Annotated in this window: 101 protein-coding genes and 2 riboswitches (1 of these 103 running past the window's edge); of the genes, 83 read left to right on the top strand and 18 right to left on the bottom strand. The window is 52.6% G+C overall.

The window, feature by feature from the left end; genetic code table 11:
• The 5 genes from M6D81_RS16710 to M6D81_RS16690 all read right to left on the bottom strand — a co-directional run.
• Positions 1-279, bottom strand: partial view of a hypothetical protein gene (locus M6D81_RS16710; RefSeq protein WP_262678056.1) — the 5' portion only. It extends 45 nt beyond the left edge of the window; only the first 279 of its 324 coding nucleotides appear in the window; the start codon lies at positions 277-279; the stop codon falls past the left edge of the window.
• A gap of 65 nt (positions 280-344) precedes the next feature.
• The gene (locus M6D81_RS16705; RefSeq protein ID WP_262678055.1) at positions 345-1,562 is read right to left on the bottom strand and encodes an aspartate aminotransferase family protein; all 1,218 of its coding nucleotides are present in this window, start codon (positions 1,560-1,562) and stop codon (positions 345-347) included.
• A gap of 1,388 nt (positions 1,563-2,950) precedes the next feature.
• Positions 2,951-4,441, bottom strand: coding sequence for an S-layer homology domain-containing protein (locus tag M6D81_RS16700; RefSeq protein ID WP_262678054.1), 1,491 nt, complete (start codon positions 4,439-4,441; stop codon positions 2,951-2,953).
• A 130-nt stretch (positions 4,442-4,571) separates the two neighbouring features.
• Positions 4,572-5,258, bottom strand: a complete 687-nt coding sequence (locus M6D81_RS16695) for a response regulator transcription factor (protein ID WP_262678053.1) — start codon at positions 5,256-5,258, stop codon at positions 4,572-4,574.
• Between the two features lie 7 nt (positions 5,259-5,265).
• Positions 5,266-6,741 (bottom strand): sensor histidine kinase, encoded by a 1,476-nt coding sequence (locus M6D81_RS16690; RefSeq protein WP_262678052.1) that lies wholly within the window; start codon positions 6,739-6,741, stop codon positions 5,266-5,268.
• Positions 6,742-6,978: 237 nt separating this feature from the next.
• Between M6D81_RS16690 and kduI the strand changes: the two genes are divergently transcribed.
• From kduI to M6D81_RS16655, 7 genes are all read left to right on the top strand, one after another.
• Positions 6,979-7,809 carry a 5-dehydro-4-deoxy-D-glucuronate isomerase gene (gene kduI, locus M6D81_RS16685; RefSeq protein ID WP_262678051.1) on the top strand — a complete coding sequence of 277 codons (831 nt, stop codon included), beginning with the start codon at positions 6,979-6,981 and terminating at the stop codon, positions 7,807-7,809.
• A 23-nt stretch (positions 7,810-7,832) separates the two neighbouring features.
• Positions 7,833-8,627 carry a DeoR/GlpR family DNA-binding transcription regulator gene (locus M6D81_RS16680; protein WP_262678050.1) on the top strand — a complete coding sequence of 265 codons (795 nt, stop codon included), beginning with the start codon at positions 7,833-7,835 and terminating at the stop codon, positions 8,625-8,627.
• 4 nt (positions 8,628-8,631) lie between these two features.
• The gene (kduD, locus tag M6D81_RS16675; protein WP_262678049.1) at positions 8,632-9,387 is read left to right on the top strand and encodes a 2-dehydro-3-deoxy-D-gluconate 5-dehydrogenase KduD; all 756 of its coding nucleotides are present in this window, start codon (positions 8,632-8,634) and stop codon (positions 9,385-9,387) included.
• A gap of 430 nt (positions 9,388-9,817) precedes the next feature.
• Positions 9,818-10,021, top strand: coding sequence for a hypothetical protein (locus M6D81_RS16670; protein ID WP_262678048.1), 204 nt, complete (start codon positions 9,818-9,820; stop codon positions 10,019-10,021).
• A 293-nt stretch (positions 10,022-10,314) separates the two neighbouring features.
• Complete coding sequence (locus M6D81_RS16665; RefSeq protein ID WP_262678047.1) at positions 10,315-11,307, top strand: ABC transporter ATP-binding protein; 993 nt, start codon at positions 10,315-10,317, stop codon at positions 11,305-11,307.
• Positions 11,304-12,119, top strand: coding sequence for an ABC transporter permease (locus tag M6D81_RS16660; protein WP_262678046.1), 816 nt, complete (start codon positions 11,304-11,306; stop codon positions 12,117-12,119). The genes M6D81_RS16665 and M6D81_RS16660 overlap by 4 nt, the downstream gene beginning before the upstream one ends.
• A 7-nt stretch (positions 12,120-12,126) precedes the next feature.
• Complete coding sequence (locus M6D81_RS16655; RefSeq protein ID WP_262678045.1) at positions 12,127-12,909, top strand: ABC transporter permease; 783 nt, start codon at positions 12,127-12,129, stop codon at positions 12,907-12,909.
• A gap of 80 nt (positions 12,910-12,989) precedes the next feature.
• Here M6D81_RS16655 and M6D81_RS16650 read toward each other — a convergent pair whose 3' ends face one another.
• Positions 12,990-13,424, bottom strand: a complete 435-nt coding sequence (locus M6D81_RS16650; RefSeq protein WP_262678044.1) for a hypothetical protein — start codon at positions 13,422-13,424, stop codon at positions 12,990-12,992.
• Between the two features lie 5 nt (positions 13,425-13,429).
• Positions 13,430-13,592, bottom strand: a riboswitch (cyclic di-AMP (ydaO/yuaA leader).
• 153 nt (positions 13,593-13,745) lie between these two features.
• Here M6D81_RS16650 and M6D81_RS16645 point away from each other — a divergent pair.
• The 3 genes from M6D81_RS16645 (at position 13,746) to M6D81_RS16635 (ending at position 17,489) form a co-directional block, all read left to right on the top strand.
• Complete coding sequence (locus M6D81_RS16645; protein ID WP_262678043.1) at positions 13,746-15,152, top strand: MBOAT family O-acyltransferase; 1,407 nt, start codon at positions 13,746-13,748, stop codon at positions 15,150-15,152.
• 12 nt (positions 15,153-15,164) lie between these two features.
• On the top strand, positions 15,165-16,433 hold the full coding sequence (locus M6D81_RS16640; protein WP_262678042.1) for a DHHW family protein: 1,269 nt from the start codon (positions 15,165-15,167) through the stop codon (positions 16,431-16,433).
• A 96-nt stretch (positions 16,434-16,529) separates the two neighbouring features.
• The gene (locus tag M6D81_RS16635; RefSeq protein ID WP_262678041.1) at positions 16,530-17,489 is read left to right on the top strand and encodes an aldolase catalytic domain-containing protein; all 960 of its coding nucleotides are present in this window, start codon (positions 16,530-16,532) and stop codon (positions 17,487-17,489) included.
• 886 nt (positions 17,490-18,375) lie between these two features.
• Here the strand turns inward: M6D81_RS16635 and M6D81_RS16630 are convergent.
• Together M6D81_RS16630 and M6D81_RS16625 are read right to left on the bottom strand one after the other, a co-directional pair.
• Positions 18,376-18,693, bottom strand: coding sequence for a hypothetical protein (locus M6D81_RS16630; protein WP_262678040.1), 318 nt, complete (start codon positions 18,691-18,693; stop codon positions 18,376-18,378).
• A 44-nt stretch (positions 18,694-18,737) separates the two neighbouring features.
• Positions 18,738-20,117: a Glu/Leu/Phe/Val family dehydrogenase gene (locus M6D81_RS16625; RefSeq protein ID WP_262678039.1), complete on the bottom strand. Its 1,380-nt coding sequence runs from the start codon at positions 20,115-20,117 to the stop codon at positions 18,738-18,740.
• Between the two features lie 88 nt (positions 20,118-20,205).
• Between M6D81_RS16625 and M6D81_RS16620 the strand changes: the two genes are divergently transcribed.
• Positions 20,206-20,616, top strand: a complete 411-nt coding sequence (locus tag M6D81_RS16620) for a gamma-glutamylcyclotransferase family protein (protein WP_262678038.1) — start codon at positions 20,206-20,208, stop codon at positions 20,614-20,616.
• A gap of 43 nt (positions 20,617-20,659) precedes the next feature.
• Here the strand turns inward: M6D81_RS16620 and M6D81_RS16615 are convergent, their stop codons facing one another.
• Positions 20,660-20,818: a hypothetical protein gene (locus M6D81_RS16615; protein WP_262678037.1), complete on the bottom strand. Its 159-nt coding sequence runs from the start codon at positions 20,816-20,818 to the stop codon at positions 20,660-20,662.
• A 171-nt stretch (positions 20,819-20,989) separates the two neighbouring features.
• Here M6D81_RS16615 and M6D81_RS16610 point away from each other — a divergent pair, with 171 nt between their 5' ends.
• The 13 genes from M6D81_RS16610 to zapA all read left to right on the top strand — a co-directional run bounded on the left by M6D81_RS16610 (position 20,990) and on the right by zapA (position 44,576).
• On the top strand, positions 20,990-22,357 hold the full coding sequence (locus M6D81_RS16610) for a copper resistance D family protein (protein WP_262678036.1): 1,368 nt from the start codon (positions 20,990-20,992) through the stop codon (positions 22,355-22,357).
• Between the two features lie 23 nt (positions 22,358-22,380).
• Entirely contained in the window at positions 22,381-23,238 is an 858-nt protein-coding gene (locus M6D81_RS16605; RefSeq protein WP_262678035.1) for a sensor histidine kinase, read from the top strand.
• A complete protein-coding gene (locus tag M6D81_RS16600) occupies positions 23,235-23,924 on the top strand; it encodes a response regulator (RefSeq protein WP_262678034.1) in 690 nt (229 codons plus the stop codon). The genes M6D81_RS16605 and M6D81_RS16600 overlap by 4 nt, the downstream gene beginning before the upstream one ends.
• A gap of 703 nt (positions 23,925-24,627) precedes the next feature.
• On the top strand, positions 24,628-26,949 hold the full coding sequence (locus tag M6D81_RS16595) for a helix-turn-helix domain-containing protein (RefSeq protein WP_262678033.1): 2,322 nt from the start codon (positions 24,628-24,630) through the stop codon (positions 26,947-26,949).
• Between the two features lie 304 nt (positions 26,950-27,253).
• Positions 27,254-28,909: an extracellular solute-binding protein gene (locus M6D81_RS16590; protein WP_262678032.1), complete on the top strand. Its 1,656-nt coding sequence runs from the start codon at positions 27,254-27,256 to the stop codon at positions 28,907-28,909.
• A gap of 14 nt (positions 28,910-28,923) precedes the next feature.
• Complete coding sequence (locus tag M6D81_RS16585; RefSeq protein WP_262678031.1) at positions 28,924-29,817, top strand: ABC transporter permease; 894 nt, start codon at positions 28,924-28,926, stop codon at positions 29,815-29,817.
• 13 nt (positions 29,818-29,830) lie between these two features.
• Positions 29,831-30,706 carry a carbohydrate ABC transporter permease gene (locus tag M6D81_RS16580; RefSeq protein WP_262678030.1) on the top strand — a complete coding sequence of 292 codons (876 nt, stop codon included), beginning with the start codon at positions 29,831-29,833 and terminating at the stop codon, positions 30,704-30,706.
• Positions 30,707-30,743: 37 nt separating this feature from the next.
• Entirely contained in the window at positions 30,744-31,775 is a 1,032-nt protein-coding gene (locus M6D81_RS16575) for a M14 family zinc carboxypeptidase (RefSeq protein WP_262678029.1), read from the top strand.
• Positions 31,776-32,083: 308 nt separating this feature from the next.
• Positions 32,084-36,787 (top strand): heparinase II/III domain-containing protein, encoded by a 4,704-nt coding sequence (locus tag M6D81_RS16570; protein ID WP_262678028.1) that lies wholly within the window; start codon positions 32,084-32,086, stop codon positions 36,785-36,787.
• A gap of 75 nt (positions 36,788-36,862) precedes the next feature.
• Complete coding sequence (locus tag M6D81_RS31840) at positions 36,863-37,123, top strand: acetylxylan esterase (RefSeq protein ID WP_410795749.1); 261 nt, start codon at positions 36,863-36,865, stop codon at positions 37,121-37,123.
• 746 nt (positions 37,124-37,869) lie between these two features.
• Complete coding sequence (gene pheS, locus M6D81_RS16565; RefSeq protein WP_262678075.1) at positions 37,870-38,904, top strand: phenylalanine--tRNA ligase subunit alpha; 1,035 nt, start codon at positions 37,870-37,872, stop codon at positions 38,902-38,904.
• A 21-nt stretch (positions 38,905-38,925) separates the two neighbouring features.
• Complete coding sequence (gene pheT, locus M6D81_RS16560; RefSeq protein ID WP_262678027.1) at positions 38,926-41,367, top strand: phenylalanine--tRNA ligase subunit beta; 2,442 nt, start codon at positions 38,926-38,928, stop codon at positions 41,365-41,367.
• Positions 41,368-41,549: 182 nt separating this feature from the next.
• Positions 41,550-44,576, top strand: coding sequence for a cell division protein ZapA (gene zapA, locus M6D81_RS16555; RefSeq protein WP_262678026.1), 3,027 nt, complete (start codon positions 41,550-41,552; stop codon positions 44,574-44,576).
• 312 nt (positions 44,577-44,888) lie between these two features.
• Here zapA and M6D81_RS16550 read toward each other — a convergent pair whose 3' ends face one another.
• The 3 genes from M6D81_RS16550 to M6D81_RS16540 all read right to left on the bottom strand — a co-directional run bounded on the left by M6D81_RS16550 (position 44,889) and on the right by M6D81_RS16540 (position 46,727).
• Positions 44,889-45,098 carry a hypothetical protein gene (locus M6D81_RS16550; protein WP_262678025.1) on the bottom strand — a complete coding sequence of 70 codons (210 nt, stop codon included), beginning with the start codon at positions 45,096-45,098 and terminating at the stop codon, positions 44,889-44,891.
• 332 nt (positions 45,099-45,430) lie between these two features.
• The gene (locus M6D81_RS16545; RefSeq protein WP_262678024.1) at positions 45,431-45,835 is read right to left on the bottom strand and encodes a cupredoxin domain-containing protein; all 405 of its coding nucleotides are present in this window, start codon (positions 45,833-45,835) and stop codon (positions 45,431-45,433) included.
• A 532-nt stretch (positions 45,836-46,367) separates the two neighbouring features.
• On the bottom strand, positions 46,368-46,727 hold the full coding sequence (locus M6D81_RS16540) for a phage holin family protein (RefSeq protein ID WP_262678023.1): 360 nt from the start codon (positions 46,725-46,727) through the stop codon (positions 46,368-46,370).
• Between the two features lie 198 nt (positions 46,728-46,925).
• Here M6D81_RS16540 and M6D81_RS16535 point away from each other — a divergent pair, with 198 nt between their 5' ends.
• The 29 genes from M6D81_RS16535 to M6D81_RS16395 all read left to right on the top strand — a co-directional run bounded on the left by M6D81_RS16535 (position 46,926) and on the right by M6D81_RS16395 (position 75,448).
• Positions 46,926-49,289: an endonuclease MutS2 gene (locus tag M6D81_RS16535; RefSeq protein WP_262678022.1), complete on the top strand. Its 2,364-nt coding sequence runs from the start codon at positions 46,926-46,928 to the stop codon at positions 49,287-49,289.
• A 28-nt stretch (positions 49,290-49,317) separates the two neighbouring features.
• Positions 49,318-49,740: a DUF350 domain-containing protein gene (locus M6D81_RS16530; protein ID WP_262678021.1), complete on the top strand. Its 423-nt coding sequence runs from the start codon at positions 49,318-49,320 to the stop codon at positions 49,738-49,740.
• Between the two features lie 149 nt (positions 49,741-49,889).
• Positions 49,890-50,384: a hypothetical protein gene (locus M6D81_RS16525; protein ID WP_262678020.1), complete on the top strand. Its 495-nt coding sequence runs from the start codon at positions 49,890-49,892 to the stop codon at positions 50,382-50,384.
• Between the two features lie 91 nt (positions 50,385-50,475).
• Positions 50,476-51,681, top strand: coding sequence for an MFS transporter (locus tag M6D81_RS16520; protein WP_262678019.1), 1,206 nt, complete (start codon positions 50,476-50,478; stop codon positions 51,679-51,681).
• 76 nt (positions 51,682-51,757) lie between these two features.
• Positions 51,758-52,846: a GerAB/ArcD/ProY family transporter gene (locus M6D81_RS16515; RefSeq protein WP_262678018.1), complete on the top strand. Its 1,089-nt coding sequence runs from the start codon at positions 51,758-51,760 to the stop codon at positions 52,844-52,846.
• A complete protein-coding gene (locus M6D81_RS16510) occupies positions 52,843-54,315 on the top strand; it encodes a spore germination protein (RefSeq protein ID WP_262678017.1) in 1,473 nt (490 codons plus the stop codon). The genes M6D81_RS16515 and M6D81_RS16510 overlap by 4 nt, the downstream gene beginning before the upstream one ends.
• An 8-nt stretch (positions 54,316-54,323) precedes the next feature.
• Positions 54,324-55,481: a Ger(x)C family spore germination protein gene (locus tag M6D81_RS16505; RefSeq protein WP_262678016.1), complete on the top strand. Its 1,158-nt coding sequence runs from the start codon at positions 54,324-54,326 to the stop codon at positions 55,479-55,481.
• 65 nt (positions 55,482-55,546) lie between these two features.
• Positions 55,547-55,765: a hypothetical protein gene (locus tag M6D81_RS16500; protein WP_262678015.1), complete on the top strand. Its 219-nt coding sequence runs from the start codon at positions 55,547-55,549 to the stop codon at positions 55,763-55,765.
• A 37-nt stretch (positions 55,766-55,802) separates the two neighbouring features.
• Positions 55,803-56,204, top strand: coding sequence for a spore coat protein (locus M6D81_RS16495; protein WP_262678014.1), 402 nt, complete (start codon positions 55,803-55,805; stop codon positions 56,202-56,204).
• A gap of 186 nt (positions 56,205-56,390) precedes the next feature.
• Positions 56,391-56,882 carry an Lrp/AsnC family transcriptional regulator gene (locus M6D81_RS16490; protein WP_262678013.1) on the top strand — a complete coding sequence of 164 codons (492 nt, stop codon included), beginning with the start codon at positions 56,391-56,393 and terminating at the stop codon, positions 56,880-56,882.
• A 65-nt stretch (positions 56,883-56,947) separates the two neighbouring features.
• Positions 56,948-58,114 carry an aminotransferase class I/II-fold pyridoxal phosphate-dependent enzyme gene (locus M6D81_RS16485; RefSeq protein WP_262678074.1) on the top strand — a complete coding sequence of 389 codons (1,167 nt, stop codon included), beginning with the start codon at positions 56,948-56,950 and terminating at the stop codon, positions 58,112-58,114.
• A gap of 550 nt (positions 58,115-58,664) precedes the next feature.
• On the top strand, positions 58,665-58,850 hold the full coding sequence (locus M6D81_RS16480) for a hypothetical protein (protein WP_262678012.1): 186 nt from the start codon (positions 58,665-58,667) through the stop codon (positions 58,848-58,850).
• Positions 58,851-58,872: 22 nt separating this feature from the next.
• Entirely contained in the window at positions 58,873-59,466 is a 594-nt protein-coding gene (locus M6D81_RS16475) for a cob(I)yrinic acid a,c-diamide adenosyltransferase (RefSeq protein ID WP_262678011.1), read from the top strand.
• Between the two features lie 51 nt (positions 59,467-59,517).
• Positions 59,518-60,765, top strand: a complete 1,248-nt coding sequence (locus tag M6D81_RS16470) for an RluA family pseudouridine synthase (RefSeq protein ID WP_317259134.1) — start codon at positions 59,518-59,520, stop codon at positions 60,763-60,765.
• Positions 60,755-61,132, top strand: a complete 378-nt coding sequence (locus tag M6D81_RS16465; protein ID WP_262678010.1) for an arsenate reductase family protein — start codon at positions 60,755-60,757, stop codon at positions 61,130-61,132. The genes M6D81_RS16470 and M6D81_RS16465 overlap by 11 nt, the downstream gene beginning before the upstream one ends.
• Positions 61,125-62,360, top strand: a complete 1,236-nt coding sequence (locus M6D81_RS16460; protein WP_262678009.1) for an aminotransferase class I/II-fold pyridoxal phosphate-dependent enzyme — start codon at positions 61,125-61,127, stop codon at positions 62,358-62,360. The genes M6D81_RS16465 and M6D81_RS16460 overlap by 8 nt, the downstream gene beginning before the upstream one ends.
• Before the next feature lie 81 nt (positions 62,361-62,441).
• Positions 62,442-63,308 carry a 5'-3' exonuclease gene (locus tag M6D81_RS16455; RefSeq protein ID WP_262678008.1) on the top strand — a complete coding sequence of 289 codons (867 nt, stop codon included), beginning with the start codon at positions 62,442-62,444 and terminating at the stop codon, positions 63,306-63,308.
• Positions 63,309-63,878: 570 nt separating this feature from the next.
• Positions 63,879-64,289, top strand: coding sequence for a helix-turn-helix domain-containing protein (locus tag M6D81_RS16450; RefSeq protein WP_262678007.1), 411 nt, complete (start codon positions 63,879-63,881; stop codon positions 64,287-64,289).
• Positions 64,290-64,388: 99 nt separating this feature from the next.
• Complete coding sequence (locus M6D81_RS16445) at positions 64,389-65,123, top strand: YveK family protein (RefSeq protein ID WP_262678006.1); 735 nt, start codon at positions 64,389-64,391, stop codon at positions 65,121-65,123.
• Entirely contained in the window at positions 65,113-65,778 is a 666-nt protein-coding gene (locus M6D81_RS16440) for a CpsD/CapB family tyrosine-protein kinase (protein WP_262678005.1), read from the top strand. The genes M6D81_RS16445 and M6D81_RS16440 overlap by 11 nt, the downstream gene beginning before the upstream one ends.
• A 91-nt stretch (positions 65,779-65,869) precedes the next feature.
• Positions 65,870-67,690 carry a polysaccharide biosynthesis protein gene (locus M6D81_RS16435; protein WP_262678004.1) on the top strand — a complete coding sequence of 607 codons (1,821 nt, stop codon included), beginning with the start codon at positions 65,870-65,872 and terminating at the stop codon, positions 67,688-67,690.
• Between the two features lie 21 nt (positions 67,691-67,711).
• Positions 67,712-68,593, top strand: a complete 882-nt coding sequence (gene galU / locus M6D81_RS16430) for a UTP--glucose-1-phosphate uridylyltransferase GalU (RefSeq protein ID WP_262678003.1) — start codon at positions 67,712-67,714, stop codon at positions 68,591-68,593.
• 13 nt (positions 68,594-68,606) lie between these two features.
• Entirely contained in the window at positions 68,607-69,773 is a 1,167-nt protein-coding gene (locus M6D81_RS16425) for a glycosyltransferase family 4 protein (RefSeq protein ID WP_262678002.1), read from the top strand.
• Positions 69,761-70,909 carry a glycosyltransferase family 1 protein gene (locus M6D81_RS16420; RefSeq protein ID WP_262678001.1) on the top strand — a complete coding sequence of 383 codons (1,149 nt, stop codon included), beginning with the start codon at positions 69,761-69,763 and terminating at the stop codon, positions 70,907-70,909. The genes M6D81_RS16425 and M6D81_RS16420 overlap by 13 nt, the downstream gene beginning before the upstream one ends.
• The gene (locus M6D81_RS16415) at positions 70,875-71,798 is read left to right on the top strand and encodes a glycosyltransferase family 2 protein (protein ID WP_262678000.1); all 924 of its coding nucleotides are present in this window, start codon (positions 70,875-70,877) and stop codon (positions 71,796-71,798) included. The genes M6D81_RS16420 and M6D81_RS16415 overlap by 35 nt, the downstream gene beginning before the upstream one ends.
• A complete protein-coding gene (locus M6D81_RS16410; protein WP_262677999.1) occupies positions 71,779-72,852 on the top strand; it encodes an EpsG family protein in 1,074 nt (357 codons plus the stop codon). Before M6D81_RS16415 ends, M6D81_RS16410 begins: the two co-directional genes overlap by 20 nt.
• A gap of 19 nt (positions 72,853-72,871) precedes the next feature.
• Positions 72,872-73,618, top strand: coding sequence for a glycosyltransferase family 32 protein (locus tag M6D81_RS16405; RefSeq protein WP_262677998.1), 747 nt, complete (start codon positions 72,872-72,874; stop codon positions 73,616-73,618).
• A 14-nt stretch (positions 73,619-73,632) separates the two neighbouring features.
• A complete protein-coding gene (locus tag M6D81_RS16400; RefSeq protein ID WP_317259135.1) occupies positions 73,633-74,238 on the top strand; it encodes a sugar transferase in 606 nt (201 codons plus the stop codon).
• Between the two features lie 58 nt (positions 74,239-74,296).
• Entirely contained in the window at positions 74,297-75,448 is a 1,152-nt protein-coding gene (locus M6D81_RS16395; protein WP_262678072.1) for an aminotransferase class I/II-fold pyridoxal phosphate-dependent enzyme, read from the top strand.
• Here M6D81_RS16395 and M6D81_RS16390 read toward each other — a convergent pair whose 3' ends face one another.
• Positions 75,449-76,108: a NeuD/PglB/VioB family sugar acetyltransferase gene (locus M6D81_RS16390; RefSeq protein WP_262677996.1), complete on the bottom strand. Its 660-nt coding sequence runs from the start codon at positions 76,106-76,108 to the stop codon at positions 75,449-75,451.
• A gap of 171 nt (positions 76,109-76,279) precedes the next feature.
• On the opposite strand from M6D81_RS16390, the gene M6D81_RS16385 reads away from it, so the two are divergent.
• The 13 genes from M6D81_RS16385 to M6D81_RS16325 all read left to right on the top strand — a co-directional run bounded on the left by M6D81_RS16385 (position 76,280) and on the right by M6D81_RS16325 (position 91,791).
• Complete coding sequence (locus tag M6D81_RS16385; protein WP_262677995.1) at positions 76,280-77,461, top strand: nucleotidyltransferase domain-containing protein; 1,182 nt, start codon at positions 76,280-76,282, stop codon at positions 77,459-77,461.
• 30 nt (positions 77,462-77,491) lie between these two features.
• On the top strand, positions 77,492-78,721 hold the full coding sequence (locus M6D81_RS16380) for a glycosyltransferase (protein WP_262677994.1): 1,230 nt from the start codon (positions 77,492-77,494) through the stop codon (positions 78,719-78,721).
• Positions 78,711-79,763 (top strand): glycosyltransferase family 2 protein, encoded by a 1,053-nt coding sequence (locus M6D81_RS16375; RefSeq protein WP_262677993.1) that lies wholly within the window; start codon positions 78,711-78,713, stop codon positions 79,761-79,763. The genes M6D81_RS16380 and M6D81_RS16375 overlap by 11 nt, the downstream gene beginning before the upstream one ends.
• Positions 79,760-80,917 carry a polysaccharide pyruvyl transferase family protein gene (locus M6D81_RS16370; RefSeq protein WP_262677992.1) on the top strand — a complete coding sequence of 386 codons (1,158 nt, stop codon included), beginning with the start codon at positions 79,760-79,762 and terminating at the stop codon, positions 80,915-80,917. The genes M6D81_RS16375 and M6D81_RS16370 overlap by 4 nt, the downstream gene beginning before the upstream one ends.
• A gap of 11 nt (positions 80,918-80,928) precedes the next feature.
• Entirely contained in the window at positions 80,929-82,137 is a 1,209-nt protein-coding gene (locus M6D81_RS16365) for a glycosyltransferase (protein WP_262677991.1), read from the top strand.
• A complete protein-coding gene (locus M6D81_RS16360) occupies positions 82,134-83,318 on the top strand; it encodes a glycosyltransferase (protein ID WP_262677990.1) in 1,185 nt (394 codons plus the stop codon). Before M6D81_RS16365 ends, M6D81_RS16360 begins: the two co-directional genes overlap by 4 nt.
• Before the next feature lie 39 nt (positions 83,319-83,357).
• A complete protein-coding gene (locus M6D81_RS16355; protein WP_262677989.1) occupies positions 83,358-84,560 on the top strand; it encodes a glycoside hydrolase family 88 protein in 1,203 nt (400 codons plus the stop codon).
• A gap of 2 nt (positions 84,561-84,562) precedes the next feature.
• The gene (locus M6D81_RS31710; RefSeq protein WP_317259133.1) at positions 84,563-85,120 is read left to right on the top strand and encodes an acyltransferase; all 558 of its coding nucleotides are present in this window, start codon (positions 84,563-84,565) and stop codon (positions 85,118-85,120) included.
• Positions 85,121-85,129: 9 nt separating this feature from the next.
• On the top strand, positions 85,130-86,695 hold the full coding sequence (locus tag M6D81_RS16345; RefSeq protein WP_262677988.1) for a lipopolysaccharide biosynthesis protein: 1,566 nt from the start codon (positions 85,130-85,132) through the stop codon (positions 86,693-86,695).
• An 84-nt stretch (positions 86,696-86,779) separates the two neighbouring features.
• Complete coding sequence (locus tag M6D81_RS16340; protein WP_262677987.1) at positions 86,780-89,098, top strand: right-handed parallel beta-helix repeat-containing protein; 2,319 nt, start codon at positions 86,780-86,782, stop codon at positions 89,096-89,098.
• Positions 89,099-89,192: 94 nt separating this feature from the next.
• Positions 89,193-90,233 (top strand): glycosyltransferase family 2 protein, encoded by a 1,041-nt coding sequence (locus tag M6D81_RS16335; protein WP_262677986.1) that lies wholly within the window; start codon positions 89,193-89,195, stop codon positions 90,231-90,233.
• A 116-nt stretch (positions 90,234-90,349) separates the two neighbouring features.
• Positions 90,350-91,390 (top strand): UDP-glucose 4-epimerase GalE, encoded by a 1,041-nt coding sequence (gene galE, locus M6D81_RS16330; protein WP_262677985.1) that lies wholly within the window; start codon positions 90,350-90,352, stop codon positions 91,388-91,390.
• Positions 91,391-91,529: 139 nt separating this feature from the next.
• Positions 91,530-91,614, top strand: a riboswitch (cyclic di-GMP riboswitch).
• A 15-nt stretch (positions 91,615-91,629) separates the two neighbouring features.
• Entirely contained in the window at positions 91,630-91,791 is a 162-nt protein-coding gene (locus M6D81_RS16325) for an anti-repressor SinI family protein (RefSeq protein WP_262677984.1), read from the top strand.
• 11 nt (positions 91,792-91,802) lie between these two features.
• Here M6D81_RS16325 and M6D81_RS16320 read toward each other — a convergent pair whose 3' ends face one another.
• Positions 91,803-92,138, bottom strand: a complete 336-nt coding sequence (locus M6D81_RS16320; protein ID WP_262677983.1) for a helix-turn-helix domain-containing protein — start codon at positions 92,136-92,138, stop codon at positions 91,803-91,805.
• A 343-nt stretch (positions 92,139-92,481) separates the two neighbouring features.
• On the opposite strand from M6D81_RS16320, the gene M6D81_RS16315 reads away from it, so the two are divergent.
• From M6D81_RS16315 to M6D81_RS16280, 8 genes are all read left to right on the top strand, one after another.
• Positions 92,482-94,419, top strand: a complete 1,938-nt coding sequence (locus tag M6D81_RS16315) for an asparagine synthase-related protein (RefSeq protein ID WP_262677982.1) — start codon at positions 92,482-92,484, stop codon at positions 94,417-94,419.
• A gap of 14 nt (positions 94,420-94,433) precedes the next feature.
• Positions 94,434-94,583: a paeninodin family lasso peptide gene (locus M6D81_RS16310; RefSeq protein ID WP_262677981.1), complete on the top strand. Its 150-nt coding sequence runs from the start codon at positions 94,434-94,436 to the stop codon at positions 94,581-94,583.
• Between the two features lie 113 nt (positions 94,584-94,696).
• A complete protein-coding gene (locus M6D81_RS16305) occupies positions 94,697-95,629 on the top strand; it encodes a phosphoenolpyruvate carboxykinase (ATP) (protein ID WP_262677980.1) in 933 nt (310 codons plus the stop codon).
• Positions 95,630-95,947, top strand: a complete 318-nt coding sequence (locus M6D81_RS16300; RefSeq protein ID WP_262677979.1) for a lasso peptide biosynthesis PqqD family chaperone — start codon at positions 95,630-95,632, stop codon at positions 95,945-95,947.
• Positions 95,916-96,362, top strand: a complete 447-nt coding sequence (locus M6D81_RS16295; RefSeq protein WP_262678071.1) for a lasso peptide biosynthesis B2 protein — start codon at positions 95,916-95,918, stop codon at positions 96,360-96,362. The genes M6D81_RS16300 and M6D81_RS16295 overlap by 32 nt, the downstream gene beginning before the upstream one ends.
• A gap of 5 nt (positions 96,363-96,367) precedes the next feature.
• The gene (locus M6D81_RS16290) at positions 96,368-98,176 is read left to right on the top strand and encodes an ABC transporter ATP-binding protein (protein ID WP_262677978.1); all 1,809 of its coding nucleotides are present in this window, start codon (positions 96,368-96,370) and stop codon (positions 98,174-98,176) included.
• Positions 98,177-98,241: 65 nt separating this feature from the next.
• Complete coding sequence (locus M6D81_RS16285; protein WP_262677977.1) at positions 98,242-99,012, top strand: metallophosphoesterase; 771 nt, start codon at positions 98,242-98,244, stop codon at positions 99,010-99,012.
• A 214-nt stretch (positions 99,013-99,226) separates the two neighbouring features.
• The gene (locus tag M6D81_RS16280) at positions 99,227-100,582 is read left to right on the top strand and encodes a dicarboxylate/amino acid:cation symporter (RefSeq protein ID WP_262677976.1); all 1,356 of its coding nucleotides are present in this window, start codon (positions 99,227-99,229) and stop codon (positions 100,580-100,582) included.
• Between the two features lie 94 nt (positions 100,583-100,676).
• Here M6D81_RS16280 and M6D81_RS16275 read toward each other — a convergent pair whose 3' ends face one another.
• Positions 100,677-100,958 (bottom strand): hypothetical protein, encoded by a 282-nt coding sequence (locus M6D81_RS16275; RefSeq protein WP_262677975.1) that lies wholly within the window; start codon positions 100,956-100,958, stop codon positions 100,677-100,679.
• Positions 100,959-101,010: 52 nt separating this feature from the next.
• Positions 101,011-101,307: a DUF3055 domain-containing protein gene (locus tag M6D81_RS16270; RefSeq protein ID WP_262677974.1), complete on the bottom strand. Its 297-nt coding sequence runs from the start codon at positions 101,305-101,307 to the stop codon at positions 101,011-101,013.
• A 180-nt stretch (positions 101,308-101,487) separates the two neighbouring features.
• Between M6D81_RS16270 and M6D81_RS16265 the strand changes: the two genes are divergently transcribed.
• From M6D81_RS16265 to M6D81_RS16230, 8 genes are all read left to right on the top strand, one after another.
• Positions 101,488-102,567: an acyltransferase family protein gene (locus M6D81_RS16265; protein ID WP_262677973.1), complete on the top strand. Its 1,080-nt coding sequence runs from the start codon at positions 101,488-101,490 to the stop codon at positions 102,565-102,567.
• 162 nt (positions 102,568-102,729) lie between these two features.
• Positions 102,730-103,716, top strand: a complete 987-nt coding sequence (locus M6D81_RS16260; RefSeq protein ID WP_262677972.1) for an HRDC domain-containing protein — start codon at positions 102,730-102,732, stop codon at positions 103,714-103,716.
• A 174-nt stretch (positions 103,717-103,890) separates the two neighbouring features.
• Positions 103,891-104,352 carry a chemotaxis protein CheX gene (locus M6D81_RS16255; RefSeq protein WP_262677971.1) on the top strand — a complete coding sequence of 154 codons (462 nt, stop codon included), beginning with the start codon at positions 103,891-103,893 and terminating at the stop codon, positions 104,350-104,352.
• A gap of 134 nt (positions 104,353-104,486) precedes the next feature.
• Positions 104,487-105,260 (top strand): SDR family NAD(P)-dependent oxidoreductase, encoded by a 774-nt coding sequence (locus tag M6D81_RS16250; protein WP_410795750.1) that lies wholly within the window; start codon positions 104,487-104,489, stop codon positions 105,258-105,260.
• A 30-nt stretch (positions 105,261-105,290) separates the two neighbouring features.
• The gene (locus M6D81_RS16245; RefSeq protein ID WP_262677970.1) at positions 105,291-106,667 is read left to right on the top strand and encodes a DEAD/DEAH box helicase; all 1,377 of its coding nucleotides are present in this window, start codon (positions 105,291-105,293) and stop codon (positions 106,665-106,667) included.
• A gap of 102 nt (positions 106,668-106,769) precedes the next feature.
• The gene (locus M6D81_RS16240; RefSeq protein ID WP_262677969.1) at positions 106,770-108,017 is read left to right on the top strand and encodes an S-layer homology domain-containing protein; all 1,248 of its coding nucleotides are present in this window, start codon (positions 106,770-106,772) and stop codon (positions 108,015-108,017) included.
• 156 nt (positions 108,018-108,173) lie between these two features.
• Positions 108,174-108,923 (top strand): ABC transporter ATP-binding protein, encoded by a 750-nt coding sequence (locus tag M6D81_RS16235; RefSeq protein WP_262678069.1) that lies wholly within the window; start codon positions 108,174-108,176, stop codon positions 108,921-108,923.
• Complete coding sequence (locus tag M6D81_RS16230; RefSeq protein ID WP_262677968.1) at positions 108,923-110,176, top strand: ABC transporter permease; 1,254 nt, start codon at positions 108,923-108,925, stop codon at positions 110,174-110,176. The genes M6D81_RS16235 and M6D81_RS16230 overlap by 1 nt, the downstream gene beginning before the upstream one ends.
• Positions 110,177-110,235: 59 nt before the next feature.
• On the opposite strand, the gene M6D81_RS16225 is transcribed toward M6D81_RS16230, so the two are convergent.
• Together M6D81_RS16225 and M6D81_RS16220 are read right to left on the bottom strand one after the other, a co-directional pair.
• Positions 110,236-110,928 (bottom strand): response regulator transcription factor, encoded by a 693-nt coding sequence (locus tag M6D81_RS16225; protein WP_262677967.1) that lies wholly within the window; start codon positions 110,926-110,928, stop codon positions 110,236-110,238.
• Between the two features lie 55 nt (positions 110,929-110,983).
• Positions 110,984-112,378 (bottom strand): sensor histidine kinase, encoded by a 1,395-nt coding sequence (locus tag M6D81_RS16220; RefSeq protein ID WP_262677966.1) that lies wholly within the window; start codon positions 112,376-112,378, stop codon positions 110,984-110,986.
• Between the two features lie 247 nt (positions 112,379-112,625).
• Here M6D81_RS16220 and M6D81_RS16215 point away from each other — a divergent pair.
• Positions 112,626-115,343, top strand: a 2,718-nt coding sequence (locus M6D81_RS16215) for a cadherin-like beta sandwich domain-containing protein (protein WP_262677965.1), incomplete at its 3' end; no start/stop codon positions are given.

Here is a 115,343-nt window from a genome sequence, read left to right as displayed (position 1 = left end):
CGCCAAATTCGCCATAATGCCGAACCAATCCCCTTGCAGCATCCACTTGCCGAATAAGTAAAAGGCGGCTCCGCCGATCATCTCGAATGCGATAAACTGTTTCCATCGACGAGCCGTTATGACATAAACCGTGAACGTATCTCTACCGCTCCTGCCGCTTCTTCTAAGCGTATTTCTAACACCGCTGCCGATACTCGTGCCAACACTGCTGCCGACACTGCTGCCGACACTGCTACCGACACTGCTGCCGACACTGCTACCGACATTTCTTCTGGCCACTAAGCTACGCCTCCCGCTCGCTGTCCGTCGAACTCTTATACCTTAATTAGCGTATGCGGGAAGACTTATCCGACATGACTTGCGGCTTCGTTCATTGCGTCCGAAGCAATAGCCAGCATTTCGTCGATATGCGCTTCCTTGACGATGAGCGGAGGCATCAATCGAATAGTGGAAGGGCTTGGCGCATTCAGAAGCAGCCCTTTGTCCATGCACAGACCGGTTACAACAGGCGCCATGCCTTCCGGCAGGTCGAATGCGATGAGCAAGCCTTGGCCGCGAATGTTGCGGATGGGCAGCTCTGAGGACAATTCGGTCAGCCTGCGTATCAAATAATGTCCTTGTGCCGCGGCATTGGCAGACAGATTCCGCTTCAGCAGCTCTTGCAGCACGGCCAGTCCTGCAGCCATGGCCAGAGGCTGGGCGCAGTATGTGCCGCCTTGCTCGCCGGGCTGGAACAAGTTGTGTTTCTCCAGCGTCAGCATGGCGGATAGCGGGAAGCCGCCTCCGATGCCTTTGCCTAGCGTAATAATATCCGGCTTGATGCCGGAATGCTCATAGGCGAACAACTTTCCGGTACGTCCCATCCCGGTCTGAATTTCATCGAAAATAAGCAGCATGCCGTACATATCGCATATTTTGCGCAGGCCGTACAAATAAGCCTCATCCAGCGGATGCACGCCGCCTTCTCCCTGTACCGGCTCCACCATAATGGCGCAGGTGTTGTTATTGACAGCAGCGAAGCAAGCGTCCAAATCGTTGATCGGGACGTGACGGAAGCCGTCAACTTTAGGGGCGTACAGCGGCTTCCAGTGCTGTTTGCCCGTCGCGGACATGGTTGCAAGTGTCCGGCCGTGGAAGCTTCCCTGCAGCGTAATGATTTCATAAGCTCCGTTCAGGTGGACGGCACCGTGCTTGCGTGCCAGCTTAATGGCGCTTTCGTTCGCTTCTGAGCCGCTGCTGGCGAAGAATACCCGGTCCATGCCGCTGACTTCCGTCAGCTGCGCCGAGAATTCCAGCATCGGTTTATTGTAGTAAGCAGGGCTGGCATGGACGAGCGTACCCGCTTGATTGGCGAGTGCCTGCTGCAGGACTTGCGGTGAATGCCCCAGGCAATTGACGGCCCAGCCCCCCACGAAATCAAGGTACTTATTACCGCAGGTGTCCCATATATGCATCCCTTCTCCGCGCTCCATAATGATCTCCGGCCGAACGGCAGTGGACAATACGTTCTTCTTGGCTTCGTTCAGCCAGTCGACGGTTGCAACTTCCTGTACATGAATCATAACCAACATCCTCCCGGTAATCATATTCGTATTGTATAAATATACATTTATGCGAATAATAATTCAACTTATTTGAAATAAAATTAAAACAGTAATTATTGGCGATTATGCTGGAGTACGGAGGAAAGCGGGCGGGGGCGGATTTGGTGTAGGTCACATAATTTGGAGTACGGAAAAGGTGCGATCGAGCGGATATAGTGTAGGCCACATACATTGGAGTGTGGAAAAAGTGCGATCGAGCGGATATAGTGTAGGCCACATACATTGGAGTGCGGAAAAGATGCGATCGAGTGGATATAGTGTAGGCCATATACATTGCAGTGCGGAAAAAGTGCGATCGAGCGGATATAGTGTAGGCCACATACATTGCAGTGCGGAAAAGATGAGAGCGAGTGGATATAGTGTAGGCTACATACATTGTAGTGCGGAAAAGGTGCGATCGAGTGGATATAGTGTAGGCTACATACATTGCAGTGCGGAAAAGATGAGAGCGAGTGGATATAGTGTAGGCTACATACATTGCAGTGCGGAAAAGATGAGAGCGAGTGGATATAGTGTAGGCTACATACATTGTAGTGCGGAAAAGATGAGAGCGAGTGGATATAGTGTAGGCTACATACATTGTGATGCCGATATGGAGGGAATGTGCTGGTGTAAGCCATGTCGCATAGGTTGGAGCGAGGAAAGTAGCTAATTTGTAGGCCGCAAGCCATCGCATAGGTTGGAGCGAGGAAAATAGTTAGATTGGGAGCTGCAAGGCATGAGGCCCAGGCTGGAGTGCCGATATGGAGGGAGTGTGCGGTTGTAAGCCATGTCGCTTAGGCTGGAGAGAGGAAAGTAGTTAGATTGGGAGCTGCAAGGCATGTGGCCCAGGTTGGAATGCCGATATGGAGGGAATGTGCTGGTGTAAGCCATGTCGCATAGGCTGGAGGAAAGTAGCTAATTTGTAGGCCGCAAGCCATGTTGCATAGGCTGGAGCGAGGGAAATAGTTAGATTGGGAGCTGCAAGGCATGTGGCCCAGGTTGGAGTGCCGATATGGAGGGAATGTGCGGTTGTAAGGCATGGGGCATAGTCTGGAGTACCGAGATGATGCGTGTGTGAGGTTACAGCTCACAGCTCATGGATTCTTGGCCGAAGGCTTCTAAAACTGCTGCCGCGGAAAGGGAAAAGCGCAAGCTTCTAGGGCGTGTCTGAAAACCCGCTCAGTGGCACCTTTCACCGCCTTTCCGCCCCCTGCTTCGTTCCGTTTGCTTGACGTACCCCCGGGTACGCCTTCACAAACGCGCCTTGCATGGAACGAAAATTCGGCAAAATTTGCTGTCCTCAGAGTTCTCAGACACGCCCTAGGCTTTGACGCCCCAGAGCTTGCGCTTCTATTCGCACTCGATTATTTGTCCAGCATCATATCGTCGTCAGCTACCGCCCAAGTCCCTGCAGGAGAGATGGTATACCGGACGCCTTCACCAAGCGTTCCTTCGCCGATCTCGAAGGTGCCGACAGCTCCTTGGCGGCTCTGCACCTTGTATTGCGCCGTTAATGTCGAGCCGTCATCGCCTGTCAATTGAATGGAACGGTAAGCGAACAGTTCATCGCCGGGATCGCCGCTCAGCGTCACCTGCAGCGTCTTGCCGTCGACTGCTTGTACGCTGGAGATGATCAGCGGATCGATCTCTTCCGCTACAAAGCTTGCATGCTCAACGGTGAACCAATCCGACGTCACTGTATAAGTCGTACCTGGCTGCAAGGTCTGCCCTTGAGGCAGTCTGAACTTCGGCTCCTGCTTGCCGTCCGTGGATTGTGTGAAGCCAACGTATGAGACAGTGATCGGCTCGCCATTGTCTGGAGTCAGTACGGCGGTACGGGTAGCGAGCGACGGAATGATCTCCAGGGATTGACCGTCGTAGCTGTTGTTCTCGTCCAGCACGATGGCGTCGCTTCCTCTGCCTCCGGCATACGCCGAGATGACATAGCCGTAGTCGATAACGCCGTCCTGACGCAGTGATTCAATCTCGAACGTGTCGGATGTAACCTGACGCGCTTCGCGCAACGGAATCAGCTTGTCGCTGGTGTTGAATGATACGGTCTGCTCTCCCTTATAGGTGAGAGTCATCGTCTCTCCATCAGGCATCGTCTGCATCGGGATGATGTAAGTGGCGAGTGAGCCCGTCTTCAATCGGGGCTGATTGACAAGCTTCAGATCCGGTTCGAACGCGAAGTTGTCGGACATGGCGTCTCTGGATTCATCCTCCAATACAAGCGGAGCGTCGAATGTTATTTCCAGCGCTACTTTATTCAATGCGCGCATGGAGACGATCCGGGCGTCCTCAGAACGGACGGCTTTCTCCGACTGGACAAGCAGCTCCGCCATTTCACCGCGAGTCAGATGGTTGCCCGCGATCGACAGCCCATCGATCCAATGAAGAACGGATTTGGTATCGCGCTGCAGCGCTTTGGCCAGGATGGCCGCTGTATCCGCTGCTTCGGCAGGCTTATTGGGTTGAAGCTTGCCGTCTTCCGCGATCAGACCTTGTGCAACCGCGGAAGCCACGTACGCATCATACCATTTCGCATTTGGTTCCGTATCGGCCGCATCCGTCACTTCCAGATCAAGCGTCAGCAGAACCATTTTCAGCAGTTCCGCGTTGGTAACGGGCTTGTTTGGCCGTATTTGCCCGTCTTCATATCCTTGCAGCACACCTTTGTCTTGCAAATGCTTGATCGCGTCGCTATACTGCGCTTCGAAGTTCTTCACCGCCGCCAGTTGAACGTCCGCTACCGGGGCAAGCTTCGCGGCTTGCGTCTGATACGGCAGCAGAGCGCTGCCTCCGATAATTGCGCTTAATGCCATGACGGCAGCGTTCCGTTGAAATTTGTTCATATTCACTCATCCTCTCAAACGTTGTTAGTAGTCCCATGCATTTAGCATACAGGACAGCTCTAAACCGCCGGATAAGAGAATATAAACTTTTTATAAACGGGGGCTAAACAATGTTCAAAGCCGGAAAGGACTACACGGTGAAGCGGTAGCCGGCTCCCCAGACGGTCTCGATAAACTGCGGGTTGGAGGGATCAGCTTCGATCTTCTCTCGAATACGGGAAATATGCACAGTCACTGTTGCGATGTCGCCGCTGGAATCCATCCCCCAGATCCGCTCGAACAGTTCATCTTTATTGAATACGCGATTGGGATTCATCGCAAGGAACAGCAACACCTCGAATTCCTTGGCCGTCAGTGTGATTTCCTTCCCATGCAGGAATACACGTCTGGAGGAAGCTTGTATGGACAGCTCACGAATGTCGATGCTATCCGGCTTGCTCTTGCCGCCGGTGTACCTTTCATAGCGCGCCAGATGGGCTTTGGCTCTCGCCACCAGTTCATTGGGGCTGAACGGCTTCGTGACGAAGTCGTCCGCTCCGAGGCCGAAGCCGCGAATTTTATCGATTTCTTCTTTTTTGGCCGATACGATCAGGATAGGGATATCCAGCTCCTCCCGAATTCGCTTGCAGATGTCGAACCCGTCTGTCTCCGGCAGCTGCAGGTCGACAATGACCAGATCATAGCTTCCGGTCAACGCCATGTTCAAGCCTTCCAGGCCGTTGTGGCTAATCGTCACCCCATAATCGTGCAAGAGGAAGTAGTCGCGCTGCAATTCAGCGATATAATGGTCGTCTTCAATGATTAGTATTTGTTTCATCTTAACCTCACCGGTGATCTACGAAATTTTGTAAGGATAAAAATACGGTTGTGCCTTCGCCGACAGAGCTCTCAATGGAAATATCGCCGCCGTGCCCCTCCATAATTCCCTTGGCGATGGCTAGTCCGAGGCCGTATCCCGGCGCCGACTGGTCTCGCGATTCCTCTTCCCGGTAAAATCTCTCGAAAATATAGGGCAGAGATTCCGGCTTGATGCCTGGCCCGTTATCCTTGATCCAGATGTCGGACTGCTCCGGCCCGCGCTTCACGCCAATCGTTAATATCTTCGGATCGCGAACCATGTACTTCAGACTGTTGTCGACCAGATTGACGATAACCCGCCTCAGCTTCTCTCTGTCTGCCAGGACGAATATCGCCTCCGGCGGAGGCGGACATTCCCATGTCAACTGGACGCGTTGCTGGTCCAGCTCGATCGCCATTTCGTCCAGCGTACGCTTCAAGAAACTAACCAGCTCCAATTGCTGGAAAGAATAGGGCTCCTTGTTCAAATCCAGCTTGGAGAAGTACAGCAGCTCATCGACCAGCTTCTCCATATCGGTCGCTCTCGTATGAATGGCTCCTACATACCGGTCAAGCTTCTCCTGCGTATTCGTTACGCCGTCACGAATCCCTTCCGCATAACCTTTTATCGTCGTAATCGGAGTTCTTAAATCATGCGAAATGTTGGACAGCAGTTGCTTGCGATTGTCTTCATAGCGCAGCTGAAGCTGAATGGACTCGTGCAGTCTCAGGCGCATTTGCTCGAAGGTCATAACCAATTGGCCGATCTCGTCGCCGGATTCCGGCTTTAGCGTGAAGGTAAGATCGCCCTCCTTAATATGCTCGGCGGATTGCTTCAGACGCTCCAGCGGTTGAATAATCTTGCGGGTGACGTAGCGATATAGCAGAAGACTGGTGATAAGCAGTACAGCGGCGAAAATGCCAATCAGAATCGGCAGCACCATTCGGATGACTTCTGCGAACGGGCTTCGTTCCCGCAGGACGTAGATGCTTCCGCGATCGGCGGCTTTGGTGCCGAAGCTGAAGTCGAATTTCGCATAGGAGTAGAATCGGCTGCCCAAATTCATTGTGTTCCGTATGGAGTAATTGTTCATCTCGTAAGCCGGAAGCTCAGAGGCTTGAAGCGATTCCCCCAACATCGGACTGACGTAGACGAGCTGTTCGTTGCGCCGCACGACCAGACCTGCCTGTACCATTTTCAGCTCCAGGTCGTAGCTCTGCAATCGTTCCGGATCTTGAAGCAGTACGGGATCGTGCTTGGCCAGGTATTTCAAGTCGAGGAAGATGCTCTCCTCCTCTTCGGACAGCGGATGCAGCGAATAATGAATGCGATAGAAGCTGCTTATGCTGCGGAAGTCTCCCGTCACGGCAACCGACAGCAAGTAAGCGGCGCTGACGAATAGAATGACGGATACAATAACTACGGCAGCGAAAGACAACAACAATCGGAACCGTATTGACATAGCTTGGTATGCTCCTTTCAGGGGACCGCAACACGAATGGAGAATGAATGGAGACTCTAAGCACCTCGATAGAGGTTTTCTCATGAATCATGCCATGCGGGAAGTATGAATTGCAAGCATTTGTACTTTAAAGGTTCGAAAAGGTGTGTTATGATAGAAAACGAACGTAATCAAACATTATGAAACGCAGTGCTGCGCCAAGTGCCGGGAGCTGCTAAAATGAGGAGGCTATTTATAATGGAAGTACGTCACACGACTAATCCGACAGATGTGAAACAATACGATACAGAGCGCTTGCGCCAGGAGTTCTTGATTGAAAACCTGTACAAGGCCGATGAAATTAACATGGTATACACACATTACGACCGTATGGTGGTCGGCGGAGCATACCCGGTGAAGGAAACGCTGACTCTGGATGCGGGAGATACGTTGAAGACGGAATATTTCCTGGAGCGCAGAGAGATCGGCTTCCTGAGCATTGGCGGCCCAGCTGTCATTACTGTTGACGGGGAAGCACACGAGTTGAACAAGCTGGATGTACTGTATGTCGGCAAAGGCAAGAAAGAAGTGAAGCTGGCAAGCAAGGATTCCAGCAATCCTGCAAAGCTGTACTTCTGCTCCGCGCTGGCGCATGCGGAATACCCGACTCGGATCATGACGATGGAAGAAGCCAATCCGGTGCATCTTGGCGCGCAAGAAACGTCCAATGAACGCGTCATCTACAAGTACATTCATGCCGACGGCATTCAAAGCTGCCAGCTGATGCTGGGCGTGACAAGCCTGCAAAGAGGCAGCATCTGGAATACGATGCCTTCGCATCTGCATGATCGCCGCATGGAAGCTTACCTGTACTTCGATATGGAAGAGGATACGCGCATCTTCCATATGATGGGCGAGCCATCTCAGACTAGACATCTCGTCGTAGCGAACGAACAGGCGATCATTTCGCCGCCATGGTCCATCCACTCCGGAGTAGGCACCAGCAATTATACGTTCTGCTGGTCGATGGCGGGAGAGAACTACACCTTTACCGATATGGACGTTGTACAAGCCAGCGAATTGAAATAGTCATTTTTTGAAGGAGGAAGGCCATGCTTGCTGCGGAACGCCATCGTGCAATTGTTGCAAAGCTTGAGGACAACGGGGCTGTCAAGGTGTCTGAGCTCAGCGAGCTGTTCGGGGTAACGGAGAAGACGGTACGCGAAGATCTGGAGAAGCTTGAGGAGAAGGGGCTGCTAAAGCGGACGCATGGCGGTGCGGTACTGGAAGAGGGGAGCGAGGACAGCTTGCTCCCTCTGCAAATTCCGAACGTGAAGCACAGCCGGGAGAAGAACGCGATTGCAGAGCTCGCGCTCACTTGCATTCAGGATAACGATATCATTGCGCTGGATGCAGGCAGCTCAACGCTGGAGCTGGCCAGATTGCTACCGAACAAGCCGATAACGGTGCTGACCAACGATCTGCTCATTATCCGGGAGCTGACAGCGAAGGAGAATATCCGACTGGTCGTTCCCGGGGGCTTCCGCCACAATAACCTGCTGATCGGCGGAGAGTCCCAGGATTGGATCGCGAGGCTCAACGTCCACAAGCTGTTCTTGTCCACAACGGGCGTTCACCAAGAGTATGGACTGACGATATTTACTGAGGAATTGGCGAAGCTGAAGCGTCTCTATATGGACAATGCCAAGGAGATCTACTGCTTGGCTGATCACAGCAAGTTCGATAAAGGCGCTCTGATCACTTTTGCCGAACTGGATGAAATCGACTGCGTGCTGACCGATGACGGCATAGATGACGAGCTGGCGTCCAGATACGAAGCGCAAGGATTGCGCATCATGAAGGCTGGGCTGCTCTCTGATGGGAAGCGCACGAAGCGAAAGGGGTAGTGGAATGAGTTATTTCGATTTGACGGGCAAGAAAGCAATTGTAACAGGCGCGGGCCGCGGACTGGGAACCTCCATCGCACTGGGGCTGGCGAAGGCGGGGGCGGACGTGGCACTCGTCACGAATCGTACGCCGGCTGACGCGGTGAAAGCCGAGATTGAAGCGATGGGCCGCAAGGCGATCACGATTCAAGCGGATGTGTCGGATCGCGACCAACTGGCGGGCATTATCGATCGGACGATTGCAGAGCTGGGAGCTGTCGATATTCTGGTCAACAATGCGGGCATTATTCGCCGCACACCAGCGGCAGACCATAGCTACGAAGACTGGCAAGCGGTCATCGACGTGAATTTGAACTCCGTATTTGTACTGAGCCAATTGGCCGGTAAACATATGATCGAGCGCGGCTCCGGCAAAATTATTAACATAGCGTCCATGCTGACCTTCCAAGGCGGCATTACAGTGCCTGGCTATACGTCCAGCAAGCATGCGGTAGCGGGCTTGACGAAGGCGCTGGCGAACGAATGGGCATCGAAGGGCGTGCAGGTCAATGCGATTGCTCCCGGTTACATGAGCACAGACAACACGGAGGCGCTTCGCGAGGACCCTGTGCGCAGCAAGTCCATTCTGGAACGCATCCCTGCGGGCCGTTGGGGCACACCGGACGACTTGGCCGGACCGGCCGTATTCCTGGCTTCAGCCGCTTCGGACTATATGAACGGCCATATTCTTGCGGTGGACGGCGGTTGGCTCGTTCGCTAATCCATACGTAGAATACGAATAAGATACAGGGCGCTCTCGGGACGCATTATGCGGCTTGAGAGTGTTTTTTAATTTTGCGGACGGGAAATGTTGTCAGCAGAAAATAAAGTATTAAACTGACCATTGAGTGAGACTCTAAATGGATTTTGTGTCATTAATAATACTGAAACTGTCGTACTCGTATGATCGAATGGAATAAGTACAGTTAAATCAGGTCATATTGCTCAACATCGATCTAATGGGCAGAATTAGTAGCAAAGAATCCAGTTCATTGTGACCATGAGGAGCATTTTGATCAAATTAATGTCATGAAATCCAGTTAGATAAGCTAGATAGTTGCGATTATAAATGAATGACCGTAACCGTAGTTGGCATATACCGGCTGCGGAGCAAATGAAGGCCGACTAGTTGGCCATGCGGTGCGGGAGCATTGAGCGGAAGTGTGGAAGGGGCGAACGAAAGGGAGCTCGGAAGCATCGAACGAAAAGGTCGAATAGATGCATTGAGCGGAAGTGTAGAAGGGGCGAATGAAAAGGCCGAACGGGAGCATCATACGAAAACGTCGAACGGCGATGCCGGTTACCCGTCTGGGGGATTTGGTCTTTTGCTGAAGACAAAGGTGGTTAAGGAGTAAGAAGACATATAAAATGCCCGACAGGTTTATGGATAAAACCCGCCAGGCATTGGTTATTTAAGAAAATATAGCCCTCGAAAAAGAAAAATCAAAACTTGCTGCGAAAATACCTTGTTCCTCATCACTTATAATAGTAGTATAACCCAGACTGAAATATAAGTCTATACTTTTTTTGAAATTTGATATATATTTTTTTTCCTGCCATTAAGCGATGTCTGAACAGAGGTTTCATGCGCCTTATGTGCCGTGTTAGAACGCAGCGTCAAAATTAAACAGGAGAAAAAGGAGAACAAATGATGCGAAAGCCAATAATTGAGCTTCAAGACATCGGGAAAACGTTCCAGGTGGCGGAGCGGACAGCGGGACTGGCGGCAGCCGTGAAATCGCTGTTTATCCGCAAGTACAGAAAGGTGGAGGCATTAAACGACATTTCCTTCAGCATCGGGGAGGGGGAGATCGTCGGTTATATCGGACCAAACGGGGCAGGCAAGTCTACGACGATCAAGGTGATGAGCGGCATACTGGTACCGGATAAGGGCAGTTGCACCGTTATGGGCTTCACCCCATGGAGGGATCGGACACCGTACGTCAAGCATATCGGTGTGGTGTTCGGTCAGCGCTCGCAGCTGTGGTGGGATGTGCCGGTAATCGATTCCTTCCAGTTGCTCAGAGACATCTATCGTATCCCTGAGCCGATCTACAGAGACAACCTGAAGATGCTAACTGATATGCTGGCGCTGGACGATATTCTGGGCGTACCCGTTCGTCAGCTCAGCTTGGGGCAGCGGATGCGGTGCGAGATTGCGGCCTCGCTGCTTCACAATCCGAAGCTGCTCTTCCTCGACGAGCCGACGATCGGACTGGATGCGGTGAGCAAGATTGCGGTTCGCAAATTTATTAAGCGCATCAATAGAGAGCGGGGAGTGACCGTCATCCTTACGACACACGATATGAGCGATATCGAGGCGCTGGCGGACAGAATACTGATGATTGGAAAAGGAACCTTGCTCTATGACGGCACGCTGCCGGATCTGAAGGCACGCTTCGGGTCGGGACGCATGCTGACGATAGATTATAGAGAGCATGCGGAGCCGATTGAGCTGCCGGGGGCAAGCCGGCTGAGCTGGACGCCGGAACGGGCTGTGTATGCATTCGATGCCGAGCGAACCAAGCTGGCCGATCTCATAGCGCCGTTGTCGCAGCATGTGGAACTACTCGACATTGCGGTGGATGAGAAGGGAATCGATGAGATTATCGTACAGCTGTACGAGGAGCATCAGATATGATAGGCACGAGGAATGCCTATTGGTCCATCTGTCGCTTAAGGTTTATTAACGGTCTGCAGTATCGGACTGCAGCGCTGGCCGGCATCGCGACCCAGCTGTTTTTCGGATTTGTCTTCATTATGATCTTCATCGCCTTCTACGAGAATAGCGCGGCAATGACTGTGTTCCCGCTGGAGGATCTGATTACGTACGTATGGCTGCAGCAAATTTTCTTGTCCTTCATCGCGCTTTGGTTCCGGGACAATGAGCTGTTCGGCATGATTACGGACGGCCACATTGCTTATGAGCTATGCAGGCCGGCGAAGCTCTATCCCTTCTGGTACGCGAAGCTGATTGCACAGCGAGTGGCCAGTGCGCTGCTGCGGTGCTTCCCGCTGCTTGGGATCATCTTCTTCCTTCCGCAGCCTTATCGGATGGAGCTGCCGCCGGATGTCTTCACATTCTTCCTGTTCGCACTTGCGCTCATGCTCGCTCTTCTGCTTGTTACAGCCATATCCATGCTGATCTATATATCGGTCTTCTGGACCATGTCTCCCGTCGGCTCCATTCTGATGGTAGGGGTGGCGGGCGAATTTCTGGCCGGCTTGATTATCCCCGTGCCGCTCATGCCGTCGTGGCTGCAGTCGATCGTCCATCTGCTGCCCTTCCGCTATACGGCGGATTTCCCGTTCCGGGTCTATTCCGGACATATTCCCAAGCTGGAGGCATTGACAGGCATCAGCGTCCAGTTGCTATGGTTGGTCATTCTCATCGCAGGCGGCTATTGGCTTATGCAGCGAGCGCTTCGCGCCGTAGTCGTGCAAGGAGGCTAGAATACTTATGAAGCTATACTTTCAATACATGTCGATTCATTTCAGATCACAGCTGCAATACCGGATGTCGTTTTTTCTGCTTAGCATCGGTCAGTTTTTTATCCCGTTCTTCGTGTTTGCCGGCATGTACTTTATGTTCGAACGGTTCGGACAGCTGCAGGGCTGGAGCTTCTTCGAGGTGGCATTATGTTATGCGGTTATTCACTTGTCCTTCTCGCTTAGCGAGAGCCTGGCCCGGGGCTTCGACGCCTTCTCCGGACTTGTCGTAGCTGGCGGCTTCGACCGTCTCCTGGTCAGACCGCGCAATACGGTGCTTCAGGTGCTGGGATCGAAGTTCGAATTTACGCGCATCGGCCGTCTTCTTCAGAGCATCATCGTGCTCATCTGGTCCTTGTCGAATCTGCCGCAGGTATGGTCGCTTCCGAAGCTTCTGACCTTGTCTTTCATGGTGCTGAACGGCGTATTTATATTCACAGGCATCTTCATGCTGGCGGCTACGCTATGCTTCTGGACGGTTCAGGGCTTGGAGGTGGCGAACGTCTTCACGGACGGGGGTCGGGAGATGGCGCAGTATCCGCTTCATATCTATGAGAGACCCGTGTTCAAGTTCTTCACTTTCATTATTCCGTTCGGGTGCGTGACGTACTATCCGCTGCTGTATCTGCTGGACAAGGAGGAAGGAAGCCTGCTGCTGGGCATTCTCACGCCACTTGGGGGAGCCTTGTTCCTGCTGCCGTGCCTCCTGGTATGGCGGGCGGGGGTGAAGCACTATCATTCTACCGGCTCATAACGACAATAAGCCCGAAGCTCATCTGCGAAGAGCTCCGGGCTACTGTCCATGCTGTTCATGAAGACATGCAATTGCTGTGATCAATCAATCGAAATATAAGCGATAGCGCGCTGCTGCAGAACCGATTCCTCTGCATGAAGCGAAGCGGAGCCCGGCTGACCTGCCTGACGCGTAAGCTGTGTAAGCGCAGCTGCGAACATGGCGGTCATGCGACTGTCGGCATCATGCCATTCTGCAATTCGTTCCGTGAGCCTTTCCGTAAGTGAGGATAGCGGGAATTCTCCGATAAAGGGGCGTAAGTGATGGCTCCAATCATCCAGATCGAGCGATTCAGTCTCGCATAGGAACTGCTCGCTCCATCCATAGCCGTATTCGCTTGTTAATCGAATACAGACTCTGTATCCGGCTGCATCGACCGCAATGGCGGGTATGACGAATAACTCGATTCGGCTAATCGTCAGATGCTGCGGCTGATCCGCCGGAAAGGGGGAATCGTTAACGCTAATGGACAGCATCTTTGCATCTCTCCTTCTTCCGCTTACGAGGTTAGCTGTCGGATTCGGGCTAGAGAGAAGGCCCTACCGGGGGTACAACTCCCCGGATTCACCCCTTGCATGCGCTATCGTCGCCTGCATTGGTTCCCCCGCTTTTTCGAAAATCGAAAAATTAAGCGTTTATGTTTACATAATATTTTAGCGCTATTTTTTCCATTTGTAAATGCACAATTAGGTGACAGCCGAAGGTCAGGCTCGTCACGCTTGTTCTCTTTTTCCCACTGATTTGATATAATTTTGGAAATGGTGATTATCGGCTAGACACAGCTGGGAGTTGGGAACTTGGTCTTTTCGAGCTTGTTTTTTTTGTATGGGTTTTTGCCGCTCTTGTTTCTATTCTACTTTCTATCTAAGCGTACTAGCTATCGGAATGGCGTATTAATCGCTGCATCACTGCTGTTCTATGCGTGGGGGGAGCCGGTCTGGATCTTGCTGCTTCTGCTCTGCGGCTTGAACGGCTACTGGTTCGCCCGCTATATCCATCGGCATCGGGGGACGAGGAGGGGCAAGTGGCTGACCGCTGCCGCCGTAAGCGTCAACTTGGCTATATTGGGCTTCTTCAAATATGCGGACTTCCTCATTGCCAATCTGAACTTGCTGCCCCGGCTGGACCTTCCCTATACGGAGGTGGCGCTGCCGATCGGCATCTCCTTTTTTACCTTTCAAATGATGTCCTATCTCGTTGACGTTTATCGAGGCGATGTGAAGCAGCCGGGCACGTTCACCCATGTGCTGCTCTATGTATCGCTCTTCCCGCAATTGATTGCGGGACCTATCGTGCGATATAGGGACATTGAGCATGAATTTCAGGACAGGCGGTTCTCCTGGCCCTCCTTCAGCGAGGGGATTACCCGGTTCGTCATCGGGCTGGGCAAGAAAGTCATATTAGCCAATGGGTGCGGCGAGCTGGCCCCGTTATTTCTGGATAACCAGCTGTCCGAAGCGACTGTGCTGGGAGCCTGGTTCGGCATCTTGCTGTTCGCTCTGCAAATTTACTTTGATTTCTCCGGCTATTCCGATATGGCGATCGGGCTGGGCAAAATGGTGGGCTTCACTTATCCGGAAAACTTCAACTATCCTTACATATCGCGTTCGGCAACAGAGTTTTGGCGCAGATGGAATATGTCTTTAGGCAGCTTCTTTCGTGATTATGTATACATTCCGCTCGGCGGCAACCGCAGATGGCAAGCTCGCAATCTATTCATTGTCTGGTTTCTGACAGGGCTATGGCATGGAGCAAGCTGGAACTTTATTTTTTGGGGCCTTTATTTCGGTTTCCTGATCTATATCGAGAAGCTGTTCCTGCTGCGTCTGCTGAGCAAGCTTCCGGCGTTCATGTCCCATATTTATGCTACTGCCGCCATGCTTGTCGGCTGGGTGTTTTTCTACTTTACGGATATGTCGTCGGGCATACACTTCTTCAAGACGCTGCTGGGGCTGGATGAGGTGAAGCTGTATAATCTGGAGCTGCAAATATACGTGATGGATCATCTGTTTTTCCTGATCGTCGCCATAATCGCCTGCACCCCGCTGCCTAAGCGGATTGCAGACGCTTTGGCGGCTCGTCTTCCGGCGATGGAGCGGCTCCGACCGCTTTCCATTCCGCTTTTTAATGCGGCAATTCTATTCGTATCGACGACGATGCTTGTAGGTAGCACCTACAATCCGTTTCTGTACTTCAGATTTTAAGGGGGCGATGGGATGAACCGTGAGAAGTGGAATGTCGGCTTGTTCTTCGCCATTTTGGCTGTTTTCTTTCTATTGAATCTGTTTTTTCGCAGTACGGAGGATGTATCGCGGACGGAGCAGCGCACGTTGAAGCAATGGCCCGATTGGACGGCAAGCAGCCTGTTGAACGGCGATTATGCAAGGGATGTGGAGGATTACTTCGCCGACCGCTTCGTGTTCCGAAGCGCCTTTATCGGAGCTGGCAGCAGCATTAGCGCACTGTATGGAATCGATAGCGGAGAGGAAGTATCCATTCAAGTGTCCGGGGGCAACAACATGCATGTCATTGCAGACAGCAAGCGCATTGGCGATGACGGTGCTCCCCAAGCGAGCGGCAGCGGGCATGAGAATGACGGCAAGAAGGGAAGGTATCTCGTCATCGGCAATCGGGCGATGGAGATTTATTACTATAGAGAGCAAGCGGCGGAGAAGTATGCGGCTGCGGTCAACGCCTTTGCGGCGAAAGCGAAGGGGATAAAGGGAGTGAAGGGCATCTATACGCTGCTTGTGCCGTCCTCCATCGAATATTTGAACAATGACAAGTACCGCAAGCTCTCGCCCTCTCAGTCGGCTGCCGCTGAGGAGATGGCGAAGCATCTGGCTCCCGGAGTGACGAATGTGCCCGTCTATAATCAGCTGCAGCAGCATGTGGACGAATATATTTATTTCCGGACCGATCACCACTGGACAGCGCTTGGCGCTTATTATGGTTATGTCAGCTTCGCGAAGGAAGCCGGCAAGGAGGCGCTATCTGTCGATGACTACGAATGGCAGGAGCGGGGAACATTCCTGGGCACGACCTATGCTGCGACGATGGGCGAGGGGATGAAGGATGATCCCGATAAGCTGTTCCTGTACAAGGCGAAGGAGGCTGCCCTGACAGCCGAGAATATGGGCAAGATGGTCAGTATGCCGATTATTGATCAGTATGCGACCGGCTACAGCGCTTTTCTTGGGGGGGACACTTCCGTCGCCGTTATGACTACCGAGCATTCGGGTGAGCGTATTCTGATCATTAAGGATTCCTATGCCAACGCCTTCGCTCCATTCCTCATCCCGCATTACGAGGAAATCCATCTGCTGGATTTGCGCTATTATAAGGGAGATGTGTACGACTATATGGAGCGGAACGACATCGACGATGTTCTATTTTTGAACAATTCCGCGGTTACTTCCCATGAAGGGTTCACAGACGTCCTGGAGAAGCGGCTCGGGCTGAACTTGGCGAACGATAAGACATAATGGCGAAAATAGCTTTGCGTTCCAACACCAATTGAAGTATGATGGTAGATAAAATCAATTAATGAACTCATGTTCAACTTAAAAGGAGCATCTGACATGCAATCGAAAACAAGCCACTGCAAAATTGTCGACTGTACGATTCGTGACGGCGGACTCGTGAACAACTGGGATTTCAGTGTAGAATTCGTCAGCCATTTATATAACAGCCTGAACGAAGCAGGCGTTGACTATATGGAGATTGGCTATAAAAATTCCCCCAAGCTGCTGAAGGGTGCCGATCAGGCAGGTCCATGGCGCTTCCTGAACGACGACTTCCTGAAGAAAGTCATCCCGAACAAAGGCAATACGAAGCTGTCTGCGCTTGTAGATATCGGTCGTGTAGACGAGAGCGACATCTTGCCTCGCAGCGAGAGCATGCTGGATCTGATCCGCGTAGCCTGCTACATTCAGGATGTTGACAAAGCGCTGGAACTGGTGCAAATCTTCCATGACCGCGGCTATGAGACGACCCTGAACATTATGGCGCTGTCCAACGTAATGGAGAATCAGCTTGTGGAAGCGTTCAAGGCGATTGCCGATAGCGTTGTAGACATCGTGTATATAGTAGATTCCTACGGCAGCCTGAAGCCGGATGATTTCAGCTACCTGGTGGATAAATTCAAGGAGCATCTGCCGAACAAGCGTCTGGGCATCCATGCGCACAACAACCTGCAGCTGGCATTCGCCAATACACTGCTGGCGGCAGGCAAAGGCGTCGAGCTGCTGGATTCTTCGGTATACGGCATGGGCCGCGCGGCGGGCAACTGCAATACGGAGCTGCTTGTATCGGAGCTGCAAAATGCAAAGTACAACGTCCGCCCTGTGCTGGACATGATCGAGAAGTACATGATTCCGCTCCGCGAGAAGGAGGAGTGGGGATACATCATTCCTTACATGATTACCGGCATACTGGATGAGCATCCTCGTTCCGCAATGGCGCTGCGCGCTACGGAGAACAAGGATAAGGCTGTCGATTTCTACGATCAGCTGACGACACCGGAGATGGCGAGCAAGTAAGAGGATGGAAAGCGAAGTCTGCGGGGCACGCCTGGCGTGCTGTGCAGGCTTTTTTTGTCGGTGTGGGAGTGTGAGATAGGGATAAGCTGTAGCTGATGGTGCATGGGTTGGAGTAGAGTATTGTCATTTCTGCACCTTGGACTGAACTACGTATTATTTAGCTGCATGAGACGCTCCCCCAACTTATCCGGTGGACAGGGACGTCAGATGAGAGCTGGCATATTGCAAGGTACATACGCTAAAGGTCCGAAAGTACAAGCGGGCTGGTATAGTGTATGGCACATACGCTAGAAGTCCGAAAAGGTACAAGCGGGCTGGTATAGTGTATGGCGCATACGCTGAGAGTCCGAAAAGGTGCAAGCGGGCTGGTATAGTGTATGGCACATACGCTGAGAGTCCGAAAAGGTGCAAGCGGGCTGGTATAGTGTATGGCACATACGCTGAGAGTCCGAAAAGGTGCAAGCGGGCTGTTGTAGTGTATGGCGCATACGCTGAGAGTCCGAAAAGGTGCAAGCGGGCTGGTATAGTGTATGGCGCATACGCTGAGAGTCCGAAAAGGTGCAAGCGGGCTGGTATAGTGTATGGCACATACGCTAGAAGTCCGAAAAGGTGCAAGCGGGCTGGTATAGTGTATGGCACATACGCTAGAAGTTCTAAAAGGTACAAGCGGGCTGGTATAGTGTATGGCGCATACGCTGAGGGTCCTAAAAGGTACAAGCGGGCTGGTATAGTGTATGGCACATACGCTGAGGGTCCTAAGTGATGCGTTTCGCCGTCCGTCAGCACCAGGAATAATTGCGTTCCACAAAAAAAACGGAGAATGGCCTGAGCCATCCTCCGCTTTCCAATTCGGTCTGTCAACCTACTTGCAAAGCTAACAGCCGTGCTACCCTTCCAACAGCTTGCCGTTGCCGCGAATAGCGGCCGCCTTATTGGGCTCGTTCGGATGCAAGTAGCCTTCGCCGCGGTATACGCTGCCGCCTTCAGCGGTAGCAATAACCCCGACGCCGATGTCCTCGCTTTGGCTGAACCATTGCAGCAACTCCTCGTCGCTCACCCCGCTAATATCGATATACCATAGCTTGTCGCCATATTGGGTGACTGTAATCAGCTCAGCGCTCTGGAACGGAATAATTCGGGACGCATTCCCGTCATAGCTAATCGCGATTGACTTTAACGCGATGGCTTCCATACCTACTGACATCCCTGTATCTCCTCTCTGGTTGCAGCTTCAGTAACCAATTCGCATTAATACAGCTTGCCTTGTCTGTACAGAATGGTCGACAGCTTCGTGATGGCCTGGACATAACAGTTTTGCCGCAGCGGCAGCGGATCGGAGAAGTACACCGGCAGTATGCCGCTCATCGTATTTTGCATCTTGTCATGCAACAGCTTGTAGATCTCGTCCTCCGTATGGAATTGCGTCTCGCGGCCTTGCAGCCATTCGAAGTAGGAGACGATGACGCCGCCTGCATTTGCAAGAATATCCGGAATAATGATGACCCCTTTGTCGGCCAACAGCTTGTCCGCTTCGCCTGTCACCGGTGCATTCGCGCCTTCGACGATGATGCGCGCCTTCACCTGCTCCACATTCTGAATATGAATCTGGTCCTCCAGCGCCGCCAACATGAGTACGTCCGTATCCAGATAAAGCACAGCCTCGCGATCCATTACCTCCGCCTGAATGCCCAGCTCGGCCAACGCATCCTCTGAAGTAGGCAGTTCGCCTTGATGCGTACTCGCATATTCGATCAATGTCGGTATCGACAGGCCGTCGCTGTTGTACAGCGTCACGTTGCGATCGCTCACCGCGACGACTTTGTTTTGCAGATAGGAGCAACGGTAAGCTTCCAGTGCGGCTATAGAGCCGACGTTGCCGAAGCCTTGCACCGCTACGGTCAGCGGCTTGTTCCCCAGCTCCAGCGCCGTCTTCGCGAAGATGTTGGAGCTTCCGGACAGCCAATTCTGCTGCTCCTGCAGGAAGTCGTGCATCAGATAGCGGAAGGAGAAGTATACGCCTCTGCCCGTCGCTTCCCTGCGTCCCAGCGACCCGCCGCATACGATGCTTTTACCTGTGAAGCTTCCCAGGTACGGCTTGCCTGGATTGATGCTTTTGTACTCCGACATCATCCAGTCCATCTCCCGTTCGCCAGTGCCCATATCGGGAGCGGGAATGTCTTTGTCGGGGCCAAGCACGTCGCTGAAGTATTGTACATACTTTTGGCAGATCAGATACAGTTCTTTCTCCGTGTAATTTCGCGGGTTGATGGATACGCCGCCTTTGCCGCCCCCGAACGGTACCTCGTGAAGCGCATTCTTCAGCGTCATCAGCGCAGCCAGGTTGGTTACTTCCTCTTCATTTACGGATTCGTGGAATCGGATGCCGCCTTTATAGGCGCCAATCGCGTTGTTGTGCTGGATGCGATAAGCAGGTATGCGCACGACCTCGCCGTTCTCCTGCGCGATACGGAGGAACGCTTTATGTATTTTATTAGGAGTGGACAGAATTGCAGCTAGCGAAGTGAATGCCTGTTCCCGGCGTTCTCCTTGCAAGGAAGGCAGGAATGTCTCATTTTCCAAAAGTGTGTTCAGTGATTGCATGACGATTTCGCCTGTTTGACTTGCCATCGTGATTCTTCCTCCTTGTTATGCCATAATAGTGTCAAGGTAAATTGTAACATAATTCATAGTCAGGTTAAAAATAAGGGGGCAACGCATGACGGCAGCATGGGTATTTGTCTATGGCACTTTGCTTCCCGGAGGAAGCAATCATGACGTAGTTGCTCCATATGTGTTAGAGATCAAGGTCGGGCAAGTAATGGGACGGCTAGTCGATGTCGGCAGCTATCCCGCTTGTGTCAGAGATGAAGAGGCTTCCCGCAATGGCAGCAGGGTACGAGGGCTTTGGCTGCTTGTGGTCATCGCAGGTATGGCCGCAATGGACGAGCTGGAGGAATTCTACGGCATCGAAGAAGTCAATGACTATGAGCGGGTATTCGTCAAGGATGCGCATGATGATGACATCGCCGGCTGGACATATTGTTGGCCAACGGCCAGAGGATGCCCGCCAATTGGGGAATCCAGCTGGCCGGATTATTGCCGCCGACTAGGGCGTACGGTTTTTTAACGACAAGCATTTATTGAATAGAGGTTACGTCACATTGCTGACTTCAATTGGAATGTTCATCTTCTTGCCAGTCAGCAGAGTAAGCAACGAGGGCAATCGGTTTGCCGCTTTGCGCTGTCAATTGCTCTTCCAGCTTGCGAATGGCGTTCAGTGCATCCGGCTGGTTCCGCAACTCGGCAATGTTGTAGCTCTGTTCATCCACGATTCATTCACCTCCAATCCATTTCGATACTTTCAAGGGTGAGTAGAAAAGTGGAGAAGTATGCAGCATGCGGCATTGTTCTTTCCGGCTGCCTCTAGTAAACTTTAAAGGGACAAAGACGATTCGTGAGCTGAAGTGTAAGGATTGCAATGAAATAGAGGAAGTGTCGGCATGGCAAGCAAGGCTGCAGATTTTGTTCGGGGGAGATTGTTCTTCCTTTCCATAACGTCAATTGCCGTAATTGCGCTGGCTTCAGGTTTAGTAGGGACGCCGACGGGATATGCCGCCAGCGATGCCTTATGGCTGGCCCATGATCATAGCGGTATGCATAGAGACGGCAATGCTGGCATGACCGTTCAGCAATTCATGCTCGGCATTACGCGCATCCTGTATGTTGCCGCACTGCTGCTTGCCGCGGGCATCATGTTGCTGAGACCGATCACGCCGGATCTGCAGCAGACGCATCCCCTTCGGTCGACCGCATACTGGCAATTGACGGCCATGCGGATATTGCTGCTGGCTGTACTGGCTTATACGGGCATACATGCCGCTTACGTTATTCATGAGGGCGGTGTCGTCTGGACAGACGTTATCTTCGGAACGATGCAAGGACGCGCTTGGGCAAGCATTGTTGTACTGTCATTCATTGGATTTCCAATACTGCGCTTGTCGACAAGCTTCGGTATCCTTTGGGCATTATCGCTGCTGTTGGCAGAGAGCTGGGGCGGCCATGCAGCCGGTTCGTCTTCTCCCGTGGCAGGGGCAGCCTTGAATGCGATTCATCTTGCAAGTGCTTCGCTCTGGAGCGGTGGAGCAGCGATTCTGCTGCTTCTCTGGTATGGGGAGCGCAAGGAAAGCGGACGATTTCTGGAGCGGTTCATGCAGCTGCTCTGGTGGAGCGTTAGCGGGCTTGCTGTCAGCGGCGCCATCCTTGCGATTCTCATTGTGCCGGATCGCATCTATTTCCTCCATACGCCCTGGAGCATCTGGCTGCTTCTGAAGCTGGCGATTGTGCTTGCCGCTATGATGACAGCCACCATGCTGCGCCGTTATGCCGCTGCTCGACAATTGCCATCAGGAGCTCTGCTGAAGTGGCAGGGGACGCTTATTGGAGCGGTGCTTGCGGTGACGGCTATCCTGTCGCTGCTGTCTCCGTCGCCACCGGTTGAGCCGTTCCGTCATCATGAGATGGGAACAGAGCTTCATTATACATTGGAAGTCACGCTTAATGGGCCGGGGCCTAATGACATTATGCTCGCCGTCTGGTTGCCGGAGGAGACTGGCGATCCATGGGAGGTCGCTCTGGAATTGTACCGCAAGGAACAGCCCTCCTCCGGATTTACCGTACAACTGAGTCCAAGGGAGAGGACGTCGGGCTATTCCTTCCCGGGCTTCGGCGAGACGCAATTCGTGTCATCAGGCGTTCGGCTGCCCGGAAGCGGCACCTGGACCGCCAAGCTTTCAGTAATCGACGGCGTGGGCGGCAAGCATATCCGTGAGATTGAATTGAGCGGCGGCAGCAAGGGACGGTCCAGATAACGCTGCGGGAGGTATTCGAATCTATGTCGTACAAATGGCTGAAATGGCTAATCCTTTGGATTCCCACGATCGTTATCGGAATATGGGAATATGTCCGCCATGCGTTTCTTCTTCCGTACATTTCAATGGATCTCGGCAATCTGCTCGCTCCGGTGTTCGTGTTCGCCGTAACGCTAACGCTGCTGCGATCGCTGTTCAAGAAGCTGGAAGGCATGCAGAACGCTTTGAAGCAGCAGGAAGTGATGAAGGCGGCCTTCGAGGAGCGCGAGCAGCTGGCAAGAGAGCTGCATGACGGGATATCGCAGTCGTTGTTCATGCTGTCCGTCAAGCTGAACAAGCTGGACAGAGCGGCCACTCCTGACGATGCCGCCCGTACGATGGAGGAGATCCGGAATACGGTAAGGCATGTGCACGAAGATGTAAGGCAGTCCATCGGCAATCTCCAGACTCCTCCGGCAGCGCCTGATACGAATTGGCTGCAAAGCCTGCATGGCGTAATCGGGGAGATGGGGCTGGCCAGCGGCATTCGGACGGAAGTGGATTGGAAGTTGCAGGACGGCATGCTGACAGCCAAGGAGAAGGTGGAGCTGCTGGCTATTATTCGAGAATCGCTCATGAATATCCGCAAGCATGCGGAAGCGGAAGCTGTGGCGATAAAGGCCGAAGCAGTGAGCGATCCCGTGGAAGGAAGGCCGCATTTTCATTGCTGGATAGAAGACAACGGAGTCGGGATTGATGAACAGAAGCTGGAGAAGAAGGGGACGTACGGTGTGAAAATGATGCTGGAACGCGCGCACTCTATGGGATGGACGCTGGATATTGCGTCAAAGGAAAGCGGCGGGGCGATTGTGAGCATACAAGGAGGAGGCGAGAATTCATGACAGCTACGATAAAACCGGTGCGCGTACTGATCGTGGACGATCATCCGCATGGCAGGGAGGGTATCCGGGATATCTTATCCGGCGATTCCTTCTTTCAGATCGCGGGGGAGGCTGCCAGCGGGGAGGAGGCTATCGCCGTTATGGCGGAGCTTCAGCCCGATCTTGTCCTAATGGACATCAATATGCCGGGACTGGACGGTCTCGAGACGACGTACCGACTGAAGCTGCTCTATCCGTCGCTGAAGATAATCATGGTTACCGTATCCGACGATATTACCCATCTGTTCGAGGCGATCAAGCGCGGGGCTCAGGGCTATCTGCTGAAAAACTTGGACCCGTCCGCCTGGCTGCAATATTTGCGGGCCGTAGCGGTAGATGAGGCGCCGATGTCCAAAGAGCTGGCGTTCCGGCTGCTGCAGGAATTTGCGCATGGCGGCTCGAGTGCCGGGGGCGATGGCAGGCGCATCGCAGCGTCGGATCAGCCGATGACGACGCCGCTTACGGAACGGGAGGAAGAGGTGCTGAGGCGTGTTGCGACCGGAGCGTCGAACCGGGAAATCGCACAGTCACTCCAGTTGTCGGAGCATACGGTGAAAAATCATTTGCGGCATATTTTGCAAAAGCTTCATCTCGACAACCGGGTGCAGCTAACACGCTATGCGCTGGAACGAGGCATGGTGGAGTGAGCAGCAGATTCGACAGAGTAAGGTGAGGTAAGGCGGGCAATATGTAGCAGGCGCGATAGTGTGACAGGTGATGTAAGGCGAGCGCAGTGTGGCAGGCGCGATAGTGTGACAGGTGATGTAAGGCGAGCACTGTGTGGCAGGTGCGATAGGTGTGACAGGTGAGGTAAGGCGGGCAATATGTAGCAGGCGCGATAGTTGTGGCAGGTGAGGTAAGGCGGGTTGTGGCAGGTGAGACGGTGTGCGACAAGTACCTTAGATGTGATAGGAGAACCAATCCGCGACATGTGCATTAGGTTAAACCGATAGCAGCAAGCGGCGCGTTATTTTGTACGAATTTTCGTACAACATACGCGATTTACTTCAAGAATTTGTGTTATTTGTACGATTTATCGTACAAATGCAGGCGATTTACTCGCGAGGATTGCCATTTTGTACGATTTTTCGTTCAAAAGTGTGGATGCGGTCGATTGATTAGGTTGGTTTGTATGAAATTTCGTACAAATTATGTATGTTTAGCTCAATCAGCCTTCCGTGAAATCGCAAAAGTTGCAACTGCGCGTCGGAGCAAGCAGAAGCGGGGGCCGGCAGGCCCACATAGACATGCCGGAGCAGTCAAGGCAAGCTGGTTCGGCATAATGGCGCGCAGCCCGCGACACGAACTGGAAGCGCTTAATTGTTGAGGGGCAAGGAGGTCATTCGGAGCATGAGGCTGTTAAAAAGCAATAAGCTGTTTCTGAAGCTTTATCTATCATACGCCATCATGTTTATTGTGCCGCTGGCGGTTGTGGGCGTGCTGGTGTATGGGAAGATGCTGGCGACGCTGGAGCAGGAAACCCGGGATTACAGCATGGCCACGCTGCAAGGGGCGAGTGAAGTGATGGATATGCGAATTCGCGAGCTGGACGATCAAGCCTATCAGCTGTCGCAGAACCGCAATATTGCAAACTTCATGAATAATGAGATGAACGAAGGGCCGCTGAAGATATGGAAAATGAAAGAAATCGTCCAAGACTTGAGCATCTACCAACTGCCGAACAACTTGCTGGATACTAGCGGCGTCTTCTTCTTCAAAAATAATATCGTGCTGACGCAAAACTCCAGCTACGAGACGGATTACTTCTATCGCTACATATCGCGCTACAAGGACATTCCTTACGAAGAGTGGCTGGAGCAGCTGAAGGGCTTGAAGGGAAGGGAGTTATGGCCATCCGCGGTGATGAACAATGAGGGTTCCGTTCCGCGTAGCTACATCACCTACTTGAGGTCGCTGCCGATTGAGCGAAGCGAGCATCTGGCTGTATTCTTTGCTCTTATCGATGAGGAGATGATCTGGTCGCTGCTGGGCAGGAGCGAGCTGGCCCGGAACAGCTATCTGGGCATCGTCGACAGCAAGGGGAGGATGATCACTGCTCCGAAACAGGAGCAATCGGCGCCGCAAATCCGATACGAAGATGTGCTGAAGGTGGAGGATGGCTACTATTCGTTCCAGGAAGGCAAGGATCGTTACACGGTCATGCATGCATCGTCCGATGTGGTGGACTGGACTTACTTTTTCATCACGCCTGAGAAGGTGCTGCTTAATAAAATGGCATCCGTGCGGGCGATATTCGTAGCGGTCATGCTCATCTGCCTATTGGCGGGCATCGCATTATCCTACTTCCTGTCCAAGCGGAGCTATACGCCGTTGCAGAATATTGTAAGGTTTATCCGCCGCAATCGGGCCGATGCCAAGGACGGGGACGTAGAATACGAGACCATATTCAACACGATTAGGGACGCCTTCACCGAGAATAAAGAGCTGGAGCAGAAGTTCAACTCCCAGCTGCCCAATCTGAAGACGCACTTCTTGCAGCGGCTGTTGAAGCAGCAGTATGCGGGAGGAACGCAATCCGAACGGGAGCTCGCCGATCTGTACGGGCTTCGCTTCCCGTTCCGCTCCTACCATGTGGCTGCCCTCAATATGGATGACTTCGGCAAGTTCGGCAGCCATACCAGAGACAAGGCATTCGCCCGCTTCGCCGTGTCCAACATTGCGGAAGAGCTGCTGAGTTCGCTCGGCAGTGCATATGCCGTCGAGCTGGAGGAAGGGATGCTGGCGCTTATCGTGAACACGGAGCATTCCGACAGCGATGAGGAGCACTCCCAAGCGGAGCATCTATGGAAGGAGCTGCAAAGCTATTGCCGGGAGCAACTCGGTATGACGATCAGTATCGGCATAGGCCGGGGCTGCGGCGAGCTGATCGACATCGGAGGCTCCTTCAATGAAGCGATAAGCGCCTTGCATTACGGACTTATTCGCGAATCAGGCGGCATTACGCAGTATTCGCACATTGGCGAGCACGTCAATACGATCTACTATCCTATGGACAAGGAGCGCCAGCTGATGAATTGCGTGAAGGCCGGCGATGAGGGGAACGCCTTGCGGCTGCTGGATGAAATATACCGCCTTAACATCGTGGAGCGCCAGCTGCCCGTCGCCATGGTCAATTGCCTGGTTTACAGCTTGATGAGCACAACCTTCAACATACTCGACGAGCTGCATCTGGACTACACCGACTACTTCGATCAGGATATGAGCAAGTGGATGGACAAGGGGCAAGCGGAGGATACCCAGGCGCGCTTCAAGTATATTGCTACCACCTTGGAAGGGATATGCGGAACGGTAGTGGAACGGAAGGCGGACAGCGGCAAAACGCTGCATGAGGATGTACTCGACCATATTCATCGCCATTATGCGAACGAAGGGCTATCGCTATCGCTGGTAGCGGAGCAATTCCGCATCTCCCCGACCTACTTGAGCAGAATGTTCAAGGAAGGGACAGGCTATACGTTCGCGGATTACATTAATCGTTACCGGATCGCGCAAGGCAAGCAGCTGCTGAAGGAAGGGACGATGTCGATCAGCGAGGTGGCAGAGGCCAGCGGCTTCATGAGCGCCAATACGTTCATTCGCGTATTCAAGAAGTACGAGTCGGTTACTCCGGGGCAATACAAGGAGAGCCATGCGGGCGCGACCCAATCTTAAGACGGAATGGCGCGTGGTTATGCGGCGTGAGCAAGAATGGACGATCGCTGCAACGATGGAAGATTGCCAAAGAATAGGAATGGACGATCGCTGCAGCGATGGAAGATTGCTAACAATACGAATAGACAATGGCTGCAACAATCGACGAAACAATCGATGATAGCCAAGGTTAAGAATGGAATATAGCAGCAGGAATAGGAGATTTACGACAAGACGCTCCCGCTCGTAGGATAAAGGCAGACAAGAAATTGTCTACACATTATTCGACGCGGCTGGGAGCGTCTATGATTTGGAGGAGTCAGCGATGAGTACAAAAAGAAAGCTGGGCATGCTCGCTCTCGTTGCGATGTTGACGGCTGCGTTAACGGCAGGCTGCAGCGGCAATGAGACGAAAGAGAACGGAACAGGCAACACTGGTGGAAACGCAAAGGGGGAGAACGCAAGCGAAAGCGGCAGCAACTCGGGTGCAAAGAAAGAAGAGAAGCAACTGAAGGAACTGAAAATATTCGCAGAGTTAAGCGGCCATCTGTCTTCCACAGGGAAATCGAATAACGACAATCTCGTCTTCCAGGAGATGGAGAAGCGGACCGGCGTGAAGGTAGAGTGGATGCATCCGCCGACAGGTCAGGCCAACGAAAAGTTCAACTTGATGCTTTCCTCGGGCGAGCTGCCGGATGTGATGATGTACGGATTCAAAGGGCTGCCCGGCGGTGCAGCCAAGCTGGCCGATGACGGAGCCATTATTCCGCTTAACGACTTGATAGATAAGCATGCGCCGAACTTCAAGCGTTATCTGGATGAGAACCCGCAGCTGCTGAAGGAGATTGCATCCGAAGACGGGCAAATCTATAACATCTCCATGCTTCGCATGGATCCCGCTCTACGCATCTACGTTGGACCGCAGCTGCGCAAAGACTGGCTGGATGCGCTGGAGCTGCCAGTGCCTACGACGATCGATGAATTGTATGCAACGTTGAAAGCGTTTAAAGAGCAAGACCCGAACGGCAACGGCGAGCAGGATGAAATTCCGTATTCAGGTTCCAAGTTCAAAGATACGATATTCGCCGTGGGCAAGCTATTGTGGCCATTCGGTTCGCATTACGACTTCATGGTGAAGGAAGGTCAGGTCACATACGGTCCGCTGGAGCCGGAGTTCAAGGAAGGCATGGCGTTCATCAACAAGTTGTATAACGAAGGTTTGCTGGATCCCGACTATGTACTGCTTGACCGCAGCAAGCTGGACAATAAAGTGATGGCGGATAAGGTCGGCGCGATGTACCACTTCCAGATGCAGAAGTTCATGACCAATATGGCGGAGAAGGACCCTGAATTCAAACTGGTGGCGATGCCGCACTTGACCGGTCCGAGCGGACAGCAGCTCGTGTTCGAGAGTGCTTACACTGATATTTCCGTTCCGTCTTTCAGCATTGCAATCACAACGGCCAACAAGCATCCTGAGGAGACGATGGAATGGCTGGACTATGCGTTCAGCGAGGAAGGCAACATGCTGTTCAACTTCGGCGTGGAAGGACTTACGTACGAGATGAAGGACGGCAAGCCGGTCTATACCGACCTGATTACGAACAATTCAGATGGACTGTCCTTGACCCAGTCGTTGGGCAAGCATGTGATGGCGCTGACCGGCTGGCCGATGGCGCAAGACGTGGAATATTTCAATCAGATGATGCCGGACTTCTCCGTCGAGGCGATCAATGTATGGAAGGACGTATCTACCGCAAGCATTCTCCCGATTCTCTCCTATACGGCTGAAGAGGATAAGCAGCAAGCGAAGCTGCTCGCCGAGATTGCGACGTATGCGGATGAGATGTTCGACAAGTTCGTCATGGGCATCGAGCCGTTGGAGAAGTATGACGAGTTCGTGAGCCAATTGAAGAAGATGGGAATCGAAGAGGCGATTGCAATCAAGCAGGCTGCCTACGACCGCTACATGAATAAATAATCGAGGTGGACCGCATGCTTCGCACATTGAGCAGATACAAATACTTATATGCCATGCTGGTCCCCGTCGTGGCCTACTACGCTCTCTTCCATTACGCGCCTATGTACGGAGCGATTATCGCCTTTCAGGATTTTCGCCCGCTGAAGGGAATCGGGGGGAGCGAGTGGGTCGGGCTGGCTCATTTTATCGACTTTTTTACCGGGCCGTATGCTTGGCGTCTTATCCGCAATACATTCATGATCAATTTGTACGAATTGCTGTTCAGCTTCCCTGCCCCGATTATTCTGGCGTTGCTGCTGAATGAGATTAGGCAGAATCTGTTCAAGAGAAGCATTCAGACGATTACGTATATGCCGCATTTCATATCTATTGTCGTCATGGCGGGCATTGTCCTGGACTTTGCCTCCAGCGACGGCGTCATCAATCGAATTATCGAGATGCTGGGCGGAGAGAAGACGTCCTTCATGACGCGGCCGGAATGGTTCTATCCCGTCTATATTATCTCCGGCATCTGGCAGCATGTGGGATGGGGCAGCATCATCTATCTGGCAGCGCTGGCGGGCATCGATCCGACGCTGTATGAAGCGGGAGTCGTGGACGGGGCGGGGAGATGGAGGCAATTCCTGCATATTACCCTGCCTGGCATCGCGCCGACCATTATCATCATGTTCATCTTGCAGATCGGCAGCATGATGTCGATCGGATTCGAGAAGGTGCTGCTGCTGTACAACCCCTCCATCTATGAGACGGCGGATGTCATTGCCACTTATGTGTACCGGAAGGGGCTCTTGGAGCTGAATTACAGCTTCAGCGCCGCCGTAGGCATATTCAATTCCATCATCAACTTCGCGCTGCTCGTGTTCGCGAACCGGATGAGCCGCAAGTACAGCGAGACCAGCCTGTGGTAGAAGGAGGACTTCCATGAAATTATATCGTACGCCTGCCGGAATCGCCTTCGACATTGGCAACAGCCTTCTGATGGGATTGCTCATCGTCTTCACGCTGTATCCTTGTCTGTATGTGCTGTATGCTTCACTGAGCGATCCCACACTGCTGTACAACAACGGCAAATTGCTGCTGTTCCCCGTCGGATTCAACCTTGAGGGCTACAAGCTCGTGTTCAAAAATCCGATGATCTGGATCGGCTATAAAAACACGCTGATTTACGTCGTGCTGGGCACGGCGATCAATATGATGATGACGACGCTGGCTGCGTACGCGCTGTCCAGAAGCTATCTGCCCGGCAAGCGCACGCTGCTGCTGCTCATCATCTTCACCATGTACTTCTCGGGCGGCCTCATTCCGAACTTCCTGCTCGTGAAGAGCCTGCATCTGTACGACACGATATGGGCGCTGGTGCTGCCCGGCGCAATCAGTACATGGAATCTGATCATTATGCGCACCTATTTCGTAAGCATACCGGAGAGCATGGAGGAATCCGCCAAGGTGGACGGCGCCAACGATTTCATCATCTTGATCCGAATTATGATTCCGCTTGCGATACCGATCATGGCCGTTATGGTGCTGTTCTATTCCGTCGCGCATTGGAACTCCTTCATGGGGCCGCTTATCTACTTGAACGACCGCGAGAAATTCCCGATTCAGCTCATCCTTCGCGAAATCCTGATTGCAGGGAGCACGGACAGCATGACGGCGGGCGCACAGGAGCAGGCGATACTGGCGGAAAGCGTCAAGTATGCGACGATTATCGTCTCGACCTTGCCCATTATGCTTGTCTACCCATTCCTGCAGAAGTACTTCGTTAAGGGCATTATGATCGGCGCCATAAAAGGGTAGCGGAATATTGGACTACAGCATAGGAGGTAGAGAAAGCATGAAGGAGACATTAACCGTCCCATCGTATTGGAAGGGGACGCTGGAAGAGATAGCAGCCGAGCTTGGGCGACTATCGCGCGGCAGGAGCGGCCTATTGTGCCGCTCCGCCGGCGGACGCCCCGTTCATCTCGTGGAATACGGGGAGCGTCAGGAGCTGCATAGTCGCGCCAATTACAATTCGGCATGCGGCGCGGGCAATCCCGCCCATTACGCGAGGAGGGGAGAAGATCATAAGCCAGTGCTGCTGATCGTCGGCGGCATTCATGGCAGCGAGCTGGAAGGCATCGTCGGCGTGATGAATCTGCTGCAGGTGCTGGAGACGGGCAAGGACTGGCGCGGCAAGGAGTGGCAGGAACTTCACGAGCTTAGCAGTGGAGTCCGGCTGCTCGCCATCCCGTGCATGAATCCGGACGGACGCGCCCGCGTGCCGCAACGGACGGTGTGGGAGATGGACTACGAGACGGTCCGGCATTATACACAGGGCAGATGGAGAGACGGCTCCTTGTGCGAGTGGCCGGACTGCAAGGCCGTTCATCCTATTAAGGAAGAGACGCAATTCCTGGGTGCTTACTTCAACGATGACGGCGTCAATATGATGCACGACCAGTTCTTCAAGCCGATGGCGGAGGAGACGGCGAGCCTGCTTGCGCTGGCGGAGCGGGAAGCGGCGGACTTCTCCATGCTGCTTCATGGCGGCCTGAACTGTCCGCTTCACTTCGTCAAGACGGCGTATGTGCCGGATGCTGTGAAGGAACGCCACCAGCTCTTCAATAATGCGTTCATGGAACGCGCTATGGAGAAGGGATACGGCATCGCGCGGATCAATATGCTCGGTCCGGATGGAGCGGAGGGGCCGCCGCCGTCCTTCAACCTGACGTCGGCGCTTCACCACGTATGCGGCGGTCTCAGCATGCTGTACGAATCCAATCAGAACTTTGACGGAGAAGGGCTGCGCTTATCGCCTGATGAGATTGTGGACAGCCATCTGCTGCTGTTCCAGGAGATGATGCGGTTCGTGCTTGCAGAATAAGGATTATCGCGGGAGTAATCTCAGAACGATCCGACTCCGTGTCAGAGGACTTGCCCCTGACGCGGAGCAATCGTCCTGCAGCAGCAACGAAATGGAAGAATGATCAGTCACCGGGGATTTCCTCTTCTTAATACTTAATAAAGTGAAGGAGGCTTTGCGGATCGAAATTATGGAAGCGGATACAATTGACTCGACAACAAGGTCAGATGGAAGAGGCTGTCCTCGAAATTGCAGAAGGGCATCTGAGTATTTGCATCTTGTCAGACCATTATTATAGCCAATAAAGGCTGAAGGAGAGTAGAGAATTGATGAGAGCTATGCCAACTTGGCGGAACGCTGTATCCGCCCATAAAAGCTGGAAAAAAGCGATAGCTGTGTTAGTGGTGTTCAGTCTTGTATGCTCATCCCTTATCCTTGCTCCGCAAGCGAATGCCAGCGGAGACGCCGGTCAGGAATCTGTAGTAGATACGATGAGCGGAGTGATTAATCTATTGCAGAATCCCGGCTTCGAGCAGCCGCCGGCGGCTGACGGGAGCATCCCTTCATGGAAGTCATGGACGAGCGAAGGTGATGCGGTGACGGGCGTTGCGAGCGATGTGGCTAAGAATGGCCAGCAATCGGCGCATATTTCCGCCACCATTAAGGGAACTACCGTTCTCTCGCAAACTGTAGCGGTCGAATCGGAGACGAGCTATGCGCTCACCTACTGGGTAAAGACCAGTGACATCGATCCGGCGGGCAATGCGCATGTCCGGATACAATTCCTGGATGCGGCTAATGTGAAGACCGGCCCCAATTATATTGTCGGCAATGTGACGGGAAGTAACGATTGGAGCTATGACAGCAGCGTGTTCACAACGCCGGCGGGTACGGTGAAGATATGGGTGGATGCGGTCATGTTCCGTGCGCATGGACAAGCATGGTTCGACGATCTGATGGTGTACGATACGGAACAGGATGCTTCCATAGGCTTTCTTAGCTTCGACGCATCCCTGAAGAATACAGGATCTGTCGCTTTGCACTGGACTTCGCTGCTTCTCTCCAATGATCCTGTGACCTATACTGTGCATCGCAGCACAACTAGCGAGTTTCTTCCGAATGCCGGCAACAGAATTGCCGTTACTTCAGCCAATGCCTATATCGACAGGACAGTGGCATCCAATCAGCAATATTATTACAGAATCGTAATGGACAGAGGGGGAGGAGCAGCTCTGGTGGAGTCCGATGAGGCCAGCGCTGTGATCCCGCAGACATTGCCTGCCGTTCAGCCTGTACAGTCGCTGCAAGCGATACGTACGATCAACCGGGAAGTGCAGCTGGCCTGGACATTAACTGCCGATCAGAGAGCCGATGCGATCAAGCTGTATGCAAGCGGCGAACCGATTACGGAGCAGAACAAGGCGGAGGCGACACAGATTATGCCTCAGTCGCCTATTGACCCCGCGACGCTTCAATATGTCATTGACGGGCAGGTGGCGCAATATATAAAGCCTTACTATGCTGTGTCGCTTGTTGATGGAGACGGCAACGAGTCGGCAGTGGTCTCTGCGGCCGCTTACTCCATCTTGCCTGTCATCGATGAGCAAGCGCCGCTTCCGCAGCATCCTTATCTGTTCGCCACACAGAGCGACATCGACGCCGTTAAGCAGCAGATGACCCAGTATCCATGGCTGCAGATGACATACAACATGCTTATCGCCAATGCGGAAGACGCCATCGTCACTTACGGGAGCATGACGGAGCCGCTGCCTAAGAACAATAGCGGTCATCGAACTGCCGCGGATGCGGCGAGACTGCTCTCATTCGCCTATGTGCTGACCGATGACGAGCGGTATGCCGCGACCGCCAAGCACATCTTGCTGCTGTATGCAGATTATTACCGGAATCATGATTTTATTTTCAACCAGACCAAAGACGACGGTTATATGGTCGTTCCGCTCGCATGGGCATACGATTTCATCTATAACAGCGCCGGATTAAGTGCGGCTGAGAAGCAGCAGATCGAAGACGACTATTTCCGCGAAGCGGTAGCGCGTCTGAAGACAGTCTGGAGAGGCAGGATGAACGGTCAAGGCATGACGAATTGGGCTATTGCTACGGTTGGCTTCCTGCTGCGGGATCAGGCGATGCTGAACGAGGCCTTCGATCGCGACGGCTACGGTCTGAAGTACAATTGGCTGAATGGCATCAATGACGACAGCTACTGGTGGGAGCAGTCTATCGGCTATCATGAAGAGCGAACCGAAAATACGGTGTTGCTGGCCGAAGCAGCTCATAACAGCAATTATGATCTGTACGGTTACTTGTTAAGCGGTTCAAGAGATATCGAATACATCGGCAGGGATGCGCCGAGGCATATCGAAGGGCGGCCGGTCGAGGTCGAGGGCAAGAGCATCAAGGAGCTGCTGGACTTCCCGTTGTACTTCATGTTCCCGGACTTGTCTCGTCCCGTATTCGGGGACTCCGATCCCACCAGCTTATTGCCGAAGTATGCTTATGAGTTCGGTTACTCGCACTATGGCGACCCCAAGTACGGCTGGCTGCTATCGCAAGCCTTCGGTCCGACTCGCGCTGGCGGCGGAGTGCACGACTACTTCAGCATATTCGCAGCGCAGCCGGAGCTTCCGGCTGGGGCCACCTTCTCTATCGGCAACGGGCAGTTCAACAAGCAGGGCTATAACAAGCTGGGCAGCTCCGTCTTCCAAGACAGCGGATCGGCGATATTGCGTTCAGAGGGCGATTATCAGCACTCTACCAATCTGGCGATGCAATGGAACCGGTTCGGCACGATCGGACATTCCCATGGAGATAAGCTGGGCATCGTGCTCTTCGGACTAGGGAAGGAGATTCTGTCCGATCCCGGAAGATACACATACGGATCGATGGGGCAGAAGGAGTATGCCAAGCATACGATCGCCCATAATACTGTCGTCGTTGACGAGAAGTCGCAATATCCGTATACGGACAACGACGATGAATGGGTGGCGGATGCGCCGGACCGCACATCTCGAGGAGAAGCGAAGGCGATATCGATCGGTCCGGTACTTAAGCTGATTCAAGCGGGCAACAGCAATGTATATGCCGATCAAGGCGTAGAGCTGGAGCGGACAGTAGCGCAAATCGACGATTACATCATCGACGTATTCAAGGCAGAGAGTACGAGTAGCGGCGTCACACACCGGTACGATTATCCGCTGACGATCAACGGCCAGCTGGAGCAGAGCAGCGTCACTCTGCAAGCGCTTCCTCCTGAAGAGACGCTGGGCAGCACGATGGGCTACAAGCATATCAGGCAGTTGTCGAAGGGCATGGCGCAGGACGTATGGAGCACGCATTGGGACCTGGGCGACGATCGGAAGTTCAGGACGACGATGCTTGGAGCAGGAGAGACAGAGGTGATTAAGGGAGCGGGCTTGTCCAAAAACGGCCAGCATAATAATCAGCTGCTGATCGGCAGAAGGGATCTGCGGGAGGATACGTTGTTCTATAACGTGCTGGAGCCGTATCGCGCAGCAGATGCGCAGCGCACGATAACGCCTCTTGCTGTTCAGCAGACGGGGTCCACTCCTGGTGATGCTTATGCCGCAGAGATTGCTTCCGCATCCGGTACGGTGAAGGATATCTTGCTTGCGGGGATGACAGCCGGCATGAAGCAGGCAGGCGCGCTGACTTCGGATGGCGAGGTCGCCTTCCGGCGGGAGGTGTCCGGGCAGGATCAGGCGCTTGCGGTTGTGAACGGCTCGCATGCAGCGGGTACGGACTGGACGGTGTCATTGTCCGCAGCGGGAACCGTTCAGCTGACCCGCCTGTCGCAGAGCGCTATACGTGTGGATTACGACGGCGGGCAGACGGCACAGCTTTCGATTGGCGGACTGCCGGCATATGGCGTATACGAGCTGGCGCTGAAAGATGTGAACGAATGGACGCCTGTTGCGTCGAGTTATTCCAATGGCGCTCTGACGTTTACAGCTGAACCGGGCAAAATTTATCTGGCAGGGAATGAGGCGGACTTCGGCTCGCTCCCGCTTCCGCTCACTGTGCCGATGGGCTTTCCGCAGCAAGGTCCATCACCTTCGCCAGGCAAGCTCGCGATCATTGAATCTGCGCTTAGCGGTCAATTGGTAGAGGCGGAAGACTTCGTATACGAGGACGGCGGCAACGTAACGATCGCGTTCAAGGGCGGATCGCATACGACGAATCATCCGCAGGGCGATGCCTTCTATGGCTGGGACAGTAAGGGACATGTCCTGAAGTGGGAAGCGAACGTGACGCAGGGCGGGTATTACCGCATCATGCTTCGTTATGCTACTCGCGTCTACAATTCGGTCCGGGAGTTCCGGATCGATGATGGCGACGCGCATCTGTTCCACTTCCCGACTACGCCGGGGTGGAATGACCGGAGGAACGCTCTGCTTCAGACTGTACAAGGCGAAGACCTGCTCTTCTATCTGGAGCCGGGCACACATACCATTACAATGGAGAATACAAGTGGGGCGCTGAATCTGGACTACTTCGTATTGGAGATGGCCGAAGACACGACAGCGCCGCAGATAGAGATAGCCAAGCCTGTCAATGGCAGCTATCTGACATCGGACAACCTGCTGCCGACGTTCCAGATTACGGACGACAGTTCAGGTGTCGATGAGAGTAATACACCGGTAACGCTGGATGGGACGGTGATCGACCCAAGTGCCGACATTCCGCTATACACGTTGCCGTTGGGCGCCCATGCATTCACCGTGACGGCGAGTGACCACGCAGGCAATACGGCGAGTCAGTCCGTTACATTTCATACGGAGTCGAGTGTGGAGAGCTTGCAGACGCTGTCGCTCCGGTTCGCCGGGGAGGGATGGATTACTTCGATGGGGCTGCTGAACTCGCTGCTAAGCAAGCTGCGCTCCGGCAATCTGGAAGCTTTCATCCATGCAGTAGAGGCGCAGAGAGGGAAGCATATTGCCGCTGAGGCTGCCGCATATTTGCTGCGCGATGCGCAATCGTTGCTCGTTCTTTAAGTTGTGAGGGGGGCAGTATGCCCCCCCCCCGATTCAAGTCTTCATTTGCTGTGAGTTCACCTTGATTCGCAATGTTTGCGGTTTTGCACTGATGAAGAATATGAATTTTTTATTAAGGGGATATCCGTGTTCACCGTCGATGTCAGGGGACGCGGAATGACTGGGAATACGCTTGGCAGCTCGCATGGCATGACCAAAGGATGGGTCACGGAAGGTCTATTGGATTTGGAGCTACGTTACTATAAGGCAGTGGCAATAGACACGCTTAGAGCGTTGAAATGGGCTTTCGAGCAGCCGAGGAACAATACTTACTATCCCCAAAGTAAATGTGGATGACGGTTTATAGGTATCTCTTTCATCGGAGCAGCTCATTAACATGAGGAAAAAGGACAATGAAATCATCATTATAATGACTTTCATATCAACCCTCCCGGTAGATGAACAAAAACCAGATGGAGTGGACATGTCCGCTCTACTGGTTTTTGTAACCACAATAGAATTTTTAAATTTCCGGCTTAGAGGAAAAAAATTTATTTGGCGATAAAAGCTACCTTTGAACGCGGTCGCTCATCTTCGAAAGGCCTCGATAGAGGTTTTCTCACAATAATTGTTGAAACCTTTATGCTTCACGCACCAATTTCCTGAAATATCCAAATTAGCATAACACAATTGTTGAAATCAGCAAGTTCTTTTACTCATTCGTAAAACGAATGTTGCAACCCGCCAACCGATTGCATATAATATAGATTAATGTTTCCAAATGATGTTGATGGGCTATGATGGAGAAGAGTAAGCAGTGCGGACGCACAGGGAGAGAACGCCGTAGATTGAGAGCGTGCTCGCGAGGATCGGCTGCCGAAGTTCGCTCCGGAGCTTGTGCCTGAAGGGCATGAACCGCCTATTCGCGGATTATGCTTGGTAGGGCGGCACGGCTTCCCGCCGTTATCGGGGTTGAGGGATTGCCGGCAGCATGTCGAGGCAATCTGAATCAGGGTGGTACCACGGTTCTTCCGTCCCTTCGGGGAGGAAGGGCCTTTTTTTATTGGCTGAAGCTTGGGAATCGACTAATGGAGGCGATGATGATGAAGGAAAGACTGGAAGCGCTCCGTACGGAGGCGCTGCAGGAGCTGCAAGGCGTGGAATCGCAAGCGGCGCTGAATGATCTGCGGGTGAAGTATCTGGGCAAGAAAGGCGCATTGACGGAAATATTGCGCGGCATGGGCGGCCTTAGCGCAGAGGAGCGTCCCGTTATCGGGGGCGTAGCCAATGAGGTGCGCGGCGCGATTGAAGCGGTTATCGAAGAGAAGACCCAAGCATTCATCAAGCAAGAGACGGAGCAGCGGCTGCGCGCAGAGACAATCGATGTGACGCTGCCGGGCAAGGGGCTGCCGCAAGGCGCGGTGCATCCGCTCAATAAGGTAGCGCAGGAGATCGAGGATATCTTCATCGGGATGGGGTATTCCATTGCGGAAGGTCCCGAGGTGGAGACGGATTACTACAATTTCGAGGCGCTGAACCTGCCGCATAACCATCCGGCGCGGGATATGCAGGATTCCTTCTACGTTACGGAAGATATTCTGATGCGGACACAGACCTCTCCTGTTCAGATCAGATCGATGGAAGCGGCGAAAGGAGCGACCCCGATCCGCATTATCTGCCCAGGCAAGGTATACCGCAGGGACGACGACGATGCGACGCATTCCTTCCAGTTCAACCAGGTGGAAGGGCTTGTCATAGGCCGCAATATTCGCATGAGCGATCTGAAGGGCACACTGCTGCAGTTCGCTCGGGAAATGTTCGGAGCAGGCACGCAAATCCGGCTTCGTCCAAGCTTCTTCCCGTTCACGGAGCCAAGCGCAGAAGTGGATGTAAGCTGCGCCCAGTGCGGCGGACACGGCTGTCGGATGTGCAAGGGCACAGGCTGGATCGAAATACTCGGCTGCGGCATGGTTCATCCTCGCGTGCTGGAGATGGGCGGCTACGATCCGGAGGAAGTGACGGGCTTCGCCTTCGGCATGGGCATCGAGCGGATTGCGCTGTTGAAGTACGGCATCGATGATATCCGCCATTTCTACAGCAACGATCTGAGATTCCTGAGCCAGTTCGCACGCAAGTAACGAGAGAAGGGAAGAGATGAGATGAAGGTATCCTATTCATGGTTGAATGAATATATCGATTTGAACGGACTGCCGGCGGAGGAGCTGGCAGAGCGCATGACGCGCGGCGGCATCGAGATTGATGTCGTGGAGAAGCTCAATAAGGGCGTAACAGGCGTGGTTGTAGGATTGGTGAAAGAGAAGGAGAAGCATCCTGACGCGGACAAATTGAATGTCTGTAAAGTGGACGTGGGCGGAGAAGAGCTGCTGCAAATCGTCTGCGGCGCCAAAAACGTGGATGCCGGCCAGCTCGTTCCCGTTGCTGTCGTCGGCGCCAAGCTGCCCGGCGATTTCAAGATCAAGCGCGCCAAGCTTCGTGGCGTGGAATCGCAAGGCATGATCTGTTCCGCGAAGGAGCTGGGCATGAACGACAAGCTGCTGTCGAAGGAGCAGCAGGAAGGCATTCTCGTTCTGCCGGAAGCGACGCCGATCGGTACGCCGATTGAGGCGGTGCTGGGGCTGAACGATGAAGTGCTGGAGCTGGATCTGACGCCGAACCGTTCCGATTGCCTTAGCATGATCGGGACTGCATATGAAGTAGCCGCATTAACGGGACGCGAAGTCAAGTTACCCGAGACGTATGTGTACGACGCTGCTGAGCGTACAGCCGACCATGTCTCCGTCACCGTTCTGGCGACAGAGCAGTGCTCGCACTACTCCGCACGTTATATTAAAAATGTGAAGATCGGCCCGTCGCCGCAATGGCTGCGCAACCGCCTGATGGCGGCAAGTATCCGGCCAATCAACAATGTGGTAGACGTTACGAACTACGTGATGCTGGAATACGGACAGCCGCTGCATGCCTTCGATGCGGATCGCATTCCTGGCGGACGAATTGTCGTACGTCTTGCCCGAGAAGGCGAGACGCTGGTGACGCTGGACGATCAAGAGCGCAAGCTTGAGCCGCATATGCTCGTCATTGCCGATGACTCCGCGCCGATCGGGCTTGCGGGCGTGATGGGCGGTGCAAGCACGGAGGTGACCGATGCGACGGTCAATATTTTGCTGGAGTCGGCCAAATTCGATGGCGGCACGATTCGCAAAACATCGCGCCAGTTGGGACTTCGTTCGGAGTCCAGCATGCGCTTCGAGAAGGAAGTAGATCCTGCCAGAGTCATCCCTGCTCTGAACCGCGCCGCGGCGTTAATCGCCGAGCTGGCTGACGGCCTTGTGACAGACGGCATTGCGGAAGCGGCTGTTCCTCAAGCGCAGGCTGCTCCTATCGCTTTGTCGATGGCGAAATTGAATGCCTATCTCGGTACTGACTTGTCCAGCCTGGAGGTGCGGACGATTCTGGGCCGTCTGCAATTTCCGTACGAGCTGTCCGTCGACGACGTCTTCCAGGTGCAGGCGCCGACAAGACGCAGCGATATTACGCGGGATGTGGATGTGATCGAGGAGATCGCCCGTCTCTACGGCTACGATAATATTCCGACGACACCTATTCTGGGAGAGGTTATTCCCGGTGCTCTGACGAAATCGCAAAGCATTCGCCGCGAGATCCGCAAGCGGTTGACCAGTGCGGGCATGAACGAAGTCATCAACTATTCATTCACAAGCCCGGCTAGAGCGTCATTGTTCCCGGCGTTGTGCGAAAATACAGTGCCCGTGCGGCTGGCAATGCCGATGAGCGAGGAGCGGAGCGTGCTGCGAACGACGTTAATCGCCGGTCTGCTCGATACGGCAACGTATAACCGCAATCGCAAGAACGAATCGCTTGCACTGTTCGAAATCGGCAGCGTGTATCATACGGATGAAGAGACGATTACCCGCCAGCCTGACGAACGGAGCCGCTTCGCAGCCATGCTGACGGGGGACAAGGGAAGCAAGCAATGGAACAGCAAGCCTGAGGCTTATGATTTCTTTGACGCCAAGGGCATATTGGAAACGGTGTTCCATGTGCTGGGAATGACGACTGACGTCTCCTACGAAGCAGCGGCGCCGGAAGGCTTCCATCCGGGCAGAACGGCAGCCGTTATGCTAAATACGGATAATGGAAAACCATGCATTGGCTACGTAGGCCAGCTGCATCCGGAGCTGCAGCTTGGATTCGATCTGGCGGACACGTATTTGCTGGAGCTTGATCTGGAGCATGTGTTCGAGATGGCAGATAGAGAGATTGTCTATAAGCTGCTGCCGCGTTATCCATCCATGCAGCGTGATATTGCCGTAGTCGTTGACGAAGCGGTGCCGGCTGCAAGCTTGACCGATGCCGCTAGTCAAGCGGCGGGAGATCTGCTGGAATCCGTATCTGTATTTGATGTGTATACGGGAGATCGTCTTGGCGCAGGCAAGAAGAGCGTTGCGATATCGCTCGTCTACCGTCATGAGGAACGCACTTTGACCGATGAAGAGGTAACGGAACGGCACGGGAAGATTGTGCAAATATTGGAACAATCTTTTGGAGCGGAATTGCGTAAATAAGCAGGAAACCTCCTAAGCCGCATCGAATAAGTTCCTAGTGAACGCCGATGCGGCTTTTTCTGCATCAAAAATTGACGATTATTGCCTGCTGACAGGCGCATATTGATGACGCATATAACCGGCATGCCGCGATGAGATGCGGGCTAGGGCGTTCTCGGCTTGAAGATTGGGGGGAACAGCGAATGGAAGCTGATCAAGTTGTTGTAACTGTTGATATATATGGCATTCAGTATAAGATTAAAGGTCATTCCAATGCGGACTACATGAAGAAAGTGGCGACGTCGATCGACGAAAGCATGCGAAAGCTGGCCAAGAGCTATCCTATGCTGGATACGCAAAAGCTGGCAGTGCTGTCTGCTGTTCAAATAACGGAAGAAGTGTTCAGGCTAAGACGCGATAATGCACAGCTGCAAGAAGAGGAAGCCCGAATGCATGCTCTGGAAGATCAATTGGAGAAAGAAAAAATCCGTATCGAGCAGATGCAGGCAAATGCAAGCCGAGTAGAACAGCAAGCAAAGGATAAACAGGCAGAGCTGGTGAAGGCGGCAGAGCAGGAGCTTGCCAAGGTGAAGTCCGATCTGGAGGAGCAGCTGAAGCAGCAAAGAGAGAAGGCGACAGCAGAGCTGCAGGCTCGCGACGCAAAGCTGAAGGAGCAGGAGCAGGAGAAAAACCAGGCGATTGAAAGATTGACCCAGAAGCTTACGATGGAGAAAAAGACGGAGCTTGTCGGTCTGAAAGGAAAGCTGGAGACTGAGCTTGCGAAGCAGGCGAACGAGAAAGATCGGATCATTGCCCAGCTTGCCGAGGAGAAGGAGAAAGCACTTGCGAGTATCGCCGATGAACGCCGGCAGCAGCAGGAAGAGTATGCGAAAGCGACCGAATCGGAGAAGTCGCGGGTTCATGAAGAGTGGCAGCAGAAATGGGAGCAAAGAGAGCATGAGTGGGAACAAGCGGCCGAGGAGAAGCGGTTAGCGGCCGATCAGGAAGCGCAACTAATGGAAGAGCTCCAAAAGGAGGAACTGCTGAAGAAGGAAGCCGGCTTCAAGGAGGATCTGGAGCGCAGACGAAGCAATTGGCTGCAGGAACGAGACAAACTGCAGGAGAACGTGGCGCGGCTTGAGCGGGAGAAGTCGGAATTGCAAGCAGCTATTGAAAAGAATACGGCGGATTACAGCGCGCTTGAATCCGATTATGCTGCGGCAGTACGGGAGAAGGAGCAATGCAAGGACCGGATTGTTGAGCTGGAGGGAGAGCTTGCCGGATTGCGTACGAAGCTGACGCAGCTGGAAGAAGCGCACACAGCCGAAAAGTCGACATTGGAGCATCGGATTGCGCTTGCCGATGAGCAGCTGGTAACGGCGATGGAGCAGGAAGAGTCGCTTAGAGGCACGATTGCACAATTGGAGCAGGAACGGGAAGAGCAACAGGAGCAGCTTCGTTCTGCGAAGGATGATATGGAGCAGCTTGCTGATACGGCAGAAAAGCATAGCAAGCGAATTGAGCAGCTTGTACATAAATGCAGCGAGTACGAGGAGTTGTATTTGCAGCTGCAAATCGATCATGAGGAGCTGGAAGGCCGGTCCGCAGCAGAGCTGAGCGAGCAACGCGCGGAGCTGGAGCGCGAGTCGGAGGCGAAGCTGGTCGAGCAGCGTGCGGAGCTGGAGCGCGAGTCGGAGGCGAAGCTGAGCGAGCAGCGCGCGGAGCTGGAGCGCGCGGCAGAGGCGAAGCAGAGCGAGCAGCGCGCGGAGCTGAAGCGCGAGTCGGAGGCGAAGCTGGACGAGCAGCGCGCGGAACTGGAGCGCGAGTCGGAGGCGAAGCTGGACGATCAGCGCGCGGAGCTGGAGCGCGAGTCGGAGGCGAAGCTGAGCGATCAGCGCGCGGAGCTGGAGCGCGAGTCGGAGGCGAAGCTGGACGATCAGCGCGCGGAGCTGGAGCGCGAGTCGGAGGCGAAGCTGGACGATCAGCGCGCGGAGCTGGAGCGCGAAGCGGCAGCGAAGCTTGGCGAGCAGCGCGCGGAGCTGGAGCGCGAGTCGGAGGCGAAGCTGAGCGAGCAGCGCGCGGAGCTGGAGCGCGAGTCGGCAGCGAAGCTTGGCGAGCAGCGCGCGGAGCTGGAGCGCGAGTCGGAGGCGAAGCTGGACGATCAGCGCGCGGAGCTGGAGCGCGAGTCGGAGGCGAAGCTGAGCGAGCAGAGAGCGGAGCTGGAGCGCGAGTCGGAGGCAAAGCTGAGCGAGCAGAGAGCGGAGCTGGAGCGCGAGTCGGCGGCGAAGCTGGACGAGCAGCGTGCGGAGCTGGAGCGCGAAGCGGCAGCGAAGCTTGGCGAGCAGCGCGCGGAGCTGGAGCGCGAGTCGGAGGCGAAGCTGGACGATCAGCGCGCGGAGCTGGAGCGCGCGTCGGAGGCGAAGCTTGGCGAGCAGCGCGCGGAGCTGGAGCGCGAAGCGGCAGCGAAGTTTGGCGAGCAGCGCGCGGAGCTGAAGCGCGAAGCCCAGGTGGAACTGGACGCGCAGCTTGAAGAGCTTTTGGCTACTGCAGAGGCCGAGCTGGCTGAGCAGCGCAAGCAATGGCAAGCGGCACTTGAGGGGAAGCAGCATCAGCTCGCACATGATCATGATCAGGAAATCGCAGAGTTTAAGGCGACGATTGAAAAGCTGAAAGACCAATTGCAGGACGGTCTCCACCAGCACTCGGAAGAGTTGGCTGACTATAAGAAGAAACTGTTCAAGCTGGAGGCGATGGAGCAGGATTGGCAGAAGCAACTGGTCGAGCGTCAAGAGAAGGAAGAGGAATTAATCGGTCAGCTGGAATTGACGGCTGCCCGCGAGCGGCTGGCATCGGGTCAACTGTCTTCCATGATGGAACGTGAAGAACAGCTGGCCAAGGAGTTAGAGGAACAGAAGAGCTTAGCTCAAGAGGCGGAAGAAGAAGCGAGACGATTGAAGCAAGCGGAGCTCGCCATGACAGCGCAGGAGGATGAATTGCGCGAACGATTGGAGCTGGCGATGCAAGAAGCGGCATCCGCTACCGATCTTGAACAAAGCTGGCAGGAGAAGTTGGATGAACTCCAGCATGAACAGCTCGATGCGGCCCGGCAGAAGGGTCGTGTCGAGCAAGAGCTTGCCGAGCTGTTGGAAGAGCATCGCAAGCTGAAGACGGAGTATTCAAAACTTCAGACAGAGTTCAACGAGTGGATCGAGCTGATTGAGCAAAGTTAAGCAACTGTATCTCGAGATCATATTGAAATTAGAATGGGATGGATTAGGGGGTGTCCTGAATGTCGGTAATCGACGACAAGGGACACCCCCTAAATGGATTTTGTACCGGTATTTCATCTACATACTGGAGTTGTGACCAAAAGGCCATTGTTGTTTTCGTACAAAGCAGGTGCGAAAGGGTAATCAACTGGAGCACTTGTACGATTATTCATACAAACCACTCGCTCCAGCCGCTCGATCCACCACTTTTGTATGTTTTTTCATACAAACCCCCCGCTCCAGCCGCTCGATCCACCACTTTTGTACGAATTTTCATACAAACCACTCGCTCCAGCCGCTCGATCCACCACTTTTGTACGAATTTTCATACAAACCACTCGCTCCGCCGCTCGATCCACCACTTTTGTATGTTTTTTCATACAAACCACCCGCTCCGCCGCTCGATCCACCACTTTTGTACGATTTTTCATACAAACCACTCGCTCCAGCCGCTCGATCCACCACTTTTGTACGATTTTTCATACAAACCACTCGCCTCAGATGCTCGCCCCAACACTTTTGTACGATTATTCATACAAAACAGGTGGGAAAAGGTAGTTAACAGGAGCGCCTGTACGATTATTCATACAAAGCAGGTGGGAAAAGGTAGTCAACCGGATCACTTGTACGATCTTTCTGTACATTTTCGTTCAATGCTGGATAGAGGTGGATGTATTAAACAAATCAAGGCGCTGAGGGGAAAGTAGCTTCTACTTTCTCTACAGCGCCTTGCAGGTTATGTCGCTTCTTTCTTTAACCTTGGGCAACATTGGTTGGATAAGTTAGGCAAGTCAGACAAGACAACGGTAATGGCGCTATTCCACTATGAGCTTCGCCCGCATTTTTGCGTGGCCAACGCCGCACGAGACGGAGCAAACGATGTTGTATGTGCCAGGTTCGTCAATTTTGACAGCGACAGTTTCGTCCATGCCTATGTTCTTATAATCCGTTTTCATAATGGTCATGCCATGTACGCCATCAATAGACTTGAATGTCAAATCGATTTTTTCGCCGGCTTTAATTTTGTACTCCTCTTTATCGAATTCCCAGTTAGATGCCGTAATCGTCAGACCTGAACCGGAGCTGGCCGGAGCGGAATTCTCTTCGCCACTTCCTTCTGCTGTACCGCCAGCAGGCTTATTGCCGCCAGAGTTGGCACCGCACGCAGCAACTACAAGCGCAATGCTCAAAATTGAAATAAATACGACCCATTTCTTCATTATAGAGATTCTCCTTCCTGTCAATAAATAGCTATAAAGCTTCTATTCATAATCATTGTAGCGAAGAATATCACAGCTTTATACATGAGTTATGGCGACTATGTGACAACATCATGACAGTAAGTTGAAAAAAGAATGGCCCATGTCCGTTGGCGACGGAAGCATGGGCTGAAACGGTCGTTGATTGGAAAGGATGAAGGATCATAATCGGCATGAAGGCTTCTCAGATCCGTCACATTGCGATGGAGCAAACGCACATTGGCTGTAGCGATTCAGTAGCGCTGGTTGTAACGATTGACTGTAGCGATTCAGTAGCGCTGGTTGTAACGATTAGCTGTAGCGATTCAGTAGCGTTGGTTGTAACTATTGGCTGTAGCGATTCAGTAGCGCTGGTTGTAACGATTGGCTGTAGCGATTGTCTGTAAGGATGTCTGCACCTGCACCGATTGTAGTACCGATTGTAGCACCGATTGCAGTACCCATTGGTTGTAACTGATTGGCAGCAGCGATGCTCCCGATAAGTAACCTGTATCTAATCGTTGCGGCTTCTGCCCGCTTCATAAGGCGTGCTGACGGGAATGAACAGATCGATAATCCCGATGGCCAGCGCTGCCAGTATGGCGCCTAACCAGGACACACTTACGCCGCTGACGACGAACTGGGCTACCCAGATAACGGCTGCGCTCGCGAGGAAGCCCACGATGCCCCTTCCGAACGGAGTTACTTTTTTGCCGAATATGGCCTCAACGATCCAGCCAAGCACTGCGATGACCAGAGCGAGGAATAGTGCGCTCCAAAATCCGCCGACACTAAATTGAGGAACAATCCAGCCTACTACCATTAAAACCAATGCCGATACAATAAATCGGACAACATGTCCCAAGAACGTCATTATGGTATTCCTCCTTCAAATTTGGTGGACGTATATCCTTTTAATCGCTGTACGAAAGGAACTTTCATGCAGCGGTTCATGCGCTATTAGTGTGACCGTATTGACATAAATTATGCTTCGCCGACGCTTTAAACGATTTCCGCCCGTGCAACGGGTTCAGTCATCGGCTATAATATAATGGCGAGAGGAGTGTTAGGCTTGAACGGAAAAATACTGAAAACATTGGAATACAGCAAAATTATAGATAAATTAGTTCAGCATGCCGCCACATCGCTGGGCAAATCGGCTGCAATGGAGCTTAAGCCGGTAAGTGAGCTGGAGTCCGTAAAGGAAATGCTGCAGACTACCGATGAGGCCTATGCGGCGGACAGGCTGAAGGGAAGCGCTCCGTTCGGCGGAGTCGTGGATATACGCTCTGCGCTGCACCGCTCGAAGATCGGAGGCACACTGAATCCATCGGAGCTGCTGAGCATCGGCTCTACCTCCAGAGGCGGACGCCGCGTCAAAAAGCATATTGCGGCTATTCATGAAGGTCATCCCATCCCGCTGCTCCGAAGCCTTGCCGACAACATACAGGAGCACAAAGCGATAGAGGATCAAATATTCGCTTGTATCGGCGAAGAAGCGGAAGTGCTCGACAGCGCGAGCGTGGAGCTTGCTTCCATCAGGCGCGAGCTCCGCTCCGGCGAATCGCGCATCAGGGAGAAGCTGGAGGCGATGGTTCGTTCCTCTTCGGTGCAGAAGATGCTGCAAGATGCAATAGTGACCCTGCGGGGGGATCGCTTCGTCATTCCCGTGAAAGCGGAATACCGCTCCAACTTCGGCGGCATCGTACACGATCAGTCCGGCTCCGGAGCCACGCTGTTCATCGAGCCGGAAGCGATCGTAGCCATGAACAACAAGCTGCGCGAGCTGAAAGCATCCGAAATAAGGGAGATCGAGAAAATATTGCAGAAGCTTACGGCTGCGGTAGCGGAATACGCCGATGATCTGCTAATCAACTCCGACATTCTGGGGCAGCTCGACTTCACTTTCGCCAAGGCGAGACTTGCCCATGCGATGAAAGCTTCCCGCCCGCGAATGAACGACAGGGGCTTCATTAAGCTGAAGCGAGGCCGCCATCCGCTGATCGAGCAGGCCAAGGTCGTTCCGCTTGATGTGGAGCTGGGCAATTCCTACAGCAGCATTATTGTGACTGGCCCCAATACAGGCGGCAAGACGGTCTCACTGAAGACGATCGGGCTGCTGAGCTTGATGGCCATGTCGGGCCTGTTCGTACCTGCGGAGGAAGGCAGCCAGCTATGTGTATTCGATGCCATCTACGCCGATATCGGCGACGAACAGAGCATTGAGCAGAGCTTGAGTACGTTCTCCAGCCATCTGACGAACATTATATCCATTCTCGGGGAGATGACCTCGAAGAGCCTGGTGCTGCTTGACGAGCTTGGCGCCGGTACCGATCCGGCGGAAGGCTCCGCGCTGGCGATCGCCATTCTGGAGCATGTTCATGCCAGAGGCTGCCGAATCGTCGCCACGACGCATTACAGCGAACTGAAGGCATATGCGTATAACCGCAAGGGCGTCATTAACGCCAGCATGGAATTCGATGTAGCGACATTAAGTCCGACATACCGCCTGCTCGTAGGTGTGCCGGGACGAAGCAATGCATTCGCCATTGCAGAGCGGCTGGGACTCCACCGATCCATCATCGATCGGGCTGCCGGAGAGGTGAGTGAGGAGGATCAGCGGGTAGAGAGCATGATTGCCTCGCTGGAGGAGAATCGTCTGAGCGCCGAATCGGAGCGTCAGACGGCTGAAGCGCTGCGGCGCGAGACGGAGGAGCTGAGAGCGAAGCTCGAGGCCGAGCGCGAGCGGTTCCAGGAACAGAAGGACAAGCTGCTTGAGAAGTCGAAGGCAGAGGCGCGTCAGGTGCTTGTCAAGGCGAAGGCCGAAGCCGAGTCGATTATTGCCGATCTCAGGAAGCAGGCGCTGGAGGAAGGGGCATCCATCAAGGAGCACAAGCTAATTGAAGCCCGCCGCAAGCTGGAGGAAGCTGCTCCGAAGGAATCAGAACGGATGCGTGCCTCGTCACCCGCAGGCAAGCCGGAGAAGCTCGAAGCAGGCGATGAGGTGAAGGTGCACAGTCTGAATCAGAAGGGTTTTATCGCGGAGATGCATGGCTCGGAAGCAACCGTGCAGCTGGGCATTCTGAAGATGAAGGTTCCGCTTCAGGACTTGGAGCTTATTAAGGCGAAGCAGCCGGCCGCTCACGCCCCCGTCAAGAATGCCGCCAGCCTGAAGCGCACGCGAGGCGACGATGTGAAGATGGAGTTGGATTTGCGAGGCGAAAGTCTCGAGGAGGCGCTGATGGAGGTTGACCGGTTCCTGGACGAATCGTTCCTCGCCGGAATGGGGCAGGTGTACCTTATTCATGGCAAAGGAACAGGAGTTTTGCGCACGGGCATCCAGCAATATTTGCGAAAGCACAGCCATGTGAAGAGCTTCCGCAGCGGAAATTACGGGGAAGGCGGCATTGGGGTTACCGTCGCCGAGTTGAAATAGGATCAAGACAGAAAGAGGGGAATGAAGCATGGATACGGATATCGATATGCTGCTGACGAATCCTTACGCTGCTACTATAGTCTATGTGTCGGTTGCGGTGCTATCGCTGATTGTATTCCTTTCCTTATTTGAGCTTGTCACCAAGTATAAGTGCTGGGGAGAGATTAAGCAGGGCAATGTTTCCGTAGCGATGGCAACCGGAGGCAAAATATTCGGCATATGCAACATCTTTCGCTTCTCCATCGAAGCGAACGATTCCATCTACCAGTTTCTGATTTGGGGAGCATACGGCTTTATCATTTTGCTGATCGCATATTTCTTGTTCGAGTTCCTCACGCCCGTATTCCGGATTGATGAGGAGATTGCGAACGACAATCGTGCAGTGGGGTTCATTGCAATGATCATTTCCATTGCCTTGTCATATGTCATCGGAGCCAGCGTGATGATATAATGCCAAGATATAGCCGGGAGGAGCTAGTATGGAGTATTTGTGGAGAATATTGCTCGTAGTGGCGATACTGTTTTTCGCCTTCGGCGTCTTGTATATGGTATTTAACGGATAAAAGTTGACGGTATGCATAAGAAAGGAAGTCGTGAATAATGGAAGATCGGCAGTTATGTCCATGGTGTGCAACAGAAATCGTATGGGATGAGGAGATCGGGCCGGAATCGCATTGCCCGCATTGCGAGAACGAGCTGGGCGGCTACAGATCGGTTGAAGTGGGAATGGACGACCCAGCGGAACCAAGCGGAACGGATAACGAAGAAGGCTCCGATGAAAGGTGGCTGGAAGACGAAGAAGGCTATACCCGGACGAGCCGAAGCATGCTTGCCGCAGGCAGCGTCATGCAGCGCATCATCGATGAACAGGACGAAGCGCCGGAATGTCCGTCTTGCCGGGAATATATGCTGGAAGCGGGCATGCAGACGATTGGAGGGGACAACTTCCAGCCATTCGTGCCGGAAGCTACCGGGCAGCCGATATTGCCCAATCCTTTCCATGTGAAATGGTACATATGCCCAGCCTGCCATCATGCGTCCTCGCAGCTTGCGCTTGAGGAGCGGCTTCACATGCTGAAGAAGCTCGCGGATTAGAACAGGGGGATGGATGCTGCGTCTTCAGGGCATGTTACTTGACAAAACGTATTTCGCTTACCGCTGCAGCGGTCGATCAGGAGGTCGCGTTTTGGCAAGAATTCTGGAGAAACAAGCTGTTCTGCTGCTCATTGTACAAGCTTTATATGGGGTATCGAATGCCTTGTCCGGCACTTTTCTTCCGATATATTTATGGAAGGCAAGTCAGTCGTACTCGGTTATTGGCTGGTTCACGCTGGCGCAATGCGTCGTAGGCGGCTTGACGTTCTGGCTGGCGGGCAAGTGGGTGAAAGAATATAACAAGATGAATAGCCTGCGCGCTGGCATAGCGTTGTCAGGCTTATTCTATTGCGCGGTGCTGGTGCTGGGAGATGCGGCACGAAGCTGGATCGTCCCGCTCGGCATGTTGAGCGGATTGGCCGGGGGATTGTTTTGGCTTGCCTACAATGTTGTCTATTTCGAAATTACGGAGCCGGATACGCGCGACCGATTCAACGGCTGGGCGGGATTGCTGGGGGCGGCAGCCGGCATCGTCGCTCCCTGGACATCGGGTATTGTGATTACTTCGATGCAGGGGGTGAAGGGTTACCGAATCATCTTCAGCATATCGCTAGCCATATTCACTGTAAGTGTCGTACTCAGCTTCTTCCTGAAGAAGCGGCAAGCGAACGGAGCCTACAATTGGAAGCATGGCTGGCTGCAATTGAAGGAGAAGGGCAATCCCTGGCGGCGAATGCTGCCTGCCATTGCGGCGCAAGGCATCAGAGAGGGCGTATTTATGTTCCTCGTCGGTCTGACGGTATATACGGCGACCAAAGATGAGAGCAAGCTGGGCATGTATTCGCTCATCACTTCATTCGTCGCACTGATCAGCTTCTGGCTTGTCGGCAGATGGCTGAAGAAAGGCGGACGCAAGTGGGCGATGCTCGTCGGCGTCATTATGCTCGGAGTCGTTATACTCCCTTTATTCAACGGCGTTACCTATACGACGCTGCTTATTTTCGGTGTGGGCACTTCGCTGTTCATGCCCTTGTACATCATTCCGATGACGTCTCGCGTATTCGATCTAATCGGTCAGTCCCAGCAGAGCGCGACAGAGAGAGAGGAGTTCGTCGTGCTTCGGGAAGGCGGGCTGACGATTGGCCGATTGATAGGCCTCGCAGCGTACATGTTCGTTCTTCCATTCAATCATTCAGAAGCCGCAATCACCTGGCTGATGCTTGCTGTTGGCATATCGCCTATATTGGGCTGGTGGTTCATATCCCCGTTTCTTGCTTCGCAGAGAACGAAAGCATAACTCTTTTTTCCACCCTTTCATGAATCTGGTCATTCACTTCTGGGCAACCTTTAGGTTGTGAAGGAAGTGAATGACAATGACAATCAAGCCATTCGGCATATGGCCGTTGCTTGCCATCATCCTATTGTCCGGGGGACTGGTCAATCATGTGCTGATCGCCCCTTTCCTGCTGGAGGTTGCGCACCGGGATGCCTGGATTTCCGTTATTCTCGCGATGCTCATCATCTTGCCTTGGACGCTTCTGCCGCTTTACGGATTGCTGAATGAGCTTGACGGCGTGCGTATTGATCATTGGCTGAAGCAGCGGATGCATCCCTTCTTTGCTTATTTGCTCATCATCGGTTTTCTTGTATATTTGCTGTTTATGGGAACAGAGACGTTAACCGTCACCTCCTCCTGGACATCAACGACCTATTTGCCAAGAACCCCGATATCTATCGTTATTGCCGCTTTTCTGAGCATATGCCTGTATGCAGTAATGCTGGGCTTGCGGACGATCGCATACATTAGCTGCATCCTCGTTCCCGGCGTCGTCATACTCGGCGATTTCGTCATGTCAACCAATTTGCCCCACAAGGATTATCGCTACTTGCTCCCTGTTCTGGAGCACGGGTACGCTCCTGTCTGGCAGGCATGTCTTGTCACGATCTCCGCCTTCAGCGAGCTGTTCATCCTGCTGTTCGTACAGCATCATATGAGGGGGAGGCTGCGCCGGAAGCATCTCGTCTTGCTGGTATTTATGCTCGCCTTGTTAACGATCGGTCCGTTGACGGGCGCGATATCGCAATTCGGTCCTGAAGAAGCCGGGAAAATGAGATATCCCGCGTTCTCGCAATGGAGGCTGGTTACGATCGGACGATACTTCGAGCATGTCGATTTCTTCGCTATATTCCAGTGGCTATCGGGAGCGCTTGTCCGGGTATCTCTCTTGCTGTACGTCGTCTTGGAGTACTCTCCGGTGAGGCGGATGAAGCGTCCATGGGCGGGTGCAATCATTGCAGGGACGGTACTGGGACTGTCCGCCTACTATTGGGCCGGCAATATGATTCCTTACAAGCAGTGGATGAAGGAGATGTTCCTGTATATCGGTCCGGTCGTGATCGTGTTGACGATCGTATTGTCGGGCATCGGCATGATCAACAAGGGCAAGGAGGGGACGGCATGAACGGAACGGAGCTGGATAATGAGAAAGCGGCTAAGGAGAAGAGGGACGAAAAGCCGGTTACGCTGGAAGCGTTCCGCCAGAAGCTTCTCTATTCGCAGGATGTGTTCCAGCGGAAGCTCGTGCTGGGATGCCGGCATGAGTTGGAAGTGAATCTGTTCTATTGCAACGGCTTAATAGACAACAATATGTTTCATATGGGGTTAATGCCCCGGTTGGAGAGCTGGTCCCGGCAATCGCCCGACGTCGAGGAAGAGAGCCAGTCGGTATCCCATCCCAGTGAATGGTTCATCGAGCTGGACCGTTACAATGCATCCCACCTGTACGCCAGGTTGTTCGCCGGCAGCGTCATACTCGTATTCTCGGACCGGGAAGGGTTCTTCGAGCACAATATTGCCCATCAGCCGGGAAGGAATCCGGAAGAGTCGACGATGGAGCTCTCGTTGAAGGGACCAAGGGACGGCTTCGTGGAAAGCTTGACGATCAATATTGCGCTTGTGCGAATGCGGCTTCGCACCCCCAATTTATATGTCGAAAATTTCAAGATCGGAACGGAGTCCAATACGGAGGTAGCCCTGCTGTATATGGCGAATGGCGCCAGCAGCAGTACGATCGATGAAGCGAGACGCAGATTGGAAGCGATTGATATATCCGTTCTGCACGGTGCGGGAGAATTGGAGGAGAGGCTGGCGGACCGCTCTTATGCACTCTTCCCGCTCATCGATTACATTGGAAGGCCGGACTATGTCGTCCATGCGCTGATGAAGGGGAGATTCGCCATCTTGGTGGACGGGTCTCCGGCAGCGCTGATCGGTCCGGGCAATATGATGCTGCTGATCAAATCGCCTGAGGATGCGCATCTGCCCTTCTACTATGTGTCTATTGAGCGTCTGCTGCGGGTAGTGGGGCTGATGTTCAGCATATTTCTCCCTGGCTTCTGGATCGCGCTGTCATCATTCAATACCGATCAGGTGCCGTTCACGCTGCTGGCTACGATCACGATATCGCGCATCGGCTTGCCGTTATCCGCCACGATGGAGATGTTCCTAATGCTGCTGCTATTCGAGTTGTTCCGGGAAGCAGGGGTACGATTGCCGCGGCCGGTGGGGCAGACCGTCTCTGTCGTTGGAGGCCTCATTATCGGCGATGCAGCCATTCGTGCAGGCGCGACCTCGCCCACGATGCTGGTAGCCGCAGCGGTGACGGCTGTCTCGACATTCACATTGGTGAATCAGTCGCTGGCGGGGGCGGTCAGTCTGTTCCGGCTGCTTGTGCTCATATGCGCGTCTGTACTGGGCATGTACGGTTTCTTCATCGGCATGCTCGGCATGTTCCTGTACCTGTGTTCTCTGGAGTCGTTCGGCCACCCCTATATGGAGCCTGTAGCGCCGATCCGATTCAAAGATGTGCTTGGCGCATTTCTGCAGAAGCCATGGAAGCTGCGCTCCAGCGGCAAGCGTACTGCGGGATGAGGGGCTATATGAATGCACGCAGAGCTTGGCACAGAGCCGTTGGCTTGCTCATTGTCTCCCTGCTTCTCTTCTTGCCGTTGACGGGCTGCTGGGATGAGGTGGACTTGCAGGATGTCAGCTATATATCCGCTGTCGGAATCGATTATGTGGACGGGCAGTACATATTGTATGCCCAAATTATTAACTTCTCGGCAGTGGCCAAAACGCAAACCCCTCACAATGAGCCGCAGAAAGTGTGGATGGGACAGGGACGGGGCGAATCCATGTTCAAGGCGTATTACAACTTGGGCAAAGGCGCTTATACGCTGCAGAATCTGGAGCATTTGAAAGTAATCGTCGTACACGAACGGGCATTGTCCAAACTAAGCGAGGTACTGGACGGATTGAACCGGCAGCGCGCATCCCGATATACGGCCAAGGTGTACGGAACGCAGGAAGCGATGGACGACGTATTCAACGCGGACACTTTCTTCGATTCCTCGCCGCTTAACAGCATCATGTACTTGCCGGGTCCGCATGAGAAGCAATATACGTACGTCAGCTCGACCTCCATGCAAAGCGCGGTACAAATGCTTAACGAGAGGGCATATACCACACTTATTCCGGTCTTACAGGTGACGGATCAGTATTGGAAATACGGGAGGGACGAGATGAACACTCAGCTTATTAGCGGCGTGTTCGCATTCGAAGGCTTGCAATATCAAGGGTATGTTGCGGAACCGCAATCCGGAGGCCTGCGCTGGCTGTCTCCCAACTACAGCAAAGTCATGTTCGAAGTGCAATCCGGGAACAGGAAGGCTACGCTCTCAATCCCGAAGGCCGAATACAAGCTGCACTGGGAGAAAGGGAACGCTAACTCCCCGTTCCGGCTCGAGCTGTCGCTGCGCGGCCATGTGGTGGAGATGGACGGCATGCTCGACAAGCAGGAATTAATCGCAAGTCTGGAAGCGAAGGTGAGGGAGGAAATTGAGCGCACTTATAAGGAAGGCTTGAGCCGAGGAATGGATCTGTTCAACTTGGAGCATCATCTGTACCGCTACCATAACCGGTATTGGCAAGGGCATGTCCGAAACAGGAATTGGCGGCCGAAGGATGACGAGCTGCAGGTCGACGTGAAGTTTCGCTTGAACAATTCCGGACTATTTGATTTACAAGGCGATACATAACATTTTTGAAATGGATCATAATACTATATGTTCCAGTGATTAGAATTCAGAAGGAGGATGTAGCCATGCAGCCAATGACAGCCAAAGAGTTGGAGTACATTGTGGATTCCATGTCCAATGAGGATCTGCTGATGAAGCAATGCGCAGCAGTCGCCTCTATTTCCACACATCCCGCGATCCGCAACTGCTGCTCCAGCATGATCAACATGCATCAGCAGCACTACGATTCGCTCATGCATGCCTTAACGCATCATCAGGGAATCGCGCCTACTCAGCCCCAATAATTGACGGCAGAATCAGCTATTAAATGGAGGGAACATCATGCAACAACAGCAATTGCAATCGATATTGACCGAAGAGGATCTTGCATCCGCCGTGCTTAACGATTTGAAACGGGTCGTAAGGGAATATGCGACAGCCGCAACGGAATCCACTTGTCCGGATATTCGCCAGCTGTTCACGACACTGCTGAACAATACGCTGGCGGTGCAGGGCCAGATGTTCCAGGCGATGCAGCAAAGCAACATGTATAATACGGCTTCACCAGCGCTTCGTCAGGAGCTGAACAAGCAGGCGACACAATATCGGCAGTCGCAGCAAAAAACGATGAATCAGCTGCAAAAGGCGGGGGCGGGTCAATCCCAAACGATGTATACGCCGATGCAGCAAGGCGGCGCACAGCAGCAAAATATGCAGCAGAACAATCCACCCTATTATATGTAGCTTGTTCAAGGGCTGTACCCAAGGCGTAACATGGCCTTGGGTACAGCCCTTTTTGCATGCGTGCGACGATTGGCTGCCGATCTGCGCGGGCATTCACAATTTCTTTTTGCAGGAAGCAGCATTTCATTGTAAAATATTCTTTATTACTTATTTTACTTATAAATGGCTGCAGGAAGGAGTTTTGTGATGAGCGAACTACAGTTGAAGGTGCTTGAGCTGCTGAAAGAGGATGCCCGCAGGGCACCGGAGTTGATTGCGACGATGCTTGACGTCACGGAGGAGGAAGTGAAGGAAGCGATCGCCGCATTGGAGCAGGATCATGTCATCGTGAAATACGCCACTGTTGTCAACTGGAGCAAGGTGGACAACGATAAGGTTACCGCTCTGATCGAGGTGCAGATTACACCTGAGCGCGGCCGCGGATTTGAAGGCATTGCTGAACGCATTTATTTATATCCCGAGGTAAAGTCCGTATACCTGATGAGCGGCGCTTACGATCTGCTTGTGGAAGTAGAAGGCAAGAGCCTTCGACAGGTGGCCAACTTCGTCTCCGACAAGCTGTCGCCGATCGATGCGGTGCTTTCGACGAAAACGTTCTTTATATTGAAAAAATACAAACAGGACGGCATCATCTTCGAAGAGGATGAGGGTGACCATCGCTTGATGGTTTCGCCATAAGGGGGGCATAAATGATGGTGAACGAGGGACTACATTCAACTGCAGCGCCTGTAAGTCGCGAATCGATGAAAGATTATTTGTCTCCTCTGGCGCAAGGATTGAAGCCATCAGGCATCCGCCGTTTCTTCGACTTGGTCAGCTCGCGCAAGGATGTCATTACGCTCGGGGTAGGGGAACCCGATTTTGTCACGCCGTGGCATGTGCGGGAGGCGGCAGTCTATTCGCTTGAATCCGGCAAGACGCAATATACGTCCAATTCCGGCATGCCGGAGCTGAGAGAAGCGATCGGACAATATCTGAGCGACAGCTTCGACGTCGCTTATGAGCCGTCCAATGAAATACTGGTAACGGTGGGCGGCAGCGAAGCCATCGACCTTGCGCTGCGCGCGCTCATATCGCCCGGCGACGAGATTCTGGTGCCGGAGCCCTGTTACATCTCCTATTCGCCTATCACATCCTTGACGGGGGGCGTTCCGGTCGGTATCGAGACGTTCGCGCAGGATCAGTTCAAGCTGAAGGCGGAGGCGCTGCAAGCGGTCATTACGCCGCGTTCCAAATTACTTATTCTCTGTTATCCCAGCAATCCGACGGGCGGCATTATGACATACGAAGACTGGCTGCCGATCGCCAAGGTAGTCGAGGACAATGACCTGATCGTCATCTCCGACGAGATCTATGCGGAGCTTACGTACGGCTCCAGGCATGTGAGCTTCGCGTCGTTACCGGGTATGAAGGATCGGACGATTCTCGTCAGCGGCTTCTCGAAGGCGTTCGCGATGACGGGCTGGCGGATGGGATACGCTTGCGGTCATCCCGATCTGATCTCCGCCATGCTGAAGATTCACCAGTATACTGTCATGTGCGCTCCCATTATGGCGCAATATGCGGCATTGGAAGCATTGACGAACGGGCTGCAGGAGAAGGATCGAATGGTGGAGTCGTACAATCAGCGGCGCCGTCTGGTCGTGAAGGGCTTCCGGGATATCGGACTGGAGTGCCATGAGCCGCAAGGCGCATTCTATGCATTCCCGTCTATTGCATCGACGGGCTTGAAGAGCGAGGAGTTCGCCGAGCGGCTGCTGGAGGAAGCGGGGGTAGCCGCTGTGCCGGGCAACGTGTTCGGCAAGGGAGGAGAAGGCCATCTCCGTTGCTCTTATGCGACTTCAGTATCCCAGTTGACCGAAGCGTTGAATCGGATTGGCAAGTTTGTGGACACATTGAAAAAAGGATAGATCGACACTGAGGGCAGGTCAGTCGCAGAGCTGGCCTGCCGTTTGTTTGTGCCGATACGCTGGAGGGAAGCTTGAGGCGAGCCAGTGTATGCGGCATACGATAGAGAGTTGAAATGGCGGGTTAAAGGCGAGCCAGTGTATGTGGCATACGATAGAGAGTCGAAATGGCGGATTAGAGGCGAGCCGGTTCATGTGGCATACGATAGAGAGTTGAATTGGCGGATTAGAGGCGAGCCAGTGTATGTGGCATACGTTGGAGAGTCAAAATGGTGGATTAGAGGATAGCCAGTGTATGTAGCAATACGTTGGAGAGTCAAAATGGTGGATTAGAGGCGAGCTAGTGTATGTGGCATACAATAGAGAGTCGAAATGGCGGATTAGAGGCGAGCCAGTGTATGTGGCATACGTTGGAGAGTCAAAATGGTGGATTAGAGGCGAGCCAGTGTATGTGGCATACGTTGGAGAGTCAAAATGGCGGATTAGAGGCGAGCCAGTGTATGTGGCATACGTTGGAGAGTCAAAATGGTGGATTTGAGGCGAGCTAGTGTATGTGGCATACAATAGAGAGTCGAAATGGCGGATTAGAGGCGAGCAAGTGTATGTGGCATACAATAGAGAGTCGAAATGGCGGATTAGAGGCGAGCTAGTGTATGTGGCATACGTTGGAGAGACGAAATGGCGGATTAGAGGCGAGCTAGTGTATGTGGCATACAAGAGCGAAATGCTGGATGATTAATAAACGGTGAAGGGGTGAGCGTATGAGATTGTATACGAAAACAGGCGATAAAGGCGAGACGTCGCTCATAGGCGGCCGGGTCCGCAAGGATGATGTGAGAGTGGAGACTTACGGCACGATCGACGAGTTGAACAGCTTCGTAGGCGCCGCTGCGGCCGAAGCTATGAAGCATCCGGAGCTGGAAGAAATGGCAAGCATGCTGATGGACATTCAGCAGGAACTGTTCGACTGCGGCTCTGACCTTGCGTATGCGAAGAAGGGAGCGCCGTTCAAGATGAACGAGGAGCCATCCATTCGGCTGGAGCAATGGATTGATCGTTATATTGCTGAGGCTCCGGAGATTACTCGCTTTATCTTGCCAGGGGGGAGCTTGGCTGCCTCACAACTGCATGTGTGCCGCACGGTATGCCGTAGAGCGGAACGGCGTGCAGTTACGCTGGCGGGTGAGCATGATGTCAATGAGCATGTCGTTATTTATTTGAACAGATTATCGGACTTCTTCTTCGCAGCTGCCCGCGTAGCCAATGCGAAGCTCGGCGTTCCCGATACGGAATATGTGCGCAGCGCGGAAGTGTTCCGCAAGAGAAAGGGCAAGGGGCAGGACGAGAAGAAGTAGCTCGCTTCAAGAATCTGGAATAACGTAACCGGCTAAGAAGGTGAGGAAGCCATGAGGTACAGCAAGGATTCGGATAAGAGAAGGGAGCTTGAATGCCGGAATGAGCTATTCGCGGCAGATGTCAATATGTGCTGCCAGCCGTCTGCCGGCAATGATGATACAATGGAGAATATGGCACCGGTGGGCGGGGAGGATGCTGAGACAGGTGTAGCAGCAGATCCTGTGACCGCAGCAGACATGGGAGCTGAGACAGAAGAAGAAGCGGAAATAGAAGCAGAGACAGAGGCCGAAGTACTGGAGATTGAAGTCGATAAGCTGAGCGAAAAGTACTATAAGCCATTAACAGTCCATGCAACAACGGACGACGAAGGAAAGCAGGTTCGCACGGTGCTTCAGAGACGCCTCGGCGTATCGCGCAAGCTGCTGTCCCAGGTCAAGCTGACCGAGCATGGTCTGACGGTGAATGGACGGCGCGTCTATACGACCGCCATCGTATCGGCGGGAGATATTATCCAACTGAGGATGCTGCGGGAAGAGTCGGATGACATATTGCCGGAGGATATTCCGATCCGCATTATTTATGAAGATGAATATCTGCTCATCGTGAACAAGCCGGCGGGTATGATCGTTCATCCGACCCACGGGCATTATACCGGAACGCTTGCGAACGGGGTGGTGCGACATTGGAAGACGGTGGGGGAGAAGGTGAGATTTCGCCCGATTCATCGTCTGGATGAGGATACCTCGGGGCTTGTTGCCATAGCCAAGACCGGCTATGTGCATCAACAGCTGTCGGAGCAGCTGCAAGCCGGAACCGTGGACAAGCAGTATCTGGCCTGCGTCTACTCCATTCCGGCACCGTCTGACGGAACAGTGCAAGGGCCAATCGATCGGGACCCTGAACGTCCCCATTATCGAATTGTCACCCCTGACGGTTACCCTTCCGTAACGCATTATGAGACAGTACGGACGTATAAGTGGGGAGAGAGGACTGGCGGTGCCGCTTCGGTCGTCAGATTGAAGCTGGAGACAGGCCGAACGCATCAGATTCGCGTGCATATGCGGCATATCGGATGTCCGTTAATCGGAGATAAAATGTATAGCATCGAGCCATTAACTGTACAGGAACTGGAGGCGGCGGTCGGTCGGCAAGCCCTTCATGCGGAACGGCTGGGGCTAACACATCCTATGACGAAGCAATGGATGGAGTGGCAAGCACCGTTGCCGGAAGAATTCATGGAACTGGATCGTATATTATCCCGAATGGCGGAAGGAGACACATGCAGCAATGACAGCTAACAAGAAAGTAACGATTATCGAGTATCCGAAGTGCAGCACATGCCGAAATACGGTCAAGTGGCTGAAAGGAAAAGGTTACGAAGTGGAGTCCCGCCATATCGTGGAAGAGACACCTACGGCGGATGAACTGGAGCGGCTTATCGCGCTCAGCGGACAAGATATGAAGAAGTTCTTCAATACATCCGGAGAAGTATACCGGGAGCTGGGACTGAAGGATAAGCTGCCGGGCATGAGCGACGAGGAGAAGCGGGAGCTGCTGGCATCGCACGGGATGCTCATTAAGCGACCGATCGTAACAGACGGTAAGCAAGTGACCATCGGCTTCAAGCCTGAGCAATTCGAGGAGGCTTGGGGCGGTCATGAGTAATGACGGAAGAGACAGGCATTGGCGTTCGAGCCGCTTGTCGCAGCTCGGCTCCTCCATATTCGCCGAAGTGGCTTCCTGGAAGCGGGAGGCGATGGCGGGGGGCCGCGATATGATTGACCTGGGCATTGGCAGTCCTGACCGTCCGCCGCTCGCTTCGGTACGCAATGCGCTCAGCGAAGCGGCGCTCCGGGAAGATTCTTATGCTTATCCAGCTGTCGGAAGCGGTATGCCGTTCAAGGAGGCGGCAGCTGCGTGGATGCTTCACCGGTTCGGAGTGCAGGCAGATCCTGCCTCGGAGCTGGTCACCTTAATGGGCTCGCAGGACGGACTTGCCCATCTGGCCATGGCCATATGCGATCCCGGCGATAAGGCGCTGCTCCCGGACCCGGGATATCCCATATATGGTGCTTCACTGGCGCTGGCAGGCGTGCAGGCGGAGCTGATGCCGCTTCGCGAGGAGAACGATTATTTGCCCGACCTGGACGGCATCCCGTCGCCGGTATGGGATGCGGCGAAGTTCATCCTCGTCAATTATCCCAATAATCCTCTGTCTGCCATAGCCGACTTGTCCTTCTATGAGAGGCTGCTTCATAAGGCGAAGAAGCATGACGTGCTGGTCGTGCATGATTTGGCTTATTCCGAGCTTGCCTTTGACGGCTGCAGACCTCCCAGCATGTTGCAGTTGCCGGGCGCATTTCATCATATCGTGGAATTCCATTCCCTATCGAAGAGCTTCAATATGGCCGGGTGTCGTATTGGCTTCTTGGTTGGCAATAGGGATGCGGTGAGCGCGTTGCGGGAGTTGAAGGACAACATCGATTACGGTGTATTCACTCCTGTTCAGGAAGCGGGCATTGCTGCACTGCGGGAGGCGATGGCAGACGATGGAAGGGCATCGGTAAGCGCTGTGTACGAGCGGCGAAGAGATTCATTCGTGGAAGCGCTCCGTGCGGAGGGATGGACCGTCGATAAGCCGAAAGCCACAATGTTCATTTGGGCTAAGCTGCCTAAGATGGGATGGGATAAGGGGAGCGACTGGTCCTCAAGAACCATTTCCCAGGAAATGCTTCATAGCTGTGGTGTGGCAATTATTCCCGGAGAAGCATTCGGCTCCGAAGGAGAAGGCTATGTGCGTATTGCGTTGGTAGAAGAGGAAGCGAGACTGCTTGAGGCAGCCAGACGTATAGGTTGCTTTATACGCGGCGAGTATAGGGACATAGGGGGATAAGCCTCAAGCGGCTGAAGGTGCTGCGACAGGGCCGACAGCAACGAAGGCGGGAGCAAGTGCCAATTGAGAGGAGATACAAGGATGGAAAAACAACGATTGCTGCTAATCGACGGGATGGCGATTCTGTTCAGGGCTTATTTCGCCACATCGTTTACCGGCAGTATTCGCAGAACAAGCAGTGGAATTCCAGTCAATGGCGTTCACGGCTTTGTCCGTTACTTCATGGACGCAGTCAAAACGTTCAATCCGACGCATGTCATCTGCTGTTGGGACATGGGCAGCAAGACGTTCCGCACGGAACAGTATGACGGTTACAAGGCGAATCGTCCGGAAGCGCCGGAGGACCTGAGGCCTCAGTTCGATCTGGTCAAGGAAGTGGTAGCAAGCTTCGACGTTCCCAATATCGGCGTAGAAGGGTTCGAAGCCGATGATTGCATCGGCACGCTGGCGGCCATGTTCAAGGAGCAAGCGGATGTGTACATCGTAACGGGCGATCACGATATGCTGCAATTGGTCGATGAAGGCGTATCGGTGGCGATTATGAAGAAAGGGATCGGCAATTATATGGTCTATACGCCTCATAGCTTGATGGAAGAGCGGCAATTGACCCCTAAGCAAGTAATTGATATGAAAGGCTTGATGGGTGATGCGAGCGACAATTATCCCGGCGTGCGAGGCATTGGAGAGAAGACGGCTCACAAGCTCCTGCTGGAGCATGGGACGATAGAGGCGCTGCTGGCGAATCTGGATGCCGTAGCCAAGTCGGTGCGGGCCAAGATTGAAGCCGATCTGGACATGCTGCACCTCTCCCGTGAGCTGGCGACGATCAAATGCGACGCTCCGCTTCAGGCGGATTGGGAAATGTGCTATTGGCAGTATAATCGGGCAAGTGTGCTGAACAAGTTCGAAGAGCTGGAATTCAAAAGCCTGCTTTCATTAATAGGTTGAAGCAGTGAGAACGACAAAGGGACTGTGCAGAGGTGTGGGACGCCTTGAACAGTCCCTTTTTCCATAGCTAATACGCCTCAGTTGGAGGCAAGTAATTGCACGATAGCCGAGCTGGTTTAGGAGTTGTAGGGCATGTAGCATAGGTTGGAGAGTGGAAAGTAGCTGGTTTAGGAGCTGTAGGGCATGTGGCATAGGTTGGAGAGTGGAAAGTAGCTGGTTTAGGAGCTGTAGGGCATGTGGCATAGGTTGGAGAGTGGAAAGTAGCTGGTTTAGGAGTTGTAGGGCATGTGGCATAGGTTGGAGTGAGGAAAGTAGCTGGTTTGGGAGCTGTAGGGCATGTAGCATAGGTTGGAGTGTGAAATAAATGTGAAGGACGTTGCTCGGCATTTATCATTGTACATTTTATCATGATGAAAATAGTTCTTTATAAAGAACATTCGCAGACGAAATGTGGACAAAGTAAAGCGTGCCAAGGTATTGACCTGTTCTCTTTAAAGAACTACAATATAGATATTGTACGTTATATAGATTAGTGGTACTACAGATCGAATCTAATTGAAGGAGAATTCTATGATTGGGGAACGGATTAAATCATTGAGGGAGAAGAAAGGTTATTCCATTACGAAGCTTGCCGACCTTGCCGGAGTGTCAAAGTCTTATTTAAGCTACATAGAACGGAATGTACAGAATAATCCTTCGCTTCAAGTGCTGGCGAAAATCGCTTATCATCTGGACACCAATATTGAATATTTGCTCGGAGAAGAGCTTTCTCCTAAAGTATGGGTGGATCATGTGCTGGATGAAGAGTGGCAGACGCTTATTCGCGATGCGGTGGATGAGGGAATGAGCAAGGGCGATTTTCAGGCATTGAAGGATTTGGTCAGATCGACGAAATGGAAGGAAGAATACTTGACAACTAGCCCCTCGCAAAAGGGGAAAAAGAAGTCATCAAACATTATCATCCTTCATATCGATCATTAAGAATTTGTGAAAAATGGTAAAAGTGTGTTGACATGTTCTATATAAAGAACTATTATGTTGTTATTGTTCACTATAACTAACGGTAAGCAGGTGTGTTTAATGGAAATGAAAAGATTGGACAGCAGCGCTCGAGCGATAAAGGAGAAAGAAATTAATCTGAAAGAAATTGCCGGCATCATCATGAAGCGCTTATGGATTGTTATCGTGCTTACCGGACTCATAACAACGCTCGGTTATCTGTACAATTCCAAACCGGAGCCGCAATATTACTCCTCTTCTACACGGGTGATCATATCCGCCAACAACGACATGATGAATACGGTAAAAGTGATGGTGCGCGAGCCAATCGTGCTGTCGCAGGTTATCGACATGCTGGAGTTGGATCAATCCGTCGGCCAAATGCGTTCACAGATTAGAGTAGCCAATGTAGACAATTCGCTCGTTACCGTCATAACCGCAACGAATACCGATCCCAACCGGGCTGCGGATATCGCCAATACAACGGTGGAAGTGTTCCGCAAGGTAGCCGCGGATACGCTGGGCGTAAGCAACATTCGTCTATTGACGCCCGCTGAGCCCGTTCCTGTGTCGATTACAGTGAAGACGAACACGATCGTCTACCTGGCTTTCGCTGCTGGCCTCATCCTCAGTCTGACACTCGTATTCCTGCTGGAATCCTTGGACGATACGATACGGTCGGAGAGAGAGATTGAGAGGCTGCTGGAGCTTAATATGCTGGGGCATGTGTCCGTCATCAAGCGAAGAGCGCCGTCGTCGGCGGGAAGCAATCAACCAAAACAAGCATTGAACAGGAGTGAGACCATTGGTTCGTGAACGAGCAAAAGTGGCAAGATCCGTTATCCACCGCAGTCTTTATTCCTACTTGCAGCCTTCGGGGCGGATCGCGGAGCAATTCCGCACAATAAGGAACAACATTCAGTACTCCGTACAGAACAAAACGATCAAATCGGTTATGATTACATCGCCGGGAGAGGGTGACGGAAAAACGACCGCAGCGGTCAACCTAGCGATCAGCATGGCGAATCGGGGAGAGAAAGTGCTGCTAGTGGATGCCAATTTCCGCAACCCGATGATTCACAAGCTGTTCCAGCTGCAAGCCTCCCCCGGCTTGTCCAATGTCTTGTCCAAGCAGCTCAATCTGAACGAAGCCGTGCAGCATACAGAGATCCCGTCGCTTCATCTGCTCACCAGCGGGCAGAGACAGGCGAATTCCACGGAGTTGCTGGATTCCGATGTGATGAAGGGTCTGATCATAGCGGCGGCGGAGAAGTACGATCGCATCGTGCTTGATTGTCCTCCCGTCTTGTCAGGACCGGATACGAATATGCTGGTGAAGCAATGTGACGGGGTCGTGCTGCTCCTGCAGTGCGGCAAGTCGACCCACGGCATGGCGCTGGAGGCCAAGCAGTCCCTTGCGTTCGCAGGAGCGAATATTGTGGGGGCCATATTGAATAAAAAAGAGCGTTAGAAGCGACCCTTTCATACGCCTTTTTTTTCGGCAAAAATGTTCTTTATAAAGCACAAAGTTTGTGAACGAGTAAGGAAAGGATGGGGTTGACATGACTTATCGTCGCAGGTTCTGGCTGCTGATTACACTGGATTCCATCATTGTAGCTTCGGCAGTAGGCGGCAGTGTCTGGTTATTGGGGGAGTCGGGAGCGCCATCGTCCATTACGCTGCTTGCGCTGTCGTTGTTCGTGCTGCACCATGTCTTCTTCTTCGTCTACAAGCTGTACAAGAAAGCATGGGAATATGCCAGTATCGGCGAGCTCGTCATGATTGCCAAAGCGGCTGCGCTGACGATCGGCGGGACGGCTCTCCTGCAGTGGATCGCCTTCGGGGATATGCATGTTCGTCTGCTGACGGTCATCGGTATGATGCACATGATGCTGATCGGCGGCTCCAGGCTCGTCTGGCGCGTGGTGCGAGGAAGCTTCAGCCGGCAGAGCGGCAAGCGCAAGCGGACGCTTATCGTCGGAGCCGGGTCGGCAGGTACTATGCTGGTACGGCAGCTGCTGAACAACTCCGATACAGAGCTGTATCCCGTCGCATTCGTCGATGACGACGCTTATAAGCAAGAACTGGATATTATGGGTGTGCCGGTAGCAGGGAAGGTATCGGAGATCGTGGCCAAGGCTTCACAGTACAAGGTGGATAACATCGTCATTGCCATTCCGTCCCTGAGCAAGAAGCAACTTTACAACATTTATACGGAATGCGCCAAGACGAACGCCAAGACGCAAATCATTCCGAAGCTGGAGGATCTGGCGACCGGACGAATAGCCGTTACCCAGTTCCGTGATGTGCAGGTGGAGGATCTGCTCGGCCGCGAGCCGGTGGAGCTCGACATCGAGAGCATCTCCGAGTATGTGACGCGCAAGGTGGTGCTGGTTACCGGGGCAGGCGGTTCTATCGGATCGGAAGTATGCAGGCAGATAGCCCGGTTCCTTCCGGAGAAGCTGGTGGTATTGGGACACGGGGAGAACAGCATATATGCGATAGAGATGGAATTGAAGGAGATGTACAAGGACTCGGGCGTCAAGTTTTATACAGAAATCGCCGACTTGCAGGATGCGGACAAAATGAACGCCGTCATGCGCAAGCATAAGCCCCATGTCGTCTACCATGCGGCGGCCCACAAGCATGTGCCGCTGATGGAGCGAAATCCGGAGGAAGCGGTCAAGAACAATCTGATTGGCACTTATAATGCGGCGAGAGCGGCAAGCGCCAGCGGCGTATCCACCTTCGTCATGATCTCCACCGACAAGGCAGTCAATCCGACGAGTGTCATGGGCGCGACGAAGCGGCTGGCGGAAATGATCATTCAGCATATGGACGGCGTGAGCCAAACGAAATTCGTTGCTGTACGCTTCGGCAATGTGCTGGGAAGCCGCGGCAGCGTCATTCCGCTGTTCCAGAAGCAGATTGCCAGAGGGGGACCGGTTACGGTGACGCACCCGGATATGGTGCGTTACTTCATGACGATTCCCGAAGCTTCCAGACTTGTCATTCAGGCCGGAGCGCTCGCAAGAGGCGGCGAGATATTCGTGCTGGACATGGGCGAGCCCGTCAACATTACGGAGCTGGCGCAGAATATGATTCGCATGTCCGGCTTCGCCGTTGAAGATATCGGCATCGAATATACCGGCATACGGCCCGGCGAGAAGCTGTACGAGGAGATGCTGAAGGACAACGAAATGATGGAGAAGCAAGTGTACCCCAAAATCTATATTGGCAAAGCATCCGAAATCCATATGGATGACATTCAGGACATTATGCGAGAGTACGGCCGCATGGAACAGACGGAGCTGCGCGTATCGCTGCTGAAAATAGCCAATCATGTCACGGCCAAGCCGAAGCTGGCGACGATATCGGGTTAAAGATAAAGGAGCGGATAAGAAATGAAGGTCAGAAAAGCGATTATTCCGGCAGCGGGGCTGGGTACCCGGTTCCTCCCGGCGACGAAGGCGATGCCTAAGGAGATGCTGCCGATCGTCGACAAGCCGACCATTCAATACATTGTGGAAGAAGCCATTCAATCCGGCATTGAAGACATTATTATCGTGACGGGCAAAGGGAAGAGAGCGATCGAAGATCACTTCGACAATTCGCAGGAGCTGGAGCAGATTCTGTCGGCGAAGGGGAAATTCGAGCTGTTGGAAGAGGTGCGCAAATCTTCTGATATGGTGGACATTCACTATATTCGGCAGAAGGAGCCGAAAGGACTCGGTCATGCGATATGGTGCGCCAGGAAATTCATCGGCGACGAGCCGTTCGCCGTCTTGCTCGGCGACGACATTATTGCTGCAGAGAAGCCTTGCCTGCAGCAAATGATCGAGAAATATGAGCAGTACGGGTCCTCCATTATTGGCGTACAGCGGGTGGCGGAGCAGGAAGTGTCCAGGTACGGCATCGTCGACGGGAAGACGATGGAGCCATTGTTCCATCGCGTCAATGATCTGGTAGAGAAGCCAAAGCAAGAGGACGCGCCTTCCAATATGGCCATCATGGGCCGCTACATACTGACGCCTCAAATATTCGACATACTGGGCCAGCAAGCCCCCGGCTCCGGCGGTGAAATTCAGCTGACGGACGCCATTGCCGCGCTGAATCAGTCAAGAGCCGTGTTCGCATACGAGTTCGACGGCGTCCGCTATGATGTCGGCGAGCGAATGGGCTTTATCCAGACGACAATCCAATTCGCGCTGCAGCGGGATGAACTTCGCTACGAGCTGCTGGACTTCATGCAGCAAGTGCTGGAGAGGGAGGGAGCGCCCAGATAGGGGCGCATAGCCTATGGAGAACAAGAACAAAGTGCTGTTCTGCGCTACCGTCGATTATCATTTCAAGCTGTTCCACCTGCCTACGATGGAATGGTTCAGCAAGCGGGGCTGGGAAGTGCATGTAGCGGCGCAAGGCGAGCTTGAGCTTCCCTTCGTCCATCAGAAGCGGGATTTCCCCATTCAGCGCTCTCCGTTCCGGCTGCACAATATTCGCGCTTACCGGATGCTGAAGGAATGGATCGACAGCGAGAATTATCAGCTGATCCACTGCCATACTCCGATGGGCGGGGTGCTGGCAAGGCTGGCTGCCAGGCATGCGCGGAGAAGAGGTACCAAGGTCGTCTATACGGCGCACGGCTTCCACTTCTTCAAGGGAGCCCCGCTTCCCAACTGGCTTATCTACTATCCCATCGAGAAGCAGCTGGCGAAGCTGACGGACTGCCTTATTACAATCAACAGCGAGGATTACCGATTGGCGGTAGACCGCAGCTTCCGGGCGGGGCAGATCGCGCATGTGCATGGCGTCGGCGTTCATACGGGACGGTTCAGTCCCGTCAGCGACGAAGAGAAGCGGCGGAGAAGAGCCAGATTCCATTATCGTCCCGAGCACTTCCTGCTTATCTATGCGGCTGAATTCAATCGCAACAAAAATCACGAGCTGCTGCTTCATGCGCTCGCGCAGCTGAAGGAGAAGGCTCCCATGACCCGGCTGCTGCTGGCCGGCCGTGGACCGCTGCTTAGCCGCTGCCGCTTGCTGGCGCAGGAACTGGGCGTATCGCACATGGTGAGCTTCCTGGGTTATCGGGACGATCTGGATCAGCTGCTGCCGATGTGCGATACGGCCGTCTCTTCCAGCTTGAGAGAAGGCTTGCCGGTCAACATCATGGAGGCGATGGCATGCGGCTTGCCTATCGTAGCGACGCGCAATCGCGGACATGAAGAGCTCGTGGAGGAAGGGCGGAACGGCTTCCTCGTCGGTCCGACAGACGCAAGCACGCTGGCGCAGCGACTTGGCATGCTGCAAGCCTTCCCGTCAGCGAGGCTGCAGATGGGAGAGAACAGCAAGCTGCGGGTGGAGAGCTACTCTTCGCACCGCGTACAAGAAGAATTGCGGCGGAAATATGAAGACATCATTGAGGCATCCGGAGAAGAGGTGAAGGGACTGCAGTGGGAAGCATGATAACGGTATTGCAGGCGGCGGTGAACATGAATCGCGGCGGAGCGGAGACCCTGCTGATGAATCTGTATCGGCATATCGACAGAAGCAAGTTGCAGTTCCATTTCCTCACTTGCCGCGAAGGGTGCTACGACGATGAAATCAGATCGCTCGGCGGAGTCATCCACCGCATTCCTTACATTGACAAGGTCGGGCCGCGTGCATACAGGGCAGCGCTGAAGCAATTTTTCGCAGAGTATGGCTATCAATATCAGGTCGTCCATACGCATATGGACCGGATGAGCGGTCTTGTGCTGTATGCCGCCAGGCAGGCGGGCGTGCCCGTCCGTATCGCACATAGTCACAATACAAGAAGCGAGGGAAGTCTGCCGGCGAAGCTCTACAAGCGATATGCCAGTCTATATATCGCCTTCGCCGCCACGCATCGGTTCGCCTGCTCGGAGGAAGCGGGGAAGTGGCTGTTCCCCTGGAAGCGGAGAGAGGTTCAGCTGTTGAAGAACGGCATAATGAGCGATGTGTTCGCTTATCGCCCGCTGGTCAGGAATGAGGTGCGGAAGGAGCTTGGCATTGCCGAGGGGACGACCGTCCTCGGCCATGTAGGGCGATTCAATGAACAGAAAAACCACGAAATGCTGATAGACATTTTCCACAATTGGCTGAAGCGTAATGACGACAGTTGCTTGCTTATGGCAGGCGAAGGGCCGCTAAGGCAGACAATAGAGGAGAAAGCTCGTGTAATGGGATTGTCGGATAACGTGAAGTTTCTCGGTGTGCGATCGGATATTGACCGCCTTATGCAGGCGTTCGATGTCTTCGTCTTCCCATCGCACCACGAAGGCCTGCCGGTGACGCTCGTCGAAGCGCAAGCGGCCGGATTGCCTTGCGTCGTATCGGATGCCATTACGCGGGAAGTGGATTTGGGGATGGGGCTAGTGTCATTCCATAGCAACGGGAACTTGCAGGAATATTTGGAAGCCATCCCGTCCGCAGCCGGCCGGGAACGGCGGATGGATACCCAGGCTGCGCTGCACATGCACGGTTACGATATTCGCGAGACTGCTGTGTGGCTGCAACAATATTACGGAAAGCAGTGCGAGGTGAACCATGAGACGAATAACCGTCTTTACGCCCACTTATAACCGGGCTTACTGTCTGCACCAGCTATATGAGAGCTTGAAGCGTCAAAGCTGCGATCAATTTCAATGGCTGATCGTCGACGACGGCTCCACGGATCATACGAGTGAACTGGTGAGCGGCTGGATGGAAGAGGGAAAGGTGCAGATCCGGTACATACGGCAAGAGAATCAGGGGATGCACGGCGCTCATAATACCGCCTACTCACATATTGATACCGAGCTGAACGTATGCATCGACTCGGACGATTATATGCCGGACGATGCGATTGAGAAAATTCTGGATTACTGGAGCCGCCATGGCAGCGACAAGTACAGCGGCATTGCCGCGCTGGATGCGCATCCCGACGGTGAAGTGATCGGCACGTCATTCCCGGAATCGCTGAAGAGCAGCTCCTTGTTCCATCTCTATCAGCGGCATGGCGTCAGGGGTGACAAGAAGCTGGTATATCGGACCGCGCTTACGAAGGAGCATCCCTATCCGCTCTTTCCGGAGGAGAGGTATGTCGGACTGGACTACAAATATTACAAGCTGGATGAGCGGTACGAGCTGCTGTTGATGAACGAAGTGCTGTGCCACGTCGATTATTTGCCGGATGGTTCGTCCCGGAACATGCTGATGCAATATGTGCGCAATCCGCAGGGCTTCGCCTTCTATCGCAAGGCGATGATGAAGCTTCCGTTGGGCGGCTTCGCCTTCAAGCTCCGGCATGCCGTGCATTACGTATCAAGCAGCCTGATGATGAGCAACAGGCGGTGGCTTCGGGAGTCTCCGCGGAAGCGGATCACCTTGCTTGCCATGGTGCCCGGACTTCTTCTCTACATGTACATTCGCTTCAAAACGAAAGGCGCTTCGGCAGCAAGGGGAATGAACAATGATTATTCTGTGGGTTAGTATCATTGCCGTATTCTATTTCTCCTTCTTCTCACGATACTTCGCCGTTCCCTCCGCGATATCGCCTATCTCCATTCGACCGAACAAAATACTGGCCGCAGCGGCTGCCGTTAGCCTCGTTCTGGTAGCCGGCTTGCGCAACAACATCGGTGACACCTTTTTTTATATGCATGCCTACGAAGTGACCGATTACGACTGGGCGTTTATTTGGAGAGAGAAGGACAAGGGCTTTAATATTCTGCAAATGCTGCTGCAGCAAATAACGGATGATCCGCAATTGCTCATCATGACGACTGCGCTCGTTACAAATATTCTCATTGTGGTGGTTATGTACCGATATTCCCGGCTGCTGGATCTCAGCTTGTATTTATACATAACGTCCGGTGCGTTCATTATTTCCATGAATGGCTTGCGCCAATATCTGGCAGCCGCGATTCTGTTCGCCGGGACGAAATACCTGCTTGAAGGTCGTTGGAAGCCCTATATGCTGCTCGTATTGTTAGCCTCTGTTTTTCATCAAAGCGCATTAATATTGGCGCCGCTGTACTTTATCGTCCGTCTGAAGGCATGGACGAAGCTGACGACTCTGTTGCTGGCAGGGGCAATCGCGATCGTTCTCGGCTATAACTACTTTTCGGAAATGCTGTTCAAGGCGATTCAGGATACGCAGTACGGCCATTACGCGAGCTTTCAGGAGGGCGGCGCCAATTTCATACGGGTAATCGTCAATACGGTTCCTTTATTTATCGCTTATATAGGCAGGGAAAAGCTGAGAAGACTGTTCCCGGGTGGCGATGTGTTCGTCAATATGTCGATTATCGGGGTTGTGCTCATGATTGTTGCGACGCAGAACTGGATATTCGCCAGACTGGGCATTTACTTTACGCTCTATCAGCTTGTACTTATGGGGTGGATTGTCAAGCTGTTCCGCGACAAGGATCAACGACTGGTCTATTTCCTTATCATCTGCTTGTACTTTATATATTTCTTCTATGAGAATGTGATGGTACTGGGACTTAGTTATCGAAGCGATTATATGATATGGCCTTTCTAAGAAGGCGAGGGAGAGTGTTATGGAGACAGAAGCGAATATTCCGCGCATCGTCCATTACTGCTGGTTCGGGCGCGGGGAGAAGCCGAAGCTGATTCGAAAATGCATGCGGAGCTGGAAGAGGCACTTGAGCGGCTACCGGTTCATAGAGTGGAATGAAGACAACTTCGACATCAGTTCGGTACGGTATGTGAAGGAGGCGTATGAGGCTCGCAAATTCGCTTTCGTAAGCGATTATGTCCGGCTCCATGCCTTAATGGAGCATGGAGGCATCTACCTGGATACGGATGTGGAGGTGCTGGGATCGCTGGATGGCTTCCTGCATCATGAAGCCTTCTCCGGATTCGAGGATGAGCGGTACCTGCAGTCGGGCACGATGGGGGCTGTTCCCGGCCATCCCTGGATTGCTGCGTTGCTGAACAATTATGCTGCGCGTTCGTTCCTGCAGGCCGACGGGACATATGATATGACCACGAACACAGCCGTTATATCGGAATTGTCGAAGCGGGACGGACTTGTGCTGGACGGGAAGTATCAGGCGCTACGCAATGGCGTCGTGTTCTATCCGCGAACTTACTTCAGCCCTTATGACTATATTAACGGAGCCAACTATCTTAGTGCGGACAGCTGCACGATTCATCACTTCGCCCAATCGTGGCTGCCCGCCCATGTGCGCATGCGAAGCGGAGTGAAGCGGGTAGCCAGCAAAGTGATCGGTCCGCACATGATTGCGAAGATGAGACAAATGCTGTCTTCGAATGGACGATAGGAGAACCAGATATGATAAAACGATTGATCGATATTGTTGTTGCCTCGCTATCGTTAATAGTCTTATCGCCCGTCATGCTAATCGTGGCGCTGCTCGTGCGGGTGAAGCTCGGCTCGCCTGTTCTGTTCAAGCAGCGCAGGCCGGGACTTCGTGGACGTCCATTCCATCTATACAAATTCCGCACGATGAACGACGGCAAGGATTCCTACGGGAATCTGCTGCCGGATCATCTGAGGCTTACGCCGTTCGGCTGTTGGCTGCGCAAGTACAGTCTGGATGAGCTGCCTCAGCTATTGAACGTGATACGGGGAGAGCTGAGCCTTGTCGGCCCCCGGCCGCTGCTTATGGATTATATGGCGCTATATACAGAGGAGCAGGCGCGGCGCCATCATGTAAGACCAGGCATAACAGGCTGGGCGCAGGTGAACGGTCGCAATGACGTCACTTGGGAAGAGCGGTTTCAACGGGACATTTGGTATGTGGATCATCAGAGCTTTTGGCTGGATATGAAGATTTTGCTGCTGACCGTGAAGAAGGTGGTCAAGTCGGACGGCGTCAGTAACGCGAACCATGCCACAATGCCCATGTTTGAAGGTACAACTCATAATCAGGAAGGATGAAAGCGAAGTGAAGCTTACGACGCAGGAACAACCGCGCATTTATTTGTCTCCCCCGCATATGAGCGGGAAGGAGAAGGCATATATCGAAGAAGCGTTCGCGACGAATTGGATAGCGCCGCTCGGTCCCAATCTGGACGCATTCGAGCAAGAGCTGACGGTCAAGGTCGGCGCTGCAGGGGCGGCGGCTGTCAGCTCCGGCACGGCGGCCATTCATCTCGCTCTGCAACTTGCAGGAGTGTCAGCGGGGCATACGGTATTCTGCTCCAGCTTCACCTTCGTGGCAAGCGCGAATCCGATTCGCTATCTGGGAGCGGAACCGGTATTCATCGATTCCGAGCCCGACAGCTGGAATATGTCGCCTGTCGCGCTGGAGCGCGCTCTTGAGGATGCCGCGCATAGAGGAAAGCTGCCACGGGCTGTACTCGTCGTTCACTTGTACGGGGGATTGACGAGAATGTCGGAAGTGATGGCATTATGCGGCAAGTATAACATTCCCGTGATCGAGGATGCCGCGGAATCGCTAGGCTCCACCTATCACGGGCGGCAGAGCGGCACGATCGGAGAATTCGGCATCTATTCCTTCAACGGCAACAAGATCATTACGACATCCGGCGGTGGGATGCTTGTCTCCAATGATACATCCGCGCTCGAACGGGCCAAGTTCCTGTCCACACAAGCCCGCGATGTCGCGATTCATTACCAGCACAGCCGGATAGGCTATAACTACCGGATGAGCAACGTACTGGCCGGCATTGGCAGAGGGCAGCTGCAAGCGCTGGATGAGCGGGTAGCCGCTCGCCGCCGCATATTCGAGCGTTATCGGGAAGCGCTGTCCTGCCATGACGGCATTGCGTACATGCCGGAGCTTCCAGGAACGTTCTCCAACCGCTGGTTGACGGCGATCACGGTGGACGAAGCGGTCGCCGGAGTCACTGCCGCCGATCTGGTGCAAGCGCTGGCGAGCGAGAATATTGAAGCTCGTCCGCTTTGGAAGCCGCTGCATATGCAACCTTTGTTCCAAGACGCTTCCTTCTATTCCCATATGCCGGACATGTCTGTGTGCGAGGAGCTGTTCCGAACGGGGTTATGTCTGCCATCGGGCTCGGCCATGACGGATAATGAACAGAATCGTGTAATCGCAACGATCCACTATGCGATAGACCATGCGAAACGCCGGTCAATTCTTGATCGGCACAAGCCGGCTCTGTAATTACAGATAGCGTTCTCCTATCGCTCTCTTGCGCACGATTCGAGCCGGCGTACCGTATGCGACGGTCTGATCGGGTACCGGCTTCACCACGGTCGCTCCTGCGCCAATGACGCAGTGTCCGCCAATTGCGATGCCATGTATAACGGTGGCGCCAATGGCAATGGCGGAATGCGCGCCGATCTTCACGTTGCCTCCCGCTGCCGCACGGGGAGCGAAGCTGGCGTAGTCCTCCATGATGCCATCATGCTCGATAATCGAGCCGGGATACATGATGCAATGATGGCCTACCGTTGTGTCGCTGCCGATGGCGGCTCCCGCCATCACGACTGATCCGTCGCCGACGGAAGCCCCTCTGGCGACATGAGCCGCAGGATGAACGATTGCAGGGAAGGCCAGCTGTGGCAGAGCGGCTGCCAGACGAGCGGCGATGGCAGCTCTAGTCCAATTGTCGCCGACGGCGATGACGGCGCCATGAACGGAATGTTCATGGACGAACAGCCATGAGTCGTCCCCCATAATCTCGTAGCCGTATACGCGCTTGCCTGCCGGCTGATTGGCATCGAGCAGCCCGATAATGCGGCAGCGGCCTTGTTGTTCAATCGTATCGATAACCGCTTTCGCATGGCCGCCTGCTCCGAAGATGACGATATCGCTCATCATAAGGCTCCTTTCACTTACTGGAAGTACGAACCAACAAACTTTATTCTACCATAGGAAAGGCAATTGACAGAACAGATAGAGGATGATAATCTAGAAGAGTGTTCTTTAAATAGAACAAAAACGTACACATTGTTCTTTATTGCTAATTCCTACTGCAAGAAGGAGATACTCATGATTAATGACGTTGGCTTCCATACGAAAGAGTTCTCGCAGGAAATGCGCCTTCTGCTGGCGCTTCTGGAAGTGAATAACCCAACTGAATATACGTTCGAGCATTGGGAACTGCTGCAGGACGTGGACTGGCCTCACTTCATCGAGCTGGCCCGCCATCACCGCGTATTCCCCAGCATCAGCCGCAAGCTCAGCGAGATGGACAATGCTCCGATTCCGTCATTCGTCACCAGTCTGTTCCAGCGCGATTACTACAGAAATACGCTGCAAATGCTGGCATTGAGCGGGGAGATGGAGCAGCTTGCCGGAGTGTTCTCCGAGCACGACATCGAAGTGCTGTTCTTGAAAGGACCAGTAATCGCCGCGGATCTGTACGGGGACGTCTCGCTGCGCACCTCTTGCGATCTGGATCTGCTGATACCGATTCAGAAGCTGGATAAGGCGGAAGCGCTATTGGTGAGAATGGGATACCGGAAGGACGATTATATTACGACCATTCTGAACGATTGGAAGTGGAGGCACCATCACATCACGTTCCATCATCCCGACAAGAAGATCAAGGTGGAAGTGCACTGGAGATGGAATCCTTCGCCTTCCAAGGAACCCAGCTTCCAGGAGCAGTGGGAGCGCAAGCGCCAGAGCTCGCTTATTAGCCGCCCGATCTATTATCTGGGGCGGGAAGACCTGTTCATGTTCCTGGTCTCACATGGAGCGAGACACGGCTGGTCCAGAATTCGCTGGCTGCTCGATATTAAGAAGCTCGCGAATCAGAAGTTGAACTGGCCGAGGCTGATTGCTCTGCTGCGCAAGCATCAGTACAGCGATATCGGCGGCCAGGCGCTGTTCCTGGCAGCCAAGCTGCTCGCTTCGCCGCTTCGCGAGGAGATGCGTCCGCTCTTGACGCGAAAAGCGGGTTGGCTGGCGGAAGATACCATGTTCTATATGGAGAGAATGGTTAATCTGCACAGTCCTCCCGTACCGCAGGAGGTGCAGAAGTATCATAAAAAATATTTGTTCGCATTGATGACCCCCGGACAGAAAATACAGTTTATGACCAGCTTCTTGTTCCCGTTCCCGGAGGACGCCGAGACGCTGCCGCTGCCGAAGAAGCTGCACTTTCTGTACTTTCCGCTGCGTCCCATTCTGTGGGCATGGCGAAAGGCGAAGCGGCAAGCCGCATAGCGGATAATTCGTAAAGCGAGGAGTAAGGATATGGGTCAATTATTGATTGCTTCTTACGATATGGAAGTAGGCGGTGTCGAGCGAAGCCTGGCCGGCCTGCTGGACCATCTTGATTATGACAGGTACGATGTGGATCTTATGCTGTACCGGCATAGCGGCGACTTCATGAGCTTGTTGTCCGACAGGGCTAGACTGCTTGGCGAAGTTCCGGAATACGCGACCTTCCGCGCCTCAATAGGAGAGACCTTCCGTTCAGGGTATTCGCGCATTGGATTGACTCGCTTATTGTCCAGGGCGCATGCGGAATTGGCCGGGCGACTCGGACGGATCGCGGAGCCCGGTTACATTCAGCAGCAGTTAATGTGGTCTTACGCACTCCCGTTCCTGCCGCGGCACAGTGGGAGATACAAGGCGGCAATCAGCTACTTGTGGCCTCATTATTTTGTGGCGGAGAAGGTGGAGGCCGATGTCAAGATTGCCTGGATTCACACGGATTATTCAACAATTGCGGCGCTTCGCAAGCTCGATCTTCGCATGTGGCGCAAATTCGATTACATTGTAGCCGTATCGGAAGCTTGCCGAAGCTCGTTCCTGCAGGTATACGGCGAATTGGAGGATCGGGTGATAGTTATGGAGAATCTGATTGCTCCCGACACGATCAGACTGCTGACCGATGAGCAGAAGGGAGAGACCGACAATCCGATGCTGCAAGACAACCGCTTCAAGCTTCTGACTGTAGGCCGCTTATCCCATGCGAAAGGCATCGATAATGCGGTGAGAGCGCTAAGCCTGCTGAAGAAGCGAGGTTATGACGAGATTGCTTGGTACGTGGTCGGTTACGGCGGCGACGAAGGAATGATACGTGCGTTGATCCAGGAGTTCGGACTGGAGGACAGCTTCATCCTGCTGGGCAAGCAATCCAATCCTTATCCGTATATGCAGGCCTGCGATCTGTACGTCCAGCCTTCCCGCTATGAAGGCAAGGCGGTGACGGTAATTGAAGCCCAGATTCTGTGCAAGCCTGTACTGATTACGGATTATCCGACCGCACACAGTCAGGTTATGTCGGGCTATGACGGCTGCATTGCAGACAACACGGTTGAGGGAATCGCCGACGGCATCGAGAGGCTGTACCGGCATGAGGAGCTGCGTGCTCGCTTGTCCCATAATTGCCAAGGGCTTCAATTCGATAATGAGCAGGAGTTGGAGAAGCTCTATCAATTGCTTGAAGGAAAGGCGGCGATGGCTCTTGTCCATTAAAGTAAGTGTTGTCATTCCGGTCTATAATATGGAGCCGAATCTGGACCCTTGCATACGCTCGCTGCTTGATCAGACGTTGACGGACAGCGAGTTTATCTTTGTCAACGACGGCTCCAGCGACGGCAGCGAAGCGATCATAAGAGGCTACATGGAGAAGGATAGCCGGATCAGGCTGATTAATCGGACCAATGGCGGTGTCAGTGCGGCGCGCAATTCGGGATTGTCCAAGGCTCGCGGAGCATATATCGGCTTTGTGGATGCCGACGACTACGTGGAGCCGGATTACTTCGCCCGGTTATATGAATCGGCAGTGACGGCGGATTGCGATATCGTGGTAGCCAATATGAAGACTGAGCTGGAAGGCACCTTCTCCATCACTTCTTTTCCGTTCCCTAAGCACATTTTATTGCAGGCGGACTACATCCGGGCACGGGTGCTGCCCTTGTTCCTGAAGTCGGATGAGCTCAATTCCGCCTGCAATAAATTGTACAGAAGGGAATTCATTCATCGGCATGAAGTACGCTTCCCGCAGGGGGTTGCTCTCGGAGAAGACGGCGCGTTCAATATGAATGCCTTCAGTGCTGCCACCTCGATGATATACATCGATTATTCCGGCTATAATTACCGGGAGGTTCCGGGAAGCGCCACGCGGCAGGCGGGGCGGAAGGACTACTTCCATCGGGCGTTGGAGGTGTTCCGGGGCGAGCTGCCGCCCATCTATGAGGATATTCTGGATCAATCAAGCATAAAGCGATTGAAAGCTGTCAAGCTGATCAACAGCGTAATGGCGAATGTACATATATACTTGGACCCATCCTGCCCACTGACATGGAGCCAGCGGCTAAGCTATGTGAGAGGGATGATTCATCATGAGACGGTCATAGAATGCTTGCCGCTGTGCGAAGAGGATATCGGCGAGAAGGCTGACCGTTATCAAAGGCTGCTGTTGAAATGTGTGAAGAAGCGTTCGCTGTGGGGCTTGTATGCCGCCACAAGCTATAGCCGGTATCGAAACCGCAAAGTTCGGAGGAGAATAGCATGAATATTATGATGTTCGCGCATGACGGAAGTCAGAATAGAGGTTGCGAGGCGATCGTTCGTTCTTCGGCGCATCTGCTGAAGGAGCACTGGAAGGAAGCGAAAATATACTTGGCATCGGGAATGCCGGAGACGGACAAAATCATTCCGAAGCTTGACGGAATCTACGACGGTTCTACAAGACCGATCGGAAAATTCTCTTACGATTGGCTGCTCTCCTCCCTTCGACTGAAGCTGTTCAACGATGAATCCTATGCGCTTGGACGAATTCATTCCAATATTATCGATAACATCAGAAACATGGATGTATGCTTGTCTATCGGAGGAGACAATTACTGTTACGGGGAACAGCCAGGCTGGTACGAAATCGACCGCAGAGTGAAGCAGCAGGGAAAGAAGTTGGTGCTGTGGGGGTGCTCTATCGGCGAGGAGGATATGTCCGAGCAGAAGCTCCGCGACTTGAAGCTGTTCGATCTCATTCTAACACGCGAGACAATCAGCTACGATATGCTGCGCGACAAAGGTCTGAATCAAGTGAAACTCGTAGCCGACCCCGCCTTCACCATGGAGAAGGAGGAACTGGCGCTGCCTGACGGGTGGCAGGAAGGCAATACGATTGGCCTTAACTTCAGTCCGCTTGTATGGAAGCGCAATGAAGGGTCCAGGACCGCCATCGCAGTGCTGATTCAGCATATATTGGATACGACCGACATGACCATTGCCTTGACACCCCATGTCATGGTGGAAGGCAATAATGACTATGACATCTTGAAGCATTACTACGAATCCTTCAGAAGCACCGGCAGGGTCATACTGCTGCCGGATCATCTGACGGCAACGCAATACAAAGGATATATCGCCCGCATGCGGTTTTTCATCGGCGCGCGAACGCATGCCACGATTGCGGCTTATTCCAACCATGTGCCGACAATGGTGCTGGGCTACAGCGTAAAGTCCAAAGGCATTGCCAGAGATCTGTTCGGCGAAGAGAAGCTGGTGCTGGGCATCCACGATATCGCCGACAAGCGCAAGTTGATCAACGGTTTCCACGAGCTGGTGGAGGAAGAGGAGATGATTCGGGCGCGGCTCAAGCTGGCCGTTCCAACGATTCAGGACAGATCGCATATGGCTGTTCAATACTTGAAAGAGATCGTATAGAGGTGGGGCTCATGAAGAAGAAGCTGCTATTTATCATGCCCAGCCTGGCTGCGGGAGGCGGAGAGCGCAGCCTTATCAATCTGCTGAGCTACATGGATTACGAGCAGTATGAGGTGGACCTCCATTTAATGAACCATGAAGGGATCTTCTTGGAGCTGCTGCCGGAAGAAGTAAATTTGCTGCCGCTGTCGGAAGGGTATCTGCGGTTTTCGCAGCCAATTGGCCGGTCTGTCGCGGGCCATCTGAAGCAAGGCGAGCTGTCGCTGGCATTGAACCGGATGTTGTTCAGCCTGAACAACAGAGCGGGGGGGAATGTCAGTGTCAAGGAGCAGGCGGGCTGGAAGTATGTATCTCCTTCATTACGCAAGCTGAAGGAGGAATACGACGTCGCAATCGGCTATTTGGAGAAGTCCTCCATATACTTCTGTGTCGATAAGGTGAAGGCGAAGAAGAAGATTGGCTGGATTCATTCCGACTATGATCAGCTTGGTATGGATGCCCAATTCGATCAGACATACTTCCGTGCGTTGAATCACATTGTAACGGTATCGGATGAATGTGCGAAGGTGCTGTGCAATCGGTTTCCTGAGGAAGCGCACAAGGTGACGGTCATTTACAATATGGTATCGCCGAGCATGATTCGGGCAATGGCGAGAGCAGAGGACGAGGATTTATTCGAACGACAGGATGGCGAGACAGTGATTCTTTCCATAGGCAGATTACAGCCCGAGAAGGGCTTTCTGCTCGCAGTGGATGCATTCCGGCTGTTGATGGAGCGGGGATATAAGGTGAAGTGGCATATTATCGGCGAGGGCGATGAACGTGAAGCTCTGCAACATAAAATAGAAGAGTATGGACTAAGCAGGCGGTTCAAGCTTCTGGGTGTCAGGAGCAATCCCTATCCTTATCTGGAACAAGCCGATATCTATGTGCAGCCTTCCCGGTTCGAGGGCAAGTCCATTGCCATCGACGAAGCGAAAATACTGCATAAGCCAATTGTCATTACAGCGTTCAGTACGGCTAACGATCAATTGCGACGCAACGAGGAGGGGCTTATAGCGGAGATGAGCCCGGAATCCGTCGCCGACTCGATTGCGAAGCTGATCGATGATCCCGGTCTAAGACAGCGCTTCAAGCGGCAATTGGCTTCGCTAGAGCTAGGCACGGAGCAGGAAGTTAATAAGTTCTATACATTAGTGCAAGGAGGAGAAATGCCATGAAGAGACTCCTGTTCGTTATGAGTCATCTGCATTGCGGCGGAGCCGAGAAGGCGCTGATCTCCTTGCTCCAAACGATAGATTATACAAGGTATGAGGTGGATCTGCTTCTGTTCAAGCAAGAGGGCATGTTTCTACATCAGCTGCCTCAGCAGGTTAACGTGCTTGGAGCCCCCGATGGCTATAGTTACTTCGATATGCCCTTAATGGACGCATTGAAAGCATGCATGGCCAAGGGGAAAGTGGCAACGGCCATTTCCCGATTGCAAGCTGGACTTGTGTTCAAGCAAGAAAGGAATGCGGCGAGACGTGAGCAGAGAGCGTGGAAGTATATTTCGCACGCATTGCCGAAGCTTCAAAAGCATTATGATGCCGTCATCGGTTATTTGGAGAAAAACCCGGTCTACTTCGGCATTGAGAAAGTATCCGCGACGAAGAAGCTCGGCTTTATCCATAACGATTATGAAAAGCTGGGCATGGACCCTTCACTGGATCAAGGGCATTTCGGAAAGCTGGACTACCTGATCACGGTATCCTCAGCATGCGGCGAGGTGCTGGAGCGCTTGTTCCCCCAATATGCCGATAAAGTCAAAGTGATGCACAATATTATATCGCCATCTACGGTCAGGATGATGTCCCTGCGGCCGACGCCTGCTCTGCCGGATGTGCAGGGCTGGAAGATTGTCTCGACAGGCAGATTGCATCCCCAGAAAGGATTCGATCTTGCTATTGCAGCTTGCAGACGGCTTGTCGATAGCGGTTGCGACGTTCGCTGGTACATTATCGGAGAAGGGCAAGAACGCGAGCGGCTTGAAGCCATGATATCCCAGTATGGATTGCAGGAGAGATTCGTATTGTTAGGGCTTCAGGAGAACCCGTACCCGCTTATCCGCATGGCGGACATCTATGTACAGCCATCACGATTCGAAGGCAAGCCTGTTGCAGTCGATGAAGCCAAAATACTTGGCAAGCCAATAGTCGTGACCAACTTCTCGACTGCCGCGGATAGTATTGCTTCGATGAAGAATGGAGTCATCGTAGAAATGAGTGAAGAAGCTCTCGCTAGCGGAATCAAGGAATTGCTGCTGAACGAGACGTTGCAGCAATCGTTCACGAAAGAGCTGCAGCAGGAAGAGTTGGGGACGGAATCGGAAGTGGAGAAGTTATATGAGCTGATCTCTTAGAGATAGAAAGTAATAGATAGGAAGAAGGGGAAGAAGCGCATGCTGCATTTTATTCTTTATATCATCGTCCTGCTCGCAGCAGTTGTTGTCATAATCGATTGGATTCCATTGGCGAAGGATTGGCTGGGACGGATTCGGATTGGCCGTTACAGCACTCGCGAGCAGTGGCAGAAGATGATTACGGAGGTGGGCGCCAAATGGCTTAAGCGGACACCGACAATCCGGAAGACGGATCATACCAGACTTATCGTCATGGATATGCTGCGCGGGCAGTATGCGAGCCGAACAATTCAGCATTGGCAGGAAGCCGCGCTGCTGCTCGGGCTTGCCAGTTCGGCTGGCAGCGGGTACGGCAGGGGACATAAAGCGGTGATCGAGCAATATGTAAGCGACAAGTTCACGGAAGAAGGGCAGTGGAGGGAGTCTCCCAAGCAGGTGGACGCTGGTATTCTGGCATATGCCATATTGAAGCTGGGCAAGAGCTACGCTTATCGCTGCAAGCCGGCACTCGATGAGGTATGGCACCTCATCCGCGATCACATAGGTACGGATGGAACTGTACAATATCGCAAAGCGATGAAAGACTATCGTTACGTGGATACAATCGGATTCATCTGCCCGTTCCTAGTTGCATACGGTGTTCAGTTCAAGCACTCAGAATGCATACAGCTGGCGTTGAAGCAGTTGGAGCATTATGAGAAGTTCGGCATGCTGGATAAACAATACATCCCGAGCCATGCTTATCATCTGGAGGATGGCATGCCGGCAGGACTGTACGGATGGGGGCGCGGGCTTGGCTGGTTCGCAATCGGCCTTGCCGACGCATGGAATGAACTGCCCGACCATATGGAAGAGAAGAAACGGCTGGAGGCTATGATGACTCAGTTCGCCCAAGCAGTATTGCGCTTCCAGCAGCCTTCCGGGTGCTGGAATTGGTCGGTAAACAGAGCGGAGTCGCGGCCAGACTCCTCCGCGACGGCGATATTGGGCTGGTTCTTGACGCAAGCCGGTCGTATCGGGGACATTGCTGAAGCTTGCGTAGCGGGAGCGGAGCGCGCTTCCGTCTATCTTATGGGAGTAACCCGGCGCAACGGAGCGATCGATTTCTCACAGGGAGACACGAAGGATATCGGCGTCTATTCCACACACTTCTCCATTCTTCCGTTTACGCAAGGCTTTGCTATTCGCTTATGCATGGAAGATAGGATGGAAGCAATCAAGCATTCGAAAAAGGCGGTGTAGAAATGAAACGTATTTTTCATTTTATTCGCGCCCGTGCAAGAAAAGTGTTGCTGGAAGAAATTTGGCTGGAGGATTACATTAAGCTAGGCATGAAGATCGGTAGAGACTGCTCCATTCAGCCGGGAGTTGTATTCGATTATTCCCATTGCTGGTTAATTGAAATAGGGAATCGCGTTACAATTGCCCCGGAAGCTTATATTCTTACGCACGATACAAGCAGCAAGAGCTTGATCGGCTACACAAGAATAGGTACCGTCATTATTGAGGATGATGTCTTTATAGGCGCTCGAGCAATCATCATGCCTGGAGTAACAATCGGCAAGGGAGCCATCGTCGCCGCAGGGAGTGTTGTGACCAAAACGGTGGAGCCAGGTATGGTGGTAAGCGGAGTACCGGCCATCCCTATCAGAAGCGTAACTGAACAGAAGAGTAAACTTCAACAATTAATGGTTAGCAGTAAATGTTATGACGAGTCCTATACGTTGCGGGGGCGAATATCAGCTCAAAAGCGTGAAGCGATGATGAAGGAGCTGTTAGGTAAATCAGGTTTTGTTAGATAGGAGTTAACCATGAGAGTAAAGAGTTCGTTGCTCAATATTACTGCAGGATTGGGAAATCAGATTGTTATAGCCGGACTTAGTTTCCTGACACGAACTGTATTCATCCATAGTCTCGGAATTGAATATCTTGGGATTAATGCCTTGTTTACAAGTATTCTAGCTATGCTGGCAATAGCTGAATCGGGTATTGGCTCCAGCATTATTTACAGCTTGTATAAACCCGTTGCACAAGATGACCGACCGCGAATCATCGCATTGATGAATTTGTACAGGAAAGCATATTGGATTATTGCTGGCGTGATTCTACTCGTAGGCTTGGCGCTAATGCCCTTTCTTCATCTGTTTGTAAAGGACACCAGTGTAGACCATTTACACATGATCTATTCGATTTTTCTAATGCATACTGCCCTCCCTTACCTGTTTGTCTATAAGCATTCCTTTCTGAATGTCAACCAAAAGAACTATATGATTACACTGGGGTTTACGATTTCAGCTGTATTATCAACAGGAATCAGACTCGCAATACTGCATTATACGGAAAACTACTTACTATACTTGATAGCAGAAGCCGCTATTTCTTTGGCTACGTCATATATCCTTGCCCTATTGGTTGATCGCAAATATCCCTTTTTAAAAGAAGGGACGAATTACAAGCTGGATGATGCTACGAAGGCACAGTTTAAAAAAAACATGAAAGCAATCCTTCTACAAAATATTGGGAACTATTTTATTTTTGGCGTTGACAGTGTGCTTATTTCATCATTTATTAGTGTTGTCGCAGTAGGATTATATTCAAATTACAAATTACTCATCGAATTATGCAGAAATTTTGCCAATCAGATTTTTTCCAACCTGTATCACAGTATAGGGAATTTGGTTGCCCAAGAATCAAGGGAAAAAGTGTATAGTATTTTTCAAGTATCGATGTTGGTTAATTTTTTACTTTATGCTTTCCTTGCGATAATGCTGTATCTATTTGTAGAGCCGCTAATTAAGGTATGGATTGGTAATCAATTTGTGATGGACCAGTGGGTATTATTACTGCTTGTGATCACTTTTTATGAGAGGGGCATGCGCAACACAATTACGACAATTAAAACTACTTCGGGAATTTTTCACGAAGACCGATTTGCTCCTGTTATTCAAGCTGCTATCAATTTAACAATTTCCATTGTTTTTGTTCATACAATGGGCATAGCGGGTATTTTTCTTGGAACACTTATCAGTTCTTTGCTCGTACCATTCTGGTTAACCCCCTATCTCGTGTACAAGAATGTTTTTCAAAGAACATTGCTGATTTACTATGCAAAATACGGCTATTATACGGGGGTAGCGCTCCTTACTACGTTTTTAGTCAATATGGCATTGCATTTGTTAGCTCTGCCAGATGACAGTTTTCTTTGGCTCATCGTCCAAGCGGTAGTAGCAGCGGTTTGTATTAATTTGATATTTATTTGTGTGTTTTATCGATCTGAAGAGTTCAAGTACTTGCTTAATATTTCAAAAACGATGTTAGGCAAGCTGGTATCTCTCAAATCCGCTTCAAGAAAAAACGTAGTCTCCGACCAATCTTAAAATGCGGGGAGGGGTATTCAGCGGAAATAAGTAACCACCGCAAGACAAGCTACATAAACTGATAGAAAAATGGAGGTGAAACATATGCCACTCCCCTTTTTGGATCAGCATGCCACATATGTAATCGATCTCAATAAATTCGGAATTAAAAATGACGGTACTGCGCCGCAAGCGACAAGATTGGGAATCAACAACGCCCTGCTGTGGGCAAAAGCGCAAGGATACAATCATATTGTACTGCCGGGAGGCACGTATTTAATTGATCTGGATACAAGCGATATTAGCAAATCTGCCGGAATTGTCATGCAAAGCGGAATGCACTTTCAGCTGTCGCCCGATACGGAAATACGCCTTCAAGGCAATACGTCACCCAACTACAATATGATCTATATGAAGGGCGTTCACAATGTTAAGCTTTCCGGAGGGAAAATTATCGGCGATAAGAAAGCGCATCAATATGAAATGAGAGTAGCTTTCATGAGAGGAGGCGTTAACCCCGACGGCTCATTGAATAACAATCCAAACTGGATTCGTAGCGAAGTCATTGATCGTTACGCCAATCCGGGCCTGTTATCACATTTCCGGTTATGGGAGATTGATGGTGTGGACGCTTCCGGCTACCATTTCTATCAATATCGCGACTGGGTTTCACGCTTCACTCTAGCCGGCTATCGGACGAACGGTTTATTTGCTCCCGGAGCTCCTACGGGCAGAGGCTGGTTCCTTGATGATATCAGCTTGAACAATAAGATGGTATTTGCCATTCAGTTGTCCAGTCCGCTGACGGACGCAGAGATAGCATCTATTAAAGCGAAGGTCGACAACATGTATTACACGCATGAGGGCGGACATGGCGTAGGGATTTACGGAGGCAATCGAATCCAGATTGAAAATGTTGACATTTCAAACTGTACTGGCGACGGAATTTTTACGAATTGGGAGGAGTATCACAGCGATCCGTCTCTATACACGCAGGAGCAGATGGGTGGATACTTGCAAATTAACGACTGTCTGATTCACCATTGTCGAAGACAAGGCATCTCGATCTGCTCGACGAACGATGTTCACATTCTGCGAAACAAGATTCACGACATCGGTTACGATGATGACGGGGTAACGACAGACTTCCGTAATGGAACGCCGCCTATGTTCGGCATTGATATTGAATCTATGGTCGGCGAATCCAATATCCCATACCAGACGCCGGATCAACCGGACGGCTTGGAGTTGAATTATCGCATCGCCATTCAAGACAATTATATTCACAACAATGTAAGAGGACACTTCGTCAATGCAGATGGCAATTATATAATGTTGCAAGGGAACACGTTCAAAGGTTGGAATGTCGGCGGCATCATCTCGCATTCTACGCAGCAATCCGTCAAGTTCATCGACAACACTTTCCTGGGGAGTCTGCTTGTCGTCGAAGGCGACAGCGTAGTCGACGGGGCTTTGTTCCAAGGAGGCACGTTGAAACTGGCTAATACGAAAGGTGCGATTGTGCAAAATGTGAAGATGAAAGACGCTTCACTATCCGGTGGTTCCACTTACGGCTACTTCGGAACGCCAACCGTAAATGTCGGAACCGGCGTATTCACCTTGCCTTTCGCTCATGGGATGGGCAACGGCGCCAAGCTTGTGTTCGAACAATGGGTAGGCCGACTTCCCGGCGGAATAAGTGTGGATAAGTTATACTATACCGTCAATATCACTTCGAACAGCTTCCAAGTGTCGGAGTCGCCTGGCGGTCCACCGGTAATGCCTGATGATGCAGGTGAAGGAAACTTCAATGTCAGCAGATATAATTACGGCCGATGCTACATGAATCATATCGTATTGGAGCGGGATTGGAGAGCGGACAGCAGCCTTCAGCCTAATTTCAATATATTGACCTCGGGAATTGTAATGAAGAACATCACAGTGAAAAACTACGATATGCAGATCATGGTTCCCGCCAAGTACGCAGGCAGGCCGAATGTCATTGAAGGGCTGACGTTGATGGAAGGGGCTGTAAGATTCGAAGGCAGCAGTATCAGCTCCAGCGAATTTATGAGAATGAAAACCGGGGTGTTCGGAGGCAAAGACGTGGAGCTCGGTCTGGACAGCGCGAATTACACTCGGCAAATTGATATTCGCAACAGTAAATTCGTGAACGTAGGTGTCCAGCTTAACGGCAATTCTTCGATTATCGGAAGCACCTTCCTTGATGCAGCTATTGGGAAAGGGAATACGGATAATAAAGCGGTAGTCCTGCATAGTTACTTGGACCGCTCCAAAGTAAACGCATATTGGCTCAATAAAGAAAATTCTTTCACGTTAGCTTCTTCAGTGCTTAAAGCTACGACGGTTTCCGGTTCAGATCCTTATCTCAAGCTTCTGAATAACGTCGAATTGGAAAGTTAAGTCCAGATCACCCTTGGTATTTGCCATATCAAGGGTGAATACATAGAAGATCACAAACTAAAAGTTTGAGGGTGGCATGATGAGTCAGGTAAGTGTGATTGTACCGATATATAATCCTGGCGAAAAGCTAATTTGCTGCTTAAAGTCGATTGTGGATAGCAGCTATGCGGATATCGAGGTCATTCTCGTAAATGACGGATCGACAGACGAAAGCGCGGCCATGTGCGATTATTTCAAAAAAATGGATGATCGCATTACGCTGCTGCATACGAATAGAGAGGGCAGCATTATGGCGAGAAATAAAGGGTTGAAGGCCGCCCAATCGCCCTATGTCATGTTCGTGGATGCGGACGACTGGATTTCCCCTCATATGATTCGGATGCTGTATGCCAGTGCTGTCTATGCGGACAGTGATATTACAGTCAGCAATAACTTCCGTGCATTGCATTATAAAGGACCGCACAGATTGAACAGGAGCGATTACTTCCGCAGCCGCAAGCTATATCTGGAGGATGAGATCAGATCCAGCCTGGTGCCGGCCTTCCTTCAAGGCCATCCATTCCCCCCTAATCTGTTCGGCAAGCTGTACAAGCGCGAGATGCTGCTCTCCAGCGGAAGCTACTTGCGCGATATTCACTTTTTTGGCGACGATCTCTATTACAATCTGGAGATGTTCCTGAAGGCGAAGTCCGTGCTCGTTATTCCCGAAGCGCTGTATTATTATCGTACAGGAGGATTCACGGAACGATACATGCCATACTTGTTCCATGACATCGTAAGCGGTTATCGCATCCAGAAGCAAGTGATCGATGAGTATTACAGCGACAATCGTCAGCAAATGATGGACGGCGTCAGTATCATGTTGTTCAATCTACTGCAGACCTGTCTGCTCAATGTGATGAGAAGCTCTCTTGCCGCGGAAGAGATGAGAGCGGAGATCATTCGCCATTGTCAGCATGAGAGCATACGGGAGGCGCTTTCCAACGAAGGAGTGATCCGTCACTTCGGAGCGGACTATCTGGATGCCGTTCGCGTTTGCGATGTCCGGTATTTGTATAAGCTCGGCCGCAAGCTTTATCACAGAAGTATGGGGCGCAAAATAGCGCTAAAGGCCGCATCTTTGCTGCCTGTATAGAGGGATGACGCTGGAAGGTATTTTTATTTTGTGAAATTGTTCGTTATAAAAGACAAATTGGAAATTGTATGTTATGATGTTCTGTATAAAGAACAACTGGGAGGCGAGATGGATAGATGGCTATCTTGGTTACAGGCGGAGCGGGTTATATTGGGAGCCATACTTGTGTGGAGCTGCTGGAAGCGGGCCACGATATCGTAGTCGTGGACAATTTATCCAACAGTCATTATGAGGCGCTTGTGCGCATAGCAGAAATTACCGGCAGGACTTTTCCCATCTTTATTATGGATTTAACGGATAAGCAGCGGCTGAGACGCGTATTCGAGGAACATCCCATTGAAGCGGTCATTCATTTCGCCGGGCTGAAGGCGGTGGGGGAATCGGTCCAGGTGCCGCTTAAATATTATCATCAGAACATGTTCAGCACCATTACCCTCTGCGAGGTCATGGATGAATACGGCGTGAATCGGCTCATATTCAGCTCTTCCGCTACCGTGTACGGCATGCCGGATGAGGTGCCGATTAAGGAGAGTGCTCCGCTGGGTGCGATTAATCCCTATGGACGCACGAAGCTGATGATCGAACAGATGCTGGGAGATATGGCTGCGGCGAATTCGGCGTGGCGCATAGCCGTGCTGCGATACTTCAATCCGGTAGGCGCACACAAGAGCGGACGCATTGGCGAAGATCCGGAGGGGCTGCCGAACAACCTTGTTCCCTATATCGCACAAGTCGCGGTAGGCAAGCTGAAGGAAGTATACGTATACGGTGACGATTACAATACGAAGGATGGGACAGGGGTAAGAGACTATATACATGTCGTCGATCTTGCCGGCGGCCACTTGAAGGCTCTGCACAAGCTGACAGAGCTGAAGGGGCTTGAGGTCTATAACTTGGGCACGGGGCGAGGCTATAGCGTGCTGGAGATGATTATGGCTTACGGGAAAGCATCCGGCAGAGCGATTCCTTACGTTATTACGGACAGGAGAGGCGGAGATTGCGGCGAATGCTACGCGAATGCGGGCAAGGCTGAACGAGAGCTGGGCTGGAAGGCGGAGCGGGACATCCATGATATGTGCGCAGATTCCTGGCGTTGGCAATCCGCGAATCCGGACGGCTATCGGCAGCGAGCTGCCGTGCTGGCAGAGAGGCTATAGTTCTATCGGCGTGTAAGACCGTGTGAGAATAAGGAATCATTTTCGACAAAATTAGAATTGATTTCCGGTATTTCGTGGACATAAAGCGACAACATATTTATGCGGGATGGTCTATTATAGGGGAAGCGGTGTTAAAAAAATACGAATGGGAGACGTGGAAGTGCGTTTAGTATCTGGGCACCTTACAACGCATGGAGTCAGTGGTGCAACCGCCCCAATGGAATGGGGGACGAGAGGTAATGACTGCCATATATTCGGACAACCAGCAGCAGTTGGATAAGGAATGGGTGGAGTTAATACTCTTAGCGCGAACGAAAGGACTGACCAAGGACCAGGTACAAAAGGCGCTGTCCATTCTGACGGAAGAGAAGCGCAATCGGCTTGAGGAAAGCGCTGTATAAGTTATACAGCGCTATTCTTGTTCTTGATGAAGCTTCCATTTGTTATACTCCAGGAAGTCTTTGAATTGCTCCTTGCTTACGCCGGAATTCATAGCTTCCCTGACCAGCTCCTCCCATTCTTTGTCAAGCAGGGCGGCAGCTTGGTCAGGGTTCCCGAAATTAATGATCTCCTCTACGGATACATGCAATACTTCCCCAATCTTCTCCAGAAACTGAATGGATGGGTTTTTTTGGAGCCCCCTTTCAATGGAACTAAGGTACGACTTCGCAACGCCTGCTCGCAATGACAATTCTGTCAACGACAGCCCCCTTCGTTTTCGCAAGTCCTGTATATGTTGTCCAATCATGGCTGAGTCCTCCGTTTATGCGTGGATGCATGGATTTTCTTCATTATAACGAATATTACCACAATACGAAAGTGAAAATGAAGCGTTATCGCCATTCATCCGCCTATTTGCCGCAGATTAAAATTCATTCAGAAAAGTGGTCCGTAATAGGTTGACAACGGAGTAGAGAGGTGGTAAATTAAGACGTAGTTCTTTATTGAGAACAACATCGAACGAAAAGATAGAATAAAACGAACGCCCGTGCAGCTGCTTAAACGGGAAGAGCCCTGATTTACAAAGGGTTTACACCATGAAGCGCAGCGGCCGAAAAATGTTCATTAACGCGAACACTCAGGAGGATTTCATGAGCGCCATTACAGCTGTTTTGAGCTTGAATCAGACAACTCGGGAGCTTGATCACGGTTATACGATGATGGAAGAGCTGAAGCGATACCGGGCCGACTATCGTCATACGTGGCAGGGAGACGACGTCTTCCTAGGCTGTCACGGACAATGGATTACGCCGGAGTCACTAAGCGAGCTGCTGCCCGCTTACGATCGCGAGAGTGGGCTTGCCATAACGGCGGATGCCATTATTGATAACCGCGAGGAATTGTTCGGGAAGCTCGCCGTCCCCGCTATGGATCGACAAGGGATGAGCGACAGCAAGCTCATTATGCTGGCTTACGAGAAGTGGGGCGAGAAGGCGCCGGAGCACTTGATCGGCGACTTCGCCTTCATGATCTGGGACAGCCGCGCGGCATCGCTGTTCGGCGCAAGGGACTTCTCCGGCAACCGCACGCTGTATGTCACCCGGACGTCGTCTTATTACGCATTCTGCACGGCGATCAAGCCTCTGCTGGCGCTTCCTGAAGTGGACCGTAGATTGAATGAACAATGGATATCGGAATTTCTGGCGATTCCCATCTCGACGGAGGCCGTGGACGTCCATGCGACAGTGTACGAGCGAATCGGACAAATTCCGCCGGCGCACAGCTTCACACTTAGAGAAGGAGAGCTGCGCTTCAACCGATACTGCACGATCATGTCCGATGAGAGGCTGCGTCTGGGCGGCAACGAAGAATACGAGGAAGCCTTCCGCGACGTATTCAGGACGGCGATAGCTTCCAAGCTGCGGACCTATAAGGAAGTCGGGGCCAAGTTAAGCGGCGGTCTGGACTCCGGTTCGGTCGTCAGCTTCGCGGCGAAGGAGCTGCGGGAGCAGGAGAAGAGGCTTCATACATTCAGTTATGTGCCACTTGACGAATTTCAGGACTGGACGCCACGGAGCCGGGTAGCGAACGAAAGAGAGTATATTCAAGCAACGGTGCAGCATGTGGGTAATATTCACGATCAGTACTTCAGCTTCGCCGAGAAGAATCCGTTATCGGAAGTGGACGATATGCTGGAGATGATCGAGACGCCCTACAAGTTCTACGAGAATTCCTATTGGGTGAAAGGCATCTATGAGCAAGCTGCAGCGAGTAACGTCGGAACGCTGCTGTCCGGAAGCAGAGGCAACTGGACGATCTCCTGGGGGCCTGCGCTGGATTATCAGGCACGATTGCTGCGCCAATTCCGATGGATGCGGCTGGCCCATGAGATCAGACAGTACAGCGCGAACATGAATGCGAACAGGGCGAGGCTTTATCGCTCCATCGGGAAGAAGGCATTCCCATTGGTCGACAAGTGGTTGTCCCGCAAGCAGGATCAAGCTATGCCGAAGCTGATCAATCCCGAATTCGCCCGGCGAACGAACGTATACGAACGGCTTCAGCAGCACGGCTACGATTTCTGGGGACAATCCGGGCAAAATGTCTATGATGTGCGCCGGAAGCAGTTCGAGAAGCTGTATTATTGGACGACGACGGGATCGGTCGGCTGCAAGCAATCACTGCGTCATTCCTTATGGGATCGCGACGCAACGAACGATCTGCGGGTTATCCGCTTCTGCTTGTCCGTCCCGCAGGATCAATTCGTGCAGAACGGCTATGGTCGATCGCTGATCAGGAGATCCACGCTTGACTACTTGCCAGATCATGTCCGGCTGAATCAGAAGTTCAGGGGGATTCAGGGGGCTGACGGACTGCATCGCATATTGCCGATCTGGCGGGAGGTCATGGATAAGCTGGAGCAGGCCGTTCAAGACGTTAGAATGTCGCCTTACGTGAACACAAGCGAGCTTAAGCGTTCGTTAGAAGCGATCAGGCACGATCCCCGTCCGGATCATATATTCGGTACGGAATTCCGATTGCTGATGCGAAGCTACATCTTTCACAGATTTCTGGCCAATCACGCATGAAAGGAGGTGATCTTATGCATACACAAGCAAAGAAAGCGTGGAAGCAACCTCAGTTGGAAGTACTTGACGTTCATATGACAATGGCTGGTCCTGGTATCAGAACGCCTGACGAGTTCCAACCGGACCCGGACGCTCATGAAGACGATGTCGTCAACTACAGCTAGTATCGCCGCGCATTTCTTTCTTCTCACCGATACTTAGAAGTCGGGCGCCCTTATAGCAGTCTATAAGGGCGCTCCCCCTATCCAAATCCGTAACAAGCATTGGAGTGGAAGCCATGACTGTATCCAACGGATTAAGGCCGTATTATTCCTTCGGATTAAGCATTCAAAGTGAAATACCTATGCCTGAGCTTCCCTTGCTGGAAGAAGGCAGCGCGCATGCGCATGGATCAGTAACGATCACTTTCGACAATCTGCTTCCATTATGGGAGCTTGCCGACAGGAGCAGCCAGTATGTAGGCATGATGAAGGATATGGTCCTCATACGCATACCGGATACGGCAATCTTCGGCATGGAAGCCGGCAAGCGTATTCTCGTGTCGCCCTTCCAAGGCGCGGACACCGATAAAATCAGGCTCTATCTGCTGGGAACTTGCATGGGCATTACGCTCATGCAGAAGCGGATACTGCCGCTTCACGGCAGCGCCGTTGCGATTGGCGGAGAGGCATATGCCATTGTAGGGCATTCGGGAGCAGGCAAGACGACGCTGTCGTCCATGCTCATTCAGCAAGGATATCCGTTGCTTAGCGACGATCTGATCGCCGTCATGCTTGATGAGAATGGAATGCCGCAGGCAATGCCGGCTTATCCGCAGCAGAAGCTGTGGCAAGAGACGATGGATATGCTGGGCAGAAGCGCTGACGGATTGAAGCCGCTGTTCGAGCGGGAGAACAAATTCGCCGTGCCGTTGTCCGACGGATTCTGCTTGAAGCCGTTGCCGCTAGCCGGTGTGATCGAGCTTGTCAAAACGGAAAATGATGCAGCGATATCGCCAGTTGCAGGACTGGAACGATTTCATACGCTGCTTCAACATACATTTCGCGGGTTTTTATTGAAGCGGCTGGGCTTGATGGACTGGCACTTCAGCTTGCTCGCTTCCCTTATGGGACGAATTGGCGTGTACCGACTGCAGCGCCCTGTGCAAGGAACAAGCCCGCAGCAGCTTTCATCCCTATTGGTTGACACTATTCGCAAGGAGGTCGTGTAAATGATTAGCGTAGAAAAGTTATCCTTATCCGATCGCGTGAAGGCATGCGATCAGAACATTGTGAGCGACATGGGCGGGGAGAAGGTCATGCTCAGCATCCAGAACGGCAATTATTACAATCTTGGCAGTATAGGCGGAAGGATATGGGAAGTGATTGGCAACTTCGCTACGGTAGCTGAAGTGGTGGATCTCCTGTTGGAAGAGTACGATGTAGATCGTACCGAATGCGAGCAGCAAGTGCTGGATTTCCTGGATCATATGAGGAAAGAGGGGCTCGTCCTTGTTGATGGGGAAGCTGCAAGCGCTGATCAAGCTTGATTTCCGCACCTTGCTGCTGTTCACGGAAGCGTATATGATGCTTGCCGCAGCCAAGCTGCAGCTATATCGTCCGTTCGCGAAGGTGGCGGGAACATTGGGATATAAACGACAGGAGACGCATAAGGAGATTCCGCTGGAGCATGTGCGCATCATTAAGCATATTACCTCGGCTATTGCTATCACGAGCCGTTACACGCCGTGGGACAGCAAGTGTCTGGTCAGGGCGATCGCAGGCATGAGAATGCTGCAGAGGCGACGGATTCCGGGAACGCTTTATCTGGGAACGGCAAGAGATGAAGATGGACGTCTCATTGCGCATGCCTGGCTGCGTAGCGGGCCGCTGTACATAAGCGGTGCGGATGTCATGAAGGATTTTACAGTTGTTGAGTCATTTGCAAGCGCGTCTGGAGAGTGAAGCGGATGAAGTACATTATGCATTACTTAAGTAAGCTGCATGCTTCCTCTGGAGCGGCATTGTACGTGAATGTATTCGGCATGGCGCTTAGCAGCCTGCTGGAAAGCGCGGCTTTGTTATTGCTGGTGCCGCTGCTCGGATTGATCGGAATCGTCTCTGCGGGTCCCGCGGAAGGCATGTTGGAGAAGCTGTCCGGCTTGCTGGACGGCTATTCTACCCTGCATGCTTTGTTTATTGTCATTGGCATCTATTTGCTGGCTACGCTTGCTCAGAATCTCGTCTATCGAAAGATGATGATTCATAACATCCGACTGCAGCAGACCTTCTCGAAGAAGCTGCGGCTGGAAGCGTACAAGTCGTTGCTGGAGGCGGAGTGGCTGTTCTTCATGCGCAAGCGAAATACGGATCTGGTGAATACGATGACGATTGAGCTGGCCAGGGTGCTCGGAGCCGTTCAATTGTCTCTGCAGCTTGTATCCTCCACTATCTTCACTGTCATTCAGATCTGCATCGCAGTATGGATATCGCCTCTGCTCACGTTGTTCGTATTGGGCTGCGGGCTTCTGCTCGGCGTATTCTCCGGACGATTCATTAAGCGGGCCAAACAACTGGGCAATCAGACGTCGATGCACGCCCAGGCATATCTGGCGGGCATATCCGATCAGATTAACGGGATGAAAGATATTAAGAGCAACACGCTGGAGCAGTCCCGTCTGGCTTGGCTAAGCGATCTGACGGACGGGATGGTCAAGGAGCAGATGTCCTACATCCGCAATCGGATGAATTCGCAGCTGCTGTACAAGCTGTCCTCCGCCGGACTTATCGCCGTCTTCATTCTGGCCGGATTCGCGTTCTTCCAGACACAAGGCATAGCGCTCCTTATTATTACGATTATCTTCGCCAGACTCTGGCCCAGATTCACGGATATTCAATCCAATCTGGAACAGCTGGCGGCGAAAATTCCCGCATGTCAATCGCTGTACAACATGCAGAAGGAGAGCTTGCATGCCGCAGAGCGGCTGCGTGACGAATCCGCAGACGCAGCTCCGATGTTGCTGAAGCGGGACATTGTGTGCCGGGATATCAGCTTCCGATACGATAAGGGGAGAGAGGACTACACGCTTCGCGACATTCGCCTTCATATCCCCGCTAACGGCATGACAGCGGTCGTAGGCGCTTCGGGAGCGGGCAAGAGTACGCTGATCGACATTATTATGGGGATCATGCATCCGGATGAAGGCTGTATCGAGGTGGATGGAACGGTCATAGCGAGGCATAATCTGCTCGCCTACCGTCAAGCGATCAGCTATGTGCCGCAGGAGCCGTTCCTGTTCAACGCATCCATACGAGACAATCTGGCGATGTTGAAGCGGGAGGCGACGGACGACATGATATGGGAAGCGCTGGAGTTCGCTTCCTGCGCCGAGTATGTTCGAAAGCTGCCAGACGGACTTGATACGGTCATCGGCGACCGAGGCATAAGGCTGTCCGGAGGCGAGCGGCAGCGCCTTGTGCTGGCTAGAGCGGTTATTCGGAAGCCTTCCATTCTGGTGCTGGACGAAGCGACCAGCGCATTGGACGTCGAGAATGAGCTTCGCATTCAAGAGGCGATTGACAAGCTGAAGGGCAATATGACGATCATCGTCGTCGCCCATCGCTTGTCCACGATTCGCAATGCCGACAAGGTGATTGTGATGGAGGAAGGACGCATTGCGGAGGAGGGCGAGTTCGCAAGGTTGGCGGCCAATCATGCCAGTCTCTTCGGGAAGCTGCTGAAGAAGCAAGCGGAGATGGGCGCCGAGGCGACCGCATAGCGCTGCGGACGGTAATTGTTTATACTGGTATGAGGGCTCTGAACGTGAAGGGAAGGAGGGCTCTCATGCTTTTTTTTATTGGCGCATTGCTGCTGGCGGCTGCGATCTATCTGTTGCTGATCCTGCCGACTCGATGGGTGAAGGTTGAGCATGTGCGCATGGATACAGGACTAGGGCTGCGCATATTGCAAATTAGCGACCTGCATGTGGATATGCTCCGGGTATCTCCATCCGCCCTCCAGCGAATTATTCATGATGCGAAGCCGGATTATATACTGCTCACCGGCGATTATACTTACCGGGATGAATACTTCGCGAGACTGGGGCTCTACGTGCGTATGATTGCATCATGCGGCATACCGGCATACGCCGTACTGGGCAACCATGATTATGAATTTCCCCGGGTGAAGCGAATCGTGGGCTTGTTCCGTGCGAACGGCATTCCTGTATTGCGCAATGAGAGTGTGCAGCTGCCCCGGTTCCAGTTGGTCGGCATCGACAATTGCAGCACCGGACACAGCCGCCCGACCCGAGCCTTCCGGGATGTGAACCGGATGAACGGCAAGCCAGTCATCGTTATGACACACGATCCCAATGTCGTTTTGACGATGCGGGAGCCGTTTCATTACATGATGGCCGGGCACTTCCACGGCAAGCAGCTGAACATCCCGTTTTTCTTCAAATTGAAGCCCAAGGGACCTTTGCCGGATCGCGGCATATATAAAGGGGTGCATCGGCATGAACTGGGGAAATTCTATATATCGAAGGGCATAGGCCAGGCGGGTGTCAATGCCCGGTTTCTCGTAAGAAGCGAGGTGTCGATTCACGATTTATAGCAGTTAGTGCGGCAAGAGGGGCACAGTTATGCAGAAAAAAAGATTGACGATCTGCTGGCTGTGCTGTTATTATGTTTCATATCCAAGTAAGTCTATAGGGTATTGTGGTTATGAGGCGGGATTCAGAGGCACATTCTACTCTACCCGAATGCGCAATAGATATAGAAGAGAGATATGCCATGCTAATGAAAGAGGAAGAAAGGGTGAAGGAGAAATGGAAAATAATTTGATCGACGCACTGGAAGCAAACTGGATATCCTTGCTTGTCTCCGCAGTCATATTGGGGGTGCTGTACGTCCTCGCGAAGAAGCGGGTCGGATTCGGCACAAGGGTATTAATCGCACTGGGGCTCGGGTTAGGCGCAGGACTACTCTTTAACGGATTTCAACTGGAGACGGAAGGCGTAAGCACGATCGGCAAAATCTATGTGAACTTCATTCGCATGCTCGTTATACCGCTCGTATTCGTACTCGTCATCAACAGTATCATTTCCATTACGAATCTGAGCTATCTGCGCAAGCTGAGCGTGAAGACAATCGGCTGGTTCCTAGGTACGACAGGCATAGCCGCGATAATCGGCTTGATCGTGGCTGTATCCATGAATCCAGGTGCAGGTCTGGACGCAGCTCCATCGGCGGACTTCGTGGCCCGGGAAGTACCGAGCTTCTTCCAGGTCATTCTGGATCAGATACCGTCCAATCCGTTTAAAGATGCCGCTGAAGGCAAAGTGGTGCCAATTCTCATATTCGCCTTGTTTATCGCTGTTGCGATCGTCAAGGTAGGCTCCAAGAAGCCGGACGCTGTAGAGCCGGTCAAGGCGTTCGTCGCATCCGCAACGGAGATTATGCATCAGGTTGTCAAGTTCGTACTTCGCTTCACACCTTACGGCGTGTATGCGTTAATTGCGGTCATGGCGGCGAAGTATGGCTGGGAAACGCTGGAGCCACTGGCGATGCTCATTCTTGTCAGCTATGTTGCGCTGGCTCTGCATTTCATTCTCGTGTTCGGCGGCTTGGTATCGTTCGTTGCAAAGGTGAACCCTATCAAGTTTTTCAGAAAAGCTTATCCGACCGTAGCCGTTGCCTTCACGACGCGCAGCAGCTTCGCTACCTTGCCAATTAACCTGGAGGTAATCACCAAGCGGCTTCGCGTCTCGCCGAAGATCGCAAGCTTCGTGGCACCGCTGGGCGCATCCATGAACTTCAACGGCTGCGGCGGCGTCTGGCCGGCTGTCGTCTCCGTCTTCGTCGCGGAAGTGTTCGGCATATCGCTAAGCTTCACGGATTATGTACTTATCGTCCTGGTCAGCGTCATCTCTTCCATTGGCGTGGCTGGAGTGCCGGGACCGGCATCCATATCGACAACGGTCGTATTGACCGCGATCGGTCTGCCGCTGGAGGGCATCGCACTTGTTGTGGCGGTGGAAGCGATTATCGACATGGGCCGTACCGCCGTGAATGCGACGGGTACGACAGTGACAGCACTATTGGTGGCGGATTCGGAGGGCGAATTCGATCGCGATTCCTTCAATCGCGATGAAGAAGATGAGCTGGAGCTTAATCCGGTATAAGCCATTCGCTGTGATGGATAATGAATAACGAACGAAGCCCCTGTCGGGACCTTCAAGGTCGCGACAGGGGCTTATTCCGCTTAAGTCTGAAGCATCACGGTTCGTCCTGCACTTCCGGCACTGCCGTACCGTAGTTGTCTTCACCGGGATAATCGCGATCCAATCCTTCATGCAGAGCTGCATTCTCATAGCCGAAGCGGCCTGTTCGTCGTTGGTCAATCCGCCACGGGGAGCTCTTGCCGAGCGATTCGCTAAGCAAGTCCGCCTCGTAAGGTCCCTCCGGGAATTCCTCTGGAAGCAGATCGTTGCGCTGAGACTCTACCGAAGCAACATCCGTCTCCTTCTGACGATTCTCATTGACGTAGGAATCTTCCAATAGCTAACGCCCTCCTGAATCTGTAATGGCTTCGGTATATACATTCCCCAGTTTATTCAGTAAAATTCACTTCTCCTACAACAAGATACAAAAATCCGGCAAGATCATGCGCTTCCTCTTCGTTCAGCTTGAAGGCAGAGGCCAGATAACCCTCCTTCGCCAGATCGTCAGGTCCGATAATAGCCGTAATTCCGCTCTGTAGGTCGATGACAAGCTTCTTGCCATAGAACCGGTCGGTCGTCGTAATAGCCAGATCAAAACGTCTTACGCTGGGTGCGATGAACGTGACAAACCGCGTCGTTGTCTCTTCCGTCGTGTCCGACATAAAGTCATAATCCTGCATTTGCATGGCTGTCGTTCCTCCTTCTCATTTCATTCATAATAGAACATAGTTATTTCTCACACTATAACATAATTAACGATGTTCACTAAAGTAGGGAAAGCCATTTGTACTTGAAGTCAGTACGCAAATGGATTAACATATATATGAAAGAATTTTATAACGAACGAAGTTGGAGGGGATTCAGGAATGGAATTATCGAAGCAAGACACCAGGGCCTTGAAAGGGATGGCTATTTTGCTTATGGTGCTGCTTCACTTGTTTGCGAGAAAGGATGTAGAGGGCTTATATTTTGCAGCTCCGCAATGGAACGGCGTCCCTCTTGTCTACTACCTTGCTTTGCTTGGCGACGCATGCCGGCCGATTTATTTGTTTGTGACAGGCTATGCCTTTTATGTCATGAGCAATCGTCCTCTCCGTGAAAGCATGAGGAAAAATCTATTTCGCATCTTAAAGTTGTACGTCAATTACTGGGTCGTATTCCTGCTGTTTGTGCCGCTATTTTTCATCGTACGTCCAGAGCAATGGCAGCAGATCAAGGCATACATGCTCGCCATGGACTTTCTTGGATTGTCCAACCATGTGAACGGCGCCTGGTGGTTTGTCCAGATTTATATTCTGATGGTTTTGCTTTCGCCTTTACTGCTTGCTATTGTAAAGAGGGTTCATTACATCCCGTTGCTTCTTATCACCGGAGCTCTATATTTGTTCTCGCATTTGCAGCGCTACTGGTCCATCATCGATTTCGGGCAGAATAACGTGCTCTTGTATGTCAACAATGTCGGCGTATTGTTCGGCACTTCCGTTTTTTCGTTTGTCGTTGGGGCGCTGTTCGCCAAATTTAAAGTCTATTCGCGCATATATCGACGGCTGCATAAACTGCCCTATCTCCAAATCGGCTGTCTGTTTGGTTTCGTTATACTGTTTCTATTCCATATGACAATCGAATCCTCCGTGATCGCGCCGCTGAATGCGGTCGCTATTATTTGCTTTTATTTATTATTGAAGAAAGGACCGGCGGTGCGGAGGGGGATGGCCTATATCAGCTCGCATTCGACGAATATTTGGCTGACCCATATGTTTTTTTACCAAACGATTTTTTCCGATCTTACTTTCTTCCCGAAGTATCCGCCGCTGATCTTCCTTTGGTTAATTGTGCTGTGCGTGGCGGCTTCGCTGGTGATCAAATCCATCACCAATCCCGTATTTAAATGGATCGACAGCAAGCAGCGAAGAGCCGCCCAGGCTTCTGTCGCGATAAACGCATGATTTGCTTGCCATAATTTGCACCTTGTGGTAGCATGTATACAAACGAACATAGGAACGGATTGTCGGGGAAGCACCCCTTCTGCAGCTGGCTGCGGGAGGGGTGCTTTTTTGGCGTCTGTCGACATGATTCGCCACTCTATGAATGGAAAGGTGTGTATCGCTATGGAAATCGTATTTTTGAACACATTCGAGAAGGCAGGTGCCGAGCATGACGTACAAACAGCTCAGCTGTCGATCTGCGAACGGCAAGGCGTGTGGTCAGTGCTGTGGCTGGAAGTGAAGGAAGAAGAGGAGGAGCCGGTTACCTGGTTCGAAGGCACATCATGGGAGGAGATGCTGATGACATTCCGTCATGGGGTGGCCAGAGTAATGGGACAAGGATATACGCCTATCATTGACGGTATGCTGGATGACGGCCGAACAGCCGGCGGAGGCTTCCGCTCCATGCTGCAATGCTACGGTGAGATGCATTACAAGGAAGAGCTGTTCCAGCAGCTTCGGGAATGGCGGCGGACGGCTGCGACAGCGGAGAAGAAATCCGCGTACATCATTGCGACGAATCGCATACTGTGGATGATCAGCGCCTTCGTGCCGCAGACGAAGGAAGAGCTGCTGCAGATTCCCGGTTGGGGCGCAGCGAAGAACGAGCTCTATGGAGAAGCTGTATTGGCGATTACTTCTGCGACTGAGCGGAACACGACCTTCCCTCTGGAGTGGGTCGCGAATGAGCTGGATGCAAGCAGCTATACGGAATGGTTATTCAAGCAGAAGGAACAGAAGTATCAATCGCTGATGGAGCGTCATCGGGAGAACAAGACGATTCTCTCCCTGCTTCATCGCGACGGAACGCTGGATCTGCTGGAGAAGGAGCTGTCCATGCCACGCAGGGAGCTTGTGATGCGCATTGAACAATTGGATCAGGAAGGGTACGACATTGAGCCGTTCCTGGAGCGGGAGCTGCTGGTCGTTCCGGAGGAGGAGAAGCAGCGGGTACGGGAGTCGCTGGCCTCGCTGGGAGACCGCTATCTGAAGCCTGTCATGCAGCAAGTATACGGCGAGGAAGAGGTGCAGGCGGACAAGCTGTATGAGCGTCTGCGCTTGATTCGAATGACCTACCGCCGGCAGCAACATGCAGGGGCGGCAATTTAAATAGCTGTGTTTAGTTCGATAATGAGACTTCTTTTGAGGCCATCGCCACCCCTTGGATATAGGACTAAAGGCCGAATAATGATCGTAATAGTATACTTGTCCTATTATATCAAGTATAATAGTAGCTAATAATAGAAGTGGCGAATTTTGTCGATAAAGGAGCGATTCCTCTTAATGAAGGCAGAGTATATTAATCCGTTTCTCGAGTCGGCCATCGTTGTCATTGAGCAAGTCGTACAAATACGGCCTGCAACGGGACAGTTGGGTCTGAAAGACATCACCTACATTGAAAACCATATATGGATTCAGATCGGTATGAACGGCCAAATGAACGGAAACATCATATTCGGGCTTAGTGAAGGGGTAGCGCTGAAGATGGTATCGGCGATGATGGGCGGCTACGCGATCTCGGAGATCGACGAGATGGGACGCAGCGCCATCTCCGAGCTGGGCAATATGATCAGCGGCAACGCCAGCATGCTCCTGTATAATCAAGGCGTGACGGTCGATATTACGCCTCCTCAAGTTATCCAGTCTGCCGGGGCTATGGATTTTTCCGTGACGAAGGCGCTGACGGTTCCGCTCATTGTGGACGGAATCGGACAATTGGATATTCAAGTGCTGGTTGCTTCTTAGCCTGATCGGCGGGGCATAACCCTTGTGGCGCGCTTGACGGAACACGATTCGGTCGTGGTTTTCCGTTGCTGCTGCAAGGGGATTTTTTTTGCTATGACGGCAGTTATGAAGTACACTTGGATTGGGTGATGGAGATGTTGAACGGAGCAATCGTATGGATAACGGGTGCATCCAGCGGGATCGGAGCGAAGACGGCTGCACTGCTGGCTGAGCGCGGAGCGATTCCGGTATTGACGGGGCGCAATGAACGGAAGCTGAAGGAGCATGCGGCCCGCATCGGAGAAGGCTGCAGCTACTATGTGATGGATGTCACGGACGGTCATCAGGTTGAAGCGACGGCGGTGGCGATAGTGGCCCGGTATGGCAGAATCGATATATTGTTGAATAACGCCGGCTATGGCGAATTCTCGCCTTTCGAGGATATGCCGATCGAGCGCTTTCAGGCGATGATGGAGACGAATTATATGGGCATTGTGCGCTGTGCGAAAGCGGCCTTGCCCTTCATGCAGCGGCAGGGAGGCGGGCACATTGTCAACATCGCTTCCATGGCGGGCAAGTTCGCTTCGGCGAAGTCTTCCGCCTACTCCGCCACCAAGCATGCGGTGCTCGGCTTGACCAACGCGATGCGCATGGAATTGAGGCCGCAGGGCATTCACGTGTCGGCGGTCAATCCGGGGCCGATCGATACGGAGTTTTTTGCGCTGGCTGATCCGGAAGGCCATTATGTGAACAATATAAAGTGGTTTATGATGAAGCCGGACTATGTAGCGCGCTGTATCGTGCGCGTCATGGAGCGGAAGCGGGCCGAGCTGGACCTGCCGAAGGCGGCGGGCATTGGCATGAAGCTGTACGGCTTGTTCCCGCGGATAGCCGACAGGCTGTTCGGCGGCTTATTGAATCGGAAGTAATTCCACAGAGGTAAGAGAGGGTATTGGAACATGGGAAAAACATGGTTAGAGCTGGGTGTTCATGAGAAATTATGCGATCTGCTTCAGGAGCAGGGCATCGGAGAGCCGACGGAGGTACAGCAAGCTGCCATTCCTGCGCTGCTTGAGGGCGGCGATCTGTCTGTGCGGTCCCAGACGGGCAGCGGCAAGACGCTGGCGTTCCTGCTTCCCGTCCTGCAGCAGTTGGACCCGAAGTCGGATGCGATCGGAGCGGTTATACTGTCCCCGACGCAGGAGCTCGCGATGCAGATTGTGCGGGTAGCGGAATTGTATGCGGAGCCGCTGGGCATCCGGGTGCAGCAGTTGATCGGCGGAGCGGCGATGAAGCGGCAGATCGAGAAGTTGAAGCTCCGTCCGCAGCTGGTGATAGGTACGCCAGGGCGGATACATGAGCTGCTCAAGGTGAAGAAGCTGAAGCTGCACGGCGTCCGGCATGTCATTATCGACGAGGCGGATCAGACATTCCAGCTGGGCTCATCCAAGGAGCTGGAGACGGTGCTGTTCAGTATGGGGAAGAACCGGCAGATGGCATTCTTCTCTGCTACCTTCCCGCCGGACATGGCCCGATTCGAAGGACGCTGGATGACGAACCCCGGCCATATCGGCATTCAACCGGACGTACGCGTCGCGGAGAGCATCCAGCATTATTATGTGCAGTGCGACAAGCGGGACAAGTTCGATACTGTCAGACGGCTATTGCGTCTGCTGAACCCTTCGTCCGCACTGCTCTTCCTGAACGATACGAATGACATATCCAATTGGGAATCGAAGCTGAAGTACGAGGGCTTCGATGCAGAAGTGATCTATGGGGATGCGGACAAGCAGCGCAGAGCCGCGACTCTTGCCAGGTTCCGCGACGGCCGCTGCCAATTGCTGCTGGCGACTGATGTTGCCGCCCGCGGTCTGGACATCGAAGCGCTGCCGCTAGTTCTCCAGCTTGATCCGGCAGTGGATGCCGACCATTATGTGCATCGAGCAGGCCGTACGGGAAGAATGGGGCGCTCGGGAACAGTTGTCACGATTATTACACATCAGGAGAAGTTCATCATGAACAAGTTCCGCAAGGAGCTTGGAATTGCGCTTGAAGAGCGGACGATGTTCCGGGGAGAGCTGTTGACGGAGGAGCAATTGCGCGAAGCTACCCGCTATAAGCCGAAGACGTCAAGCGGCACTGCGTCTACACGGGCCAGGCAGCGCGATTCCGTGACGTCTTCCCCGATGACGGAGCGGAAGCCAGTCGTAAGTGCCGTCAAGGGACAATCGCAGCCTACTCCCGCAAGGAAGAAATCCAGCAGGAAGCGCGACGACAAGAACAAAGGCGCGCCGAAATGGCTGAAGGAGAAACGCCAGCAAGATAAAACTGAATAATTTTTTTGAAGGCCACCCCTTAAAACGAACTTACCCCGCCGAACATTATGGGCGAAGGATAAAATGCGGCTTGTCCGCAATCGTTAAAGGAGAGTGGCTTTTTTGACAGGAAAAAACAAATGGAAAAAAACACTGATCGGTTCAATGGCCCTTCTGTTGCTGGCGAGCGGCGGCACCTCGGCTTTCGCGAACGGCAAGGGACACGACGATGATCGTGGTAAAGGGAAAGGCTGGTATGATGATAAAAGAGATCACGATGACGATGACGATGACGATGACGATGACAAGTATAAAGTAAAATGGCATTTCGAGGATGAAGAAGAGCTGGAGTGGGCCATGGAATACATTATGCGCCTGGCATCTAAAGGCGTATTCACCGGCTACGAGGACGGCACTTTCAAGCCAAAGCAAAAAATATCCCGAATTGAAACGCTGACAGCAGCTGTTCGATTGATGGGTCTGCGCGAGCAGGCTGAATCCGCGGAAGAAATGAGTACAGAGCTGCAATTCAAGGATGCGAATAAAATTGAGAAGAAATATCCTTGGGCAGTAGGCTATGTTGCGGTTGCTCTGGAGAATGACTTGTTCTTCGAAAATGAATCGGAAGTAAAACCAGAAGCTAACGCGACGAGATTGTGGTCCACGGTTCTCTTGATCAAGGCGTTGAAGCTTGAGGATGAAGCGAAGGCGCTTAACAATACGAAGCTTGACTTCAAGGATGCGCATGAAATTCCGGCCGGCTCTGTCGGCTATGTGGCGCTTGCCCTGGAGAAGGGAATTATTACTGGCTATGAAGACAAAAAAGGAAACAAAACGTTCCGTCCGAATCAGCCGGTTACTCGCGCGGAGCTTGCTGCTCTGCTGGACCGTACTGACAGCGAGATGCCGGACCATGATGCCAGCGCAATTCATGGCGAGATCAAGGTTGCCCCGACCGGCGGCGCGCTGACACTGACGAAGACCGACGGTACTTTGTTGACATTGCCGCTTGATTCCAATGTCTTTATTTTCAGAGACGATGTGAAAGCTCCGGTTAGCGCTCTGAAAGCGGGCGACAAGGTGTTCCTGCGTACATATCAGGGCAAAGTCGTCTTCATTGAAGTGACGCAAAATGCGGAAGAGGATGACATTATGGATGTGGGCATTATTCATTCCTTGAACTTTAATTCCAACGCGAAGCTCCAGACGCTTACCTTGAAGGTGACAACGAATAATGAGACCAAATATGTCATCTACAATATCGCTGACGATGTCGTTATTGTAGGCGATGCAGCCAAGCTGAAGGCGGATCAGGCTATCAGAGTGTCCGGCGATAACAACAAAGTAGATCGTATTGAAATACTGTCTTAATGCGGCAAGCTGTTCCTCGGTTAACGGGGAGCAGCTTGTTTTCTCACAAGCTTCGGGTCCCCGCAAAGCCTCACTTTGTGGGGTTATTTTGCTATTGCGGGAGGAATCCTTTATGCTGATGTAAAGTGGTTATTACAGGAAGATCCGGGGGGAAGGATAGTGAGTGTACTGCAGGTGACAGGAGTGACCGGGGGCTACAATCCCCGTAAGCCCGTGCTGCATGACGTCAGCTTTCAGGTGGAAGCGGGCGAGATGGTCGGTCTGATCGGATTGAACGGCGCGGGAAAAAGCACAACGATCAAGCACATATTGGGGCTGCTGACTCCGCAGAGCGGAAGTGTTCGAGTGGCTGAGGTGATGCTGGCGGAAAATCCGGAACGATACAGGGAGGCCTTCGCTTATGTGCCGGAGTCTCCAGTCTTGTATGACGAATTGACGGTGGAGGAGCATTTGCGTCTAAGCGGCATGGCTTACGCTGTCAAGGACAGCGATTATGACCACAGAGTGGAGTCATTGCTGCGGCAGTATCAGATGGAGCCGAAGCGAAAGGCGTTCGCCGCCCATCTGTCGAAGGGGATGCGGCAGAAGGTGATGATTATGAGCGCATTGCTGGCCGCTCCTCCGCTATACATAATTGATGAGCCTTTCCTTGGACTTGATCCGCTGGGCATACGCTCGCTGTTGGATGAGCTTGAAGCAGTGAAGTCGCAAGGGGCGGCTATTCTGATGAGCTCTCATATTCTATCCACGGTGGAAGCCTATTGCGACAAGTTCGTCGTGCTTCATCACGGAGAGGTGGTGGCTTACGGTAATCTGGAGCAAGTGCTCTTGGCTGCCGGATTAGAGAAGGGGAGGGGGACGCTGGAGGAGGCGTTCTACCGACTGGTCGCTGGAGGTGCCCCGTAATGGCCGGCGCATGGAAGCCAGAGTCCATCAGGCGAGATCGGGCGGCCGCTTTCCGCCGGGAGATCATGCCTTATATTCGCTATATGGGACAAAGCGGCTTTCCTGGATTCTTGTCGCTGGTATTCATCGTGTCGGCGATCGGGTACGGGAAGCTGATTAGCGATCTGTCCCCTAATTTCCCTGTTGCAGCGACAGGTGTTGTCGTTCTGACACCGGTATTGTGCTGGAGCCCGCTGCGTACCTTGCTCCGTCCGGCGGATACCGTCTATCTGATGCCGAGAGAGCATGAGATGGGCATGTACTTGCGGGGCTCGCTGCTTCGTTCAGCGAGATTGAGCTTCTCCGTTGCGGCAGTCGTGCTTCTCTTGTATATGCCGATTTATCGTCAAGGCGTTCATGAAGGCGAAGCGGCTATCCTGGTGCTGGCCGCAATTGCTCTGAAGCTGGTCAATGCCGCTGGAGCTTGGAGAGAGCGCCAGTTGAACTGGAGCTCTCAGCGTACGGCTTATCGCTGGCTGCGCTGGCTGCTCACTGCCGCTGTAATAGGGATGGCGTTAAGCTACAGCTGGTGGATAGCGCTGGGGCTCGTCGTGCTTGCCGTTGCAGCTATGACGCTTTTGTACCGGCTTCCGAATGCGCAGGGGTTTCCTTGGGAGCGATTAATTGAAGAAGAGGAGAATACGCGGAGACGGATGGGGCTGTTCTTCAGTATGTTCATCGATGTGCCAGTAGTGTCTTCACGCGTCAAGCGCAGGAGCTATCTGGCATGGCTGCTGCCGACAATAAGCTTCAGCAGGTCGCGTACATTCCAATATTTATATGCGGCTACTCTGTTCCGCACGGAGATAGGCGGAATTCTTGTCCGCTTGCTTCTGCTGGGTGGAACGGTCGTATTCTGGGCTGCGGGAGAAGGGTATGGACAAGGATGGGGTGCGGCACTGGCGTATATGTTGTTTCTATTAATCTATTTCGTGCAGCTTGGCAGTCTCAGGCACAGCCATCGCTATACGGTATGGAAGCAGATCTATCCGCTGCCTGAACGCCAGCACATGGATGGGGTAATGTCAGTGGACAGATGGGCGAGCTTGACGGGAGCGATCTTGCTCTGGCTGCCCTGCGGGATAACGCTCTTCCTGCAAGGCATAGCGCTTCCCGCTGTTGCCGCGCTGGCAGGTGTTCTGCTGTATGCCGGCATGTGGCGTCCCTCGCGGCTCCGGGTCAGAATGGAGAAGGAACTGGATGAGGACGCATAAGAAGGTCGGATACAGGGAAGGGGCTGTCCTGTTCGTGAAAGGACAGCCACTTACTTGGATTACCCCGAGGCAAAGCGATATCCGATTCCGCGTATCGTCTGAATGTACGCGGGCATCTTCGGGTTATCTTCGATTTTTTTTCGCAGGAAATTGATATATACGCTAAGACTATTGGGATCATATTGCTCGTGATGCCATACGGCTTGATACAGCTCGTCTTTCGTGAACGTATGACCGGGCTTGCGCATAAATACGGAAAGCAAATCGCATTCCGTTTGCGTGAGCTGAAACTTTTCCCCTTCTTTTTCCATCGACAGAGAGTCTAAATGAAGAATGATAGGCCCGAATTGAAGGCGATTGGCCGTTACCGTGGTCAGCGGACTTCGACTTCTCCGGATATTGGCCATAACTCGGGCAACGAGCTCACTGGGGATGAACGGTTTGGTCACATAATCGTCGGCTCCCAAGCCAAGGGTTTTAATTTTTTTCTCCGTCTCGCTTAAAGCGCTCACAACAATGACAGGGGTGTGGTTGTGAGAAGAACGGATATGCTGCAGAGCTTGCCAGCCGTCCGTGTCATCCATCATCAGATCCAATATGATCAAATCAAAGGATTCCCGCTGCAGCAATTGCAACGCTTCCTTTCCGCTGCTTGCCTCCGTATAAGGCATGCTTTCTTCTTGCAAATGAATGCCTATTAAATGACGAATGTCCGGGTCGTCATCAACGATAAGGATTCGGGAATCAGTCAAGTGGGTTACCTCCTCATGCTAGCGACACGCCTACTCCTTTAATATAATCATTATATCACCGGGGCAATGTCACCGTGAAGCGCGTTTCCTTGCCGGGTGCGCTGTACAGGGATACCCCGCCGCCATGGGCATGAGCGATTTCTTTCACAATGGATAATCCTATGCCGAAGCCTTCACCGCCTCTATTCTGACTCCCCTGGTAGAAACGGTCAAAGAGAAACGGCTGCTGTTCTGGGGGAACCCCTTGTCCGTGATCAATGACAGAAAAGGATACCCCTTCTTCCGCCTCCTTGTACTCCACTCTCAGATATTTCCCAGTTGCTCCGTATTTTATCGCGTTATCGATCAAGTTGCGCATTGCACGTTCCAGCAAGTTGACATCAGCCATCAATGTCATGCTTATTTCCGGAATCGAGATATCCATTTCGATTCCCTTTGACTCCAGAACGGCGATGTATTCTGCCAGTACTTTTCTCAACATCACAGCTAATTGGGTAGGGTTTTTCTGAATTTGAACGCCATGGAGATCGTATTGCGACACTTGAAACAACGCGTTGATCAGTTTTTCCATGTATTGCGAGCGGCTAAGGATAATATCGGCATGAGCTTGCAACTCGTCTTCATTTTTATATATGCCTCTCTGTATGGCTTGCGCGTAACCAAGAATATTAGTGAGAGGCGTTCGCAGATCATGAGATAAGTTGGAAATCAACGTTTTGCGCTTGGTTTCCTGATCTTGAATCTGTGCGAATTGTTCACGAATCCGCTTCGACATGGCATTGAAATGTTGGGCGAGCTGCCCGATTTCATCGTTATGGTCGTCATGGATTTCACGGCGACGATCGATCGACATGCCCGAGAGGGCTTCATTTATCCCTTTTAACCGTTTGCGCAAAGCATGAAAGAAATGATAGGTAAAGAAATACGGCGTAATGATAAATACGAGAAAGGGAATGAAAAGAGAGAGAAGGGATGTCCATGAACGGAAATATAAAAGAATTTGTGATTCCCTCATGGCTTCCGGGGGGATCTCAAGATACAAATAGTAGTTGTGCCCCGAAATATCGGCCGGATACATCATACTGACGGGATGTTCCAGGTCCCAATAGCTGTCCGATTCGTTAGCTAGCAGATGGATGAGCTCGGAAGGGCTGTATGCCTGCGTTCGACCGTCTGAGGCATATACAATCGCACCGTCAGTATGGAGCCACTCAAAAACAAACGAAGGGTTCTGGGATTGATAGACCTCCGTGACTTCAATGAGCGCTGCCTCCTTTTCCCCGTTTTGGTTGACCTCTAAGATCATTTCGTTTGCCATTGCTTTTAATGTTTCATACGTATGACCGGGCTGCAATATTTGCCCCAAGGTCAGAGCAAGCGTGACGGCCAATACAATAGCTGCGGCGCTGCTGACAATAAAGTACAGCCATAATTTAAAAGAGAGTTTCATAATCCCGCTTTAGCCTCCAAAAAAAGTGATAACCGCCTTTTCACATGTCCCCTGAAGAAACATGTTTGTACTATAGTACAACAATTCTTACAGGGTTGAGTACTTTATCCAAATGAGAAGAGAAAGTTTTAAGAAACCTTTAAGATTACAAGGTAATGAATATGCGAGAATAGGCAAGCATCATAGCCAATTCTCCATTGTGAGTCGTATAGAGGCTATGAAATGAAGAGGAAGAGGAGCGCGAAAGGTGAAAAGAAGGGTTCAAAGCAGAGTATCTATCATCGTAGTCATTGTTCTATTAATAGGCATGATCGAAATACCTCAATGGCATACCGCAGAAGCGGCGCACTCAGCAGCCGGTTTACAAGGGGCGGTCTCCATTGCTAATGGAGCGAGGCATAGCTTAGCGTTAATGACGGACGGCAGTGTCGTCGCTTGGGGCGATAACTATAAGGGGAAAGCGAACGTCCCTGCCAATGCGCAGAGCGGCGTCATTGCGATTGATGCGGGGTACTTTCACAATATGGTGTTAAAGGAGAATGGTTCCGTCATCGCTTGGGGCACTAACAGTCTTGGTCAAACGGAAGTCCCCGTAGCTGCACAGAGCGGTGTTGTCGCGATTTCTGCTGGAACATTTCATTCTGCGGCGTTAAAGGAGGATGGTTCCGTCATCGTTTGGGGTGACATATCTGCAAGTATCGTCCCCGCAGCTGCACAAAGCGGTGTTGTCGCGATTTCTGCTGGAGGAGGCCATACTTTAGCGTTAAAGGAGGATGGTTCCGTTATCGCTTTTGGTTGGAATGACTATGGTCAAAACGACGTCCCCGTAGCTGCACAAAGCGGTGTTGTCGCGGTTTCTAGTGGTCTTTCTCATTCTTTGGCATTAAAGGAGGATGGTTCCGTCATCGCTTGGGGTTACAACAATTTGGGTCAAGCGGAAGTCCCCGTAGCTGCACAGAGTGGTGTTGTCGCGATTTCTGGTGGAAGTTACCACTCATTGGCGTTAAAGGAGGATGGTTCCGTCATCATATGGGGAGATGGACTGGCCCCCCCGCCCGAAGCGCAGAGCGGTGTCATTGCGATTGCGGCGGGGCTCGCTGTCGATAACGAGAGAAAAGCTCAACACTCTATGGTGCTAAAGACAGATGGGAGTATAGTGGTATGGGGCAAAAGCAATAGTGATGGTAATCTAGACGTGCCGGCAGAATTATCGAAGCCTGTGAAAGCAAAAAGAATAGCTGCTGGTTATGATCATTCCCTGGCCTTGAAGTCGGATGGGGGGGGCGTCGCGTGGGGGAGCAATGATAAAGGCCAGACGGCCATCCCGCCCGCAGCGCAAAGCGGCGTGGTATCGATCGATTCTGGTTCCGACCATTCGTTGGCGTTAAAGTCGGACGGGAGCGTCATTGCATGGGGGGACTCAGATCATGGAAAAACGACGGTTCCGGCCGCAGCGCGGAGTGGTGTGGCTTCGATTGTGGCAGGTGCCAATCATTCTGTGGCGTTAAAGTCGGATGGCAGTGTCATTGCGTGGGGGATCAATGATGCAGGTCAAACGACGGTCCCGGCCGCAGCGCAAAGCGGCGTCAAAGCGATTGCGTCTGAAGGCAATCATACGTTGGCGTTAAAGTCGGACGGCAGTGTCGTCGGATGGGGCTACGATATCTTTGGCCAAGCGACTGCACCGACTGCAGCCCAGAGCGGCGTCAAAGCGATTGCGACTGGACTGAACCATTCCTTAGCACTAAAGTCGGACGGCAGTGTCGTCGCTTGGGGAGACGATCGTTTTGGTCTAACGGCCGTCCCGTCTGCGGCGCAGAGCGGCGTCGTAGCGATTGCAGCTGGATTCCGTCATTCCTTGGCGTTGAAGTCAGATGGCAGTGTCATCGCGTGGGGGAGTGACACTCAGGGGCAAACGAGCGTTCCGACGACAGCACAGAGCGGTGTTGTAGCGATCGCTGCTGGCCTGCATCATTCCTTGGCATTAAAGTCGGACGGCAGCATCGTGGCGTGGGGAAGTGGATCTGAGGGTCAAGCTACTATCCCAGGCAATGTGAATTTAAGCCATATGACTGTCGATACAGGTACGATAAGCCCCCATTTCCATCCCAATATCACCAGCTATACGGGATACGTCAGTCCCTCGGTCAGCAGCGTGAACGTGACGGCGACGCTGGCGAGCCCCCTGCATGCCGAACTGCTCATCAACGGGGCGTATGAAACGAGCGCTTTGGCAGTTCATGTTCCGCTAACGGGAGACTCTACCGTCATTCAGGCACATGTGGAGCCGTACTTTTCTGCAGGGAAGACATACACCATAACCGTAATGAAGGACGCAATAGCGCCTACCGTTAGCTTGGGCGCGAATGGAAATGAAACGTATGCCGCGACAGCTTCGACAACAGTCGAAGTGAGCGACGGCGAGAGCGGCGTCGATACGGACAGCCTGCAATATGTATGGACGCAAAGTTCCGTCACGCCGGATGACGGAGCAGCATGGGCAAGCTTCTCAAGCGGGGATTCGCTCACACAAAGCGGCGTGAATGGCGATTGGTATTTACATATCAAGGCTGCCGATAAAGCGGGCAATGTTGTCAATGCCGGATCGAATCGCTTCCGATTGGATAACGGCGTTCCCGTTGTCAGCTTTGGCATTAACGGGAATGAAACGTATGCGACAAGAGCTTCGACGACCGTTACCGTCAGCGACAGCGAGAGCGGCGTCGATTCGGACAGTCTGCAAGCAGTGTGGACGCAAACATCCGGCACCCCGGACGACAGCGCCGCATGGGCAAGCTTTGCAAGTGGGGATACGCTAACACAAACCGGTGTGAACGGCGACTGGTATTTGCATATCCGCGCCTCTGATGAAGTCGGCAATGATGTGGCTGCCGGATCGAATCGCTTCCGGTTGGATAACGGAGCTCCCGTTGTCAGCCTGGGTACGAATGGGAATGAGAGCTAC

The organism is Paenibacillus sp. J5C2022 (assembly GCF_025567625.1).
In the GTDB taxonomy this organism is placed as follows: domain Bacteria; phylum Bacillota; class Bacilli; order Paenibacillales; family Paenibacillaceae; genus Pristimantibacillus.
Note: the sequence above shows the minus strand (reverse complement) of the source record. Positions and strands in the feature narration are given on the sequence as shown.

What these genes read in the sequence shown, in the direction of transcription:
- M6D81_RS16510 (WP_262678017.1), top strand. Translation starts at nt 52,843, where the DNA reads ATGAACGGAACGGAGCTGGATAATGAGAAAGCGGCTAAGGAGAAGAGG.
- M6D81_RS16220 (WP_262677966.1), bottom strand. Translation starts at nt 112,378, where the DNA reads ATGAAACTCTCTTTTAAATTATGGCTGTACTTTATTGTCAGCAGCGCC.
- M6D81_RS16580 (WP_262678030.1), top strand. Translation starts at nt 29,831, where the DNA reads ATGAAATTATATCGTACGCCTGCCGGAATCGCCTTCGACATTGGCAAC.
- M6D81_RS16450 (WP_262678007.1), top strand. Translation starts at nt 63,879, where the DNA reads ATGATTGGGGAACGGATTAAATCATTGAGGGAGAAGAAAGGTTATTCC.
- M6D81_RS16585 (WP_262678031.1), top strand. Translation starts at nt 28,924, where the DNA reads ATGCTTCGCACATTGAGCAGATACAAATACTTATATGCCATGCTGGTC.
- M6D81_RS16600 (WP_262678034.1), top strand. Translation starts at nt 23,235, where the DNA reads ATGACAGCTACGATAAAACCGGTGCGCGTACTGATCGTGGACGATCAT.
- M6D81_RS16295 (WP_262678071.1), top strand. Translation starts at nt 95,916, where the DNA reads ATGGGGAAGCTGCAAGCGCTGATCAAGCTTGATTTCCGCACCTTGCTG.
- M6D81_RS16595 (WP_262678033.1), top strand. Translation starts at nt 24,628, where the DNA reads ATGAGGCTGTTAAAAAGCAATAAGCTGTTTCTGAAGCTTTATCTATCA.
- M6D81_RS16635 (WP_262678041.1), top strand. Translation starts at nt 16,530, where the DNA reads ATGCAATCGAAAACAAGCCACTGCAAAATTGTCGACTGTACGATTCGT.
- M6D81_RS16325 (WP_262677984.1), top strand. Translation starts at nt 91,630, where the DNA reads ATGACTGCCATATATTCGGACAACCAGCAGCAGTTGGATAAGGAATGG.
- M6D81_RS16245 (WP_262677970.1), top strand. Translation starts at nt 105,291, where the DNA reads ATGGGAAAAACATGGTTAGAGCTGGGTGTTCATGAGAAATTATGCGAT.
- M6D81_RS16590 (WP_262678032.1), top strand. Translation starts at nt 27,254, where the DNA reads ATGAGTACAAAAAGAAAGCTGGGCATGCTCGCTCTCGTTGCGATGTTG.
- M6D81_RS16265 (WP_262677973.1), top strand. Translation starts at nt 101,488, where the DNA reads ATGGAATTATCGAAGCAAGACACCAGGGCCTTGAAAGGGATGGCTATT.
- M6D81_RS16620 (WP_262678038.1), top strand. Translation starts at nt 20,206, where the DNA reads ATGACGGCAGCATGGGTATTTGTCTATGGCACTTTGCTTCCCGGAGGA.
- M6D81_RS16305 (WP_262677980.1), top strand. Translation starts at nt 94,697, where the DNA reads ATGACTGTATCCAACGGATTAAGGCCGTATTATTCCTTCGGATTAAGC.
- M6D81_RS16540 (WP_262678023.1), bottom strand. Translation starts at nt 46,727, where the DNA reads ATGACGTTCTTGGGACATGTTGTCCGATTTATTGTATCGGCATTGGTT.
- M6D81_RS16640 (WP_262678042.1), top strand. Translation starts at nt 15,165, where the DNA reads ATGAACCGTGAGAAGTGGAATGTCGGCTTGTTCTTCGCCATTTTGGCT.
- galE (WP_262677985.1), top strand. Translation starts at nt 90,350, where the DNA reads ATGGCTATCTTGGTTACAGGCGGAGCGGGTTATATTGGGAGCCATACT.
- M6D81_RS16315 (WP_262677982.1), top strand. Translation starts at nt 92,482, where the DNA reads ATGAGCGCCATTACAGCTGTTTTGAGCTTGAATCAGACAACTCGGGAG.
- M6D81_RS16380 (WP_262677994.1), top strand. Translation starts at nt 77,492, where the DNA reads ATGGGTCAATTATTGATTGCTTCTTACGATATGGAAGTAGGCGGTGTC.
- M6D81_RS16290 (WP_262677978.1), top strand. Translation starts at nt 96,368, where the DNA reads ATGAAGTACATTATGCATTACTTAAGTAAGCTGCATGCTTCCTCTGGA.
- M6D81_RS16490 (WP_262678013.1), top strand. Translation starts at nt 56,391, where the DNA reads ATGAGCGAACTACAGTTGAAGGTGCTTGAGCTGCTGAAAGAGGATGCC.
- M6D81_RS16345 (WP_262677988.1), top strand. Translation starts at nt 85,130, where the DNA reads ATGAGAGTAAAGAGTTCGTTGCTCAATATTACTGCAGGATTGGGAAAT.
- M6D81_RS16300 (WP_262677979.1), top strand. Translation starts at nt 95,630, where the DNA reads ATGATTAGCGTAGAAAAGTTATCCTTATCCGATCGCGTGAAGGCATGC.
- M6D81_RS16385 (WP_262677995.1), top strand. Translation starts at nt 76,280, where the DNA reads ATGATTAATGACGTTGGCTTCCATACGAAAGAGTTCTCGCAGGAAATG.
- M6D81_RS16705 (WP_262678055.1), bottom strand. Translation starts at nt 1,562, where the DNA reads ATGATTCATGTACAGGAAGTTGCAACCGTCGACTGGCTGAACGAAGCC.
- M6D81_RS16260 (WP_262677972.1), top strand. Translation starts at nt 102,730, where the DNA reads ATGGAAATCGTATTTTTGAACACATTCGAGAAGGCAGGTGCCGAGCAT.
- M6D81_RS16340 (WP_262677987.1), top strand. Translation starts at nt 86,780, where the DNA reads ATGCCACTCCCCTTTTTGGATCAGCATGCCACATATGTAATCGATCTC.
- M6D81_RS16665 (WP_262678047.1), top strand. Translation starts at nt 10,315, where the DNA reads ATGATGCGAAAGCCAATAATTGAGCTTCAAGACATCGGGAAAACGTTC.
- M6D81_RS16570 (WP_262678028.1), top strand. Translation starts at nt 32,084, where the DNA reads ATGAGAGCTATGCCAACTTGGCGGAACGCTGTATCCGCCCATAAAAGC.
- M6D81_RS16425 (WP_262678002.1), top strand. Translation starts at nt 68,607, where the DNA reads ATGGAGAACAAGAACAAAGTGCTGTTCTGCGCTACCGTCGATTATCAT.
- M6D81_RS16630 (WP_262678040.1), bottom strand. Translation starts at nt 18,693, where the DNA reads ATGTCAGTAGGTATGGAAGCCATCGCGTTAAAGTCAATCGCGATTAGC.
- M6D81_RS16360 (WP_262677990.1), top strand. Translation starts at nt 82,134, where the DNA reads ATGAAGAGACTCCTGTTCGTTATGAGTCATCTGCATTGCGGCGGAGCC.
- M6D81_RS16395 (WP_262678072.1), top strand. Translation starts at nt 74,297, where the DNA reads ATGAGCGGGAAGGAGAAGGCATATATCGAAGAAGCGTTCGCGACGAAT.
- zapA (WP_262678026.1), top strand. Translation starts at nt 41,550, where the DNA reads ATGGAAGCTGATCAAGTTGTTGTAACTGTTGATATATATGGCATTCAG.
- M6D81_RS16310 (WP_262677981.1), top strand. Translation starts at nt 94,434, where the DNA reads ATGCATACACAAGCAAAGAAAGCGTGGAAGCAACCTCAGTTGGAAGTA.
- M6D81_RS16525 (WP_262678020.1), top strand. Translation starts at nt 49,890, where the DNA reads ATGGAAGATCGGCAGTTATGTCCATGGTGTGCAACAGAAATCGTATGG.
- M6D81_RS16230 (WP_262677968.1), top strand. Translation starts at nt 108,923, where the DNA reads ATGGCCGGCGCATGGAAGCCAGAGTCCATCAGGCGAGATCGGGCGGCC.
- M6D81_RS16255 (WP_262677971.1), top strand. Translation starts at nt 103,891, where the DNA reads ATGAAGGCAGAGTATATTAATCCGTTTCTCGAGTCGGCCATCGTTGTC.
- M6D81_RS16470 (WP_317259134.1), top strand. Translation starts at nt 59,518, where the DNA reads ATGAGGTACAGCAAGGATTCGGATAAGAGAAGGGAGCTTGAATGCCGG.
- M6D81_RS16495 (WP_262678014.1), top strand. Translation starts at nt 55,803, where the DNA reads ATGCAACAACAGCAATTGCAATCGATATTGACCGAAGAGGATCTTGCA.
- M6D81_RS16455 (WP_262678008.1), top strand. Translation starts at nt 62,442, where the DNA reads ATGGAAAAACAACGATTGCTGCTAATCGACGGGATGGCGATTCTGTTC.
- M6D81_RS16690 (WP_262678052.1), bottom strand. Translation starts at nt 6,741, where the DNA reads ATGTCAATACGGTTCCGATTGTTGTTGTCTTTCGCTGCCGTAGTTATT.
- M6D81_RS16365 (WP_262677991.1), top strand. Translation starts at nt 80,929, where the DNA reads ATGAAGAAGAAGCTGCTATTTATCATGCCCAGCCTGGCTGCGGGAGGC.
- M6D81_RS16695 (WP_262678053.1), bottom strand. Translation starts at nt 5,258, where the DNA reads ATGAAACAAATACTAATCATTGAAGACGACCATTATATCGCTGAATTG.
- M6D81_RS16605 (WP_262678035.1), top strand. Translation starts at nt 22,381, where the DNA reads ATGTCGTACAAATGGCTGAAATGGCTAATCCTTTGGATTCCCACGATC.
- M6D81_RS16460 (WP_262678009.1), top strand. Translation starts at nt 61,125, where the DNA reads ATGAGTAATGACGGAAGAGACAGGCATTGGCGTTCGAGCCGCTTGTCG.
- M6D81_RS16655 (WP_262678045.1), top strand. Translation starts at nt 12,127, where the DNA reads ATGAAGCTATACTTTCAATACATGTCGATTCATTTCAGATCACAGCTG.
- M6D81_RS16610 (WP_262678036.1), top strand. Translation starts at nt 20,990, where the DNA reads ATGGCAAGCAAGGCTGCAGATTTTGTTCGGGGGAGATTGTTCTTCCTT.
- M6D81_RS16435 (WP_262678004.1), top strand. Translation starts at nt 65,870, where the DNA reads ATGACTTATCGTCGCAGGTTCTGGCTGCTGATTACACTGGATTCCATC.
- M6D81_RS16680 (WP_262678050.1), top strand. Translation starts at nt 7,833, where the DNA reads ATGCTTGCTGCGGAACGCCATCGTGCAATTGTTGCAAAGCTTGAGGAC.
- M6D81_RS16370 (WP_262677992.1), top strand. Translation starts at nt 79,760, where the DNA reads ATGAATATTATGATGTTCGCGCATGACGGAAGTCAGAATAGAGGTTGC.
- M6D81_RS16545 (WP_262678024.1), bottom strand. Translation starts at nt 45,835, where the DNA reads ATGAAGAAATGGGTCGTATTTATTTCAATTTTGAGCATTGCGCTTGTA.
- M6D81_RS16410 (WP_262677999.1), top strand. Translation starts at nt 71,779, where the DNA reads ATGATTATTCTGTGGGTTAGTATCATTGCCGTATTCTATTTCTCCTTC.
- M6D81_RS16415 (WP_262678000.1), top strand. Translation starts at nt 70,875, where the DNA reads ATGAGACGAATAACCGTCTTTACGCCCACTTATAACCGGGCTTACTGT.
- M6D81_RS16270 (WP_262677974.1), bottom strand. Translation starts at nt 101,307, where the DNA reads ATGCAAATGCAGGATTATGACTTTATGTCGGACACGACGGAAGAGACA.
- M6D81_RS16505 (WP_262678016.1), top strand. Translation starts at nt 54,324, where the DNA reads ATGAATGCACGCAGAGCTTGGCACAGAGCCGTTGGCTTGCTCATTGTC.
- M6D81_RS16650 (WP_262678044.1), bottom strand. Translation starts at nt 13,424, where the DNA reads ATGCTGTCCATTAGCGTTAACGATTCCCCCTTTCCGGCGGATCAGCCG.
- M6D81_RS16475 (WP_262678011.1), top strand. Translation starts at nt 58,873, where the DNA reads ATGAGATTGTATACGAAAACAGGCGATAAAGGCGAGACGTCGCTCATA.
- kduD (WP_262678049.1), top strand. Translation starts at nt 8,632, where the DNA reads ATGAGTTATTTCGATTTGACGGGCAAGAAAGCAATTGTAACAGGCGCG.
- M6D81_RS16700 (WP_262678054.1), bottom strand. Translation starts at nt 4,441, where the DNA reads ATGAACAAATTTCAACGGAACGCTGCCGTCATGGCATTAAGCGCAATT.
- M6D81_RS16550 (WP_262678025.1), bottom strand. Translation starts at nt 45,098, where the DNA reads ATGAAAAATCGTACAAAAGTGGTGGATCGAGCGGCTGGAGCGAGTGGT.
- M6D81_RS16575 (WP_262678029.1), top strand. Translation starts at nt 30,744, where the DNA reads ATGAAGGAGACATTAACCGTCCCATCGTATTGGAAGGGGACGCTGGAA.
- M6D81_RS16530 (WP_262678021.1), top strand. Translation starts at nt 49,318, where the DNA reads ATGGATACGGATATCGATATGCTGCTGACGAATCCTTACGCTGCTACT.
- M6D81_RS16405 (WP_262677998.1), top strand. Translation starts at nt 72,872, where the DNA reads ATGGAGACAGAAGCGAATATTCCGCGCATCGTCCATTACTGCTGGTTC.
- M6D81_RS16320 (WP_262677983.1), bottom strand. Translation starts at nt 92,138, where the DNA reads ATGATTGGACAACATATACAGGACTTGCGAAAACGAAGGGGGCTGTCG.
- galU (WP_262678003.1), top strand. Translation starts at nt 67,712, where the DNA reads ATGAAGGTCAGAAAAGCGATTATTCCGGCAGCGGGGCTGGGTACCCGG.
- M6D81_RS16285 (WP_262677977.1), top strand. Translation starts at nt 98,242, where the DNA reads ATGCTTTTTTTTATTGGCGCATTGCTGCTGGCGGCTGCGATCTATCTG.
- M6D81_RS16625 (WP_262678039.1), bottom strand. Translation starts at nt 20,117, where the DNA reads ATGGCAAGTCAAACAGGCGAAATCGTCATGCAATCACTGAACACACTT.
- M6D81_RS16500 (WP_262678015.1), top strand. Translation starts at nt 55,547, where the DNA reads ATGCAGCCAATGACAGCCAAAGAGTTGGAGTACATTGTGGATTCCATG.
- M6D81_RS16280 (WP_262677976.1), top strand. Translation starts at nt 99,227, where the DNA reads ATGGAAAATAATTTGATCGACGCACTGGAAGCAAACTGGATATCCTTG.
- M6D81_RS16355 (WP_262677989.1), top strand. Translation starts at nt 83,358, where the DNA reads ATGCTGCATTTTATTCTTTATATCATCGTCCTGCTCGCAGCAGTTGTT.
- pheT (WP_262678027.1), top strand. Translation starts at nt 38,926, where the DNA reads ATGAAGGTATCCTATTCATGGTTGAATGAATATATCGATTTGAACGGA.
- M6D81_RS31710 (WP_317259133.1), top strand. Translation starts at nt 84,563, where the DNA reads ATGAAACGTATTTTTCATTTTATTCGCGCCCGTGCAAGAAAAGTGTTG.
- kduI (WP_262678051.1), top strand. Translation starts at nt 6,979, where the DNA reads ATGGAAGTACGTCACACGACTAATCCGACAGATGTGAAACAATACGAT.
- M6D81_RS16445 (WP_262678006.1), top strand. Translation starts at nt 64,389, where the DNA reads ATGGAAATGAAAAGATTGGACAGCAGCGCTCGAGCGATAAAGGAGAAA.
- pheS (WP_262678075.1), top strand. Translation starts at nt 37,870, where the DNA reads ATGAAGGAAAGACTGGAAGCGCTCCGTACGGAGGCGCTGCAGGAGCTG.
- M6D81_RS16390 (WP_262677996.1), bottom strand. Translation starts at nt 76,108, where the DNA reads ATGATGAGCGATATCGTCATCTTCGGAGCAGGCGGCCATGCGAAAGCG.
- M6D81_RS16485 (WP_262678074.1), top strand. Translation starts at nt 56,948, where the DNA reads ATGAAAGATTATTTGTCTCCTCTGGCGCAAGGATTGAAGCCATCAGGC.
- M6D81_RS16465 (WP_262678010.1), top strand. Translation starts at nt 60,755, where the DNA reads ATGACAGCTAACAAGAAAGTAACGATTATCGAGTATCCGAAGTGCAGC.
- M6D81_RS16250 (WP_410795750.1), top strand. Translation starts at nt 104,487, where the DNA reads ATGTTGAACGGAGCAATCGTATGGATAACGGGTGCATCCAGCGGGATC.
- M6D81_RS16660 (WP_262678046.1), top strand. Translation starts at nt 11,304, where the DNA reads ATGATAGGCACGAGGAATGCCTATTGGTCCATCTGTCGCTTAAGGTTT.
- M6D81_RS16515 (WP_262678018.1), top strand. Translation starts at nt 51,758, where the DNA reads ATGACAATCAAGCCATTCGGCATATGGCCGTTGCTTGCCATCATCCTA.